The sequence below is a fragment of the Vibrio olivae genome (genome assembly GCF_042428525.1).
GTDB lineage: Bacteria > Pseudomonadota > Gammaproteobacteria > Enterobacterales > Vibrionaceae > Vibrio > Vibrio olivae.
This window is the reverse complement of the sequence record NZ_JBHMEP010000003.1, coordinates 1-115,343: the sequence shown is the minus strand read 5'-3', so window position 1 is coordinate 115,343 and position 115,343 is coordinate 1. Positions and strand designations below refer to the sequence as shown.

Below are 115,343 nucleotides of genomic sequence, written 5' to 3'. Positions count from 1 at the left end.
GCTCGCGTCATTCCCGTTGTAAAAGCGATTCGAGAGCATTATGACGTTTGGGTTTCTGTCGATACCAGCAAAGCCGAGGTCATGAGGCAAGCGATTGAGGCTGGTGCCGACATTATCAACGATGTGCGTTCATTAACCGAACCAGGCGCGTTGGAAGTGGCTGCCAAAGCCAATGTTCCTGTCTGTATTATGCATATGCAGGGCGATCCGCAAACAATGCAAAATAATCCACGCTATGATCAGTTGATGGAGGAAGTACATCAGTTTTTAGGTGAAAGAATTGATGTTTGTATTGCCGCTGGCATAAAACGTGAGCAGCTGATCTTAGATCCGGGCTTTGGATTTGGCAAAACAGTAGAACATAATTACTCTATGCTGGCGCATCTTGAAGAGTTCCATCGCTATGACTTGCCAGTGCTTGCCGGGATGTCACGTAAATCTATGCTGTTTAAGTTACTTGATAAACAGCCTGCCGAGTGCATGGTTGCCAGTGTTGCATGTGCCACCATCGCGGCGCTCAAAGGTGCGCAAATTATCCGTGTACATGATTTCGAAGAGACATTAGAAGCGGTCAAAATCGTGAATGCCGTCTTAGAGAATCAGTAACACCAGAATTATAACAAAGGATACATCATGTCGAATCAAAGACGTTATTTTGGTACAGACGGTGTTCGAGGCAAAGTAGGTACTTACCCAATCACACCTGATTTCGTATTGAAGCTTGGCTGGGCGGCTGGTCGAGTGCTTGCTAAGCAAGGCACCAAACAAGTGATTATTGGAAAAGATACTCGAATTTCAGGCTATATGCTGGAATCTGCACTCGAGGCAGGTCTTGCTGCTGCTGGACTCAAAGCAACGCTCACTGGGCCAATGCCGACACCTGCGGTCGCTTACTTGACTCAAACATTTCGCGCCGAAGCGGGCATCGTGATTTCTGCATCACACAACCCTTACTACGATAACGGAATTAAATTCTTCTCGTCAGAAGGCACTAAACTGCCAGATGAAGTCGAATTGGCCATTGAAGCGGAATTGGATAAAGAACTTGAGTGTGTTGAATCATCGCTTCTTGGTAAAGCGGCGCGCTTAACCGATGCTGCTGGGCGCTATATTGAGTTTTGTAAAAGTACTTTTCCACATGAATTAAGTTTATCGACACTCAAAATCGTCGTCGATTGTGCTCATGGGGCGACCTATCATATTGCGCCAAGTGTGTTCCGAGAATTAGGCGCTGAACTTATTGCAATGGGTGTCGAGCCCAACGGCACCAATATCAACGATAAAGTTGGGGCGACCGATGTCAATGCATTACAGCAACGTGTCCTTGCGGAAGGCGCGGACTTAGGTCTGGCCTTTGATGGTGATGGTGATCGCCTTATTATGGTTGATCACCTTGGCAATAAAGTCGACGGTGACCAGATTGCATACATTATTGCTCGTGAAGCGCAGAAAACGGGCAAGCTGCAAGGTGGAGTAGTTGGCACGCTCATGACCAATCTCGGAATGGAAAATGGCTTGAAAGAGCTTGGCATTCCGTTTGAAAGGGCAGCCGTCGGTGACCGTTATGTGATGGAAAAACTGTTGGAGAACGGCTGGAAGATTGGTGCTGAAAATTCTGGGCACGTTATTTTACTCGATAAAGTGACCACTGGAGACGCCATTGTTGCAGCGCTTCAAGTGTTATCTTCGGTTGTTCGTAGCCATCAATCATTGTACGATCTCTCTCAAGGTATGACGCTCTACCCACAAGTATTGGAAAATGTGCGGTTTGCCGGTGATTCTGACCCTATGTCGTCAGAAGCGGTAAAAACAGCAGTTAATGCCGCTGAAACCGAACTTGGTGATAAAGGGCGCGTCTTGTTGCGAGCTTCTGGTACCGAGCCGTTGATTCGCGTTATGGTTGAAGGCGAAGATGCCGAATTAGTTCAACGCTTAGCGTTAATGATTGCTGAGACAGTAAAAGCAAACAGTTAATGCAATGCCGAGGGGCTAATAGCTTGTCCTCTCGGCTATTTATTCGCTAACTTGCCCTTTTTTTGAGCATTTAATTCGGATATCGAGAAAATTTAAGAAATACCCCTTGTCAGCGCTATTGGGTTCCGCTAGTATTGCTCCGCCTTCGCAAAGGAGGCCGCTAGCCTTGTTTAAGTCGTTTAAACGGCGCTGGCTCAACAATTTGGAACATAGGTGGAAATATGTTTACTGTTCTACTTGTGATTTACCTGTTGGCAGCGCTTGGTGTAATTGGCCTGGTGTTGATTCAGCAAGGTAAAGGCGCAGATATGGGAGCCTCATTCGGTGCAGGCGCATCAAACACAGTGTTTGGCGCAGGCGGCTCTGGTAACTTTTTAACCCGAATGACAGCAATTTTTGCAGTAGTATTTTTTATCATCAGCTTAGTGCTTGGTAATATGTCAACGCACAAAACTGAATCTCAATGGGTAGACCCGTCACAAGGTGTAACCATCGAAAAGAAAGCTGATGAGACAGTGAGTGAAGTTCCAGCCCCTACGGGTGAAGAAATTCCTCAATAAGAATTCGATGCCGAGATGGTGAAATTGGTAGACACGCTAGCATGAGGTGCTAGTGCCTTAGGTGTGAGGGTTCGAGTCCCTCTCTCGGCACCATTCTTTTACAAACTTGTAAAACACTATGTGGAGCGTATAATTGCTCACTAGTCGGACGCGGGGTGGAGCAGCTTGGTAGCTCGTCGGGCTCATAACCCGAAGGTCGTCGGTTCAAATCCGGCCCCCGCAACCAATCTTTATATCATTATGAAGATAAGATTGGGCAAGTTTGCGCAGTGCTAACCCGCTGCGGGTTAAGTGAAATGTCACTTAACATTCAGGGTCCAGCAACAAAAAACCCCGACTATCGGGGTTTTTTGTTATCTGATTTTCTTAAATCGGATAGTTGCTTGGTATTTAGATTGGGCTCTGAGCCCTTTTTTTGTTTCTGGAGTGGTTTAAATGACTGGTTTAGAAAGACAACTTACTGAATTGCTTGAAGCTCCGGTTTCAGCAGCTGGATATGAGTTAGTTGGATTAGAATTTATTCGTGCTGGCGAGCACTCAACATTGCGTCTTTTTATCGATCATGAGAATGGCATTACGGTTGATGACTGTGCTGAAGTTAGTCATCAGGCAAGTGCGGTTCTAGATGTTGAAGATCCAATCTCAGTGGCTTACAACCTAGAAGTGTCTTCACCAGGTTTAGAACGACCACTTTTCAAGCCAGCACACTATCAACAGTTTATTGGTCACGAGGTAAGCATCGTATTGAAAATGGCTGTTGGCAATCGTCGTAAATGGAAAGGGATTATTCAAGCCGTTGATGGCGAGATGATTACTGTCCAGGTTGACGGCCAAGAAGAGCAATTTGCTCTAAGCAATATTTCCAAAGCGAACCTGATCCCTAAATTTTAGTTCTCCTAGAGAAAAGAGCTGAAGAGGCTAATTAAAATGAGTAAAGAGATTTTAGCGGTTGCAGAAGCGGTATCCAACGAAAAAGGCGTACCTCGTGAGCGTATTTTTGAAGCGTTAGAAATTGCCCTAGCAACATCGACTAAGAAGAAACATGAATTCGAAATCGATGTGCGCGTTGCGATCGATCGTAAAACCGGTGAATTCGAAACTTTCCGTCGTTGGTTAGTGGTTGAGGAAGTTGAGTTCCCAACCAAAGAAATTTCACTTGAAGCTGCTCAGTATGATGATGAGACTGTGCAACTTGGTGATTATGTCGAGGATGAGATTGAATCTGTAACGTTCGATCGTATCACTACTCAGACAGCAAAACAGGTTATTGTACAAAAAGTACGCGAAGCTGAGCGTGCGCAAATCGTCGAACAATTCATCGACAATGAAGGTGAATTGGTGACTGGTGCGGTGAAGAAAGTGAATCGTGATACCATTATTCTCGATTTAGGTAATAACGCCGAAGCCGTGATTTTACGTGACGATCAACTACCGCGTGAAAACTTCCGTCCTGGTGACCGTGTTCGTGGCCTGCTTTACGCAGTTCGTCCTGAAGCACGCGGTTTCCAACTGTTTGTTACTCGTTCAAAGCCAGAAATGTTGGCTGAACTATTCCGAGTGGAAGTTCCTGAGATCGCTGAAGAAATCATCGAACTGAAAGGCGCTGCTCGTGACCCTGGTTCACGTGCGAAAATTGCAGTAAAAACTAACGACCGTCGTATTGACCCTGTTGGTGCGTGTGTTGGTATGCGTGGCGCTCGTGTTCAAGCGGTTTCTGGTGAACTTGGCGGTGAGCGTATTGATATCGTGCTGTGGGATGATAACCCAGCGCAATTTGTTATCAATGCAATGGCACCTGCTGATGTGGCTTCTATCATCGTTGATGAAGATGCGCACTCAATGGATATCGCGGTTGAAGCCGATAACTTAGCTCAAGCGATTGGGCGTAATGGTCAAAACGTTCGTTTGGCATCTCAACTGTCTGGTTGGGAACTGAACGTAATGACTGTTGAAGATCTACAAAAGAAACATGCAGAAGAATCTCAAGCATCGCTTGAAAACTTCATGAAGTACCTCGATATTGAAGAAGACTTTGCCGAGTTACTGGTTGAAGAAGGATTCTCTACATTAGAAGAAATCGCTTATGTACCTGTAAACGAGCTACTTGAAGTCGACGGCCTTAACGAAGAGCTAGTCGAAGAGCTACGTACCCGTGCAAAAGATGCGTTAACCACAATTGCACTTGCTCAAGAAGAATCATTTGAAGGCGTAGAGCCTGCTGATGACCTTTTAGCTCTTGATGGCCTCGAGCGCGAGATGGCTTATAAATTGGCGGCGAAAGGTGTTGCAACACTAGAAGATCTCGCTGATCAGGGCATCGACGATCTAGAAGGCATTGAAGGTCTAACCGAAGAGCGTGCAGGTGAACTTATCATGGCAGCTCGCAACATTTGTTGGTTCGGCGAAGACGCATAATTATTTCAGCAAGGGGGAGGAAGCGGCATGACACAAAGAACAGTTCAAACACTCAGTGAAGAGATTGGTACGCCAATCGACCGCTTATTAGAACAACTTGCTGATGCGGGGATGAAAAAAGCGAGTGGCGATGCTGTTTCTGACGATGAGAAGCAAAAACTACTCACTCATCTAAAGAAAGAACACGGTGACAGCTCAAATGAGTCTGGTCCTACTCGTTTAACTCTGCAACGTAAAACTCGAAGCACACTCAGTGTGAATGCGGGTGGCGGTAAGAGTAAGAATGTTCAGGTTGAAGTACGTAAGAAACGTACCTACGTAAAACGTAGTGCAATCGAAGATGAAGCGAAACGTGAAGCTGAAGAAGCGGCAAAACGTGAAGCGGAAGAAACAGCAAAACGCGAAGCTGAAGAAGCAGCGAAGCGCGAAGCTGAAGAGCAGGCGAAACGTGAAGCTGAAGAAGCAGCGAAGCGTGAAGCTGAAGAGAAGGCGAAACGCGAAGCTGAAGAAAAGGCGAAGCGTGAAGCTGAAGGAAAAGCGAAACAACGTTCAGCTGATGCTGATCCGAGTACCGCTGAAGATAAATCTAAGCAAGAAGCAGCGCAAAAAGAGGCACAAGAGCTTAAACGCCGTCAGGAAGAAGAAGCTAAGCGAAAAGCCGAAGAAGAAAGCCAACGCAAGCTAGAGGAAGCTCGCGAACTGGCCGAAAAAAATAATGAGCGTTGGTCTGCGGAAGAAAAGAAAAAGGGTGATATGGAAGATACAGATTACCATGTAACGACTTCACAATATGCACGTGAAGCCGAAGATGAAGCAGACCGTCGTGAAGAAGCCTCTCGTCGTACTAGCAATAAGAAGAAGAAAAAATCTTCTTCTAAAAACGACGAGCAAGAACGCGGTGGTCGTAACAACACTCGCGGCCGAGGCCGTAAAGGTAAGCTTGCTAAGCCTGCTTCAATGCAACATGGCTTTGATAAAACAGCAACTGTCGCAAAATCTGATGTTGTGATTGGCGAAACCATCGTGGTTTCTGAGCTAGCACAAAAGATGTCAGTGAAAGGCACCGAAGTTATCAAAGTGATGATGAAGATGGGCGCGATGGCTACCATTAACCAAGTCATTGACCAAGAAACCGCTCAGCTTGTTGCTGAAGAAATGGGCCATAAGGTTATTCTTCGCAAAGAGAATGAGTTGGAAGAGTCAGTGATGCAAGACCGTGGTGATGACACTGCAGAGGCCGTTTCACGTGCGCCAGTGGTTACCATTATGGGTCACGTTGACCACGGTAAAACATCAACGTTGGACTACATTCGTCGTACACACGTTGCTTCTGGTGAAGCGGGTGGTATTACGCAGCACATCGGTGCTTACCATGTAGAAACTGACAACGGCATGATCACTTTCTTGGATACTCCTGGACACGCGGCGTTTACCGCAATGCGTGCTCGTGGTGCTCAAGCAACAGATATCGTTGTGCTTGTTGTTGCAGCAGATGACGGTGTTATGCCTCAAACTGTGGAAGCCATTCAACACGCGAAAGCCGCGGAAGTTCCTCTTATCATCGCAGTGAACAAGATCGATAAAGAAGGCGCAAACCCAGACAACGTGAAGAATGAACTTGCACAATACGATGTTATTCCTGAAGAGTGGGGCGGTGAGAACATCTTCGTTCACATCTCTGCGAAACAAGGTACTAATATCGATGGTCTACTTGAAGCGATTCTTCTTCAAGCAGAAGTTCTTGAACTGACAGCGGTTGCTGACGGTATGGCTTCTGGCGTTGTGGTTGAATCTCGCCTTGATAAAGGTCGTGGTCCGGTTGCAACGGTACTGGTTCAATCTGGTACGCTTCACAAGGGTGATATTGTCCTTTGTGGTCAGGAATACGGACGTGTTCGTGCGATGCGTGATGAAACTGGTAATGAAGTGTCTGAAGCGGGTCCATCGATTCCAGTTGAGATTTTAGGTCTTTCTGGTGTTCCGGCTTCTGGTGATGAAGCGACAGTCGTTCGTGACGAGCGTAAAGCGCGTGAAGTTGCAAACTACCGTCAAGGTAAGTTCCGTGAAGTGAAACTTGCTCGTCAGCAGAAATCGAAACTAGAGAACATGTTCTCGAACATGGCGGCAGGTGACGTTGCTGAGCTAAATATCGTACTGAAAGCCGACGTTCAAGGTTCGGTCGAAGCGATTGCAGACTCACTCGTGAAACTGTCGACTGAAGAAGTTAAAGTGAACATCGTTGGTTCTGGTGTTGGTGGTATTACCGAGACTGATGCCGTATTGGCAGCCGCATCGAATGCAATCATTCTTGGCTTTAACGTTCGTGCCGATGCATCAGCACGTCGTACTATCGAAGCTGAAAGCCTTGACCTTCGCTACTACTCAATCATTTACCAATTGATTGATGAAGTGAAGCAAGCCATGAGCGGTATGTTGGCACCAGAATTCAAGCAAGAGATCATTGGTCTTGCTGAAGTTCGTGACGTGTTTAAGTCGCCTAAACTTGGTGCTATCGCTGGTTGTATGGTTACAGAAGGTCTGATTAAGCGTAATAACCCAATTCGTGTTCTACGCGATAACGTGGTTATTTATGAAGGTGAGCTTGAATCACTTCGCCGCTTTAAAGACGACGTACAAGAAGTTAAGAATGGCTACGAATGTGGTATCGGCGTTAAGAACTACAATGATGTTCGCGTTGGTGACCAAATCGAAGTCTTCGAAATTGTTGAAGTTGTACGTACACTCGACTAATTGACTAAAATTACTGTCATACAGTGATTGGTTGTTGAATACACCATGGGGGGCTGGTTTTTTACCATCCCCCCATTCTTTCGTTACTTAGGCGCATAATTTTTGCCGTGCTAAGTATTAAGTGAGTAAAGATATGTCAAAAGAATTTAGCCGCACGCAGCGCGTAGCGCAGCAGTTGCAAAAAGAACTCGCGATGATTCTTCAACGCGAAGTCCGTGACTCTCGTTTAGGAATGGTGACCATTTCTGATGTAGAAGTATCTCGTGACCTTGCCTACGCCAAAGTGTTTGTCACTTTCTTATGTGTGGGTGAACAAACGCCTGAGTCGTGTTTAGCCGCACTGCGCGAGCATGAAGCACATGTGCGCATGATGCTTGGAAAACGTATTCGCCTACGTTTAACGCCCGAGATTCGCTTCCATTATGATAATACCTTGGTGGAAGGGATGCGTATGTCTAACTTGGTGACGGAAGTGGTTCATCAAGATAAGCTCAAGCACAAAGATTCAGGGAATGAGGATCAAGAGTAATGGCTCGTCGTCGCAAAGGTCGTCCAATTAATGGTGTTGTGCTCCTTGATAAGCCGACAGGCATCTCTTCAAATGATGCGCTTCAAAAAGTAAAGCGTATCTATTTTGCCGAAAAGGCAGGGCATACTGGGGCACTGGATCCTCTTGCAACTGGTATGTTGCCCATTTGTTTGGGCGAAGCCACTAAGTTTTCTCAGTTCTTACTTGATTCCGATAAACGCTATCGCGTGATTGCGAAATTGGGTGAGCGCACCGACACGTCGGATTCCGATGGTGAAGTGGTCGAAACACGTCCAGTGAGTGTTGACCTAGAAACATTAACGGCTTGTATTGAAAAGTTTCGAGGAGAAACGGATCAAGTACCATCGATGTTTTCGGCACTGAAATATCAAGGAAAGCCTCTGTATGAGTATGCTCGTCAGGGCATAGATGTGCCACGTGAATCGCGAAAAATCACGGTGTACGATATTGTGCTTCATCGTTTTGAAGGTGATGAAGTTGAAATGGAAGTGCACTGTTCGAAAGGAACGTATATTCGCACTATCGTCGATGACTTGGGTGAGATGCTTGGCTGTGGCGCTCATGTCACCATGTTGCGTCGTACTGGCGTTGCCAATTATCCTTACGAAAGTATGGTAACGCTTGAACAGTTAAATGAGTTGCTGGAGCAAGCTCAGAGTCAGGAGATTGCGCCAAAGTCTCTTCTTGACCCTTTGTTGTTACCAATGGATACCGCCGTTCAAGCATTGCCAGAAGTGAACGTTAATGCTGAGCTTACCGATCTCATTCAACATGGTCAGCCTGTACAGGTGTTTGGCGCCCCGACTCAAGGTCAGGTACGCCTTACCTCCGGCAATGAAAAGTTATTCATTGGTGTTGGTGAAATGAATGATGATGGCAAAATTGCCCCGAAACGGCTCGTTGTGTTTCGTGAAGAGCAAGAATAGAAACTTAAAACCGAAGCCAATGCTTCGGTTTTTTATGCTTACGACTATTCAATTAGTTGAGCTTGTTGCAATGAATCTCTTAAGGCTTGTGCTCGCTGACGGTTAACGCCAAAATCATAATAGCCGACCCGAGATTGAGAGCGCACCCAAAGTTCCCTACCAGATATCCTTAATTCTAGATCATCAACGAAGCGAAACACCAAAGAGGTGTATTCGATACGTAGGTAGTCTGCTTGCTTGACCGCTGTTTTCGCCCGAGGAAGTGTGGTCGCTACCTGCTGTATTTGGTCTAAGGTTGCGCTCTCGCTTAGTAAAAAAGGCGCTAAGTGATGAGACTCTCGGCTATCCTGGGTTGAAACACAGTTCGGGCTATCCGGACAAAGCGTTGCGCTGCGATCCGCTATTTGAGCCGGCGTCTGGCTGCACGCCGTTAACAGTAGCACCGAAAATATCAGGGGGTATTTCATCACAGTCCTTGGATTTCACAAACAAAAAGGGATGCACTCGGCATCCCTTTTAGTATAACGGCTTTTGAATGAGTTAGACGTCGAGAAAGTCTAAAATTCCGTCAGCCGCCTTGCGACCTTCATCAATGGCTGTCACGACGAGATCTGACCCACGAACCGCATCGCCGCCAGCGAAGATTTTTGGATTAGAGGTTTGGTACATAAACTCTTGGCTCACAGGAGCTTGAATGCGTCCCCATTGATCCAGTTTTACATCAAATGGTTCTAACCAAGACATTTGGTGCGGTTGGAAACCAAACGCCATAATGACCGCATCCGCATCTAACACATGCTCACTGCCTTCAACCGGTTGAGGACGACGTCGGCCCGCTTCATCCGCTTCACCCAGTGCGGTTTTCACCACTTTCACGCCAGAAACTTGCCCTGCAGAGTTAACCTCAATGGCCAAAGGTTGCAGGTTAAACATAAAGTCTACGCCTTCTTCCTTCGCGTTTTTAACTTCTCGGCGTGAGCCCGGCATATTCTCTTCGTCTCGACGATAGGCACAAATTACGTTTGATGCGCCTTGACGAATCGATGTACGAACACAGTCCATCGCGGTATCACCACCACCGAGTACGACGACTTTTTTACCCGCCATATCAATGAACGGTTGGTTGTGTTCCAAATCCATCACTTTGTAGGTATTAGAAACCAAAAACGGCAGGGCGTCATAAACGCCATTTGCATCTTCGTTTTCCAGCCCTGCACGCATGTATTTATAAGTCCCTACGCCAAGAAATACGGCATCGTACTCATCGAGTAGCTGCTGCATCTCCACGTCTTTACCCACTTCGACATTCATACGAAACTCAACACCCATCTCGCTAAAGATGCGACGGCGATTTTCCATCACTCCTTTTTCGAGCTTGAATGAGGGAATTCCAAATGTCAGCAAGCCACCAATTTCTGGATAGCGATCGAACACGACAGGTTTCACGCCGTTTCGAACAAGAACATCCGCTGCGGCGAGGCCAGCAGGGCCCGCACCGATAATCGCGACTTTCTTGTCTGTCCACTCAACATGAGACATGTCTGGTTTCCAGCCCATTTCAAATGCTTTGTCGGTGATGTATTTTTCAACATTACCGATGGTGACTGCACCGAAGTCGTCATTTAGAGTACACGATCCTTCACACAGGCGATCTTGTGGGCATACGCGCCCACAAACCTCAGGCAGGCTGTTGGTTTGGTGAGAAAGCTCTACCGCTTCTAAAATACGTCCTTCATTGGCCAGTTTTAACCATTGAGGAATGTAGTTATGAACCGGACATTTCCACTCACAGTATGGGTTACCACAGTCTAAGCAGCGATCCGCTTGCGCGGTCGCTTGTTGCTTAGTAAAGGGTTCATAGATTTCGACAAACTCGATTTTACGCACATCAATAGGCTTTTTAGCCGGATCTACGCGCTGAACATCGATAAATTGGTATACATTCTGGCTCATTTGCTTTGGCTCCTTCCAATTCTTATTGTGCTTGAACGCGCAGTTCGGCCGCGCTACGGCTTTGATGCCCCAACAAGGTGTTGAGGTCTGCTGCTTGAGGTTTAACGAGATAGAACTTCGGAATCCATTCATCAAAGTTAGCTAGGATTTTTTCTGCGTGAACAGAACCCGTTTCCTCAAGGTGCTCAGCAATTAAGCCACGCAAATGTTCTTGGTGAATATACAAATCCGATAGCGCAATGGCTTCAACCGATTCGTTATTCACTCGACCTTGGAAGTCGTCATTTTCATCCATGACATAAGCAAAACCGCCTGTCATGCCAGCGCCAAAGTTAACCCCGGTCGCGCCAAGAATGGCCACAATACCGCCGGTCATGTATTCACAAGCGTTGTCACCCGCGCCTTCAATCACTGAAATCGTACCTGAGTTACGCACACCAAAACGTTCGCCTGCTTTACCTGCGGCAAACAGTTTGCCGCCAGTTGCACCATAGAGACAGGTATTACCAACAATGGTCGCTTCGTTACACTTAAACGCCGTACCAAGGTGCGGTTTAATCACAATCTTACCACCGGCCATGCCTTTACCGACGTAGTCGTTGGCATCACCAGTGAGATAAAGCTCAACACCACCGGCATTCCAAACCCCAAATGACTGACCTGCGGTTCCGTTTAGGTGAATCTTAATCGGGGAGGCGGCCACGCCCTGGTTTCCGTAGCGTTTGGCAACTTCGCCAGAAAGACGAGCACCTACCGAGCGATCGGTGTTGATGATGTCGTAGAAGAAGCTGGCAGAGGTTTGCGCCTCTACGGCGGCCAATGCATCGTCAACAATTTTGTTGTTGAGTTCTGCTTTATCAAACGGTGTATTTGGTTGATGCCAGAATAACGGATGGTTCTCTGGTGACACCGGCGCTTCCAAAATACCGGACAGATCCAGCTTGGTTTGTTTCGCTGTCATGCCTTCGACCGCTTCAAGCAGGTCAGTACGACCGATGAGGTCAGTCAGTTTTTGTACGCCAAGTTCGGCGAGCAACTCACGCACTTCATCCGCAAGACCGGTGAAGTAGTTCATCACCATTTCAGGTAAGCCTTTAAAGAACTCTCTACGCAGTGTTTCGTCTTGTGTTGCTACGCCCGTTGCACAGTTGTTGAGATGACAAATACGCAAGAATTTACAACCCATAGCGACCATCGGTGCCGTACCAAAGCCAAAGCTTTCAGCACCAAGAATAGCGGCTTTGACCACATCAAGGCCTGTTTTTAGACCGCCATCGACTTGAAGGCGAATCTTATGACGTAGCCCATTCGCGACTAAGGCTTGCTGAGTTTCAGCGAGGCCGAGTTCCCACGGGCTGCCTGCGTATTTTACCGAAGTTAGTGGGCTCGCTGCTGTACCGCCGTCGTAACCTGAGATGGTAATGAGGTCGGCATAGGCTTTCGCCACCCCTGTCGCTATGGTACCAACACCGGGTTCAGACACCAGTTTGACTGACACTAGCGCGCTTGGATTGACCTGTTTAAGGTCAAAGATCAACTGCGCCAAATCTTCAATCGAGTAGATATCATGGTGTGGCGGTGGAGAAATCAAGGTCACCCCTTGTACTGAGTGACGCAATTTAGCGATTTCTGCCGTAACTTTATGCCCTGGAAGCTGGCCGCCTTCACCTGGTTTTGCACCTTGTGCCACTTTGATCTGTAGAACATCGGCATTGGTTAAGTAGTGTGGCGTCACGCCAAAGCGTCCAGAGGCGACCTGTTTGATTCGAGAGTTACGCTCAGTACCAAAGCGGCGAGGATCTTCACCACCTTCACCAGAGTTTGAGTAACCCCCTAATCGGTTCATTGCTGTCGCTAGCGCCTGGTGCGCTTCAGGACTTAATGCACCAATTGACATCGCTGCAGAGTCAAAGCGTTTAAATAACTCGGTTTTTGGTTCGATATTTTCAAGCGTTAACGGTTGTTGCGCCTTTTTAAGTTTCATCAGGTCACGCAACATAGCAACTGGGCGAGCATTAACGTTATTGGCGAAACTTTTATAATCGGCATGTTCACCCGATTTTACAGCGGTTTGCAGTGTACTCACTACGTCCGGGTTATACGCGTGATACTCTCCGCCATGAACATACTTGAGTAAGCCACCATGTTCGATCGGCTTACGTTTGGCCCAAGCTTTACGAGCCAAATTAAACAAGTCTTGTTGGAAGTCATCAAAGTTTGCACCTTGAATTCGGCTAGCAACGCCTTTAAAACACAGCTCAATCACGTCTTGATGTAGGCCAACTGCTTCAAACAGTTGAGAGCAGCGGTATGAAGCAACCGTTGAAATGCCCATTTTCGACATGATTTTGTATAAGCCTTTATTGATGCCGTACTGGTAGTTTTGCATCACTTCACGATAGCTTTTGTCCAGTGCGCCATCGTCAATGACTTTACCTAATGCTTCATAAGCGAGGTACGGGTATATCGCGGTTGCACCAAAGCCAAGTAACACCGCAAATTGATGCGGATCACGGGCCGCGCCAGTTTCCGCCACAATATTGGCATCACAGCGTAAGTTGGCATCGACAAGACGTTTTTGTACGGCCCCGACGGCCATAGCTGCAGGGATCGGTAAGCGACCTTTGACTAAAGCTCGGTCAGAAAGGATGACCAAGACCGTGCCTTCGCGAACCACTTTCTCCGCCTCATCACACAATTCGACGAGCGCTTGCTGAAGATCTTTTTGCTGAGGATCGTAATTAATATCTAAAATGGTATTACGATAATGATCATCGCTCAGAGCCAGCAGTTGCTGCATATCAGAATACAGCAGCACAGGTGAATCAAACGTCACACGATGAGCATGGCCATCGGTTTCGTTAAACACATTCATCTCTTGGCCAATACTGGTCGCTAGAGACATTACGTGCTTTTCACGCAGTGGATCAATCGGTGGGTTGGTCACCTGAGCAAATTTTTGACGGAAGTAGTCGGTGACTAAACGTTCTTTGGAAGACAGCACCGCCATTGGGGTGTCGTCGCCCATCGAGCCAACCGCTTCTTGGCCCATATCACCCATTACTCGTAGAACCTGATCAACCTCTTCGTTGGTCATCGCAAATTGCTTTTGATAGGTTTGCAGCAAGCTTTCATCAAACTCACGTTGGCCTACTTTATCGTCAGGCAACTCAGAGAATGGCGTGAGCGTACGAACGTTGTGCTCCATCCATTCCTTATACGGGTGGCGACTCTTAAGATCGTTATCGATCTCGCCAGATTGCCACAACTTACCTTTGCGTGTATCGACCACCAATAGCTCACCAGGTCCAACGCGGCCTTTCTCTGCAACTTCGTCAGGCGCGTAGTTCCAGATACCGACTTCAGAAGCCAGAGTAATGAATTTGTCTTTGGTAATGACATAACGCGCTGGGCGTAGACCGTTACGGTCTAGGTTACAAGCCGCGTAGCGTCCATCAGAAAGTACGATACCTGCCGGCCCATCCCATGGTTCCATGTGTTTGGAGTTAAAGTCATAGAAGGCGCGCAAATCATCGTCCATATCTGGGTGATTTTGCCATGCTGGCGGCACAAGCATACGCATTGCTCGGAACAGATCCATCCCGCCGGATAGGAACAGGTCCAGCATGTTATCTAAGCTGGAGGAATCTGAACCCGTTTCATTGACAAACGGTGCAGCGGTCTGCAAATCCGGTAATAGCGGTGACGAGAACTTGTAAGCACGTGCGCGTGCCCATTGGCGGTTACCCTCAATGGTATTGATCTCACCGTTGTGTGCGAGATAGCGGAACGGTTGAGCCAGAGGCCAACGAGGTTGCGTATTGGTTGAAAAACGCTGGTGGAACAGACAAATGGCTGATTCCATGCGTAAATCGGCTAAGTCTAAGTAGAAGCGCGGCAAGTCAGCCGGCATACACAAACCTTTATAAACAATGACTTGAGTAGAAAGGCTACACACATAAAAGTCACTGTCATCGGTGATTTGCTTCTCGATACGACGACGCGCAATGTACAGGCGACGTTCAATATCACGCTCACGCCAGCCGGCGGGGGCGGAAATGAAGACTTGTTGAATATTAGGTAGCGAGGATTCTGCGATAGGTCCCAACACTTCAGGGTTGGTCGGAACTTCACGCCAACCAGCTACGGTTAACGTTTCTTGCGTTAGCTCTTTATTAATAATGTCTTTGGCAAACTGTGCTTTTACTGGGTCTTGACTGAAAAAAATCATCCCCACAGCGTATTGTTTGCTAAGAGCAAAACCATTGTCTTTAGCAATGAGTCTTAGATAGGAATCGGGCTTTTGAAGGAGTAAACCACAGCCATCGCCTGTTTTTCCATCGGCAGCGATACCGCCACGGTGGGTCATGCGATCAAGTGCTGAAATTGCGGTACGAACCAATTTATGGCTTGGTTCACCTTCCATATGAGCGATTAAGCCAAATCCGCAGTTGTCTTTTTCAAGACGAGGATCGTAAAGAGCCATTGCAATTCTCCCTTTGCTTCCTGCCGCTCCTGGCAGAGAAATGACTAACTATTTTGAATTTTGTTATTATTTTGTATATTTATTCAGTTTTTGTCGATATAAATTTAACGGTTTGCGACGAATTTATTTTCATCGACTTCACAACCTATAGGTTATTGTGAAAAAGGTCAAGTTTTTGGTGGAATATCACGCTGAGCTGAGATTTACCATTAATTTGTCTGAATAAGTCCTGGTAATTCAATCAGATAAGATTTTGACTGTTGCAATATCGCAACATTTATTTAGTCAGTTATAAAAAAAGACCAGCATAATATACTGGTCTAAGAGATAACTTTGGAAGGAATTTACGTCTATTTAGCGATAAGGCAGTCAATTCTCAGACGTTAAAATGGACTGCCTGCTTAGGTTAAGCGGATAGCATGAGCGAATTAGCCCTAGCCTCCAAGTTGGTGTTACCCATTAAGTAGCTGTCGATTTCCCGTGCACATTCTCGGCCTTCGTTGATACAGCGAACCACCAACGATTGTCCTGTGCGCATATCCCCCGCGGCAAATACACCTTTTTGATTGGTTTGGAAGTTATCGGTTGCGACATTACCACGTTCATCAAGCTTAATATCAAGCTGGGCAAGCACACCGTGAGGTTCTGGGTGTAAAAAGCCCATCGCTAGGAAAGCCATATCGCATGGAATAACACGCTCACTGCCAGGTACTTCTTCAAAACTTGGGCGTTCACCAGGTTTCGCATCTTGCCAAACGATATCAGCAATACGTAGCCCTGTTACTTCGCCTTGAGCGTTGCCAATAAACTCTTTGGTTAAAATATTCCAATGACGGTCACAACCTTCCTCATGAGAGGTCGATGTACGTAGAATCATCGGATATTGCGGCCAAGGCATATTCGCTGGGCGCTTCTCCGGTGGCATCGGCATTATTTCTACTTGAGTTATGCTTGCTGCCCCGTGACGGTTTGATGTTCCGACGCAGTCAGAGCCCGTATCGCCGCCGCCAATTACGACAACATGTTTACCTTGTGCATGGATCTCATCGGTTTTGAGATCCATCTTGTTGGCGCGGCGGTTATTTTGACCAAGGAACTGCATGGCAAAGTAGACGCCATTAAGATCGCGACCTGGAATCGGTAGATCTCGCGGAACCGTTGAACCGCCAGTCAGAAGAACGACATCGTATTCTTGTCGCAGTTGCTGTGCATTCACATCAACGCCAATGTGCTGGTTGACCTTAAACTCGATACCCGCTTGTGCCATTAGATCAATTTTACGATCAATGACGGCCATGCTGAGTTTGAAATCTGGGATACCAAAGCGCAGTAGCCCACCGACTTTTTCATCGCGTTCAAAGACCGTCACACTATGCCCGGCACTATTGAGCTGCTCAGCTGCGGCAAGACCCGCTGGACCACTACCAATAATTGCCACGGTTTTACCGCTGCGCGCACGTGGCGTCTTTGGTTTGGCATAGCCTTCACGGTAGGCGGTTTCGACAATGGTTTTCTCGATATTACAGATGGTGATTGGATCTTGGTTGATGCCAAGAACGCAAGAGCTCTCGCAAGGGGCAGGGCAAACACGGCCAGTAAACTCTGGAAAGTTATTGGTCGAGCTTAGGATCGTCCATGCCTCTTCCCAGCTGTCACGGTAAACCGCATCATTGAACTCAGGAATGATGTTGCCAATTGGACAACCGTTGTGACAAAACGGCACGCCACAGTCCATGCAGCGTGATGCTTGTGTATTGATTTTGCTACCAAACTCGTCGTTTAGTACAAATTCTTGGTTATTTTGAATTCGCTCAGCAGGGTCGATTTTCTTCGGTAGTTCACGACCATGCTCTAAAAATCCCGTCGGCTTACCCATTATACTGCCTCCGCTGCGGTTGGTTGTGCCTGAAGTTGACGCTGTTTTAGCGCGGCTTTGTAGTCACGAGGCATGACTTTGACAATCGATGCCATACTGGACTCAAAATTATCAAGGAACGATTGAGCGACCTCACTGCCTGTGAAGTTCATATGTTTGGTGACCATCTCTTTTAGCAGTTCACGATCTTCTGCTTCGATAGGATCAACATCGACAAGTTCTGGATTTAACTTCGATGCAAAGTCACCGGATTTGTCCCAAACATAAGCAACACCGCCACTCATACCTGCAGCAAAGTTGCGTCCGGTAGAGCCAAGGATAATTGCAACGCCGCCGGTCATGTATTCACAGCCGTGGTCACCCACACCTTCGACCACAACTTTTGCGCCAGAGTTACGTACACAGAAACGCTCGCCGGCTAAACCACGAATGTAGGATTCACCAGAGGTCGCGCCGTAGAAACACACATTACCAACGACAATGTTGTCTTCTGGAACGATGTTAGATTGGGTGTTGGGATACAGAACCAACGTACCGCCTGATAACCCTTTACCCCAGTAGTCATTCGCGTCACCTTCGACTTCGAACGTCACACCTTTGGCTAGGAATGCGCCAAACGATTGTCCCGCAGAACCGTGGAATTTCACATTCATTGGTTGTGGTAATCCTTGATCTTTATAGACCTTGGATATTTCGTTGGACAACATAGTACCGACTGAGCGGTCGGTGTTAATAATTGGTAATTCTAGATTCACTGCTTTGCCCATTTCCAAAGCTGGAGCCGCGGCTTGAATTAATTGTCTATCAAGCACATGTTCAAGCTGATGGTTTTGTTGGGTTTGGCAGTATACGCCGTCTTGTTCACGTGGCTGTTCAATATGCAGCATGGGTGACAAATCCAAATGTTGATATTTCCAATGCTGGATATCATCACGGACTTTCAGTTTATGACCTTGTCCAACCATCTCATCAACGGTTCTAAAGCCAAGTTCCGCCATGATTTCACGCAGTCCTTGAGCCATATATCGGAAGAAGGTAACAACGTCATCGACGCGGCCATCAAAGCGCTCACGCAGCGTTTTATTTTGAGTTGCGATACCGACAGGGCAGGTGTTTTTATGACATTTACGCATCATAATACAGCCTTCTACCACTAACGCGGCTGTAGCCACACCCCATTCTTCGGCACCGAGCAAAGTCGCTACCGCCAGATCACGAGGGGTTTTCATTTGACCATCGGCTTGCACGACGATGCGGTTACGTAAACCGTTTTTCAGCAGAGTTTGATGCGTTTCAGCTAGACCAAGCTCCCAAGGTAAACCGGTATGGCGAATCGATGACATCGGAGAAGCCCCCGTACCGCCATCGTAGCCTGCGATCAATACGACATCGGCTTTGGCTTTAGCAACGCCAGACGCAATGGTTCCGACACCGGCTTCAGACACCAATTTGACGTTGACGCGTCCCGCACGGTTGGCATTTTTCAAATCGTAGATCAGCTGGGCTAAATCTTCGATAGAGTAGATATCGTGGTGCGGTGGCGGAGAAATGAGACCAACCCCTGGCGTTGAGTGCCTTGTTGCGCCGATCCAGTCGTCGACTTTATCTCCGGGTAATTGACCCCCTTCACCAGGTTTCGCGCCTTGAGCCATTTTGATTTGCAGCTCGTCGGCGTTGGTCAAGTAGTACGAGGTTACACCAAAGCGACCTGATGCGACTTGTTTAATCGCAGAGCGCTCCCAATCGCCATTGTCTTTAGGTTCAAAGCGCGCTGCGTCTTCGCCGCCTTCGCCAGAGTTTGACTTGGCGCCAAGGCGGTTCATAGCCACGGCAAGTGTTGAGTGAGCTTCGTAGGAGATAGATCCAAACGACATCGCCCCTGTTGCGAAACGTTTGACGATACTTTCAATAGGTTCAACGTCTTCGATGGCAACACTGCCCGCTGGATTTTTGACAAATTCGAGCTGGCTACGCAGTGTCACTGCATGATCTAACTGCTGATCAACCGCTTGGGTGTATTGCTTAAACTGAGCGAAATCTTTGTTACGCGTAGATTGCTGCAGCAAAGAAATGGTTTCAGGATTAAACAGGTGTTTTTCACCGCGTTGTTTCCACTGGTAAACGCCGCCAACATCCAGCATCTGTACTGGAATTTCTCGAGTCGGATAGCCAACACGATGACGCACGACCACTTCTTTAGCAATTTCATCCAACGTCAAACCTTGAATGCGAGTAACGGTGCCTGTGAAGTATTTATCAACCACGGCTTTGCTGATACCAAGCGCCTCAAAGATTTGTGCACCTTGGTACGATTGCAGGGTTGAAATCCCCATTTTTGAGAAGATTTTAAGTAGCCCACCATTGACCGCTTTACGATAGCTGTCAAACAGTTGGGCTGTGGTTTGGTCTTGCGGTAACTTTTTACGGCGCTGTAAATCTACGCAAGTTTCAATCACCAAATATGGGTTGACCGCATCGGCGCCATAACCAAGCAGCGTTGCGAAATGATGGGTTTCGCGAGCATCACCGGTTTCAACCACGATACCGCATTTCGCGCGCAAGCCTTTACGAATTAGGTGGTGGTGAACCGCACCAACGGCAAGCATGGCTGGAATCGCTGCATGGTTAGAATTGATGGCGCGATCACTCAACAGCAGGATGGAGTAGCCATCAATGACGGCATCTTCGGCGTATTGGCAAATACGTTTTAATGCTCGCTCAAGCTTACCGGTATCACCGCTGGCCTGAAACACAATATCCAAAGTTTTGGCTTGTAAATGTTCATTGTCAATTGCACGCAGCTTTTCAAGCTCAGCGTTAGAAATAACCGGGGATTCTAATTCGACTTTACGACAATGAACTGGCGACTCTGACAGCAAGTTTTGGTCTTTACCAATGTAACTGTTAAGTGACATCACCATTCGCTCACGGATCGGGTCGATCGGTGGGTTGGTCACCTGAGCGAACAACTGCTTGAAATAGTTGGAAAGGTGCTGAGATTGGTGAGAAAGCACGGCTAGAGGCCAGTCGGCACCCATCGCACTTAACGGTTCTTTACCGTCACGCGTCATTGGAGTGATGATCTCATTCACTTCTTCGTTGCTCACACCAAAGGCTAACTGGCGATGAAGCAATCGCTCTGCATTTGGTTGGCTGTGGGCGTTATCCGCTTCCGGCAGTTTTTTCAGGCTTAGCAGGTTATCTTCGACCCACTTCTGGTAAGGCTGTGCGGAGGCGATGCCATCTTTAATCTCTTCGTCAGAGATAATGCGGCCTTGTTCTAAATCCGCCACAAAGATACGGCCAGGTTGCAGACGGCCTCGGTATTCAACGTTTTCCGGTGCGATTTCGACCACACCCGACTCCGACGCCATGATCAAAAAGTCATCTTTGGTTACCGTGTAGCGAGATGGACGTAAGCCATTACGGTCTAAAGTCGCGCCCACTTGGACACCATCGGTAAAGCACACTGATGCCGGGCCATCCCAAGGTTCCATAATGTTGGCATGATATTGATAAAACGCACGGCGCGTCGGATCCATATTTTTATTTTCTTGCCAAGCTTCAGGAATCATCATCATGAGCGCATGAGGAAGGCTACGCCCTGAAAGAACAAGCAGTTCAAGCACCATATCGAAGTTGGAGGAGTCCGAGCTGTCTTCTTGACAGATCGGCAGTAACATATCGATTTCTGCTTGCGTGAATAGCTGTGAATCGAGAATGGCTTCACGAGCTTTCATCCAGTTCAAGTTACCACGAACCGTGTTGATTTCACCATTGTGGGCAATATAACGGAAAGGCTGTGCTAGGCGCCATTTCGGGAACGTGTTGGTGGAAAAGCGTGAGTGAACCAATGCCAGCGCCGTGACCATGGTTGGGTTTTGCAATTCAAGGAAATATTGCGGAACTTGTTCTGTTGTGAGCTGGCCTTTATAAACAATCGTCTTGTAAGACATGGAGTTAATATAAAAATTATCCCCGATGTTGGACACGCTTTCCAAACATACACGTACGGTGTAGTTGCGTAATACGTAGAGTTTACGCTCAAGTTCTTCTGGTGACATGCCTGGTCCACCAGAGACAAACACATGTTCGAATTGTGGTTCGGTGGTCAGTGGATCATGGCCAAGCATGCTGTTGTCTGTTGGCAGTACGCGATAGCCTAGGATATCTAGATCCAGGCGTTTGGCGTTACGCTCTAAAATGTCACGACATTGCGCTCGTTGGTATTCATCTTGAGGAAATAGCATCACGCCGACGCCGTATTTCTCAAAAGAAGGTAGCTTAATGCCGACTTTTTGTGCCTCTTCAAGCAAAAACTCATGGGGTTTTTGCAATAAAATGCCCGCACCATCGCCACTGCACGGATCGCAACCTTGTCCGCCGCGGTGTTCCATACGAGCCAGCATATCCAGTGCTTGAGTCAGCACTTGGTGTGATTTTCGGTTTTTTAGGTGGGCGACAAAACCGATACCACAAGCATCATGCTCCAATTCTGGAGTATAGAGGCCTTGTGGCGCCTGTTTTAGATCTACCATAAATACATCCTTCCAGTTATTGGCAGAACGTTAGGCGCATCTGTGTTGCGTTCTGGTTCTGCCGTTGTCCTTGTAATGTGTATCGAAACCAGTTTAGGCGACTGGTTTGAGTCCGTTCTCTCTCGCGGGAAATGTGTCGCGAGAAACTTAATCCCTAGTGATATCCATAGTTTTTATATGAGTTTATAGTGCTTTATAGCGGAGGGGGTGAATATCACAGAATGTCCTACACATTTTGTGGATTTAAAATTACACAAAATGTGTGGGATCTGTAAGTATCCTACATTTTTGAGGGCTAGGTTGGCAATCAAAACAAAGTTGCAAATGTGCATTTTTATGTGTAACAACCAGTTAACATTAAGCATTTTCACGTATTTTTGTGCATTTTTATTGATTATTCTCATAAGTCACATTGACCAAAATAAGTACAATATTCTGTTTAATAAACTAATTGTGTAATTTTATTACTAAATGGGAATGAGAGTTATTCTTATCTCGTTAGGAGGGCATGTGCAGTTACATGAGTTGGTAAATACCATAGGCCAAGATTTATCACGCCGGTACGGAGAACGCGTTCACAAGCTGACGTTGCACGGTGGTTTCAGCTGTCCTAACCGCGATGGGACGATCGGCCGAGGGGGATGCACATTTTGTAATGTCTCCTCGTTTGTTGATGAAAATACCCAAGTACACACGATTGACCAGCAGCTTCGTGACCGCGCTGGTGAAATTCGACGAGCTAAAAAGTACCTCGCTTATTTTCAGGCTTACACCAGTACCTATGCAGAAGTACAGACGTTAAAAACGATGTATGAACAAGCATTGACTGCGGCGGATATTGTCGGCTTATGTGTGGGTACGCGACCTGATTGTGTGCCTGATTCGGTGTTAAGCCTGCTGGCGAGTTATGTCGACCAAGGTTATGAAATTTGGCTTGAACTTGGCTTGCAAACTGCACATGACAAAACGTTAAAACGTATTAACCGAGGCCATGATTTTGCGTGCTACAACGCCATTACTCAGCGAGCCCGAGCGTTGGGTATAAAGGTATGTACTCACCTCATTGTTGGTTTACCCAAAGAGGGGCAAACCGAGAATGTTTCAACACTGGAACAAGTGCTTGAAACGGGGACGGATGGTATCAAACTGCATGGGTTACATATCGTTGAAGGGAGCAGCATGGCAAAAGCGTGGAAGGCAGGGCGCCTGCAAGCTCCAACCCTTGATGAGTATGTCTCGACTGCCTGTCGACTGATTCGCATGACGCCGCCCGATATTATCTACCATCGCGTCAGTTCGGCGGCGCGCCGCCCGACATTATTAGCGCCGTTATGGTGTGAGAATCGTTGGCTGGCTATGACGGAAATTGGCAAAGCGCTGGATGAACAGGGGCCGCAAGGCTCAAGTTTAGGGCGACCTTTTCATTATATTCCGCCCATTTTTCACTCGACGTTGTCATAAAAGAGAGCGTCAAGCACGGATTACCATCAAGTCATAGTCGCTGTTATGTCTTTATCACACAACGACAAATTAACCTTTGGCTGATTGGTTCGGCTCTTACCTCCTCGTAAGAAACACGGTAAACTTTGGCTATTGTTTACCCCCTAGGATGCGGCATGAAAACTATAAAAAACCTCGCCCAGTATTATGTCGATTTGCTTGTCAAACTCGGTATTTTACGTTTTTCAATTTTATTGGCGCTGGCTCTTGTCGCTTTAGCGGTTGTGGTACAGGTGGGAATCACCTTATTTCTTAATGGTCGGGTTGATAACATCGACATTGTTCGCTCGGTGTTTTTTGGCCTGATCATTACACCGTGGGCTGTTTATTTCTTATCTGTCGTGGTCGATCAACTCGAAGACTCACGCCAGCGCTTGTCTAAACTCGTCTCTAAGCTCAAAGATATGCGCTCACGTGATCAAGAGTTGAATCAAAAATTACAGCAAAACATCACCAAACTTAACCTCGAGATCGAGGAGCGGATCAAAGCGGAAGCGGCTCGCGAAGATGCGATGAAAGATCTTGAGAATGAAGTTTATCAACGTGAACGAACTCAAATGGAACTGGCTGAGCGTACGGCTTTACTGCGTTCCTTTATTGATGCTTCTCCGGATTTGATCTATTACCGCAATGCAGACGGGGTGTTTTCTGGCTGTAACCGAGCGATGGAAGAGCTGACAGGACGTAAGGAAAGTCAGCTGGTGGGGTTAACACCGTGGGATGTTTATAGCAAAGAGGTGGCTCAGCCGATCGTTGAAACCGACCAACAAGTGTTTGCCAATAATAACGCGCTGACCTATGAGCAGTGGCTTGAGTACCCGGATGGGCGCAAAAATTACTTCGAACTGCGCAAAGTTCCGTTTTACAGTCAAGATGGCCGCCACCTTGGTCTGGTTGGATTCGGGCGAGATATTACAGAGCGCAAACGTCATGAAGAATCGCTTGAAAAAGCAAGCCGAGATAAAACGACGTTCATTTCTACTATTAGTCATGAGTTGAGAACCCCGCTTAACGGTATTGTTGGCTTGAGTCGTATGTTACTGGATACGCCGATGACCGATGAACAGCGGAAACACATGCAGACCATCAACGTCAGTGCGATTACCCTCGGTAATATCTTTAACGATATTATTGATATGGATAAATTTGACCGTCGTAAGTTAGAGCTATTTCCTGCTCCTTTGGATTTTGAGCAGTTCGTGACTGAGATGGAAAGCATTTCTGCATTAATGGCCGAGCAGAAAGGATTACGTTTTGATCTTGAACGACTGAGCGATCTGCCCCAAGCGATTGAGGTTGATGCGACTCGTCTTCGCCAAGTTCTGTGGAACCTTATCAATAATGCGATGAAGTTCACTAAAGAAGGCGGGGTCGTTATGAGTGTCAGTGCTGAGCAAAATGAAGGCTTTGCTGACATCACCATTGAAGTTGAAGATACGGGAATTGGCATCCCAGAGTCTGAAGTAGAAAAGATCTTTGCCATGTACTATCAGGTGAAATCCGGTAAGGATAATCTGCACGCTGTGGGCACGGGGATTGGGCTTGCCGTTTCTCAGCAACTTATTCATATGATGCAAGGAGAGATTACGGTTAGTTCTGAAGAAGGGTTCGGCAGTGTGTTTACCGTTTACATTCACGTTCCACTTAGTAAGGAGAGTGAGCTAATAGCCCAGCCAACAGAAATTGTGCAGCCTCTTCGTATCTTTATGGTTGAAGACATCGAGTTAAATGTAACGGTGGCGCGTTCACTGCTCGAGAGTTTGGGGCATTCGGTGACGGTCGCGATGACAGGCGAAGAAGCGAAGGCTAAATTTGATCCGCAACACTACGACTTAGTGTTCTTGGATATTCAACTTCCGGACATGACAGGGTTTGATATTGCTCAATACTATCGTCAGCGTTATGAATCACTACCGCCGCTCGTCGCGCTGACGGCCAATGTATTAAAAGACAAAAATGAATATTTACGTCAGGGCATGGATGACGCTATTAGTAAGCCACTATCTGTACAGGCGGTACAAAAGGTGATTGCTAAATCCTGTCTGCCAGAATCCCCTACGACGGATAATGCCCCCCTACAAGAAGTCACCCAGGAGCATCCTGATCACGATTGCTATCAGAAATTGCTGGATATCGCGATGCTGGAATCTTACGTCGATATCGTCGGCGCAAAACCGGTACTCGACAGTATTGAGATGTTTGAAAGCATGATGCCCGATTACATTCAAGTGCTGGATTCAAACATGATGGCCAAAGATAAAGATGGCATTGTATCTGAAGCGCACAAAATCAAAGGAGCGGCTGGTTCGATAGGGCTACAGCGTATTCAGCGTGTGGCACAGAAAGCGCAATCGCCAGATATGCCAGCGTGGTGGGAGAACGTTGATGATTGGGTTGAAGAGATTAAAAACGAGTATCAAAATGATATTGCGGTGCTCAGACAATGGCTGGAAAGTCGTCATTGATGATGTGGAAGGCATAAAAAAGGCTTGCCAAGATGGCAAGCCTTTATGTTTGGTATTCTAGACGATTGATTATTCTTCGATATCGCCGCAGAAGCGGTAACCTTCACCGTGAATTGTGGCGATGATTTCTGGTGTTCCGGAGACCGATTCAAAGTGCTTACGAATACGACGAATCGTCACATCGACAGTACGATCGTGTGGCTTAAGCTCACGACCGGTCATTTTCTTCAGCAAATCTGCACGGGTTTGAATTTTGCCCGGGTTTTCACAGAAGTGAAGCAGAGCTCGGAATTCTGAACGCGGTAGTTTGTAGCTGCTGCCATCTGGGCTAACCAATGAGCGGCTATTGATGTCCAATACCCAACCGTTAAATTGATACTTTTCCACACTGCGTTTTTCTTCTTGAACCGCGCTTGAGTTCATTGAACGATTCAATAGGTTACGTGCACGAATAGTCAATTCACGTGGATTAAATGGCTTGGTAATGTAGTCATCAGCACCAATTTCAAGGCCGAGGATTTTATCAACTTCGTTATCGCGACCTGTCAAAAACATGAGGGCCATATTCACTTGTTCACGCAGTTCACGTGCCAGTAGTAAGCCGTTTTTACCCGGTAGATTGATATCCATGATCACCAAGTTGATTTGGTTTTCAGACAGTACATGGTGCATTTCTTCACCATCGCTTGCCTCAAAAACAGCGTATCCCTCTGCTTCAAAAATACTTTTAAGAGTGTTACGAGTTACTTGCTCATCTTCTACGATAAGAATATGCGGCGTTTGCATTGGCGGTACCTAAATTTGTGAATAAACTGTGCTAATAGAATAAATTCTAGGCAAAAACATAACATACAGGTAATGTGATGTTGATGATAAACGAAAGGCTAATCAAATAATATTGCCTTATTACTGCCCGCCGTCCATGGTATAGCGTACTGAAAATTAGAGGGTTCCGAACCTCTGATGTTTCTACTAGTCTTTGAGCGGATTCTATAATGTTAACAGCTTGCTAACAACGACAGAATGTTAATTCCAGACACTTTGTTGATTTATATCAATAGCAAATGTAACAAATATGAATAACGTCAGCCAAATGCAAGTCTGTTACTTATATGAAAATTAACGATATTTGATAGCTATTTTGTCATCAAAAGTCACTTATATATGGCTAAATAAACAGTTGGCCATTATGACTTGGGGGAACCCCGAGATTAAGTGGTTGTCCAAAAAATCACAATAATAATCCGCGCTTGCTTGATCACTGCCAGTTGCTTTCATGGTGAATAAAGTGAGTTTAAACCCCTTTATTTTGTAGGGTTTTCGTGAGTTTTATCATTGAAGTGACCAGCGAGGATGCATTGGTCATGGATGGATATATCTGCCAAGCGCACTCTTTATGTCGGCCCACAACGACGCTTTTTACTCTCTTGTCGAGATGACACACAAGTGGAAATCGGTCCGTTTTGGAAGCGACTGATACAAAGGATTTCTAATAATTAGTATCACGGAGGAATAATGATAGACATAACGCCTGATATTTGTGACAAGTTCGAGAATCAAGTCACTTTGGTTAATTTGCCGTTACAAAACTTTGGACAGAAGAGCGCTTTCTGGGGGGAAATTGTTACGGTGCGCTGTTATCACGACAATTCAAAAGTAAGAGAATTATTGAGTCAAAACGGCAAAGGAAAAGTGCTGGTCATTGACGGTAATGGCTCATGTCATAAAGCGCTATTAGGGGATCAATTAGCCATAATGGCGCTTGATAATCAATGGGAAGGGATCATCATTAATGGTGCAGTGCGAGATGTTGCAGCTCTTGCGATGATGGATATCGGCGTCAAAGCACTCGGCGCATGCCCGTTCAAAACAGAGAAAAGAGGAGCGGGTGAAGTGAATGTTACATTGACGATGAATAATCAGATGGTTCAGCCTGGCGATTATATCTACTCGGATTGGAATGGAATACTGACGTCGTTAACTTTGCTTGATTGGAGCTAACTCGGTTAAAAACGAAAACCTAATCCAAACTCGACACCTTGTTGCCACTGTTGGTAATCAACAGTGGCATGCACATCGAGGTTTTCAGTTAGTCTCATTCGGCTAGAAACCTCTGCTGAAATCGCGGCATCTTTACTCTCTTCCCAGGTTTCTTGTCCCGTGTAGCTATAGGCATGTAATGTACTTTTTACCGAAAATCTCGGCGAAATTTGGTAGCTGACACCACTTAAAAAGCCACTTTGATTGATGTTTGAAGCGTTATCGACGCGAGCACCCACATAAACATTTAAATTGTCAAAAACGGCATAGGAATAGCCGCTGTCGATTTTCCACGAGTCAAAAGTTTGGGTGTCTGGTTCAGAAGAGATAAAAAATTTGAATGGCGAATGGTTACCCGCCTGCTGGGCAGGAAGTGCTGGAAGTTCAATCGCATAGCTTGCAATACTACATCCCCAAAATCCGATGATGGTGATGAGGCTGATTATTTTTTTCATGCCATTGTCCTCACTTTGGTGCTCCACTGCACAATTAATTAAAGCACAAAACGGATTGCTGGTGAGATTTTGAACCACATTTATTTAACGGTTTCTCGTGTCTTTCTCCATCGAAATTAGATAAAAAGTTTATAAGTTATCGATTTAAATAAGAAATAGGGCGATAGAGGTTAAAAAATACAAAGTTTTCATTGACGTCCTAGCTTCAAATAAGGTACACGTAGGGTAAGCAAACACACAACACACGCTTAAAGATGAAATTTAGCCACCTGACCGTAATGACCACAACCATTATTATTACCGACATTACCATTGTTGGGGCAGGCTGCTAAGTAAAAGAAATTCAAGAAAAGGCCTGTATCCCACCAGATACAGGCCTTTTTTTATACCAATTTTTCATAATTTCGGAGAGGAAGGGATGCGAGTATTAAAGTTTGGTGGTTCATCACTGGCTGATGCAGACCGGTTTTTACGGGCAGCAGACATCATTGCCAATAATGCCCAACAAGAAGAAGTCGCCGTGGTGCTGTCCGCGCCAGGCAAAACCACCAATAAGTTGGTTGCGATTATAGAGTGCGCAATGCGCAATGGTGAAGTCGAGCTGCAAATTAAGGAGCTTGAAGAGTCATTCCGTGATTTGTTCCAAGCCATTAAAGCGACACTACCTACGATTGACGGTACGGATTTCCACAATCGTGTTCAAACCACCATGCTTCAGCTTCGCCAATTTGTTCATGGAATCAGCCTTCTTGGTATGTGTCCTGATCATGTTAATGCGCGCATAATTAGTAAAGGCGAGCGTGTTTCTATCGAGCTAATGAAAGCGGCATTGGAAGCGAAAGCGCTACCCGCACACCTGATTGACCCTGTGAAATACTTAGTCGCCAAAGGCCCTCATCTAGAAGCCATGGTTGATGTAGACAGTTCAACTCAGAACTTTAGAAATGAACCTCTTCCTCAAGGTCATGTTGCCATCATGCCGGGTTTCACGGCTGGGAACGAGAAAGGCGAGTTGGTCACGCTGGGTCGCAATGGCTCCGATTACTCGGCCGCTGTGCTCGCCGCTTGCTTACGTGCAGATTGCTGTGAAATCTGGACCGATGTTGATGGCGTTTACAATTGTGATCCTCGATTAGTCGAAGATGCACGCTTGCTGAAATCACTCAGCTATCAAGAGGCGATGGAGCTATCGTACTTTGGCGCATCGGTATTGCATCCAAAAACCATCGCGCCAATCGCTCAGTTCCAAATTCCATGTCTGATTAAAAATAGCTTTAATCCTCAAGGTGCGGGCACTTTGATTGGTCAAGACACTGGTGAAGATAAGCTGGCGATCAAAGGTATCACCACTCTCAGTGAACTGACGATGGTCAATGTCTCTGGCCCAGGTATGAAAGGCATGGTTGGCATGGCTAGCCGCGTATTTGGTTCAATGTCTGCTGCTGGTGTGTCCATTGTATTAATCACACAGTCTTCCTCTGAGTACAGTATCAGCTTCTGTATTGAAGCCGCGGATAAACTGAAAGCGCAGCGTGCATTGGGTGATTCATTTGAACTTGAGTTGAAAGATGGGTTACTTGAGCCAGTAGAATTCATTGATGACGTGGCGATTGTAACCTTAGTCGGTGACCGTATGCGTACCTCGCGCGGCGTTGCATCACGCTTCTTCTCTGCACTGGCGGAAGTGAATGTAAATATTGTAGCGATTGCTCAGGGGTCATCAGAGCGAGCTATCTCAGCCGTGATACCGGAAGATAAAATCTCTGAAGCGATTAAAGCTTGTCACGTGAATCTCTTTGATTCGAAGCACTTCCTTGATGTCTTTGTTGTCGGCATTGGTGGCGTTGGGGGTGAGTTGGTGGATCAAATTCAGCGCCAACAACATAAGTTGTCTGAGAAAGGCATTGTGATTCGCGTCTGTGGTCTTGCCAATAGTAAAGGCTTGTTGCTTGATAGCGAAGGTCTACCGCTTGATCACTGGCGTGATCGCATGAGTGGCGCGACGGAAGAGTTCAGCTTAGCGCGTTTGATTGCATTAGTTCAGCGTAACCATATCATTAACCCTGTGCTGGTTGATTGTACGGCCAGTGATCTGATTGCTAATCAGTACGCTGATTTTCTTGCTGCTGGCTTTCACGTTGTTACACCAAATAAGAAAGCGAATACCTCAAGCATGGCCTACTACCATCAGTTGCGTGAAGTTGCGCGTAGCTCGCGTCGCAAATTGATGTACGAAACTACCGTTGGTGCGGGTTTGCCAGTGATTGAAAATCTACAAAACCTGATCTCTGCAGGGGATGAACTAGAGCGATTTACCGGTATTTTGTCTGGCTCACTGTCGTTTATTTTTGGCAAGCTCGATGAAGGCATGACACTAAGTCAAGCGACTGAAATTGCGAAAAGTAATGGTTTCACCGAGCCCGATCCTCGTGACGATCTTTCGGGTATGGACGTGGCACGTAAACTGTTGATTTTGGCACGTGAGGCAGGAATGGCCCTGGAGCTTGAAGATGTCGTGGTTGATCAAGCTCTACCACCGGGTTTTGATGATTCTGGTAGCGTTGATGAATTTATGGCGCGTCTTCCTCAAGCGGATGCCTACTTCAGTCAATTAATTGATGAAGCGAAACAGGAAGGCAAAGTATTGCGTTACGTCGGTGAGATCATTGATGGTAAATGTCGAGTGAGCATCGCTTGCGTCGATGAAAACGATCCAATGTTTAAGATTAAAGACGGTGAGAACGCACTGGCGTTTTATAGCCGTTATTACAATCCGATTCCGCTAGTACTGCGCGGTTATGGCGCTGGTACTGAAGTTACCGCGGCGGGTGTGTTCTCCGATGTCATGCGGACACTCGGCTGGAAATTAGGGGTTTAATGGAATGAGTAGTGATATGGATGTGGTGGTTTACGCTCCGGCTTCAATCGGTAACGTGAGTGTCGGCTTTGATGTTCTTGGGGCGGCCGTGTCACCGGTTGACGGTTCATTGTTAGGTGACCGCGTGGCGGTGACCGCTGGTGATGAAGCATTTAGCCTTTCAACAGCAGGGCGTTTTGTGGCCAAGCTGCCCGACAATCCAAAAGAAAATATTGTTTATGATTGCTGGAGAGTGTTTGCACGTGAGTTGGAAAAGAAAGGTCTTATGCTTAAACCTGTCGCGCTAACTCTAGAGAAGAATATGCCTATCGGCTCTGGATTGGGGTCGAGCGCCTGTTCAATTGTTGCAGCTCTTGATGCTTTAAATCGCTTTCATGGTGAGCCTCTAGAGGAGATGGAACTGCTGGCGTTAATGGGTGAAATGGAAGGTCAAATCTCCGGTGGTATTCACTATGACAACGTCGCACCTTGTTATCTGGGTGGCTTGCAATTGATGCTGGAGGAGCTTGGCATTATCAGTCAAGAAGTTCCTTGTTTTGATGATTGGTACTGGGTGATGGCGTACCCCGGAATTAAAGTCTCAACCGCAGAAGCTCGCGCCATTCTTCCATCGCAATATCGCCGTCAAGACATCATTGCCCACGGTCGTCACCTCGGTGGTTTTATTCATGCCTGTCATTCTAAGCAAGACCAACTGGCTGCCAAAATGATCAAAGACGTGATCGCTGAACCGTATCGTGAGAAACTACTTCCGGGCTTTGCTAAAGCTCGTGAATACGCAAATTCTGCGGGTGCGCTCGCAACAGGTATTTCAGGTAGTGGGCCGACACTATTTAGTATCTGTAAACAAAAAGAAGTTGCCGAGCGTGTCGCTCAATGGCTTGAAAATAACTACGTCCAGAATGAAGAAGGATTCGTCCACATTTGTCGTCTCGACAAACAGGGCTCAAAAGTAACAGGAAGTAAGCTATGAAGCTTTACAATATAAAAGAAAATGATGAACAAGTCTCCTTTGGCCAAGCTGTACGTCAAGGGTTAGGCCGTAACCAAGGTCTATTTTTCCCATCGTCTCTGCCAACCTTTGATGATATTGATGGCTTACTTGCTAAAGATTTCGTTACCCGCAGTACAGAAATACTGTCTGCACTGATTGGCGACGAACTGAGCAGAGAACAAGTTCATGGCTTGGTGGATGCGGCATTTCAATTTCCTGCGCCAATCAATAAAGTCAAAGATGGTGTTTACGCTTTGGAACTATTTCATGGTCCGACTCTGGCGTTTAAAGACTTTGGCGGCCGTTTCATGGCTCAATCATTGGCTGCTGTATCCAATGGCGGCAAGATAACGATTCTTACCGCAACCTCTGGCGACACAGGTGCTGCAGTTGCTCATGCATTTTATGGCATGGAAGACATCAATGTTGTGATTCTTTATCCGAAAGGAAAGATCAGCCCACTACAAGAAAAACTGTTCTGTACCTTGGGTAAAAATATCCACACTGTGGCAATTAACGGTGATTTTGATGCGTGCCAAGCATTGGTGAAAAAAGCGTTTGATGATGAGCAACTGCGCCAAGACATTGGTTTAAATTCCGCAAACTCAATCAACATTAGCCGTCTCATGGCTCAGATCTGTTACTACTTTGAGGCGGCGTCTCAGCTGAGTAAGCAAGAGCGTGAGAACTTAGTCATTTCCGTTCCGAGTGGTAACTTCGGTAACCTAACCGCGGGCCTGCTAGCCAAAGCAATGGGCTTGCCAATTAAGCGCTTTATTGCGGCAACCAATGCCAACGATACGGTGCCACGTTACCTTGAAACGGGTCAATGGGATCCAAAACCGACGGTCGCGACGACGTCTAACGCGATGGATGTTAGCCAGCCAAATAACTGGCCGCGTATTGAAGAGCTGTGCCGCGTGAAAGAGTGGGGCTTAGAGACATTGGGTAAAGGCGCTGTGAGTGATGAGCAAAGTGCGGAGTCAGTCAAGACATTGAATGACTTAGGCTATCTTTGTGAACCACATGGTGCGATCGCATATCGCGTATTGGATGAGCAGTTACAAGATGGTGAGACTGGCTTATTCTTATGCACCGCTCACCCGGCGAAATTTAAAGAAGTGGTTGATGACATCTTGTCATCTGACATTGAACTGCCTGCGCCACTTGCAAAACACGCTGCGATGACATTGTTATCTCAAGATCTTGATAACGATTTTGAGGCGTTAAAAGTAGTATTACACAGTGCGCAAAAATAGAGTCGTATGATGAAATGAAAGGCTGCTTAGGCAGCCTTTTTTCATGTCAGTGGTATACCAAATAATCAACGGGTTAGGGCAAATGTTGGTAGAGATAAGTGCCAGCGGATAGCGCCCAAACGGATAATCAGTGTAGAAAGTACGCCCGAGGTAAACGCAGTCGAAGTACTGTAATCCATAGCGAGAGCCGTAGTATGGAAAATACCGCCGATGATGCACGCGGTGGCGTAGACCTCACTACGCAAAACCATGGGGACCTCGCGAGCGAGTACATCACGAATAATTCCGCCGCCGCATCCGGTTATCACGCCCATAATAATTGCCACAAGTGGAGAGTCTTGGTAACTCATTGCCTTTTCGACGCCAATACCGACAAATACCGCCAACCCTATCGCATCACACGCGGGTAAAACCCACCAGGCGATTCGTTTCGGTCGGCGAACAATGACCATGGTCAGTAAGCAGGTGATCAAAATGACCCACAAATAATACGTATCGGTAATCCAAAAGACAGGCGTCGCTCCGAGCGACATATCACGAATAGTGCCTCCGCCAATCGCAGTGACACTGCCTAACACCATCACGCCAAACGGATCCATCTTAAGGCGTCCTGCGAGCAGAACGCCAGAAATAGCAAAGATAGCAGTGCCAAAAAGATCAGCGATATAAAGCAGAGTAGGATCCATATTTACGTACGTATTCACTAACGAATGTCTAATTACTGCGAATTGTACGAAATTTTATTCTGTAGTGTTAGCGATTTTGGCGAACCTTTTTGAAGTGTTCGCACACTTCGGTAATGGCATTTAACGTACGTGGTGTAGGGCGATTGATCCAATCTGAACTGAGTGACCACACATAGCCATTTTTCACCGCTTGTAACTGCTGTTGCCACGACTGCCACATGGTGCCATTTTTAATCGCGTGTTCTGAGGTGAAAATAACGTCCGGGTTACGCAGTATGACTTGCTCGATGCCAATCTTAGGATAAGGAGCGGAACTGTCTTCGAAAATGTTTTCACCACCACAAAAGGAGAATACCTCGCTAGGCCATTTTCCTTTGGCTAAGGTAATCACCGGTTTTTCTGCCAGTTGATAGAAGTAGCGTACTTTATCGTTGGTTTGATATTTGGCTTTAAGCTGAGCCAGATCGTGACGAAACTTTTCAGCAGCCTGATGACCAACGGTTGGGTCATCCGCATATTCACTTAACGCTTCAATGTTTTCTGCGATATTTTCTAGCGAATCGGTTTTGGTGTAATAGATACGCAGACCGAACTGTTTGAGTTTTTCCAGTTCACGAATCGGATTTCCCGCTGGCCAAGCAATGATTAAGTCGGGCTGCAGAGCGATAATGCGCTCTATATTGATACCTTGATAGCTTGAGATAACTTCAAGCTGTTTCGCGGCTTCGGGATAATTACTGTGATCACTAACCGCAACCAGTTTACTCCCTAAACCCGCTGCAAAGGCCAGCTCCGTGGCATGGGGAGCTAAACTGATGATTCGTTCGATTGGTTGTTGAGCCCAAAGGACTGAGCTAAAGCACCATAATGTGAGCGCTACAAAGTGTTTCATTCACACTCCCTGATAAATTATTCCCATGATGAGGCTTTGGACAACCACCCAAGTTGCCGCACGCCAAATCAATAGCTTTCTGACTTGAGCAATATGAAAAGCGGAAGGTGCCACACGCCCACCCAATTTAGCGCGTACGGTTTTTTTATCATCATAGATGGCAGGCCCTCCTAAAGAGAGCTCCAATTTACTACCTACCGCTATCAATAACCAAGCAGGTCCTGGCAGAGGCCAAGTGGCTGCTTGATGACGAATATTATGCCAAGTGTTAGATGTTCTACCACCAAGGCTAATAATCAGAGCATACAGTTTTAAAGGCAGGTAATCCATGATTGCCAGAACTTTTATTGCGGGTAAACCAAAAGGAAAAAATTGCGAGCGTGTTGGCGACCATGCACGAGCTAATTCTACCAAAAATCGGTAACTTAGAGCGCCGATGCCGCCACAAACACCATACCAAAAAAGAACCCCAACAACGTTGCGCCCAACACTCATCACCAGAGTTTCTGTTCCTGCTTTTCCAAGTCCCATGGTCGAGAGAGTGTTTGTCTCACGATTAAGCCAAGGCGTGATGATCTGCTTGGCTTGGGGTTTGTGTTCTTGAGCGAGAGCTTGGGTAAACGCCTGAGTAAATTTATCGGTATTTCGCCAATCAATAGCGAGTAATAACAGCGCTAGATTAAACAATTCGCTTTGCCAAACTAATGGCTTTAGTGCCAATAACACCACAATTAACGGCAGCATCATTAATAGCAGTGCAAGAGTGCCTGAGAGTTGGCTTTGACGGTAACTATGATTGGTATTGACTTTGGCGGCCAACATTACGGCGAACTTCCGCCATAAAGTCGCAGGATGAGATTCTCTAGGAAGGGGAAGAAAAGCATGAATGAGTAAAGCGCCCCACATGACGAGGAGCGCTCCATTGGCATAGATATGATTCAAAAAATCGTCCATGTCGTGGCCTGAAAGTTAGCTGAGAATATCCACCATTTTAAACACCATGTCTGATGAGCTTTGCGCAGCAAGTGGCAAAAACTCTTCAAAACTCATTGGGGATTCTTTATCTGCAACATCAGAAATGGCACGCACTACGACAAAAGGCATCGAGAATTGGTGACAAGTCTGTGCGATGGCTGACGCTTCCATTTCAACCGCAATAACACTTGGAAAATGCTGGCGAATAAAAGCTTGTTGGTCAGGACGGCAAACAAAAGCATCACCGGTACAGATCAAACCGCGTACGGCGTGTTTGTCACCTATTTCGCTTAGGGCCTGTTCTGCTGCAGCCATCAGTTTTTCATCGGCAGGGAATGCCGCGGGTTGGCCTGCCATTTGCCCCATCTCATAGCCAAAGGCTGTGACGTCGGCGTCGTGGTGACGAACTTCGGTGGAGATCACCACATCACCAAGGTTAAGGCTTGAATCAAAACCACCAGCAGAGCCGGTATTGATGACGACATCGGGTTTAAATTCTTGAATCAACAACGTTGTACCGATCGCTGCCGCGACTTTACCGATACCAGATTGCAATAAGATGATTTGTTTACCTTGGAGTTCACCCGTGTAGAACGTACTACCGCCGATGACCGTTTGTTGGCAGTCAGTAAGGGCGTCTTTTAAAATGGCGACTTCTTGTTGCATCGCGCCAATAATACCGATTTTCATTTGTTGTCTCTTCGCGGCATGAATAGGATTATCGAAAGTGTAACATGAAATTGTAGATGGCTAATATGTTCACGTATCGCTAAAACGGGCTAGGTGAACTTGTGTTGAATTAGCTGTTGCGGTGGGTCAATGATTCTCCTATAATTCGCGCTTCTCGTGTCGGCTGAATCAGAGATTGGCTGGCACAACGATAAACTTAACTCTTTAGGAGAGAATGATGTCTCTGAATGCAGAAACTAAAGCAGCAATCGTTGCAGAATACGCGCGCTCTGAAGGCGACACTGGTTCACCAGAAGTACAAGTAGCTCTACTGACTGCTTCTATCAACCACCTACAAGGTCACTTCAAAGCTCACAAACAAGATCACCACAGCCGTCGTGGTCTTCTACGCATGGTTTCTAGCCGTCGTAAGCTTCTAGACTACCTTAAAGGTAAAGATCTAGATCGTTACCACGACCTAATCAAACGTCTAGGCCTACGTCGCTAATCAGTGACTGCATAGAAAAGTTTGTAAAAAGGGGCTTTATGCCCCTTTTTTTATTGTCTAAATTTTACCCTAGTGAGCGCGAAATCGCGCTAGTTTTGCTGCCGAAATTAGCATCTTGTAGCGAGCAGGTATATACTACGCACGGCGAAATCCACGATGTGGGTTTCCAAAAACAATAACTCACTACATTACAGTCAACCAAGTCGACCAAACGGTCGCGGCTATTCAAAGCGTGTTTAGTGCTGTTGAAATACGTTTTCACTAGTCGCGATTCGTAATGTGTGAGGAGTAACAATGACTCAATCTGAGCTTAATGCTCAGAGCAAGGAATAAACATGTTCGAAAAACCAGTTGTTAAAACGTTCCAATATGGAAATCACACTGTCACTCTAGAGACGGGCGTTATTGCTCGTCAAGCGACCGCAGCCGTTATGGTCACAATGGACGATACCGCGGTATTCGTTTCTGTTGTAGGTAAAAAAGAAGCGGTTGAAGGTCAAGACTTCTTCCCACTAACGGTTAACTACCAAGAGCGTACTTACGCTGCGGGTAAAATCCCGGGTGGTTTCTTCAAACGTGAAGGTCGTCCTTCTGAAGGTGAAACCCTAACCGCACGTCTGATTGACCGTCCAATCCGTCCTCTGTTCCCTGATTCATTCAAAAATGAAGTTCAAGTGATTGCGACTGTGGTTTCTGTAAACCCAGACGTACAACCGGATGTCGTTACGATGATCGGTACTTCAGCGGCATTGGCAATTTCTGGTATTCCGTTTAACGGCCCTATCGGTTCTGCACGTGTTGGTCACATTGATGGTCAACTTGTGCTTAACCCAAGCAACACAGAACTGGCTTCTTCTAAACTTGATCTTGTCGTTGCAGGTACTGAATCTGCAGTATTGATGGTTGAATCAGAAGCGGACAACCTAACAGAAGAAGAAATGCTGTCTGCTGTTGTGTTTGGTCACGATCAACAACAAGTGGTCATCAGCGCAATCAATGAATTTGCTGCTGAAGTTGCAACGCCAGCTTGGGATTGGACAGCACCTGCTGAAAACACTGAACTCAAAGCGAAAATTGCTGAGCTTGCAGAACAGAAACTCGTTGAAGCTTACCAAATCACTGAGAAGATGGCGCGTTATGACCGTATCCATCAAATCAGCGATGAAGTGAACGAGAAACTGCTTGCAGAAGATGAAGAGTTGAATCTAAAAGAAGTTCACACTCTTTTCCACGACCTAGAAAAAACCGTCGTTCGCCGCAGCATCATCGCAGGTAACCCTCGTATTGATGGCCGTGAGAAAGACATGGTTCGTGCACTTGATGTACGTACTGGCGTACTACCACGTACTCACGGTTCTGCTCTGTTCACCCGTGGTGAAACTCAGGCTTTAGTGACGGCGACTCTTGGTACTCAACGTGATGCACAAATCATCGATGAGCTAACCGGTGAGCGTAAAGATCACTTCCTACTTCACTACAACTTCCCTCCATACTGTGTGGGTGAGACAGGTTTTGTTGGTTCGCCTAAGCGTCGTGAAATCGGCCATGGTAAACTCGCGAAGCGTGGTATTGCTGCGGTAATGCCATCTTCAGAAGAATTCCCATACACAGTACGTGTTGTATCAGAAATCACTGAATCTAACGGTTCATCTTCAATGGCTTCTGTATGTGGTACGTCTCTAGCATTGATGGATGCGGGGGTGCCAATTAAGTCTTCTGTTGCGGGTATCGCAATGGGTCTTGTTAAAGAAGGCGACGATTTTGTCGTGCTTTCAGACATCCTTGGTGACGAAGACCACCTAGGTGATATGGACTTTAAAGTAGCTGGTACGAACACTGGTGTTACTGCACTGCAAATGGATATCAAGATCGAAGGTATCACTAAAGAGATCATGCAAATTGCGCTTAACCAAGCTCAAGGTGCACGTAAGCACATCCTATCTGTTATGGATGAAGCCATCTCTGGTGCTCGTGATGACATTTCTGAGTTCGCTCCGCGTATTCACACAATGAAGATCAGTGCTGAGAAGATCAAAGATGTTATCGGTAAAGGTGGTGCAGTGATCCGTGCTCTAACGGAAGAGACAGGTACCACTATCGAAATCGAAGACGATGGCACGATCAAGATTGCTGCAACGGAAGGTACCGCTGCGAAAGAAGCGATTCGTCGTATTGAAGAGATCACAGCAGAAGTTGAAGTCGGCCGTATCTACACTGGTAAAGTAGCTCGTCTAGCTGACTTTGGCGCTTTCGTTACAATTCTTCCAGGTAAAGATGGTCTAGTGCATATTTCTCAAATCGCTGACAAGCGCGTTGAAAAAGTGTCTGACTACCTAGCTGAAGGCCAAGAAGTTCAAGTTAAAGTTCTTGAAATTGACCGCCAGAACCGTGTTCGTCTAAGTATGAAAGAAGCGGTAGAAAAGCCAGCAGAAGAAGCTGCAGAAGAAAACAACGCAGCACCAGAAGCGGAATAAACACCGCGCTTTTATGACCGAAAGCAGGGTTTTTACCCTTGAAGTGTAAAAGCATGTTATAAAGGGAGCCTCTCGCTCCCTTTTTTTATGCAGATACAATGCTGACGGGAGGTCAGCAATAGGAGTACCTATTTGTGAAATGGTTTCATACCGCCGCAATGAGCTTATCGTTGTTAGTGATATCAGGTTGTGCTTCGATCACTGGAAATAACGATACCAAGTGGCTTTATCCGCCCATGGCTGTCCCTTTGCAAGCGGGGCTTCAGCAAGAAGTGCAAATCGCCCGTTTAACTCAGTTACTCCAAAGAGCGGATCTGGCAGACGATCTCAGAGCCGAGATGTTTTATAAGCGCGGCAGTTATTACGATAGCGTAGGGCTTAAGGACTTGGCTCGGCTTGACTATGATCAGTCACTGTCACTCAATCCTGAGCAGCCTGAATTATTTAATCTCTTAGGCGTTTATTATACGCAAGTGGGGGAATTTGATGCCGCCTATGATGCTTTTGATTCCGCGCTAGAGTTGGATCCTGATAACAGTTACGCGCTGCGTAACCGAGCTGTCGCGCTTTACTATGGTGACCGCCTCCATTTAGCGATGGAAGACATCACCCAGCATTATGAAGAGGATCCATCTGACCCTTTTCGCGCATTATGGCGCTACATTATTCAGTCCAAACAGCAACCTGAACAGGCTCGAGCGGAGCTACTTGAAAGTTATCAGCACCGTGATGAGCAATGGGGTTGGCTGCTGGTGGCGATCAGTTTAAATCAGGTCAGTGAAGAGCAAGTGTTTAATGCGATTTTACAAGGAACGCCAGATAATACCTTATTGGCACAGCGTTTGACCGAAGCTTATTTCTATTTGGCGAAGCGCTACCAGCAGGAAGGGGATTATGCACAAGCCCTTTCTCTGTACAAGTTAGTGTTGTCGTTTAATATGTTTGACTATGTTGAGCATCGTTATGCATTGTTAGAGCTTGGGCGTATCTATCATACGGTTCGAGAAGAACGTAAAGCTGAGCAACAAGCAGCGAATTAATTATCGTCTTACCATGCTCTTAAAACCGCCACATCGTTGGCGGTTTTTTTATGTTCGAGATTGCGGTTAAATGAGCAAATCGCTAAAATAGTTAGCCTGACTAACTAAATGGGTCATGCAATGAGTTTAGAAAACAGCTTAGAGAGATTAGAGCGTTTCGCAGCCAAAGTTTGGCGTAAAAATAGCAAAGAGGATCCGATTTCTCAGCTGAGCTTTAATGAATATGATTACCTAAAAGTGATTCAGGTAGCAAGCGAGCCCATTCGATTAACGGATCTGGCGATGGAAATGGAAGTGACGAAACCATCAGCCTCTAATATGGTGAGCCGTTTAACACGCAAAGGGTTGGTCGTGCGTTGCGATTGCCCACAAGATGCGAGAGTAAAACGGGTTAAGCTGACGCCCCTGGCACTGGAATATATGGCTTATGAAGCCAAGGTGTATCAAACCTTAGCTGAGCAGGTGATTAACGGTTTAACACCTGCTGAAACCAAGCAGCTCAATCAGCTACTGGATAAGGCATTAGGGAAAGAATACTGATAATTTTTTGATTTATTTAGTTAGCTTTGCTAACTAAATAAATCGTAGTCCTAATTGGGAAGAGATATGCAGCACTCAATTCATAAACAGTTTTGGCGTTATACCATACCGACGTTAGCAGCCATGCTTGTGAATGGTTTATACCAAGTAGTCGATGGCATTTTTATTGGGCGGGTTCTCGGAGCCGATGGTCTTGCGGGAATCAACTTGGCGTGGCCGGTGATCAGTGCTGTGCTTGGTTTGGGAATGCTGATCGGCGTCGGAACCGGTGCCTTAGTATCATTGCGGCAAGGTGAAGGCAATACGAGCGCAGCTAAAAGCGAACTGACGACTGGACTCAGTGTATTGCTGGGCGTCACGCCTATCGTTGCTTTGATATTGTGGCAATACAACGATCAATTTCTGTTGTGGCAAGGTGCACAAGGTAATGCGCTGATTATGGGTAAGCAATATCTTGACGTACTGACTGTCAGCTGCGTTTTTACATTGGGCTCTATCTGTTTGCCGTTTTTGGTTCGCAACGATAACAGTCCAAAGGTGGCCACTGTCATGATGATGATCGGTGCTTTGGCGAATATTGTATTTGATTATCTGTTTATCGTTATTTTGGATGGAGAACTTGTTGGAGCAGCACTTGCTACCGGCGTTGCACAAATGCTGGTGATGGTCTCTGGGCTGTATTATTTCTTTACCTCACGAGCACAGTTACGTTTAAGTCGTGGTGGATGGCATATTGACTGGCGGGCGATTCCACGTATTTTTTCCATTGGAAGCTCGAGCTTTTTTATGTACGCCTATGGCTCAGTGATGGTCGGTCTTCATAACTACTTGTTTACCGAGTATGACAGCGCATTACTCATTGGTGCGTATACCATTATTGGTTATATCGTGACCGTCTATTATCTCGCAGTGGAAGGTGTGGCAAGTGGTATGCAGCCTTTGGTGAGCTTTAATTATGGGGCTAAAAAACCAGGCAATATTTTGCGTTTAATGAACATTGCGTTGGTTACGACGATCGCTCTGGGCCTGGCATTTATTGCGTTATTGAACCTCTTCCCACAGGCGATCATTTCGATCTTTAACAGCAATGATCAAGCGCTAATACAAAGCACTGTGCACGGCATTCGTTTACACATCTGGGCCCTATTTCTTGATGGAATGATTGTGATCGTAGGCACCTATTACCAAGCAACCAATCGGGGTGGAAAAGCAATGTTTGTGATTGTGGGAAATATGCTGATTCAGTTGCCTTATCTTTACTTGCTGCCTAAATGGTATGGTGTCGCTGGTATTTGGTTGGCGTATCCTTTATCGAATGTCACGCTTGCATTGGTGGTGGGGTTCATGCTCTATGGCGAGAGGAAGCGCGTCAAAGCACAGTTAGTGCATCAAGAGCAGACAATGACGATACCCAGTTAGTAAAAAGCCACCTAAGCGGTGGCTTTTTACTTTGATGACCGGTTTGTCGACTCACTAGTCAGTTGCGAGGTCTAACCCCGGAATTTGATACCAATAACCGTTGCACTGTCGGCTCTCAAGTTTAACAGGTTGCTCACCTTGCTCATTGGCTCGAAAATGTTCCAGTTGGTTAAAAGTTTGCTCTCCAAGTGGACTTAATCTAACGACATCAACGAGATCACGCATTTCTGGCAAGGCATTGACCAAGTTATAGCAGTAACCCGATTGAGTCTGAATGCCATTGAGATTAAACACTTCTTGCCCTTCTTGGCTATGGACTTGAAGCCCTGTGGGGTAGTTGATGCAGCATGTCTCGCATTCATCTTTTGCTCTGTCTTCGGCACGTGCCGTGAAGCAGCGAGCAGAGTAAGCAAGAGGAAGATAACCATGGCTAAAGACTTCGGTTTCAAATTGACCGCGAATCTGAAGCTCTTCACACTGGATCAAAATATTGTTTAACCAGTCACGAGACAGTTCCACGGGCATACACCAGCGAATCATCCCTTGCTTAAGAAACAATTTTAAGGTGTGTGCGTTATACGCATTGATGGCGGGGCCGACAACAAACGGTACGTGTTTTTCACTGGCCAGTTGAATCGCGGATACATCGTTTGCCTCAATCGCAAAGTCGCCATTATCGATATATTTTTTGAGAATATTGACTTCGCTGGGGGCCTCAAGCAATGCCATTGTCGAGAGCACGACCTGTTTACCTTGGCCGGCAAGCTGGCGAGCAATCTCTAGCCAATCTTTCGGTTTTAATTCACGGCGCTTTGAACACACAGATTCCCCAAGATAAATGATATCAGCAGGGCTTTGCATAGCATGCTGATAAAAGGTTTCGACATCACTTTTCGGCCAAAAGTAGAGTAAAGGGCCAAGTGAATATTTAAACTGTTGGTCCATCGGAACTCCTTATTGCCATTTACGATGGTATGCGCCGAGCGTGGTTTGTTTGCCTTCAGAAACGTTGGCAAGGGCACGATCCCAGTCGGGATTCACGCTATAGTGTTCAGGTGTCGTGAGGTAATGGTCGATAGCCGCTCGCCATGTACGGGTCACTTGTTCGACATAAGCGGGGCTGCGTTGGCGACCTTCAATTTTGACTGAGGCAACGTTGGCAGCGAAAAGCTCAGGAAGCAGAGACAATGTGTTTAGACTCGTAGGCTCTTCAAGAGCATGATAGCTTTGCGCAGCATCGCCAGTTTGGGCGATAAACCGTCCTTTGCATAGAGTGGGGTAGCCAGCATTTTCCCCGTGCTGGTATTTGTCGATCAAAATATTATTGAGTCGTGATTCTAAGCCATTCGGGGTTTCTTGCCAGCGAACGTATTTGGCCGGTGAACAGGCTCCCACTGTATTTGGCGATTCTCCAGTAAGATAGGACGAAAGGTAACAACGTCCTTCTGACATAATGCATAAGCTACCAAAGGCGAAAACCTCAAGTTCCACATCACTGGTCATATTGCGCGACAGTTGTTTGACTTGATGAATCGAGAGAACGCGTGGTAACACGACGCGTTTAACATTGAAATTACGTTGGTAAAAGTCAATGGCGGCAACGTTCGTCGCGGAGGCTTGTACAGAAAGGTGCAGCTCCATTTGCGGATAATGCTCGGCTGCGTAATCCAATAACGCGATATCGGCGACAATTAATGCATCTACACCTAAATCTGCTGCATTATCGACAGCATTCGTCCAGCGCGAAAAGTTTTGTGGGTGGGCAAAGGTATTTAAGGCAACGTGAATTTTTTTGTTGTGGTCACGTACGTATTGTACGGCTTTATCCAGTTTCTTACCTGCGAAGTTCAGTCCAGCAAAGTGGCGAGCATTGGTGTCATCCTTAAAGCCGATGTAAACCGCATCAGCACCGCAGTCGATAGCGGTTTTTAGAGCAGGCAGATTACCTGCGGGGCATAAAAGTTCCATTGTTCCCAGTCGTCAGCGTCAACATAGCCCCATATTGTAAGAAGCCCGCTAGGTAACTGATTTGATATAAGGCAGGTTTACGCCAGATTACCCATCAAAAATAATCAGTCCTTAGTTTTTATGACGACGGTTTTGAGCGAAAAGTAATTCTACATCGTGTCTTGGTTGTGGACGATGAAAGTGAAAACCTTGAATCGAATGGCAATGTAAATTGGATAATAAGGTGGCTTGTTGAGAGGTTTCGACCCCTTCGGCAACGACTTTTAAATCCAGTGACTTACCTAAATTAATGATGTTTTCAATAACGGTAACTTGTTTTGGCAGCGTATCGATATCAGAAATAAAGGCGCGGTCAATTTTCAATTCATCTAGGGGGAATCGAGCCAGATAGGAGAGTGATGAGTAACCGGTGCCAAAGTCATCGATTGACAACGAGAACCCAAGTTTTTTGATGGCATTGAGCATCTGTAAGGTGTGCTCACTGTCACTCATTACCGCACTTTCTGTCAATTCGAAGGTAATATCATTCGGGTCAAGTTCGGTACTGCGCATCAATCTTTCCATATAATTGATAAGCTTGGGGTTACCAAACTGCTCGGGCGATAAGTTGATAGCAACTCGCCCCGGCAAGATGTTTTGCTGCCGCCAGCGTTTGACGGTGGTAAACACTTCACGCATGACTACGCGTCCCAAATGTTCAATCAACCCTGCGCGTTCAGCGACAGGTATAAAGGCGCCAGGGCTAATGTACCCTTCTACCGGGTGTTTCCAGCGTATCAAGGCTTCAGCGCCGTTGATACTGAAATCACGCGCATTCACCTTGGGTTGATACCAAACCTCTAAGCCATTTTGTTGTAGCGCTTTTTGCAATTCAATCTCAAGCCACAAGCGCATGCGCGCCTCTTTGTTCATCTGCTCGTTGAATTTGATCAGTCGGTTACGGCCGCGATCTTTGGCTTCATACATGGCGGTATCGGCATTTTGCAGCAAAACCCGAGCATCATTGCCATTTTGTGGATAAGCGACACTGCCAATCGAGCAAGCCAATCTTTTACTAAAGTGATGCAAATCAAACGGCTGATTGATTGAAGCAATAATTCGTTCAGCAAGCGCTTCGGCAACGTGGTCATTATCGGGTTTGGGAATAATAAGGCCAAATTCATCGCCACCGAGATGGCCCAATATCCCTTGCGGTGGAAGTACACACTTGAGCCGATCTGCCACCTCTTTAATCACTCGGTCACCAATGTGATGACCAAGCGAATCATTAATATTTTTAAAGTTATCGATATCTAAATAAAGCAGTAACAGTGGAATTTGGTTATCAATACAATATTCAAGTTGCTTAGTGAAACCAAGGCGGTTATACAGCCCAGTCAGTGAGTCGGTATGGATATCGTCACCACGACCACTACCTTCTTGAAGCGGGTGTTCGGCATCTTGAATCAAGATAAGTTGCGAGTCATGTCCAAAGAGGTGCGCTTGGTCACCATACAGAGCCACTTGGCGTTCAACACCACAGTGCTGGCTGGTCATACAGGTCAGTGCTTGTTCGCTCAATAACCTGCTCAATGGTTGGCTAAATGCACTGTGAGTCTGAATATCAACAAACAGACGAGAGACGTCTTCACCTAGAAGGTCGCTGACTTGGTGAAAACCGAGAAGACGTGCACACGCAGGGTTTGCAGAAATAATACAGCCATCTTCGGCTAACATGACGCCTTCATTTAAGATCTGGGTGAGTTTGCCGAATTTGCCTTCAGATTCTTCTAATGAGCGAATTAGGATGTGCTTTTCTGAAGTATCAACAGCGTGAAAGATGATGTGTTCAATTTTTTCATCTTGTTCTATAGGCGCGAGGCAAAAGTGCAGACTGGTTTCGTAATCGCCGTCATCAAGCGTGAGCTCCGCTTCAATATATTCGCCTTGAAAAGCTCTATCGTAATAAGGTTTTAATCGTTGGTAGAATCCTTGTCCAAGTACTTGACTGTCATTCATGCCGATAAGTTCAAGCGCATTTAAACCCGCGATCGCACTGTATCGCTCATTGACCATCGAATAGTGATGCTGTTGGTCCAAAACGGAAAAGAAAAAAGGGCTGTTTGCTGTTAATTTCGCAAACCAATGTTGTAATTGTTGTGAAGGCATTAATGATTCACCGGATCTCCAATGAGCAAGATTATTCACGCTTCGAATAATTATGCACGTCAAAATAACTATAACTGTGATTGCCTTAAAATTAAAGGCTTACAAGCTGTAAGACGTTTTTTTGATACACGACAGGAATCGAATTCATTGCTTGTTTTAAGATGCAAGTCAGTTTGATTTAAACCTAACGGATAAGCCACGTGATAAACAAGATTCGTACCCAATTAGTTCAGAATGCCGCCACAATTTTGAGATCTCCAGTCCAAATGTTACCTATGTCATTACAGAAACGTGCACTATTAGAGGGCATGAACAAGGTATTTAGCGAAGCCTTGGAAGATGGAGATTTCGAATTTTTGCAAGGAAAATGGCTGAAAGTTGCAGTAAAGGATATGGATCTTGCTTGGTTTATTAGTTTTTGTGATGAAAAGCTAGTGGTGGCCAGCGAACCTCAAAAAGAAGATGTCTCGTTTAGCGGTAACTTGAATGATTTAGTGTTGATCGCTGGGCGCAAAGAAGACCCTGATACCCTCTTTTTCCAGCGCCGCTTACAAATTGAGGGCGATACGGAATTAGGATTGGAAGTGAAAAACTTGATGGACAGCGTTGATTTAGATCTATTGCCGAAACCATTACAAATATTGATGAATCAACTAGCGGAATTCGTTCACAAAGGAGTACAATCGCCGAAACCGATAAATGAGGTAGCGAATGCTTATTCGAACTGAAGCGCCCGCCGATATTTTAACTATCGACCGGCTACTCAAAGCGAGCTTTGAGACCACCGCAGAAGCCAATTTGGTCATGTCCCTGAGAGAAAATAGTCAACTGACACTTTCGTTAGTGGCGTGTTCCGACGAGGGTGAATTGATGGGGCACGTATTATTTTCACCGATTACTCTCGAGGGAGAAGATCTTGGATGGCAAGGACTTGCTCCCTTGTGTGTAGCCCCTCAATTCCGAGGTCAAGGCATTGGTCATCGTCTGGTGGAAGAGGGGTTAACCTCGTTGGCTGAGTTAGGCTATCCTGTGTGTGCTGTATTAGGTGATGTTCGCTATTATGCTCAGCACGGTTTTGAACCAGCACATGAATACGATATGCGCTGTGAATGGGATGTGCCCGAAGGCGCGTTCGCGATTAAAGCCCTGTACCCAGATGTGTTGAATGGTCATCATGGGGTGGTTCGCTACAGCCAAGAGTTTTCTAAATTATAATCGCGCTAAGGCTGCGTTGATTTTTTCGCTGGGGCGGGAGGGATTTTCTGGCCCCAGATTTCGAGCTTAGTCAGATTGTCCCCCCCCAAATTTCCCGCCGTTTTTGCGTCCCAGTTAGCATAGGTCACTGTAAAGCGTGTTAAGTTACTCTGCCGTGTTCCGGGTAAGGAAAGCTCTCGAGTCGAAGCCCCTTTAGTTAATAAGTTGAATGTTTGGTAAGTCCGTGCTTCGCCAGTGGTCATTTTCAAACTTAAGGAACGTATATCGACTTCGCCTTGTACGCAGACTAATTTGATATGGCTAAAATCGCGGCGGCTGACAATCTTCTTTAAGCTGATATGGGATTTTTCGCTGCTTAAAGACAACGTCGCTGTATCTAATAAAACCCATTCCGGTTCCTTACTGTTCGCCCAACTTTGAGTCGAACTAGCGAGTAGGCAAACAGTGAGTAGCAACCAGTTAATATAATTCATTGTACCTCTGACTTTTTGGCAAAAAATTGTTAGGATGTCATCGTTGATCTAACGGAATATTAATAAGTTCATGTCACCACAATCATCCGCGTATTTACATGAGATGGGTATTGACCATTTTCAGCTACGACATCCTGAAAGATTAGCAGGTTACACACCTAGCGAACTTATTTTGCCAGAATCTTGTCAACTGCTTTTGGTTTCTGATCACCTTCCTGTTTCTCAAACCGCAACTTTGTTTGAGAACATTCTAAAGGCGATGAATTTGACCTTGGCGCAAGCAGCACATATCTATCCACATCAGTTGGCCTCTTTGGGGCAGCATCAATTAAATTGGTTATGGTTTGCTGGCTGTGAGCCGTTGTCGTCGCTCGAGAATACCCATGTATTAACGTCTGAGTCGCTGACCTTACTCGATGGCGATAATCAGCGTAAACGTGCGTTGTGGCAACAAATTCGTCAATACCAATCAAGTTAATGAAAAAGAAACATTGCATGTCGTTAGATATTCTCCCATTAGCACCAGAGCATCTTCCACGTATTTTAGAGATTGAGCCTCAGGCTCATTCCCATCCGTGGTCTGAGACGTTACTTTCTGATATCAATAGCCGCGGCGCATTTCACCATGTTCTTATCAAAGATCAGCGTGTGATCGGTTACTTCTACGCGCAAAATATCGTAGGTGAAGTGACCTTGCTGAACATCGCAATTGATCCATGCTTTCAAGGGCAAGGTTATGGCTCTAAGTTGCTAGAAGCTTTTTTAGAGATCTGCCAGCGCAAAGAGGCGGAAAGTGTGTGGCTGGAAGTGCGTGAAAGCAATATCACAGCCTCTCGCTTGTACCAAAATTTAGGTTTCAATGAAGTCGATCGACGTCGTGATTACTATCCAACGATGAATGGTAAAGAAGATGCGATTATCATGAGTTACCTATTTTTTCCTTTTCACTAGGCATCACTTGCGGACGGTAGTTGTTAATTGCGTCACACTATACTTTCCCTGTGCAAAGCGATGGTTAAGAGCCTTGGCGTCTAAGGCTTGATCGAATAAAAATCCTTGAAATTGCTGACATCCCAGCGCTTTCAGCGTATTGAGCTCGTCAAGCGTTTCAACACCTTCAGCGATAACATGCAGATTGAGACGCTTTGCCATCAAAATGATCGAATCGACAATGGCCTGATCGCTCTGGTTTAAGTGCAGCTCTGTAACGAAAGAGCGGTCAATCTTAAGCAGATCAACAGACAAGTGTTTTAAGTAGCGTAAGGATGAATAGCCCGTCCCAAAATCATCGATTGAGATATTGATATTGAGCGCTTTAAGCTCACGCATTTTTTCTATCGCACTCTCAACATTTTCCAGCAACAAGTTTTCAGTAATTTCGAGCTCTATGTGCTCTCCGCTGATTCCGGCTTGTTGCAAACTATCACGAATATGTTCGACGAAGCTGTCTTGAGCAAATTGCAGAGGACTAATATTGATCGCAAGACGCCGAAAAGATGCGGGTAATACACCTTGTTGTTTCCACTGAGCATATTGATAAAACGCTTGCTCAATGATCCACTGCCCGAGTTTAAGGATTTGCCCTGTTTCCTCGGCGATAGGCATAAAATGCCCGGGATAAAGCAGCCCTTTTTGCGGATGATTCCAGCGTATCAGCGCTTCAACACCAATCAATTGCAAATCGTCGTCAACTTGGGGCTGATAGTAAAGCACGAGCTGGTCCAAATAGAGTGCATCGTGAAGGCCTTTTTCTATTTGCTGTAATCGCTCAACCTGCGCATGCATCTCTGGTTCATAAAATAAGTAGTTGTTACGTTGGCTGACTTTTGCCCGATAGAGCGCAGTATCGGCTTGGCGCAGAATATCCAACGTGTCTTTGACATCAGCAGGAAAGACCGAAATCCCTAGACTTACCGTGCAGTAAAGCTGATGTTCATCAATGACAAAGGGGTTGGCCGTTAATGCCATCAACTGCTTGGCAATTTCTTCAGCCCGTTGTTTTGAAACACAAGGCAGCAATATAGCAAACTCATCGCCACCGATGCGTGCGGCGAGATGGTCGGGTTTAAGCCAAGCTTCTAAACGCGCCGACAGTGCTTTAAGTAACTGGTCACCAATGGAGTGACCGAGTGAATCATTGATGGTTTTAAAACGGTCTAAGTCGAGATAAAACAAGGCGCCACTCGCGTTGGTCTGTTTGGTTTCCTGTAAAGTTTCATCCAAGCGTTGCATCAGCATACTTCGGTTCGCTAGCCCGGTCAGCGAGTCATAGTAGGCGAGACGGTTGAGTTTATTTTCTGCTATCTCACGTTCTTGCCAGATATGTAAAAACGTAGTGGCGAGATGAGTCAACTCATCTTTTCGCGCTTTGAGGGGAATTGCTGGGGCCTGCTTGGTGTTTTGGAGTGATTGTACCCAACCGACTAATACCAGAATGGGCTTGGATAATTTGTAATAGAAAAACACCAACAAAACGCAGGTTAGGACAACATTTCGCAACAGATCGAACAGTAGCAGTTCATAGGTTCTTTTGATGAACTGTTTGGACAAATGACTGCCATTGATAGTAAAGCTCAATGAGCCAATGATGGCTTTTGAATCTGGCTGGTGGAGATCAATAGAAAACTGCGCTGGTGATGGGGTGAGAAAGTTGGATAAGTACTCGGTAAAGGCAGAATGCGACTCCGGTTTGCGGGTTAATTGGGCGAGTATATCGCCAAAATCATCAATGATTTCCACGTGATTGATCGCTGGATCGCTCATTAGGGCGGTCGCCACTTGTTTGGCTAACGACGGATTTAAAAAGTACGCAGCTTGGCTTGCATTCGCGTAATGCTGATTAAGCTGGATTTGATAGTGGCTTTTTATTCGGTCTTGCTCTTGGTGTAAATCAACAATGATGACATAAACACTGAACATCAAACTTAGCACAACAGAGACGAGAAAAACCGTTTTGGCTTGACGAAACGCCAGCGATGAGGAGCGATTGATGTTTGACATTACGACCTAATTATTGACGGCTACTCCTTTAGTTATAGCCTAAAAATTCGAGCTTTTTATATTCTTTAAATACAAAGAAATCGGACGGATACCCGATAGATTGTTGCCCAATACCTTAAGATCAGGGACAATACGGCGCAATTGAATCGAGCCATTGGCAGTGTCATGCCAATTGTAGAGCTGAAAAGAGCATTAGCATGTCAAATGAAACCTTTTTGAGCGAAGTGTCGAAGCGTCGTACCTTCGCAATTATTTCGCACCCCGATGCGGGTAAAACCACCATTACAGAAAAAGTTCTTTTATTCGGACACGCCATTCAAACGGCGGGTACGGTTAAAGGTCGCGGTTCTAGTCAACATGCAAAATCTGACTGGATGGAAATGGAAAAAGAGCGTGGTATCTCGGTAACGACCTCTGTGATGCAATTTCCTTATAACGATTGCCTAGTTAACCTACTGGATACTCCGGGGCACGAAGATTTCTCGGAAGATACATATCGGACTTTAACTGCGGTTGACTCGTGCTTAATGGTTATCGATGCCGCAAAAGGTGTCGAAGACCGAACTCGTAAGTTGATGGAAGTAACCCGTCTGCGTGATACGCCAATCATCACCTTTATGAACAAATTGGACCGCGATATTCGTGATCCAATGGAATTGCTTGATGAAGTTGAAAGCGAGCTCAACATTGCCTGTGCACCAGTGTCGTGGCCTATTGGTTGTGGTAAAGAGTTTAAAGGGGTTTACCATATCCATCGTGACGAAACCATCCTCTACAGCTCTGGCCAAGGTCATACGATTCAAGATGTTCGTATTGTTAAAGGGTTAGATAATCCTGAGTTGGATCAGCACGTCGGCGCGGAACTGGCCGAGCAACTGCGTGAAGAGCTTGAATTGGTGCTGGGGGCGTCTCATGAGTTTGATCGTGAACTGTTCTTACAAGGTGAGCTAACGCCAGTCTTCTTCGGAACAGCATTGGGCAACTTTGGTGTTGACCACATGCTTGATGGCTTGACCGAGTGGGCGCCAGCGCCAATGCCACGTGAAGCAACTGAGCGCACTGTTGAAGCAACAGAAGAAGGTTTCTCTGGCTTTGTATTTAAAATCCAAGCCAACATGGATCCAAAACACCGTGATCGTATCGCTTTTATGCGAATTGTATCAGGCACTTACAAACAAGGCATGAAAATGAATCATGTGCGTTTGGGTAAAATGGTGAATATTTCTGATGCCGTTACTTTTATGGCGGGTGACCGGTCCCGCGCAGAAAACGCATTTGCTGGTGACATCATTGGTTTGCACAACCATGGCACGATTCAGATCGGCGATACCTTCACGCAAAGTGGGGCGCTAAAATTTTCCGGGATTCCGAACTTTGCGCCAGAGTTGTTCCGACGAATTCGTCTCCGTGACCCATTGAAACAAAAACAGCTGCTTAAAGGCTTAGTGCAACTTTCCGAAGAAGGGGCGGTGCAAGTCTTTAGACCATTACAAAACAACGATTTGATCGTTGGCGCTGTCGGTGTATTGCAGTTTGATGTTGTGGTTGCGCGTTTGAAGTCTGAATATAATGTTGAGGCGATCTATGAGAGCGTCAACGTGGCTACGGCGCGTTGGGTGGAATGCGATGATGAGAAAAAACTCGATGAGTTTCAGCGTAAGAACCAAACAAACCTCGCGTTGGATGGTGGTGATAACTTAAGCTACATTGCTCCGACCATGGTGAACCTCAATCTTGCTCAAGAGCGCTTCCCCGATATTAAATTCCGTGCGACTCGTGAACACTAATCAGTATTGAGTTATGGACCTAAAAAAGCCGCTTCATTTGAAGCGGCTTTTTGTTTGAGGCAACGTCTGTCTTACTTTTTCTTTGCGACTTTCTTTTTGGTTTTGGTCGCAGACTTTTTCTTATCGTCTTTTTTCTTTTTCTTCTTGAACACGGGTTTTTTGTGTTTCGGACGCAGGCCATCAACAAAGCGTTCTTTAATATCTTCTTTCACGTAGCGGGCAACGCGATCCATCATTGGCTGATCATGAGCTTCAACCAGAGAAACGGCATTGCCTTTTTTACCTGCACGAGCGGTGCGACCAATACGGTGCAGATAGACATCTGCTGTGCGTGGCATGTCGTAGTTGATCACATGGCTTACATCGGGGAGGTCGATACCGCGCGCCGCAACATCAGTTGCAAGCAGGACATTGACGGTGCCTTCACGAAAACGGCTAATCGCATTATTACGGCGATCTTGTGGCATTTCTCCTTGAATCCAAGCGCAAGGAATAGAAGCACTTTCCAACTCAGATCTTAGCTCTGCAAGACGTTCACGAGTTTTTAGAAATACAATTGAACGTTCTGCTTGCGTGGTCAAAATGGTCTTTAGCAGCGTTAGTTTGTGCTCTGCGTTATCCGCGCGGTGATACCACTGGGCGATTTTTTTACGTTCACGACGTGAAGGTTCCGCATCAATATCTGCTGGGTCTGTCAGTAGGCCAGCGCTAAACCCTTCAACCCCTTTGCCTTCCAATGTTGCGGAGAACAGTAGGGTTTGTTTACGCCAGCGGCACTCTGTAGACAGCTTATCAACTACCGGGCCAAAGCCCATGTCGAGCATGCGATCGGCTTCATCAAGAATCAGCCACTCAATCGCACGACAGTCAAAACGCTCCGCTTGAATGTACTCCATGAGGCGGCCTGGCGTTGCCACGACAATATCTTGAGTTTTGGCTAGGATATCTGCGTGCTCTTGATATTGCACACCGCCAGTAATGGTAAAAATATTGAGTGACGTGTGCTTGGCCAATGCGCGCGCTTGATCGGCGACTTGCATTGCGAGTTCACGGGTCGGCGTTAGGATCAGCACGCGCGCTGGCCCAGGTTTACGGCGTGGAAAATCTTGCAAGTATTGCAGCGCAGGCAGGGCAAATGCAGCGGTTTTACCTGTCCCTGTTGGCGCAGACGCCAGAACATCTCGACCATCCAAAGCGGCTGGAATGGCTTGGGCTTGAATGTCAGTTGGGCGACTGAAACCCATGCTTTCAATCGCTTGAAGCAAGTTAGGGTCTAGATCAAGTTCGGCGAAAGTTTTGATCACGTTATTCTCTCCGTGCACCAATGGGCAAATTAGGGCTAAGTTTAGGACGCGGTATTATAAAGGCAACAGTGACCATGATCACAGGTAATTCTACATTTTTAGATAAAATTCTTTGGTTAATGCCGTAAATTCCTCGCTATATTGGCCATTATTGCGGATGACTATCCTTTGCTCATCAGTCATGACCGTTGCTCTTGCTAGCTCAAATAAACTGCGGTTGGCTGCTTTCGCTTGCGTCGGTTTGACCAAACACCGACGCTGTAACTGTAGCCCAAGAGACTGCGCTATTTTGATAAATTGCTCTCCCTCTGCAATCGGCAGGATAAAGCTCGCTTTGCCTTCAGGCTTGAGCCATTGCACACAGCGTTCCAGTAAACATTGATGGTTTAGGGTATGAGTATGACGCGCTGTGGCGCGTTGTGTGGTTTGAGCATGTTCGCCACTATTAAAATAGGGTGGATTACAGATGATGACATCATATTGCTCATCGAGTGCCACCGTTTGAGCATCGGCGTGAATTAAAGAAATACGCGCCGCCCATGGCGATTGTGAAAAGTTGTCGCTAGCCGCTTGGACTGCATAGGCATCGAGCTCTAACGCAGTAATCTTCGCTAAAGGATTACGCTGAGCGCACATCAAGGCCAGGAGTCCGGTCCCTGTCCCGATATCCAAAATATGATGTGCTTGTTCAACTTGGCACCAAGCGCCGAGCAGCACGCCATCAGTACTCACCGCCATGCCTGCCTGATGCTGAGCAACGGTGAATTGTTTGAAGTTAAAGTTCTTTTTTTTCAATACGCTATGCTCTTAGTTATGACTAATTATTGGGCTTAAACCAGTAATAGTTACTGGTTATATTTTAACGTGTAGATAATTATGCTGGCCATGCTTTCTAATATTAGGAAAATTCTTAGTTATAAAATCTGACATTTCTTATTTATATGGTTTATAAAACCAAATATAAGTTAATGATCTGGATTTATATAACGTTTTGGCCGTGAAACTTGCGTATTGTGCGTCATTTCGTCATGATCCTGCTCCCAGATTTTGCCCTGGGATATTCTAATCGGTTGTTTTTCAAACTGACACAACATCAATAATTTCTACAAAAAAGGGTTAGCTGTGAAGCAGACTTTAAAAGTTACAGATATTACCGCAGTCGGCTTTATGCTGTTTGCGTTTTTTTTAGGGGCGGGCAACATCATCTTTCCGCCATTTGCAGGCCAACTTGCCGGTGAGAATTTATTGTCGGCGATGAGCGGATTCTTGCTGACGGCGGTGGGATTACCACTGGTTACAATTATCGCGATTGCACTTGCTGGCGGCAGTTGGGAGCACATGACACGTGATTTGCCGAAAAGCATCGCGACCATTATGGCAGCATTGATCTTCATTATTATTGGCCCCGCTTTTGCTGCGCCGCGTACTGGTTTGGTTGCGTTTGAAATGGCGGTTAATCCATTTATTACCTCGCCTTCGCCATCCGATCTAACTGTATTTTCAGTCATTTTCTTTGGCATCGCGATGCTGTTTGCTTGGTTCCAAGGCAGACTGATTGATATGATTGGTAAGATCTTAACCCCAGTGCTCTTTATCGCGTTGATCATTCTGGCAGTGAGTGTTTTTGTTAATCCTCAGGGGGAGATTATGCAGGCGCAGAATGAGTACTTAACTCATCCGCTGCAAAAGGGCTTTCTTGAGGGCTACAACACCATGGATACCTTTGCATCATTGATGTTTGGGGTATTAATGGTTGATGCGCTACGCAGTAAAGGTATTACTGAGCGTCGAGCCACCACCAAATATTTAATCAGCGCTGCATTTATTGCGGCTGCGGGGTTAGCATTTGTTTATATTTCCTTATTTTACCTAGGCGCGACGAGCTCGGCAGTTTCATTGGGTGCAGACAACGGTGGCGCTATTTTGAGTCAATATGTGCAAGCGTTGTTTGGTAGCAATGGCCAGTGGGTTTTATCCTCCATTGTGCTGTTAGCTTGCTTAACCACCGCGATTGGTTTGATCTCCGCTTGTTCTGATTTCTTTAGTACACACACGCCACTGCCGTACAAAGCTTGGGTGCTGGTTACCGGTGTTGCATGTGCGGTTGTTGCCAATGTAGGTCTGTCACAATTGATTACGCTGTCTGTGCCGGTATTGTTTGCTCTATATCCGGTTGCGATTGCGTTGGTTGCATTAACCTTTTTGCGTCGTCAATTCCGTAATCCACGCTTGGCGTACCGTTTCGTGTTGATTGTCTCACTGTTGTTTGCGCTAATCGATGCGGCGAAAGTTGCTGGTCTCAACATGGGCGCATTTAACTTCCTGCCTCTGTTTGATGTAGGGATGGGGTGGTTACTGCCCACATTTGCAGCGATTGTCGTGATGTTTTTTGTCGGTCAACCTCAAAACCAAGCACTTGCTCAAGACAACGCTTGATAAAGCTATCGGGTAACGTAGAAATCCCTTACGCGGTTTTAGCGTGAGGGATTTTTTTCCCCCCGCGATCGTCCTTATCACTAAAGCGGCGTCATGTCAGCGTTGTATGTAAAAATCCCTGTATCTTGTTCACATTTTTCAGTAGAATTCTGCGGTTAAATTCTACGCTAAAATGTCGAGCAAACATGTTTGAAATCAATCCTATTAAAAATCGTCTTCAGGATGTGTCAGAGCGCACTCAAGTCCTGAGGGGGTATCTTTGACTATGACGCTAAGAAAGAGCGTCTAGAAGAAGTTAACGCAGAACTTGAACAACCGGATGTATGGAACGAACCTGACCGAGCTCAAGCCTTAGGTAAAGAGCGATCTTCTCTAGAAGCGGTGGTTGAAACTATTGTTCAACTAGATCAAGGCGTCGAAGACGTTGAAGGTTTATTAGAGCTTGCGGTTGAAGAAGAAGACCAAGAAACATTCGATGAGATTGAACCGGAATTGGTCGAGCTTGAGGATAAACTCGCTCAGCTTGAATTCCGTCGTATGTTCTCAGGTGATCATGACGCCTCCGATTGCTATATTGACTTGCAGGCGGGATCAGGTGGTACGGAAGCGCAAGATTGGACCAATATGATGTTGCGTATGTATCTGCGTTGGGCGGAAGCCAAAGGCTTTAAAGCGGAAGTAATTGAAGTCTCTGAAGGCGAAGTCGCAGGATTGAAATCTGCAACGGTACGAATCTCTGGTGAGTATGCGTACGGTTGGCTAAGAACCGAGACCGGTGTTCACCGCTTGGTACGTAAATCTCCGTTTGATTCAGGCGGCCGTCGCCATACTTCGTTTGCCTCTGCGTTTATCTACCCTGAGGTGGATGAAAACATTGCTATCGACGTTAATCCAGCCGATTTGCGAATCGATGTTTACCGAGCCTCTGGCGCGGGTGGTCAGCACGTGAACACCACGGAATCTGCGGTACGTATCACCCATATTCCGACCAACACCGTAGTGCAATGCCAGAACGATCGTTCACAGCACAAAAACAAAGACCAAGCAATGAAGCAGCTACGTGCAAAATTGTTTGAGCTGGAATTGCAAAAACAAAATGCGGAAAAGCAAGCCAACGAAGATGCCAAATCCGATATCGGTTGGGGCAGCCAGATTCGTTCTTATGTGCTTGATGACTCACGCATTAAAGATTTACGTACCGGCGTTGAAAACCGCAATACTCAGGCGGTTCTTGATGGCGATTTAGACAAATTTATCGAAGCTAGCCTAAAATCAGGCCTTTAAGCTTTCACCGACCACAGACAGGATAGATCGAATATGAGTGATGCTGTTCATAACGAAAACCTTCATGAAGAAAACAAGCTGATCGCTGAGCGTCGTGCGAAACTCGATGAGATTCGCAAGGCGTGTAAAGCGAACGGTCACCCAAATGACTTTCGTCGCGATAACCTAGCGGGCGACTTACAAGCTGAGTTCGGTGAAAAGACAAAAGAAGAGCTTGAAGCGTTGAATCACATTGTCGCAATCGCGGGCCGTGTGATGGCAAAACGTGGTCCATTTTTGGTGATTCAAGAAACGTCCGGACGTATTCAAGCCTATGCGGCAAAAGACGTTCAAAAAGATCTTAAAGCCAAATATCAAGGCTTGGACATCGGTGACATCATCGGTGTGAAAGGTGCGCTGCATAAGTCAGGTAAGGGCGATTTGTACGTGAATATGGAAGAGTACGAGTTGCTGACTAAAGCTCTTCGTCCACTTCCTGAAAAATTCCATGGTCTAACTGACCAAGAGATGCGTTATCGTCAGCGTTACGTTGACTTGATCGTCAACGAAGATTCGCGCCAAGCATTTATTATTCGTTCTAAATTGGTATCGGCTATTCGTAACTTTATGAGCTCAAAAGGTTACTTAGAAGTTGAAACGCCAATGATGCACGTTATCCCTGGCGGTGCGACAGCGCGTCCGTTTGTGACGCATCACAACGCTCTGGATATTGACATGTATTTGCGTGTTGCCCCTGAACTATACCTAAAACGTTTGGTGGTGGGCGGCTTTGATCGCGTCTTTGAAATCAACCGTAACTTCCGTAACGAAGGGTTATCGCCACGTCATAACCCAGAATTCACCATGATGGAATTCTACCAAGCCTACGCAGATTACAAAGATTTGATGGATCTGACCGAAGAGATGCTAAGCACGGTTGCCATGAACGTTCTGGGCTCGACCTCTATGCCTTATGGGGATGAAACCGTTGAGTTTGGTGGCACTTATGCGCGCATGAGCATGTTTGAAGCGATTAAACACTACAATCCAAACCACGAAGCAATTCAGAACCTTACCGAAGAGGATCTGCAAAACCGTGAATTGATGGTGTCTATCGCGAAATCCGTGCATGTTGATGTCGAGAGCTTCTGGACATGTGGTCAGTTGCTTGAAGAGATCTTTGGTGAGACTGCTGAACCAAAATTGATTCAACCGACTTTCATTACGGGTTACCCTGCAGACATTTCTCCTTTGGCACGTCGCAGTGATGACAATCCATTCTTTACTGATCGCTTTGAGTTCTTTATTGGCGGTCGTGAAGTTGCGAATGGTTTCTCTGAGCTTAATGACGCAGAAGACCAAGATGCACGTTTTAAAGCTCAGGTTGATGCGAAAGATGCTGGTGATGATGAAGCGATGTACTACGATGCCGATTACATCACCGCTCTTGAACATGGTTTACCGCCGACGGCTGGTCAAGGTATTGGTATCGACCGCTTAGCAATGCTGTTCACTAATACTCACACAATTCGCGATGTCATTTTGTTCCCAGCGATGCGTCCTCAGGCGTAATCATAAAGAACATGCAGCGAAAAGATGTGAAAAAGCCACCTTCGGGTGGCTTTTTTATGCTCTGGGCTTTTTATCGTTAACCGCCTAACGATCATCTGTCTTATGAATGACCCGATTTTTGTTGCAATCAGTTTATGAATGAAAGTCTCGTTCTCTTAGGCAAAACAACTTATTATTTCCAATGTCTCGAAAATAAGACAGATTATTTTCGCAAGTCTCGATAATGTAACGTCTAACGACATGCTGAGTTGGCGCAGCATACAATTAAATATAATTAAACATAAGGAACAGATAAATGGGCACTCAATTCCGAATGGATTCTGTCCCGGGTTCACTTATCGCGGTCGGTGGTACTTATGAACCTTGGCTCTCGGTTTTAGAACAAGTCGGTTGGCGTTGCACACAGTGTGCGGATCTACGTAAAGCAGATGCTCTGTTTGCAGAAACAGGGCCTTGTATTGGTATTGTTGATTTAACTCACGATGAATTTAGCCTCAATGGGATTGCAAATTTGGTGAGCAATCACAAGCAAGTGCGTTGGTTGGCTTTCATTCGTGAATCACAACTCAGCTCAGACACCATTTGCCAGTTCATTGTGAACTTCTGTATTGACTTCTTTACGGCTCCGATCCCGGATGCTCAGCTACTCAGTACCATTGGGCACCAACTGGGTATGTTGAAGCTAGAGAAGAAAGTATGGCCTCATTATGGTAACAACAACGACATGGGCTTAATTGGCGACTCTATCCCAATGAAACGCCTACGTGACCAAATTAAGCGTATTGGCCCAACTGACGTAAGTATTCTGATTTATGGTGAAAGCGGTACGGGTAAAGAAACCGTTGCCCGCGCGGTCCACAAAACGTCTGCACGAGCTCAGAAAGAGTTTATCTCAGTGAACTGCCGTGCGATGTCAGAGCGACGCCTTGAGTGCGATCTATTTGGGATCAATCGCGAAGATGAATCACAGGTCTCAATGTTAGAACGAGCGGATGGCGGGACGGTATTACTCAACGATATCCTCACTTTGCCAAAATCCCAGCAGTTGAATCTGCTGCGCTTTCTACAAGAGGGCACGGTTGAGACTTCGAATGGACGCAAAGAAGTGGACGTTCGTATTTTAGCGGCGAATTCAGCCGATATTGAAAAAGCGTTGATTGATGGTGACTTCAATGAGGAACTCTATCATTACATCAATGTATTGCGAATCAATGTACCAAGCTTGAAAGAACGTGCAGGTGATATAGCTATTCTGGCGCGTCACTTCCTGCAAGAGTACTCAAAAGAGTTTAATGCTCAAGCGCGTAGCTTCACTGAAGATGCCGTTCGTGCTCTGACTCGCTATCATTGGCCAGGTAATGTGCGTGAACTGATGAACCAAATTAAACGTGTGGTCCTGATGTCAGAAACCGTGATGCTCGATGAGCAGCATCTTGATCTACCAAAACGCAGTGATGGTAAGCGTAGCTTGAAGAGTATCCGTGAGCGTAGCGAACGTGACGCTCTGCTATTGGTATTAGAGTCTCATGCAGGGCAGGTATCAATGGCCGCCAAAGAATTGGGTGTGTCGCGTGCAACAATGTATCGTTTGCTCAACAAACATAACCTTATTTCGTCTGATAGCACGATGTAATTTATAAACTGCATTTATTTATAGCCGCGTAATTATTACGCGGCTTTTTCATGGGCAAGAGAATATCTATGTAATAACTTATTCTTAAGCGGAATATATTATTTTTTTATCTACTCTTCGTAATATTCCAGAGCAATACTGCGTATTTTACTTTTTTTAGAATAAATAATTGAATAATCCGCTAACTTACATAGAATTTAACCATGAGTTCAAGCTCATATCTCATCTTAATTTTGGATTAATTATTTGCTAGGAGGCGCAACATGAAACATCTACATTCAAAACGTTACGTTTGCGCTTCTACTATGGCCATCAATACCAAGATGGACATCGTATCATCACGTACCCAAGCCTCAGATCTATCTCGAGATTTTGGTTCAGATAAACCCGCAAACTAATTAATCCGTAACCTCGAAGGCTGCGGAAGATGGCAGCCCAGAAAGAGCGTTATTCCCCTTTTTATATCTGAGACTGTCATTATTCCCAGCATTATTTCTGGAGAAATAATAATGACTCAATCTGTATATTTAAAATTAGCAATTATCTTAGTTCGTATCGATATCAAACATGAAGAACGAGTTTGGCGAAGTAAAGTTCGACGTAGTGTTCATGATATTCCATGGACAAACGAGCATTTACTTAAGGATATTGGTTTGCAAATGGATGGTCGTCCAATTGGTTTTTCTGAGCCTCCAGCACTCACCGCTCAACGTCGTGTTCGTCATCTTCGTCGAATATTAAGTGCGCGAATACCGACGTAATACAAGCGGGGCAGGCGAAATGCCTGCCCCGCTACTGATTAAGGGCAAGGATTCGAGTAGACCGTATTAATCTCTTCGATTTTCTGCAGCAGTTCTTGGTTCAACTGCACATCTAAACTGTCGATATTGGCTTTCAACTGTTGCATCGTTGTCGCACCAAGAATGGTTGAAGCAACAAATGGACGTTGGTTCACAAAGGCTAACGCCATCTGGGCTGGATCAAGCCCAAATTCTTGGGCTAAATCAACATAAGCTTGCGCCGCGGCGACACCTTGTGGTTTTGAATACCGTTGGAAACGTTCAAACAAGGTTAACCGGGCACCCGCAGGCCGAGCACCGTTTGCGTATTTTCCGGATAGCATGCCCATTGCCAGCGGTGAATAGGCCAACAGTTCAACACCTTCAAAGTGGCTAATTTCTGATAAGCCAACTTCAAAGCTGCGGTTGACCAAGCTGTAAGGATTTTGAATTGAAACAATGCGCGGTAAATCGTGTTTTTCAGCCAACCTTAGCAAGGTCATAACCCCCCAAGGGGTTTCATTGGAGACGCCGATGTAACGGATTTTCCCGGCTTTGACCAGTTCGCCTAACGCGTCTAAAGACTCAATTAAGGTAACTTCTTCTTTGCCTTCAGGCGTCGGGTAGTTGAGCTTGCCAAAGGTATTGGTTTGTCGTTGTGGCCAATGTAGCTGATAAAGGTCGACATAGTCGGTTTTTAAACGACGTAAGCTATCATCGATGGCTTGATGGATGTTGCGTCGGTCTAAACTGAGGTTATCACGAATGTAGGGAACGCTGCGGGGACCGGATACTTTCGTTGCCAATACCACCTTTTCACGTTTTCCGCTCTTCTCTAACCAGTTCCCTATATACTCTTCCGTTAATCCTTGAGTTTCCGCTTTCGGTGGAACCGGGTACATCTCAGCCGTATCAATAAAATTAATACCACGCTCTAATGCGTAATCAAGCTGGCGAAAGGCATCGTCTTGGGTATTTTGTTCACCAAAAGTCATTGTGCCTAAACACAGCTTACTGATTTCCAACGTTGAATGAGGGAGCTTAGTGGTTTGCATGTCACTTCCTTGATCAATGTGAATTGTGTTGACCCCCACTATATGTGAATTATCAGAGAGATGGGAAGCGGTTAAGCACAAATTCGCATTTATTATCAGCTTAGCTACACTTTGGTTGGAGGTGGCATTATGCACAAGTATCAGTTAACCAAATGGCTGCGTGGCGAACATAAAGGTGATGGGCAAGGCCCAAAAGTGTTCTTAATCGGCTGCTCTGATCTTTCGAGTTATCTCTTGGCTGTTGAATATAAGCAACGTGTAGAGCCCGTTAAGCAAGACTCTCGTCCGGTGCACTTTACCTCATTAGAACAAGCTAAAGAGGCACTTCAGAGCATGGGGGTAGGGCACGCCTATTTACGTTTGCATAACGCCTACGATGAATGTGGCAGTGGTCAACACGTGGGTTATTGTGAAATCGAATTACCTTTGTCCACTCATTGATCACTTGGTGCGTGAACATAATGTTGATTGAGGATTTGCTCGGTAAACTGAGTACGTAAATAGAAACCTCTGGGTCTGGTTTTGATAATGCGACCGCTGGCTCCGTATGCTTCTGTCAGGGCTTTGCCATTTGCTGCTTTTGGTCTTAGCTGCATGACTTCACCGTGTTTAGCTGTAATCTGCTCGACTTCGCCTAGTACGATCATCTCCATCAACTCTTCCCAATCTTGTTTCAATTGCTGCTCTTGTTTCAGCGAAGGAGACCATAAAAGCGGTGAGCCGACTCGCCTCTCTGCCAGTGGTATCTCGCGCTCTCCTTCCACTGGAATCCAGAGAATCCGAGATAACTTATTGCGTACATGGCTTGTTTCCCAAGTCAAACCATGAACACCCACTAACGGCGCGACACACACAAAGGTTGTTTCTAATGGTTTACCACTGTAGCTAATGGGAATGCTTTTGAGTTCGATACCGAGCTTTTCAAAATCTTGCGTTGGCTTGCTACCCGCCACTGCGCCTAAGTGCCATTCGAGCAATTGCCCAACCCAGCCTTTGTCGCGTTTCAGGTCTACAGGGACAGCCATCGTGGCTTCTTGTGCGAGCTGTTCAAAAGTACAGCCTGCGATGTCAAATGCACGTTGCAATAACTCTTGTTCGGTCTTTGGCTCTGGTTTCATTACCGTATTTAAAATCGCAAAAAACGTAGTGTATCAGAAATGCGGGAAACAGCGGATCGGTCTACTGAGTAAATAATGATCAAACCGCATAAAAGATCAACATTTAACGGGTTATCCACAGAATTGAGAGAATGTCTGACCCATTTGAGCAATGCTGGATCAATTAACAGGGGTTGTAAGCGATTAAATTACTTGAAATTTGGCGTTTTTTGCGAAAATTGTACTGAGTGGTGTGGATAAAACCATGGTTGATGGATCTTTGACCGATCTGTTGTGAGGGTTGTCTCTCGCGTTGTGAATTTTGAGAGTCTGAGCGGAAAAATTAAATAACTTTATGTTTTTACTTAATTTTGGTCGTCTATGTTTTTAATTTGTATTTAGGTCAATTACTCAAACTAAAGTTAAAGATCGCTTATTTGTGAATTTTTCACATAGTTATACACAGAAAAGGTGAATAAATGTGGCCTATGACGCATTTGTGTGTTGATAACCTCGAATGGGATTAAAAGTTATCCAACAACTGTCGACGGCATCATAAATTATTGGTCAATAAGGTCAGGATGTTTGCTCCTGTTGGGGATATGTGGAAAAATCACGGGTATTAAGATTTTATTAGAGGTTGGCCAGTGATAGATGGCGATGGTTACCGGTTAAATGTCGGGATTGTGATTTGTAACAGCCATGGTCAGGTCTTCTGGGCAAAACGATACGGACAACACTCATGGCAATTTCCTCAGGGGGGAATTGATGATGGTGAAACTCCTGAACAAGCAATGTTCCGGGAGTTGTATGAAGAGGTTGGTCTTACTAAAAAAGATGTAAAGATCGTCGCTTCGAGCCGACATTGGTTAAGGTATAAACTACCAAAACGTTTGGTTCGCTGGGATTCTAAACCGGTCTGTATTGGCCAAAAACAGAAATGGTTTCTGCTGCGTTTGGACTGTGATGAAACACGAATCAATATGCAAAGTGGAAATGCGCCTGAATTTGATGGTTGGCGATGGGTAAGTTACTGGTATCCTGTACGGCAAGTTGTGTCTTTTAAGCGCGATGTATATCGCCGCGCCATGAAAGAGTTTGCATCCATGGCAATGCCTTTTAAAGAGCGCAAGGCAAAAGGTAAACGGAAAAACCGAAGAGGATAAGAATAGACATGCTTTCGCAGCTTAGGGATATCGTTGAAGAGGTTTCAAAAGTTGAAGACGTGCATCAAGCGTTGGAGATTTTTGTTAAACAAACCTGTTTGGCGATGCACACCGATTGTTGCACAGTCTATTTAGCGAATGAACAAATGCATCGCCTTGAACTGATGGCCACACAAGGCCTTAAGTTCAAAGGCGATGAAATCCATATCGATTTTAATGAAGGCTTGGTGGGCTTGGTCAAACGCAGTGCCGAGCTTCTTAACCTTGCCGAAGCATCCAAACATCCAAACTTTAAATACTTCTCTGAGCTGGGTGAAGAAATTTACCAAAGCTTTCTAGGTACGCCGATTATTCATCGTAAGCAAGTGCTTGGTGTGTTGGTTGTCCAGCAAAAAACACCGCGCCAGTTTGATGAAATCGAAGAATCATTTTTAGTGACCTTGGCTGCGCAGCTGGCGGTTATTGTGGCGCACGCCCAAACTCAGGGCGCTTGGCGGTTAGAGAAAAAGCAACAAGAAGTGATTGGCATTCCGGCTTCGACAGGGATCGCTATTGGGAATTTCTGGTGGGATGACACTCAGCCCGAGTTATCTCATGTTTATCCGGCCTCTACCGTGGATGTCGATAAAGAGCATGAGTGGCTATTACTTGCGATTGAAGCGGCGCTGGCTGATTTTCGCCGAATGCGTAAAAAACTCGATAGTGAAATTCATAAAGAAACGCTGGCGATTTTTGACCTTTTTACTCACTTGCTCAACGACCCTATGCTCAGGAAGGATCTGAAAGCGCAGATTCAAAAAGGGGATCGTGCGGATTGGGCATTGCGCCAAGTGGTTGAGTCTTACTCTAATCGGTTTGCGAAAATGTCCGATGTCTACTTGCGAGAGCGTGCGCAAGATATTCGAGAGCTCGGACAGCGTCTGCTTTATTTCCTCTACAATACCGAACATGAAGAACGCGAACTGGATAAGCCAGTTATTCTCGTCGTTAGGGAGCTCACGGCCTCTCTACTGGCGTCGGTTCCTAAAGATAAGTTGTTAGCCGTCGTCTCTCTAGAAGGGGCGGCAAATTCGCACGCTGCCATTTTATCTCGTGCATTAGGTATTCCTGCTGTCATGGGGGCGAATTTAAGCCTTAAAGCGATCAACGGCCGTAAGGGCGTGGTTGATGGTTACAGCGGTAAAATCTTTGTTTCGCCAAACAAGCAATTACTACGTGCTTACAAAGCTCTGTCTCGTGAAGAGCGGCAGCTGACCAGTTTGGTGAATGAGCAATCCGACGAGCCTGGAGCGACTCAAGACGGCACGCGTATTGAGATGATGCTCAACTCTGGCTTGAGCGCCGATGCCAATATTGCCATTAATCAAGGCGTTGACGGCGTTGGTTTGTATCGCACCGAGTTTTCTTTCCTCCTTCAACATCGGTTCCCCTCAGAAGAGGAACAAACGCAGCAATATCAGTCAGTGCTCAACAGTTATCCTGACAAAAAAGTGGTGATGCGAACCTTGGATGTGGGAGGCGATAAACCGCTGCCATATCTTCCCATTGAAGAGGACAACCCTTTCTTAGGCTGGCGTGGTATTCGCTTTACACTGGATCATCCTGATATCTTTTTAATTCAAATCCGTGCGATGTTACGTGCCAGTGCGCAGTACCAAAATCTGAGTATTTTGTTGCCGATGGTTTCGGGCGCCCAGGAGTTAGATGATGCCATGGCGATCATTGACCGCGCTTATCAGGAAATCTCTAAACTGGATTCGCGAGTCAAGAGGCCGCAAATAGGGGTCATGGTTGAAGTCCCCTCCATGCTGTATTTACTTCCATTGATCGCAAATAAACTTGATTTCGTTTCGGTGGGGACGAACGACTTAACCCAATACTTATTGGCGGTTGATCGTAACAATGCACGTGTCGCTTCGGTTTATGAAAGTGTTCATCCATCGGTTGTGTTGGCGCTGCAACATATCTACACCACTTGTGAAAGTTTGAAGCTGCCGGTATGTATTTGTGGCGAGCTGGCCGGTGATCCGATCGGTGCGTTGCTGCTTGTTGGGCTCGGTTACCGCACGTTAAGTATGAACACCTCCAATATTGCGAAAGTAAAGTACTTGCTAAGAAACAGCCAACTTTCTGAATTAGAATCCCTTGCTCATCAAGCGTTAAAGCAGCCATACGGTAAAGATATTTATGCTATGATGCAGGCCTTTTTTGAACAGAAAGGATTTGCTGGCTTTATTCGGGCCGGTAAAAAATAGGTACTTAGGTGGGTGTAGAACTGCTGGTTTTACTGCTATTGCTTGGCGCATTTGTGGGAACGATGGCCGGGTTGCTGGGAATTGGTGGCGGGCTGATTGTGGTGCCTGCTCTGGTATTTATCCTACCACTTGCCGATATTGATCCTTCTGTTAGCATGCAAATCGCTCTGGCGACCTCTCTGGCCACCATCATCATCACTTCTGGTTCTTCAGCGCTGAACCACTTAAAGCTCGGTAATGTCGACATGTTTGTCATTAAATGGCTAATGCCTGGCGTGATCGTTGGTGGCTTTGTCGGCGCCAATATTGCCGAGTGGGTTCCATCTCAATACCTACCGAAACTCTTTGGCATTATTGTGCTTGCGCTTGCTATTCAAATGTTGGTATCCATAAAAGCCGTCAAAGTTCGGCCGATGCCGAGCGCGCTGGTGACGATATTAAGTGGTGCGGGTATTGGTATGATTTCCAGTTTGGCAGGTATCGGTGGGGGATCGTTATCCGTGCCATTTTTAAATCGACATGGCGTCGAAATGCGTAAGGCTGTTGGTTCATCATCGGTCTGTGGCTGTGTCATTGCCATCTCCGGTATGCTTGGGTTTATTGTGCATGGTTATCACTCTAGCGCGCTTCCGCCCTATAGCGTTGGTTATGTGTATTTACCTGCATTACTGGCGATTGCTGCATCGTCGATCTTTACGACTCGATTGGGCGCGAAGCTCGCTACCAACATGCCGACAGGGCAGTTGAAAAAAGTCTTTGCCGTATTTTTACTGTGTATTGCGGGAACTATGCTCGCTTAACTCCATCTTATTATCGAAATCAATAAATTAAGAGTAGCTTTTATGTCTCAGGGATATATGGAATTTCCGAATATCGACCCGGTTCTCGTATCAATTGGTCCTTTGTCCATACGTTGGTATGGACTGATGTATCTGATTGGTTTTGCCTTTGCATTATGGTTGGCGAATCGTCGAGCGGATAAACCGGGCAGTGGGTGGACGCGCGAACAGGTGTCTGACTTACTGTTTGCCGGATTCCTAGGTGTGGTTATTGGCGGACGTATTGGCTACGTGCTGTTTTATAACTTTGGTTTGTTTTTGGACGATCCGTTGTATTTGTTCAAAGTTTGGACCGGAGGAATGTCATTCCATGGCGGATTACTGGGCGTGATTACGGCGATGATGGTGTACGCGCGAAAGCATGGGCGTACTTTCTTTGGCGTTGCCGATTTTATTGCACCGTTAGTGCCTTTTGGGCTCGGTATGGGAAGGCTTGGAAACTTTATGAATGGCGAACTTTGGGGACGAGTGACAGACGTGCCTTGGGCGATTATTTTCCCAAATGGTGGTCCTTACCCACGTCACCCTTCTCAACTGTATGAGTTCTTTCTCGAAGGAATCGTACTATTCATGATTCTGAATATCTTTATTCGTAAACCAAGACCGTTAGGTTCTGTTTCCGGACTATTTTTGATGGGTTATGGAACGTTCCGCTTTATTGTAGAATACTTCCGCGAACCAGATGCTCAGCTTGGTTTGTTTGGTGGATTTATCTCAATGGGACAAATTCTGTCATTGCCGATGGTGGTGCTTGGTTTAGCGATGATCATCTGGTCATATCGCCGCGGTTTATATCAAGACGTGAACGTCAAAACTAATCAAAAAGCAGTAAAGTAAGGTGTTGAAGTGAAACAGTATTTAGATCTTTGTCAGCGCATCGTTGACCAAGGTGTTTGGGTTGAAAATGAACGTACGGGCAAACGCTGTTTAACTGTCATTAACGCCGACCTCAGTTATGATGTTGAAAACAACCAATTTCCGCTAGTCACCACGCGTAAGAGCTTTTGGAAAGCAGCGGTGGCTGAGCTGCTCGGTTATATTCGTGGCTATGATAATGCGCAAGATTTTCGCCAGTTAGGCACGAAAACTTGGGATGCGAACGCCAACTTAAACCAAGCTTGGTTAAATAACCCATATCGTAAAGGAGATGACGATATGGGCCGAGTTTATGGTGTTCAAGGGCGCGCTTGGGCTAAGCCTGATGGTGGGCACATTGATCAACTTAAGAAAATTGTTGATGACTTGACCCGTGGTATTGATGATCGAGGAGAAATTCTCAATTTTTACAACCCTGGCGAATTTCATATGGGTTGTTTGCGTCCTTGTATGTATAGCCATCACTTTTCGTTGCTTGGTGATACGCTCTACCTAAACAGCACTCAGCGTTCATGTGATGTCCCTCTTGGACTGAATTTTAATATGGTTCAAGTGTATGCTTTTCTGGCGATCATGGCGCAGATCACCGGTAAAAAGGCCGGCGTTGCTTACCATAAAATTGTCAATGCGCATATTTATGAAGATCAACTGGAGTTGATGCGTGATGTCCAACTCAAACGTGAACCGTTACAAGCGCCGACATTTCACATTAATCCTGATATTCGTTCACTCGAAGATTTAGAAACTTGGGTGACCCTTGATGACTTTGATGTCCAAGGTTACGAAAGTCACGAACCGATTAAGTATCCATTCTCGGTCTAATCTTTGATACAAACAAAAAAGAGCCCCAATGGGGCTCTTTTTATATCTGATATCTGCGCGTGACTTACGCACTTAAAGCGAGGATTACGCCTGGAATCAGAACGAAGACGGACACCAGGTATCCGGCAACAATGGCTTTATTTTTTACCGCCATGTCCGAGATATAATCTGCGCCTTTCAGTGGTAGTTCGCGTAGGAACGGAATACCGAAGATAAACAGAGTTGCCAAAATATTAAAGGCTAAGTGCACTAAGGCAATTTGTAGTGCAAATACGGCAAACTCACCAGATACTGCCGTAGCCGCGAGTAAGGCGGTGATACAAGTACCGATGTTGGCACCTAGAGTAAACGGATATACTTCACGCACTTTCAACACGCCAGAGCCAACCAGTGGCACCATTAGGCTGGTGGTCGTTGAAGACGATTGGACCAGTACTGTGACAATGGAACCGGAGACAATCCCATGGATTGGGCCACGGCCAATTGCATTTTTTAGAATATCACGAGCGCGGCCGACCATCAGGCTCTTCATCAATTTACCCATGACGGTAATGGCGACAAAAATAGTTGCGATACCCAGTAGAATCAGCGCAATCCCGCCCACGGTGTCTCCAAAGGTGTGCAGCGGCTCTTTAATCGCGCTAACAACAGGTTTAGTGATTGGTTTAACAAAGTTAAAACCTTTCAAACTCATATCACCGGTTGCAAGTAGAGGAGATACTAACCAATGGGAAATCTTTTCCAAAATACCAAACATCATTTCGAGTGGCAGGAAGATAATGACAGCCAGTAGATTGAAGAAGTCATGAATCGTAGCACTCGCAAACGCGCGCTTAAACTCTTCTTTACAGCGGATATGGCCTAAGCTGACCAAAGTGTTGGTGACGGTGGTACCGATGTTCGCCCCCATGATCATCGGGATGGCCGTCTCGACAGGGAGACCGCCAGCGACGAGGCCAACGATAATTGATGTTACGGTACTGGATGATTGAATCAGCGCCGTTGCGACTAAGCCAATCATTAATCCTGCAACGGGATGTGAGGCAAATTCAAACAGTACTTTTGCCTGTTCGCCTGTTGCTAATTTGAAGCCACTTCCAACCATAGATACAGCCAGTAGTAGCAGGTATAACATGAATGCCAAGTTTGCCCAGCGCAGCCAGCGCGTGCTTGATGCCGTTGGGGCTGCAGTTGTCGCTTGGTTCATCATAATCTTCTCCGTGGACCCACGTTACAACTTGTGGGTGGGTAATTATAAACTCGAGGCGATAGTAGAGATGAAATATTTCAGTAATATGACAATTTGTTATCATCAAGCGACTTTCGAGTTTTTTGGAGAAAGTACACGCTGTTGCTTGGCTTATTTTAATTTTAATTTATTGATTTAAATAGTTATTTTCTTGGTCTTTAAAATTGTGATTTAAGCCATTTTTTGGCAATTTTTTTCGATTTAGGCGGTGACTTTCAATCTTTTTGGCCATGATATTGTCATATAACTTATGATAAGGTTTCGCTATTACCTGTTTTTGTGGCTGGTAACTTCGTTTATTACGAAGTTAATGCTGTCATCTTGTTATTAAAGCGATAAATCTTTATGTCCCATTTGAACTATAACCACCTTTATTATTTTTGGATGGTGTGTAAGCAAGGGTCGGTCACCAAGGCGGCTGATGCGCTGTTTTTAACCCCACAGACGGTGACTGGGCAAATCAAAGCGTTAGAAGAGCGTATGTCGGGTAAGCTCACTAAGCGTAATGGGCGCACATTAGAGCCCACAGAGCTTGGACAGTTAGTGTTTAAATATGCTGATCGCATGTTTGGCTTAAGTTACGAGATGCTCGATATCGTTAATTACAGCCAACGCTCTAATATGCTGTTTGATGTCGGTGTGGCGGATGCGCTGTCTAAACGTCTGGTCAGTAAAATTTTGATGACCACGGTACCGGATGATAACAGTATTCACTTACGCTGCTTTGAGTCGACCCATGAAATGCTGTTGGAGCAATTGTCTCAACATAAATTGGACATGATTTTATCCGATTGCCCAGTGGATTCCAGTCAAAGCCCTGGGCTCTATAGCAAGAAACTGGGAGAGACATCGATGAGTTTTTTCTGTTCTCGAGAAATGAACGACGTCGTATTCCCCCAAGATCTAGAACTGCGTAAATTGCTGATACCAGGAAGCCGGACGTCTATGGGGCGTAAAATTCTTCAGTGGTTTGATAAACAGGGTCTAAGCCCCAATATTTTGGGAGAGTTTGACGATTCTGCATTGATTAAAGCGTTTGCGCGTTATCACCACGAGGTGATCTTCTTGGCGCCAACACTGTATGCTGCAGAAGTTAAAGATGAGCTACCTCTTAAACAGATTGCAAAGCTTAACGATCTCAAAGAAGAATATTACGTAATTTTTGCTGAGCGTATGATTCAACATCCTGCAGTGAAAAACGTGTGTGACGCAGATTTTCATGATCTATTTGAAACATAAGTTTATTCAGTGAATGAGATCGATTATTATCACAATTACTATTTATCAATTTATAAAACGCATGTTCAACTTTGGTTGGTGTGCTGAAAGGTGTCATTCCAAGAGGTTAATCACTACATGAACCTACAAGAGATGGAAAAGAACTCAGCCAAGGCGGTAGTGCTGCTGAAAGCGATGGCAAATGAGCGCCGCTTGCAGATTTTATGTTTATTGCATGACAGCGAACTGTCGGTCGGGGAGTTGTGTGCCAAGTTGTCGTTAAGCCAGTCGGCTTTATCACAGCATTTAGCTTGGCTGCGCCGTGATGGGTTAGTGAATACTCGCAAAGAAGCCCAGACGGTGTTTTACACCTTGAGCAGTGGTGAAGTAAAAGAGGTCATACAGCTGCTGCATCGTCTCTATTGTGAGTAAATAAAGAAGAAAATTGCAGCGTTAGAAAATAAAAAAACCGGCCTAGGCCGGTTTTTCTTCTCTGAGAATCAAAGCGAAATTATAGTGCTTTGATACGTGCAGTGAAGCGAGACTTATGACGAGCTGCTTTATTCTTGTGAATAAGGCCTTTAGTTGCCATACGGTCTAAAATCGGTGTAACTACAGCGAATGCAGCCGTTGCCGCTTCTTTGTCGCCTGCTTCAATAGCAGCAACAGTTTTCTTCATGTAAGTGCGCATCATAGAACGACGGCTAGCGTTGTGCTGGCGACGTTTCTCAGCTTGGATAGCGCGCTTCTTAGCAGATTTACTATTTGCCAAGGGTCTAACTCCCAAAAACTTTAGTTCGGTGACATTTTAAGGGCGAGGAATATCCCCTATTTGCTCTTAAATGTCAAATGATTTGTGCAAAAACCCATCGAGCCCAAACAAATTTTGGATTCAAAGGCCTTCACGGTTAAGATGGCGGGGATTCTAACAGTATTTTTTTTCCAATGCTAATACTTATCTGCTCTTCTCGATGACTTAATGTCTTTAGGGCAGTTTCTTCGGCTGTGTTTATTTTTGAGGTTACTGTGAGTAAAGGTCTGCTCAAATCCGGCGCGATAGTCAGCGCCATGACGTTGGTATCACGAGTTTTAGGGTTAGTACGGGATATTGTGGTCGCCAACTTAATGGGGGCTGGGGCCAGTGCTGATGTGTTCTTTTTTGCCAATAAAATTCCCAATTTTTTACGTCGCCTATTTGCTGAGGGGGCGTTCTCACAAGCTTTTGTACCGGTATTAACTGAGTATCATGCGCAAGGTGACCATCAGAAAACCCGGGAGTTAATCGCCAGCGCTGCTGGAACATTAGGCGTCATAGTGACCTTAGTGACCGTGGTTGGTGTGGTGTTCTCTGGAGCGATTACTGCCCTGTTTGGTGCCGGTTGGTTTATTGATTGGTTGCATGGAGGGCCCTCTGCAGCCAAGTTTGAGCTTGCCAGTTTCATGCTCAAAATTACATTTCCTTACTTATGGTTTATCACCTTTGTCGCTCTATCAGGCGCAATACTTAACACCATGGGGAAATTTGCGGTTTCGTCATTTACGCCCGTATTTCTTAATATCACGATCATTGCGGCGGCGATATTTATCTCCCCACGCTTAGAACAACCTGAAATCGGCTTAGCGATAGGGGTCTTTCTTGGTGGATTGGTTCAGTTTTCATTTCAAATTCCTTTTCTTATCAAAGCTGGCGCTTTAGTTCGACCTAAATGGGGATGGCGACATCCGGGAGTGATCAAGATTCGCACCTTGATGATTCCTGCTTTATTTGGCGTCTCGGTGAGCCAAATTAACTTACTGTTCGATACCTTTATTGCTAGCTTCCTTGCAACCGGTTCAATCAGTTGGCTTTATTATTCGGATCGCCTGTTGGAATTTCCGCTTGGGTTGTTTGGCATTGCTATCGCAACGGTGGTTTTACCTGCCTTGTCCCGTAAACATGTTGATGCTGAATCGAAAGGCTTTTCCAGCACCATGGACTGGGGCGTACGTATGGTGGTGTTACTGGGGTTGCCGGCGATGCTGGGGTTGATGGTATTGGCAAAACCAATGTTGATGGTGTTGTTTATGCGTGGTGAGTTTACGGTTCAAGACGTGCAGCAAGCGTCTTTATCATTAACGGCATACGCTTCTGGTTTGCTCAATTTCATGTTGATCAAAGTTTTGGCGCCTGGTTATTACTCACGCCAAGATACTAAAACTCCCATGAAATATGGCATTGTCGCCATGATAACTAACATGGTGTTCAATGCGATCTTTGCTTATTTATATGGCTATGTGGGGTTGGCTATCGCCACCGCGCTTTCTGCGTTCGTCAATATGGCGCTGCTGTATCGAGGCTTACATCTTCAAGGGGTATACCGAGTATCACGCCGAACCTTTGTATTTATGATTCGCCTTATTCTTGCTGGTGCTGTCATGGTGGCAGCCTTGTATTGGCAACTTGAAGATCTCACTGTATGGCTGAGTTGGGGGCTGACACAGCGTATGATCATGCTAGCGGCACTGATTGTGATGGCCGCAGTAATCTATTTATTGAGCCTGTTGATTCTCGGCGTACGTTTAAAAGATCTAAAAGCAGCGACAGACTAAAGAGGATTGTATATAATCCGTCGGTTTCACCCTTAGCCAACTCAAACGAGAAATATTTAGCAGCATCTGATGGAATTGATTCGAGGCAGACATAATATTCAACCGAGGCACCATGGCTGTGTGTTGACGATAGGCAACTTTGACGGTGTGCATCTAGGGCATCAGAAGGTGTTACGCCAAGTCAGTGAACAGGCTGCCCGTTTAGGGTTGCCATCGACAGCGATGACGTTTGAACCTCAACCGTTAGAGTTGTTTGCTAAAGATAATGCACCAGCAAGATTGACTCGCTTACGAGATAAATACGTTCAATTGGGTAAATTGGGGATTGAACGTTTGTTGTGTATCAATTTTAATGCGCATTTCGCCAATCTCAGTGCGGACTACTTTATCCGTGACTTGTTGGTCAAGCGTTTGGGTGTTAAGTTTTTGGTGGTCGGAGATGACTTCTGCTTTGGTAAAGGGCGAGAAGGCAACTTCGCAATGTTACAACAAGCTGGAAAAAAGTACGGCTTTGAAGTAGTGAATACCCATAGCTTCTGTTTTGATGAGTTAAGAGTGAGCAGTACTGCTATTCGAGATGCATTAGCGAACGACAAACTTGAAGAAGCTGAAATCATGTTAGGGCGCCATTATAGTATTAGCGGGCGTGTCTCTCATGGGCGAAAATTGGGCCGTACGATAGGCTTTCCAACGGCAAACATTCCGCTTAAGCGTCGAGTGTCTCCGGTTTCTGGAGTCTATGTGGTTCAAGCAAAAGGCATTACCGAACAACCGATTGGCGGCGTTGCAAATATCGGCAATCGACCAACGGTGAATGGAGTGCGTCAACAATTAGAAGTTCACTTATTTGACGTTCAAGCTGATTTATATGGAAAACAGCTTGAAATTGAACTTTTACACAAGCTTCGCAATGAAGAGAAATTTGCTTCATTTGAGGCACTGAAACAACAAATCGAATTGGATGCTGATGCAGCAAGGGCGTGGTTGCATCAGTTTAAACGTTGATTCCGATGGAATTAACATAATGTCTAATGTTCGCCCAAAAGAACGGAATTAAGAATCGATGAGTGAGTATAAAGATACCCTGAACTTACCGGAAACAGGGTTTCCAATGCGCGGCAATCTGGCCAAACGCGAGCCAGAGATGCTTAATCGTTGGTACAAAGAAGATCTTTACGGTGCAATCCGTGAAGCAAAAAAAGGTAAAAAATCTTTTGTATTACACGATGGCCCTCCCTATGCGAATGGTGACATTCACATGGGACACGCACTAAACAAGATTCTTAAAGACATTATTATTAAATCCAAAACATTGTCAGGGTATGACTCACCTTATATTCCAGGTTGGGACTGTCACGGTTTGCCAATTGAATTGATGGTTGAGAAGAAAGTCGGTAAGCCAGGTCAGAAAGTGACGGCTGCTGAGTTTCGTGAAAAATGCCGCGAGTACGCAGCAGGTCAGGTAGAAGGCCAAAAAGAATCGTTTATTCGCATGGGGATTCTTGGCGAGTGGGAAAAACCTTATCGCACCATGGATTTTGCAACCGAAGCGAACATCATTCGTGCTCTGGGTAAAATCGCTGACAATGGTCACTTATTGAAAGGCTTTAAGCCTGTTCACTGGTGTACGGATTGTGGTTCGGCTTTGGCTGAAGCTGAAGTCGAATACAAAGATAAAACATCGCCATCTATCTATGTGCGTTTTAAGTCGGCTGATGAAGCGGCGTTGTTGTCTAAATTCTCTCTTGAGAATGGTCATGCGGGTGAAGGCCAAGTTTCTACTGTTATCTGGACAACTACGCCATGGACCATGCCAGCAAACCGCGCTGTGTGTTTACGTGATGATCTTGAATATGCCTTGGTTCAAGTTGAAGGGGATACCCCTGAGCGCTTGATCGTTGCGGCAGAACTGGTGAAAGACGTGATGGATCAAGCGGGTGTTGAAAACTATCACAACCTAGGCTTTGCCAAAGGCGAAGCACTTGAGTTGTCGCAATTTCATCACCCATTTTATGACTTCACTGTGCCAGCGATCCTCGGTGATCACGTGACAACAGAATCTGGTACTGGTGTCGTTCATACTGCTCCAGGGCATGGTCAAGAAGACTTTGCAGTCGGTCAAAAATACGGTCTCGAAGTGGCTAACCCAGTTGGTTCAAACGGTGTCTACCTTCCAGATACTCAGTTCTTTGCTGGTCAGCATGTGTTTAAAGCAAACGATGCTGTGATTGACGTGCTCAAAGAGCATGGTTCACTGCTGCATAATCACGCGTATGAACACAGTTACCCGCACTGCTGGCGCCACAAGACGCCAATCATCTTCCGCGCCACACCACAATGGTTTGTGTCGATGGATAAAGCAGGATTGCGCGCTAAAGCACTTGAATCGATCAAAAACGTACAATGGATTCCTGAGTGGGGTCAAAACCGAATTGAAGGCATGATGGAAGGTCGCCCTGAATGGTGTATCTCTCGTCAGCGTACTTGGGGCGTGCCGATTGCTCTGTTTGTTCACAAAGAAACAGCGGAGCTGCATCCAAATACTCCAGAGTTGATCGAGAAAGTGGCACAACTTGTTGAGCAGAAAGGTATTCAGGCGTGGTGGGATGTTGAAAACGCAGAGCTACTTGGCGCGGACGCGGATAACTACGAAAAGGTACTGGATACACTGGATGTGTGGTTTGACTCGGGTGTAACTCACTACTCTGTGGTTGATGGACGTGAAGAGTTTCATGGCGCGCAAGCCGATATGTATCTTGAAGGGTCAGATCAACACCGTGGTTGGTTCCAGTCATCGCTGATTACCTCAATCGCAATGAAAGACAAAGCCCCTTACAACCAAGTCTTAACCCACGGTTTTGTGGTGGATGGTCAGGGTCGTAAGATGTCGAAGTCTATCGGTAACGTTGTGTCACCAAAAGACATCACCAACAAGTTGGGTGCTGATATTCTTCGCCTATGGGTTGCCTCGACTGACTACACTGGTGAGGTTGCCGTTTCAGATGAAATTCTAAAACGTAGCGCAGACTCTTATCGTCGTATTCGTAACACGGCTCGTTTCTTCTTGGCAAACTTGAACGGCTTCAATCCTGAAACTGATTTAGTGCCTGCTAACGAGATGGTCGCGCTTGACCGCTGGGCGGTTGGCCGTGCATACGCCGCGCAGCAAGAAATCGTTAAAGCATACGAAGAGTACAATACCCATGCGGTTATGCAGCGATTGATGCATTTCTGTTCTATCGAAATGGGGTCTTTCTATCTCGACATCATTAAGGACCGCCAGTACACCGCTAAAACGGGTGGCAATGCTCAGCGCAGCTGTCAAACCGCTTTGTACTACATCGTTGAAGCATTGGTTCGTTGGATGGCGCCAATCATGTCTTTCACTGCAGATGAAATCTGGAATGAAATGCCGGGTCAACGTGGTCAGTTTGTGTTTGCTGATGAGTGGTTTGATGGATTGTTCGCACTGGATAGCAGCGAAGAGCTTAACAACGAGTTCTGGCAAGAAATCCTCCACGTTCGTGGTGCAGTGAATAAGGTGATCGAAGCGGCTCGTAACGAGAAGACGATCGGTGGTTCATTACAAGCTGAAGTCACTTTGTTTGCAGAGCCAGCATTGGCGGCGAATATCAATAAGCTTGGTGATGAACTGCGCTTTGTTCTGCTCACTTCGGCTGCAAGTGTGGCGCCTCTTGATGCGAAATCTGATGCGGCACAAGCGACGGATATCGAAGGCCTGTGGGTGGATCTACATGCGACCGAGTCTGAGAAGTGTGAGCGTTGTTGGCACCATACGCCGGAAGTTGGCACCATCGCTGGTCATGAGACCATCTGTGGACGTTGTGTGTCGAACGTCGAAGGTGAAGGCGAAGTTCGTCACTTTGCTTAATATTTAGCACTGACTGTCAAAGCAAGGGTTAAATATGAGTGAACAAACGCTGACGTTAAAGCAATCTGGAGTTCGCTGGCTATGGCTAGCGGCTCTGATTTTTGTCGCGGATATAGGTATTAAACTCGTGGTTATGAATAGCATGGGTTATGGCTGGGAGAACCGAATCGAGGTTCTACCATTCTTTAACTTGCTGTATGTTCATAACTACGGAGCGGCGTTTAGCTTCTTAAGCGATCAAGAAGGTTGGCAGCGTTGGCTGTTTACCGGCATCGCTTTCGCCGTTACTGGCATGCTCACCTATTGGATGAGTAAACTGCCAGCGAAAGAGAAGTGGAATAATATTGCTTATGCTCTGATCATCGGCGGCGCGGTAGGCAATGTATTTGACCGCGTAGTCCATGGTTTTGTGGTCGATTACCTTGATGTTTATTGGGGTAACTACCATTGGCCGGCTTTTAACCTAGCGGATTCAGCGATCTGCATTGGAGCGGCGATGATCATTCTTGACGCTTTTCGTGGTAAAGCGGATAAGCGTTAAGCGCATCCTATGAGTGAAGTAGCGCTGCTTGTGTTAACGAGCGGCGCTTTTTTGTATCTGGTCGACTGCTATTTTTTGTCACAATGGTATTATCTGCTTCCAATGATAATAACGCTGCTTGGTATTTATCAGTAGCGAGAAGTAAAAGGAAGCCCTAACGTGACCACCATTACCTCCCATTCAGAAGTGACCCTTCATTTCACCATTAAATTGAGCGATGGCTCTGTGGCTGACAGCACACACAACATGGGTAAGCCCGCGAAGTTTGTGATGGGCGATGGAAGCCTGAGTGACAACTTTGAGCAGTGTTTAATTGGCCTTCAGCAAGGTGACAGTCGTTCGATTGAACTCAAAGCCATCGATGCTTTTGGTCTGCCAAATCCGGACAATATTCATTACATGGATAGAGCTAAATTTGTTGGTGACAACCAAGTTGAAGTTGGCACCATTATGGCGTTCTCTGGCCCTGATGGTATGGAGATTCCGGGGATTATTACCGATATTGCTGGAGATTCTGTCACGGTGGATTTTAATCATCCTCTGGCTGGACAGGACGTCACCTTTGATGTTGAAATCTTAGCGGTTGAAACAAGTAATTCATAAACTGACTCGCATCTTGAAGTGAGTTAAGTATAAAATGACCAGCCTGAGTTTTCCCATGAGCAATAAGATGAAAATACTGTTAGCGAACCCTCGCGGTTTTTGTGCCGGTGTTGATCGTGCGATTAGCATTGTAGAGCGCGCCCTTGAAATGTATCAGCCGCCTATCTATGTGCGCCATGAAGTGGTACATAACCGGTTTGTGGTTGAAGGATTAAAACAGCGTGGTGCGATTTTCGTCGAAGAGCTAAGTGAAGTTCCAGATGATAACATCGTGATCTTCTCAGCACATGGTGTATCGCAAGCGGTGCGCAAAGAGGCCAAAGAACGTGATTTGACGGTATTTGATGCGACTTGTCCATTGGTGACTAAAGTGCATATGGAAGTCGCACGTGCTAGCCGAAAAAGTATGGAAGTGGTGCTGATTGGCCATGCTGGACATCCGGAAGTTGAAGGTACGATGGGGCAATATGCCAGCCAAACTGGCGGTATGTATTTGGTTGAAAAACCGCAAGATGTAGAACAGCTTCTGCCGATTGTGAAAGATCCTAGCAACCTTCATTATGTGAGTCAGACAACGCTCTCTGTGGATGAAACGGCAGACGTGATTGATGAACTGCGCCGTGTATTTCCAAGTATTCAGGGACCACGTAAAGATGACATCTGCTATGCCACTCAAAACCGCCAAGATGCGGTAAGAGATATGGCTGAGCAGGTGGATGTCTTGGTGGTGGTGGGGTCAAAGAACTCATCCAACTCAACACGACTCAAAGAATTAGCAGAAAAACTGGGTACACCTGGTTATTTGACGGATTGCCCAGAAGACATTGAGCCTGAATGGTTTGTCGGCAAGCAAAGCGTAGGAGTCACTGCGGGGGCATCGGCGCCAGAGGAGTTAGTGAATCAGATCCTTGAGCGGATTAAACAGCTTGGCGGTGAAAGTGTTGAAGAAATCTCGGGACGCGAAGAAAATATGTTCTTTGAGGTTCCAAAGGAGCTACAAATTAAGCAAATTGATTAAGCTCGCGACCATCACTAAATCAATTAGAAAGGGCTCCCAATGGGAGCCCTTTTTTCATCAGGAGACGAGAGGGGGATTAAGCCGTTTTAGTGATACCTTGTGGTTTTTCTTCACTTGGCAAATCACTTTCGCCTTTACCTTTGGAAATTTTAATCACGTAGGTGGTCACTGCAAGAGCAAAGACAATACCAGCAATGGTTGATGTCACCATTGGAAGCCCGAAGCCTAGAGTGCTGTTATTTAGGATAAAGGTCACACAGACTGAAGTCATAAAGGCAGCAGGAATGGTTGTGATCCAATGCAGCTTGTTATGGCGTAGCAAGTAAGCCGATGCCGTCCACAGCATCATGACTGCTGTCGTTTGGTTTGCAAAACCGAAGTAGCGCCAAATAATACCGAAGTCAACTTGGGTCAGAATACCACCGATGATGAACAGCGGAGCAGCCATGAGTAGGCGGTTACGTAGGCTTTTTTGCTCAACGTTAAAGTACTCTGCCAAAATAAGACGGCTTGAACGGAATGCCGTATCTCCTGAGGTAATCGGCAAGATAACCACACCAAGGAAAGCAATGATACCGCCAAAGACGCCTAATAGGCCAAATGATGAAGAGTAAACCACGTTACCTGGGCCACCGTTTGCCACGGCTTCTTGTAAAGCGTCTAGTGAACCGAAGAATGAAAGCGCAATCGCACACCAAATTAAGGCGATAATCCCTTCACCAATCATGGCACCAAAGAATACGAAGCGACCATTTTTCTCATTTTCCATGCAACGAGCCATCAGCGGCGATTGAGTTGCATGGAAACCAGAGATAGCACCACAAGCAATGGTGATAAAGAGCGCAGGCCATAGAGGCATGTCGTTTGGATTGAGGTTAGCGAACATATCACTGACTGCAAAATCACCCATGACGGTGTGCTCGCTTGAGAATGCGATAGCGGTCATTAGGCCGACAGACATAAAGATGAGTAAAGCGCCAAACAGTGGGTAGAAGCGGCCGATGATTTTATCGACGGGTACAATCGTCGCTAGAATGTAGTAGGCGAAGATAATGCCAACCATCGTACCCATCGTCATGGTCCAGTCGGTTTGATCATTGATAAGGTTCGTGATCATTCCTGCTGGAGCGGAAACAAACACCACACCGACGAGAAGCAACAACACGATAGCAAAAAGATTCATAAAGTGTTTTGCGCCGTTGCCTAAGTAGCGACCAGTAATACTAGGAACCGATGCGCCGCCGTTGCGTACAGACAACATACCTGAGAAGTAATCGTGTACGGCGCCAGCAAAGATACAACCTAGTACTATCCATAGCATTGCGGCAGGGCCATAAAGCGCCCCCATGATAGGACCAAAAATTGGACCGACCCCGGCAATGTTAAGTAGCTGTACTAGATACACTTTCTTGGTTGACATCGGGACATAGTCGACACCATCTTGTTTTGTGTGTGCCGGTGTTTGGCGTTTTTCATTGATACCAAATACTTTTTCAACGAAAGCACCGTAGATAACGTAGCCGAGGATTAGCGCGACTACACAGGTTAGAAACCACAACATTGTTCTCGTCCTTTGTAATTATGTAATTAACAGTTCTATAACTTCGTCAGCGATACTACGCTTAAAGGAGTGTATTCGCATTGGCTAATACACTGAGTGGTCGTATTGAGTGGTGAATGGTTGATTAGCTTAGTGAGCGGTTTTATCAAATATTAAGTGGTCGCCTACAAAGGGCAGTGGTCGTGTTATGCTACTCAGCGGTCAAATCGGCTCTATCGGTGGTATTGCGCCATCGACGAAGCAATGAAAGGAGTCCGTCATTATGAAAATATTCATCATCACCATTATCGCAGGCTTACTGGCTGCGTGTAGTCAAAGCCCGCAGCAACTCGCCGCTCAAGGCAATTGGTATCAAGTGGGCTATCAGGATGGCATAAAAGGCCACACCCAACGAACGCAAAGTAATCTTCAGTCGCTAGGAGAGGGGAATCAAGGAGAGTACTACCAAGGTTACCTTGATGGCGTAAATGAGTACTGTGATCCTGATGTCGCTTATCAAGTTGGTTTTTCTGGTCAATATTACCAAGGGGTTTGTGAGGGAACACCCATCGCGCAAAAGTTTCGAATGGAGTGGCAGCGTGGCTGGAATGACTTCAATCATTGATTTGTCTTATTTTTGAACGATGACTAAAGTGCCGTTTTTTCTGACAGATCTTCATTGATCGCTTTGCTAGGTTTGGAGCCAATTATCCATAGCACCCACATTAGCTAAGCGAGTTGCCATCTTATGTTCAGAGTTACTTCTCTATTGGCAGCGGTTCTTTTAGTGCCGCTGTCTCCTTCCGTTTTGGCGGTTGACCCAGTCAAAGACACCATCAAACTGCATCGCAAAGTCAAACACGAGAAGCATAAAGTTGAAAATACGATTCATGATACTAAGCGCACGGTCAATGAGTTGCAGGAGGGGACTTATGTTGAAAACAGCGTCAAGCGTAAAGTGGATGATGTGACGGATCCATTGGAGGATAAAGTCGACACCGTTAAAGACCTTACCGACCCCAATGAAATGAAGAAGCGTGCCAAGGATGAAATTAAAGACAAGGAGCAGCAAGCCTTTAATGATTGGCTATACGACGACTAGCCAATCATTTGCATTCGGTGCGACTCAGTTTTTTTCAACCGCTCGCCGCAGAAAGCCGTTTTGATTTGCCAGTTGTTGTTTGGCACTGTGCACATCGAGCCCAGTTAACAAGATTAAAATGGCTAACTTTACATCGTAATCTGTTTGTTCTAGTGCTTGAATCGCTTGAGGTTCACCGCACTCGGTCGCTTGCATAACGATACGAGCAGCACGAGCAATGAGCTTTTTATTGGTTGCTTTCACATCCACCATTAAGTTTTGATAACTCTTCCCTAGGCGAATCATCGAAGCGGTGGTCAACATGTTGAGCACCAATTTTTGTGCTGTGCCTGACTTCAAGCGTGTTGAACCGGTTAATGCTTCAGGGCCCACCACAGGGCTGATAGCAATGTGTGCAATATCGGCAATGGCTGAATCCGGATTGCAAGAGAGGGCAACGGTTGTCGCGCCAATGTCATTCGCGTATTCAAGGGCACCAATGACGTATGGGGTTCGACCACTGGCAGCAATTCCGACGACAATATCTTTGGCGCTAAAGTCAATGGCTTTCAGATCTTGAACCCCGAGTTCGAGTGAATCCTCGGCCCCTTCCTGAGCTTTAAACATGGCTTTCTGACCCCCCGCAATAAGACCAATCACTAATTGATCAGAGACACCAAAAGTAGGAGGACACTCGGAGGCATCTAACACGCCCAAGCGACCGCTGGTTCCCGCGCCCATATAAATCAAACGACCACCTTGCTGAAAGGCAGCGGTAATGGCATCGACCGCTTTGGCTATCTCGGGGAGCACTTGCTCGACAGCAATCGGCACCAATTTGTCTTGTTGATTTAGCCGTTCGACAATCTCCAATGACGAAAGTAAATCAATATCCATGGTTTCCGGGTTACGCTCTTCTGAGATGAGGTGAGAGAGCGCTGTGATCAGAGCATCATTGGTCATAACTATCCTTACTAATTGGCAAAATACATCACGCCTAACGACGCTAGCTTACTGGCTCCGGTTACTTCCGGCAAATTACTGGGTAGGCCATCCATTCGGCGCGCGGCCAGCCATGCAAAAGCCATGGCTTCCATATAATCACTATCAACCCCCTTGCTGCTGGTTGAGCTCACTTGCCAATCATTAAGAAGCTGTTCTAAGCGCTTCATTAATAATGGGTTTCTTGCTCCGCCGCCACACACTAATAGCTGTGGGTTCGGTCCTTTAGTAAAGCGTTTAACTTCATTGGCAATGGTCTGTGCACTCAGTTCACAAAGCGTTTTTTGCACATCATGAGCTAAAAGATCATGGGTGACCAAATGCGCCTCAAGCCAAGCCAAATTGAAGTATTCACGACCCGTACTTTTTGGAGCTTGGAGCGCAAAGTAGGGGTCATTTAATAAAGTGTCTAATAGCTTCTGCGAGACTTGGCCTTGACTAGCAAACTGTGCGTCTTTATCAAACCCCTTGCCTGTGTGTTTTAGACACCAGGCGTCCATTAACATATTTCCCGGCCCAGTGTCATAGCCGAGAACGCTGCCACTTGTAGGCAGTACAGAGATGTTAGCGATTCCGCCAATGTTAAGAACAACGATATTGGAGTCCTGAGATTGAAAAATAGTGCGATGAAAAGCAGGAACCAGTGGGGCACCTTGGCCGCCTAGCGCCATATCTTTGCGACGAAAGTCGGCGATGGTATCAATACCCGTTACGGTGGCGATGATGTTGGCGTCGCCAAGCTGTAGGGTAAAAGGTGCGTTGCCACTGGGTTGGTGATAAACCGTTTGCCCATGGTTTCCAATCGCGCGAATGTGTGATGCTTGATAACCACTTTGTTCCAATAGCTGATTAACGGCTTCAGCAAATAGGTGGCCAAGTAGGTGGTCAAGTTCGCCAATTTCGACCAAATTGGTTTGTTGGCCAATACACACTGACATCAGACGTTGTTTTAACGTTTGCGGCATGGGCGTGTCGTGGTGAGCGATGAGTTCAATATGATTGCCTTCAATCGCGACCAGTGCGGTGTCGACACCATCCATACTGGTGCCAGACATGACGCCAATATACAGTTGTTTCATCTTTATCTCGCTTCGCAAATGTTAGTCGGGTCTATTGTAATGGATTGTTAAAGCGAATAATCTCGAAAATTCGTCAAATTCAAAGATAGCATGAGAAAACTATGGGACCGTTGTGGTTAGACGTGGCTGGTTATGAACTGAGCGCGGAAGATAAAGAGATTCTTGAGCACCCAACCGTGGGCGGGGTGATTTTGTTTACGCGTAATTATCATGATAATCAACAGTTGTTAGCGCTCAATACGGCGATTCGAAAAGCAGCAAAACGACCCATCTTAATTGGTGTTGACCAAGAGGGAGGGCGCGTTCAGCGTTTTCGCGAGGGCTTTTCATTGATTCCACCCGCTCAGCGTTATGCTGAAGTTGAAAATGGCGAGCGGATTGCGCAGCAAGCCGGATGGTTGATGGCGGCTGAGCTCATTGCTCATGATATTGATTTAAGTTTTGCCCCCGTACTGGACCAAGGTCATGAGTGTAAAGCGATTGGCAATCGCGCTTTTGGTAACGACCTGTCGACCATCAAGCAATACAGTAGTGCGTTTATGCACGGTATGAAATCAGCGGGCATGGCGACGACAGGCAAACATTTTCCTGGCCATGGCGGCGTCATTGCGGATTCGCATCTTGAAACCCCGTTTGACCATCGTGAAACGATTATTGAGCAAGATATGGCGATTTTTAAACAGCAAATCGACGAAGGACTGCTCGATGCCATGATGCCAGCACACGTGATTTATCCGCATTATGATGCCCAACCCGCCAGTGGTTCATCGTATTGGCTTAAACAGATTTTGCGTGAGCAGTTGGGTTTTAAGGGCATTATTTTTTCCGATGATTTAACCATGGAAGGAGCATCGGTAATGGGAGGGCCTGCGCAGAGGGCCGAACAGTCTTTGGCAGCTGGATGTGACATGTTGTTGGTGTGTAACCAGCGCGATGCACAAGTCGAAGTCTTGGATCACTTACCTATTTCGAGCGTGCCACAAGCTTCTACACTATTGAAAAAACAGTCATTCACCTTGTCGGAGTTAAAGCGCTCCAGCCAATGGCAGCAAGCAGATGCCTCTGTAAAGCGAGTATTGGATAGATAACTCTTCTCGGTGCTCAAGCAATAATGCCCGGCTGCGATCATTGTGGCTGGGTCTTTTCTCTGATACCTCTCACGTTTAGTGAAAGCCTAAACGCTCTTTTAAATATTTTAGGTAACGGCGACTGACAGGCAGTTTATGCTCACTGACCGTGATGATTTCTGCCAACCCGTTCTCAAGTAATTTAATCTCTTTAATCGCACTCAGGTTAACAAGATACTGGCGGTGGCAACGAATCAGTACGGTTTTTTCTTCGAGCACTTTGAGCGTCAATTGGCTGGTGGTCAGTTGTGAGGCCGTCTGGATATGAACGCCACTGACATCGGAGTAAGCAAATTCAATGTCTTTACTGCTGACGATAACAATACGGTTATGCCCATAACATGGGACATGCTCAAGTTGTGTCGGAGTAATCGCATGATAGGGGGCTGGGCTTGGCTGATCGGCTTTTACTAAGCGCTGAACGGTTTTGTTCAATCGGTCAGTATCGACAGGCTTAAGCAGGTAATCAAAGGCATTTTCTTCAAAAGCTTGAATCGCGAATTGATCGTAGGCAGTAACAAACACCACATGCGGCATGGTTTCGGCATCTAACATGCCCAACAACTCGACGCCAGTGATCTGCGGCATCTGAATATCGAGAAAGACGACGTCAGGCTTGAGCTGGTTTATTTTCTTTAAGCCTTCAATCGCATTACTTGCTTCGCCAATCACTTCGATAAGCCCTGTTTCTTCAAGTAGCTCAATCAACTCTTCACGTGCAAACAACTCATCATCGATAACCAGTGCAGAAAACATGCGCGCTCCTTATCAAAAGCGGTTGGGAATGGTAAAGCTCATTCGAGTGTAATGGTCGGGTTCGACTTGAATATCCAATGCGGAGACTTGACCAAATTGATTGGTTAAGCGTTTATCGACAATTTCCAATCCTAAACCACTGTGGTCTTGTTCGGGTTTGGCGTAACTTCCTGCATTGTCTTCAACCACAACACGATAACCTTGGCTGACTTTTTGGCTGTAAATTTTCACTTTTCCGCCATCCAATAAATTAGATACGCCATGCTTAATCGCATTTTCAACCAGAGGTTGCAGGGTAAAGGTGGGAAGCAATTTGTCGAGTAACGACTCTTCAATATCGATTTCAACTTCAAGGCGGTCACTAAAGCGAGCCTTTTCAATCGTTAGGTAGGCATTAACATGCGCCAGTTCATCGCGTAGTGAAACGCTTTCGACCTTTTGTTTCAAGTTACTGCGAAAGAATTGTGATAAGTGCTGAATTAACTCACGGGCTTTGGTTGGATCGCGGCGAATCACTGCGCTGATGGTATTCAACGCATTAAATAGAAAGTGAGGGTTCACCTGAGCTTGTAGCAATTTTATCTCGGCTTGTGCTAGCAGTGAGCGTTTCTGTTGATAGTCACCGTACAGAATTTGGCTGGAAAGCAGTTGAGCAATCCCTTGACCCATCGACATATTAATCGTCGACAGCAATTTTCGCTTTGGTTCATAAAGTTTAATGCTGCCAATGACGCGGTCGCCGGTGCGAAGGGGAATAATCAATGCCGAGCCGAGCTTGCATTGTGTCGACAACGAGCATTGGAATGGTTTTTCTTTACCATCTAAATGGATGATGGCATTGTTTTTTATCGCATCCAGAGTGCTTTGTGAAGAGATGGGGGTATTGGGCTTATGGTGGTCATCCCCGATGCCAACAAAGGCGAGTATTTTTTCTTGGTCGGTAATGGAGACTGCGCCGACATTGGTTTCTTCATAGACGATACGCGCAATTTTTTCGGCATTTTCCGTGTTAAATCCCGCAGCCAGAATCCCCACTGAGCGTTCGGCTATGTTTAATGCTCGCCGCGAAAAGGCAGCCGAGTACTCTTCAAAGATGGTTTTTCTGTCATGGAGGATACTCATAAATAAGGCGGCGCCCACGGAGTTGGCGATAATCATTGGCGCTGCAATTGCAGACACCAAATGAAATGCTTGATCAAACGGTTTGGCGACCAGCAAAATGATCAACATTTGTATGACTTCAGCGACTAACGTGACCGAGAAAACTACGGTTGGGTTGAAGAGATGAGATGCCTTACCTCGGCGCACTAAATAGGTATGTAATAGCCCACCAATTAAGCCTTCAGCGGTAGTGGAAATCGCGCAGGCTATATCCGTAAAACCGCCCAAACTGTAGCGATGCAATCCTCCGGTTAAGCCAACCAAAAAACCAATAACAGGACCACCAAATAGCCCCCCCATGACCGCTCCTATTGCGCGAGTATTAGCGATGGCATCATTGAATTGCAGGCCAAAATAGGTCCCCATGACACAAAATAGTGAAAACATTACGTAAACACTGAATTGGTGAACCGGACGATTCGAAATACTAAGCAGTGGCAAAAACAGGGGCGTTTTACTTAGCATATAAGCTAAAACCAGATACACACACATCTGTTGTAATAGCGAGAGGATTAAATCCATATCAAGACTTCCTGTGGTTTTCGCCATTCTAAAACAAAATTAAGCAATGCAAAGCCTTTGACGCGGATTTTTAGATAAGACAAAGCATTAATGGTTAGTGTAAAAATAATATTACATTTAATGTTTTTTATTATTTACACTTGAAAATGTTTTTCAGGCTGTTATTTTATTATCTCACTCCGTAGTAACGGCCGGATAGAAATAACTGTAAATTTAAATGTACAAGGTAAAGTCATGAATAAGAGCGAACTCAGCGATATTAATATCAGTGAACAGCAGGTGCTGATTACCCCTCAGGAACTGAAAAACAAAATCCCACTTAGTGACAACGCGCGTCGCTTTATTCGTGAATCTCGCCAAACCATCGCGGATATCATTCATAAGCGTGACCACCGTTTGCTGGTGGTGTGTGGTCCTTGTTCTATTCATGACTTAGATGCTGCCAAAGATTATGCCCGCCGTTTGAAAGCATTATCAGAGCAGTTAAGTGATCAAATTTACCTTGTTATGCGTGTCTACTTTGAGAAACCGAGAACCACAGTGGGTTGGAAAGGGTTGATCAATGATCCACATTTAGACGGCAGTTTTGATATCGAGCACGGCTTGCACATCGGTCGTCAATTATTGGTTGAATTGGCAGAAATGGAAATTCCATTAGCCACTGAGGCGTTGGACCCCATTAGCCCACAATACCTAGCGGATACTTTTAGCTGGGCGGCAATTGGTGCACGTACTACTGAATCACAGACGCACCGAGAGATGGCGAGTGGTCTTTCTATGCCTATTGGGTTTAAAAATGGGACTGATGGCAGCCTTTCTACGGCGATAAATGCCATGCAAGCCGCTTCCTCAAGCCATCGCTTTATGGGGATTAACCGTGAAGGTCAAGTGGCGTTGCTGACGACTCAGGGCAACCAAAATGGACACGTTATTTTACGTGGCGGTAAACAAACCAATTATGATTCTGTGTCTGTGGCAGAGTGCGAACAAGAAATGGCTCAGCATTCTCTTGATTGTTCATTGATGGTGGATTGCAGTCACGCCAACTCGCGTAAAGATTTCCGTCGCCAGACCTTAGTTGCAGAAGATGTGATGGCACAGATTCGTGAAGGCAACCGCTCTATTATTGGGCTTATGATCGAAAGCCATATCAATGAAGGCAACCAAAGTTCAGATTTACCTTTTGATCAAATGGAGTATGGTGTTTCTATCACCGATGCGTGTATAAACTGGGAGACCACAGAAACATTACTGCGCAAAGCACATAGTGAGTTAACCCCATTTTTGGAAAATCGTCTACAAGGGTAAGGGAGCATAAATGGCTGTAGAACTGAATGAGTTACGTGATGGTATTGATGCCGTTGATAAGCAAATTCTTGATTTGTTATCTCAGCGTCTGGCATTAGTCGAAAAGGTTGGTGAAGTTAAAAGCCGTCACGGTTTGCCTATTTATGCACCGGATCGAGAAGCCGCAATGCTTGCTTCTCGCCGTGAAGAAGCTGAGAGGATCGGTGTTCCTCCGCAACTTATCGAAGATATTTTGCGCCGAACGATGCGTGAGTCTTATGCCAGCGAAAAGGACTCGGGGTTTAAATGCCTCAATCCTGAATTACGTTCTGTGGTGGTTATTGGTGGGCATGGTCAGCTCGGTGGGCTATTTAGCCGTATGTTCCGCCTTTCTGGCTATGAGGTAAAAGTACTCGGCAGTAAAGATTGGCACAAAGCAGATGAGCTACTCAGTGATGCTGGCCTTGTGGTTGTGACGGTGCCGATTCACCTGACGCAAGGCGTGATTGAGAAACTCGGTAATTTGCCTAAAGATTGCATCTTATGCGATTTAACATCGATTAAGAGCAAACCGCTGAAAGCGATGTTAGACGTTCATGCTGGTCCAGTTGTTGGCCTTCACCCAATGTTTGGTCCGGATGTGCCGAGCCTTGCTAAACAAGTGATAGTGCATTGTGATGGGCGTGATGAGTCGGCGTACCAATGGTTACTCAAGCAGTTTTCGATTTGGGGAGCCAGCCTATGCCAAATGAGTGCAGAAGATCACGATCACGGCATGACACTGATTCAAGCGCTACGCCACTTTACGTCGTTTGCCTACGGCTTGCACTTAAGCAAAGAAAACCCCAATATTGACCGCTTGCTGCAATTAAGTTCTCCGATTTATCGTTTGGAAATTGCCATGGTTGGACGCTTATTCGCTCAAGATCCAAATTTGTATGGTGATATTATCTTCTCGTCTCAAGAGAATATTGAAATGATAGAGCGTTTCCATCAGCGTTTAGGCGAAGCCGTCAAACTGCTGGAAGGGGGAAATAAGCAAGCATTTATTGAAAGCTTTGCTCAGGTCAGTGAGTGGTTTGGCGATTACTCTCAGCAATTTATGACCGAGAGCCAGAACTTGCTTAAACAAGCTAATGACTCTATTCATCGAGGTTGATTGAGAGCATCCGAGGCAATAAAAAGAGCGCACTGCGCTCTTTTTTTAATTATTACCTTTGACTAAGTTGCGCATCAAAAGTGCTCTTCGTCACCAATATCTGAGAGATGTTCTAGATTTCTGTGCAGTAACTCATCAGTACCGACATTCAGTTCAACAAGACGTTTCAGGTGGCTGAGACTCTCAATATCAATATGGTCGATCCTCATGCGCAGTAATGCGCCAATCTGTTCGACAATTTGCGCGGTCATGGTGAGTTCGATTTCGGACCCTGGCAAAGTAAACGCGACATCGATCAATAACTCGCCATTAAACGGAAGCGGCGTTTCGCTCACCGTGAGCAATAAGCCATGCAATGACACATCTTTCAGTTGTCCTGTGCAGTGTAAGTCACCCTGAGTAAGGCTTGCCGTTGCATGATATACAATGCGTGAAAATCGTCGTCTTTCTTTCATAATTTAATCCCAATCCTTTTTTCTAAAGGTTAGCAAAAGAATCACACTTTCGAGCTAGGGAAGTGTGAGCGGGGCTCAATTTTATTCAGTTGTCAGTACAAAAAAGCCGCTGATATTCAGCGGCTTTAGAACACAGTTTACACCGATTATTTGGTGATTCGTTTGTACTTGATACGATGCGGTTCTGCCGCTTCTGGACCCAAGGTTTTCTTCAGCCAATCCATATACTCGGTGTAGTTCCCTTCGTAGAAGTTAACTTGGCCTTCATCACGGTAATCGATGATGTGCGTCGCGATACGGTCAAGGAACCAACGGTCATGCGAAATCACCATGGCACAACCAGGGAATTCCAGTAGTGCTTCTTCAAGCGCACGCAAAGTTTCCACATCAAGATCGTTGGTTGGTTCGTCGAGTAGCAATACGTTGCCGCCCGCTTTTAATAGCTTGGCTAAGTGAACACGGTTTCGCTCACCCCCAGACAGTTCACCAATGACCTTTTGTTGATCAGAACCTTTGAAGTTGAAACGAGAACAGTAAGCTCGCGCCGGTATTTCAAAGTTGTTGATCTTAATGATGTCCGAACCTTCAGAAATCTCTTGGAATACCGTGTTTGTGTCATTCATTGAGTCACGGAACTGCTCAACAGAAGCCAGTTTCACCGTGTCGCCCAATTCAATACTACCCGAATCAGGTTGTTCAGTGCCGCTGAGCATCTTGAATAACGTTGATTTACCAGCACCGTTAGCACCGATAATACCGACGATTGCGCCTTTCGGAATACTAAAGGACAGATCGTCGATCAATACGCGGCCATCAAATGATTTAGTGAGGTTATTGACATCGATAACCTTGTCACCAAGACGTTCACCTGGCGGAATAAACAGCTCATTGGTTTCGTTACGCTTCTGGTGATCGTTATTTTGCAGTTCTTCAAAGCGTGCCATACGTGCTTTGGATTTTGCTTGGCGACCTTTTGGATTCTGACGAACCCATTCCAGTTCTTTCTCAATGGTTTTTTGACGCGCTTTTTCTTGTGAAGCTTCTTGTTGTAGGCGAGCGTCTTTTTGCTCAAGCCAAGAGGTGTAGTTCCCTTCCCAAGGAATACCTTCACCACGGTCAAGTTCCAAAATCCAGCCCGCTGCATTGTCTAAGAAGTAGCGGTCGTGGGTAATAGCGACAACAGTGCCCGTGTAATCAACTAAGAAGCGTTCTAACCAAGCAACGGATTCCGCATCCAGGTGGTTGGTTGGTTCGTCGAGCAGCAGCATGTCTGGCTTTTCAAGCAATAGACGACAAATGGCAACACGACGACGTTCCCCCCCCGAGAGGTGAGCAATTTTTTGATCCCATTCTGGTAAGCGCAATGCTTCTGCTGCGCGCTCAAGCGCGTTTTCAAGGTTGTGGCCATCTTTGGCTTGAATCAAACCTTCAAGCTCGCCTTGCTCTTTAGCCAGTGCATCAAAGTCCGCATCAGGGTCGGCATAAGCTGCATAAACCGCATCCAGACGTTTTAAAGCATCAGCGACATCAGAAACGGCTTCTTCCACCACTTCACGTACGGTTTTGGATTCGTCTAGTACAGGTTCTTGTGGCAAGTAACCCACGTTCAACCCAGGTTGAGGACGCGCTTCGCCGTCGATGTCAGTATCAATCCCTGCCATGATACGCAGTAGTGTTGATTTACCTGCACCGTTAAGACCAAGAACACCAATTTTGGCACCTGGAAAAAAGCTCAGTGAAATGTCTTTCAGGATTTGACGCTTAGGTGGCACGATTTTGCTCACCCGCGACATAGTATATACGTATTCAGCCATCGCCGATCGTTCCTAAATTGTCTGTTTGAATGTCAAAGAGTAAGGCATTTTAACTTAATCGCTGAGCTTTTGTTACCCACCAATTGTGCGAGGTAAAATTTATTCGCAACATCAATGAAAAATGACTTAATTGATTGAGTAAAGCGTCAGTTATGTCACGGTTACGTGAAATTATCACGAAACGGGCGTTGAGGCTTTACAGCCTTGTATAGAATGAGCCTTAATGACTAGGCATTCACCTAAACAGAGCACCAAGGATCTTTAATGTATCGACGTAATCCTTCGCGCCCGCAACGCCTTCTTGTCGGCTTATGCACGTTAATTTGCGGCGCAACGATTCCACTGACTTCTCACGCTTTAACGCTCAAACAACAACGTGACCGCTACGATGCCGCGCAAACCATGCTCGACAAACGACAAGTGGAACGGTACCAAGCGATGCGTTCTGAAATTGCGGATTATCCATTAACCCCTTATATCGATTATCGTGCATTTTTGGTTGATATCGAAAAGCGCTCACCGAATGAAGTGAAACGTTTTGTCGCTGAGCATCAAGACTTTCCGTTTGCCAATCGTGTGGGGCCCCGTTATTTATTAAGCTTGGCGATGAATGATAAGTGGTCAACCTTCCTTGAATATCAAACACATGAGCCGAAGGGCGAAACCTATCAGTGCCACTACTATTACGCAAATTATAAAGTGGGTGATCGTGACCTCGCTTTTCAAGGCGCTGAGAAATTATGGTTAAGTGGCCACAGTGTTTCCAATGCATGTGACGATCTGTTTTCTGCTTGGAAAAGTGCAGGGCTGCAAACCGATGAACTGATACTCGCTCGCATGGTAAAAGCGTTTGAAGAGCGCAATGCCAGTATGATGCGCTACTTGAAAAAACAGGTCACGGGTAGCAAGACGAGCCAACAAGCACAAGCCATGATTGCGTTATTTAATGACCCGGCGTCAGTCGCATCGTTTGCTAAAAAGTCGCCGAAAAGTGCGTTTTATCGTCAGCAAACGTATCTCGCTATGCGAGCGTTAACCCGGCGTGATGCTGACCAAGCTCGACAAGCATTTGATGGCGTCGTTAAAGCACAAGATTTTTCTGCTGAGCAACAGCAGAAAATAGCGGACTACATCGCGTATTATTCGATGAACACCGATTCAAAAGCGCTTGCACAATGGCGTGATGAGGCAATTAAAACTACGCAAGATACCAACCTCATTGCGCGCCGTACCCGTTTGGCTATTCAAAACGCTAACTGGCGGGAGGTGAAAAAGTGGATCGATCACCTGCCAGAAGCGGAGCAAATTTCACTGCGCTGGCAGTATTGGTATGGTCGAGCTGATATCGCCCTTGGTTATCCCACTAAAGGTCAGCAGCGTTTAGAGAAAATCGTTGGCCAACGTAACTTTTATAGCGTCGCTGCTGCGTCCGCTATCCATCAATCCATTCATTATCCAACGCAAACACTGACTTTGAACGAGCAGTTAATCAAGCCTTATCAATCGACACTAGTACGTATTGATGAGCTGATCGCCCGCGATAAAATTGCTGCTGCGAAAAGTGAATGGCAATGGTTACTGTTGAATGTTGATACGGCAGATAAAAAAGAGATGCTTGCCGCCTATGCGGCCACTCAGCACTGGCATAATCTCACGGTCACCGCGAGTATTCAGGCAAAAATGTGGGATCATTTAGAGTTACGTTTTCCGGCGGCTCACCAGTGGTGGTTTAATTTCTACGGTGAGAAAACCGGCATTGACCCTGTGACTTTGATGTCGCTAGCTCGTCAGGAGAGTGCGTTTGATGCGAAGGCGCGATCGCCAGTTGGAGCTCGCGGTTTAATGCAGATCATGCCCGCCACCGCGAAGTACACCGCCCGCAAATACAAGCTCAGTTACAATGGCGGTGAGCAGCTGTTTGATGTCGGTAAAAACATTGAAATTGGTAGCCGTTATTTAGAGGGGCTCCTCAAACAGTACGATAACAATCGAATTTTCGCGTTTGCTGCGTATAATGCAGGTCCTAATAGAGTGAAAACTTGGCGGGAGCGCACCCAAGGTAAACTCGATGCGTACGCGTTTATTGAAGCGATTCCGTTTAACGAAACGCGAGGTTATGTACAAAACATTTTAATGTTTGAGACCTATTATCGAGACTTGCTGGGTGTGGATGGTGCGTTCCTCAATCAACATGAGATCAATACCAAGTATTGAGTAGGTGATAGGAACTATGTCACAGCAACCTGAGTACACAGACTGGCAGCAAATTGTCGATTTGATTAAGCAAAGCGCAGACCAAGATCAGCATGGCATGTTATTGACGATGCTATTAACGGCGGATGAGCGAGAAGCGCTGATTGCGCGGGTGAATATCTTTTGCGAGTTACTCAAAGGAGAGTTGTCTCAACGGCAAATCAGCCAGATGCTTGGTGTTGGTGTCGCGACCATTACTCGCGGCTCCAACGAACTGAAATCGAAAGATGAGCAGCAAAGAGCGCTGATTGAAAAATTGCTCAGGGCTTAACTGAATCATTATTCACAAAAAGAGCGGCTGGGCCGCTCTTTTTTTGCCTGTCACATTCCCGCTTTGGATTAGAGGTTGGCAGGGTAATGCTCAGGATGAACAAAGGGGATCAACGCCAATATAAGCGCTTGATGGTAGACCGAGCTGCGAGTCAGCAGGTTATGTGTCAGTAAGCCGATCGCGCCTCCCTTTTGTTTAATGTTATCGGTATCAAATACCTCATCCATCACATCGCCTAATTCATTGGCGTGGGCGAGTTTTTCAATGACCAAAGGTGGCAGTGCTAAGCTGGCCGAGCGCGACTCTCCGCGCTGCTGGTGGGACTCTACAATCATCCAAGCGAAGGTTTTATCGCCTTCAATCCCCGCTTCCAAACCAACATAAAACGCGCCATCTGTGAGCAACTTTTTCGCGTTGCTAACACGGTTGCGTGCTCCATCATACGTTTCTTGGTCACTCATCGGTTGGTCTGAGACTTCGCTTGCGACACTGACCCCTTCAAAATCAAACACCTCTTGGGGAAAGACACTTTGAAAAGCACTTTCCACTGCAGCAATTTTTGCTGGATTAAGCGAAGCGATAACCACTTTTCTGACTGGCATTAGCCTCTCCTTGAGTCTGTTTATAGCGTTGGGCAAGTTCTTCAATCGTTAATGGTACAGATAACAAATTCCCTTGCAAATAATCGCAGCCACTTTGTGTTAGCCAATATTGAAGCTCACGGCTTTCGACGCCTTCGGCTGTGACGATCATTGATTGAGAATGGCAAAGCGCGACAAGTGGTTTAAGCACTTGACGCTTATTGGTCTTGACCAGCGTGGTCAAAAATTCGCGGTCAAATTTAATTTTGTGGACCGGGTATTCAACCAACTGAGTGATGGAGGTATACCCAGAGCCAAAGTCATCGATGGCCAATTTAAAGCCCATCACCGACAGTTCGTGCAGCAATGAGTAACTCTGTGAATCACTGGCAAACGTTTCGGTGATTTCAAAGTCGATATTGCCTGCTGGTATGTGATAGGTCAGCGCTGTATTGATGATGTACTTGGCAAGCAACGCTGAATCAAGCTCGGCCGAAGAGAGATTAATCGACAAGTCCATTTGCGAGCCTAGAATATAGGTCAGCTGGTGGAAGTCTTGAAAGGCGCGCTTAATCACCCAGCGATCAATTAATCCAAACATACCGGTTTGTTCTGCAATTGGAATGAATTCGCCTGGTGCTACTTCACCCAATGAAGGCGAATGCCAGCGAATTAAGGATTCCACACCTTTGATCACCTCACCGCTTTGATCGAAATAAGGCTGATAACATAGGGAGAATTCGTTATCAAAGTCTGCATTACGCAGCGCTTGTTCTAGCCGAGCCCGGCGACGAACGGTTTTATCCAACTCTTGTGAATAATGGGCTACTTGGTTTTTACCCGCGCGCTTAGCTTGATACATCGCTGTATCGGCGTGCGATAGCAACTTAGTGATGTCATCAGCATCATCAGGAAACGACGCAATACCAATACTGGCCGTAATCGGGAAGTTACTTAGCGGCGAGTCAACGCCATGTTCAATGGGTTCAAGAATATCTTTGGCTAAATTTTCAGCAATTTCACTGTCGTGAGTGGTTGAGAGCAAAAACACCGCAAATTCATCGCCGGAGAGTCGTGCGGGTAAGCATTGCAAGCTGTAGCGACGCTGGTAGACAAAACTGAGTTTGCGAATGTGTTCGGCAAAATCAACCAGCAGTGAGTCACCGAGGTGGTGGCCATATTTATCGTTGACGTATTTGAAATTATCGAGGTCGATGTACAAAATCCACGCGGTGAATGGCGCTGCCGATTGTGGTTCCAGCAGTTTCTCTTTGAGATGCTGCTGGAATTGATAGCGATTGGCTAATTGAGTCAGATGATCATTTTCGGCCATCGCTTTGGTTTTTTGATAGCTTGAGTTGAGCTCGTTATACATGTCATGCACACGCACTGATAAACGGCCGATTTCATCGTTAGAGGTTAGCTTTTGAATATTCCAACGCTTACGCTGTTCAACTTGTTTGAGTTGCTGATCGAGGCGTGTGATCGGTCTTATCACTCGTTGATAGAGCAGGTACAGCAAAATAAACAGTGTGATACTGGCGGAAAGCGCATAAGAAAGCATGAGCTTACGTTCAATATGCTTTAGTTTGTTGTTCAACAGATATTGTGCCGGAGAGAGTACCGCAAATAACGATGGCATTAGCTCAACAGACTGAGTTAAATCGGTTGATTGAATCGGACTCTCAGTGAAAAACAAACTGGTGTCATTGTCTAACTCAATGTTACGACGCATCGTGTCGAACTGCTCAAGCTGAATATAGACAACCACAAAATAGATTTGATCGCGATTATAGCTCAGCGGCGTTTTTAAGGTTTGTTTATCAAGTACATCAAAACGCACCAAAGTGTCATTGCCGGCTTCATCATGAATAAAACCGATGTCATAAGTTTGGCTCTGTTTGTCCTGATGCTGGCTTTGTACAAATTGGCGAATATTGGGGTCAATGGCGGTAAAAGGGTCACCTTGATTATCCGCATAGAACTGTTCGCTATACTGGCTATCGAGAATCGCAACCGACACGCTGTCATTTTTGCTCTGGTGCATCGACGCTATCGTATCTTGCAGGTTTTCGTACAAATCCATTTCGCTGTATGGATTACTTTGCTCGCGCAGATAGTGCTCAACAATATCGCTTTGAGTTAATGTGAGCGAATAGCTATTGAGTGCAGCAAGTGACTGACGAAACTGACCCGCTAACTTTTCCATTGTCAGCTGTAAGTAACTGTACTCACGTTTGATTAATGAGTCTTTTTGACTGTAATAAATGCTGTAGCTCGATACAACTGAGCTCAGCAAAATTACTGGGGTAACCAGTAATAACACTCTAGTATTGAGTTTCATGATCTTTAAGGAGTTTATAAAGTATTTTTGCCCTTAAATTGATGTTTTGAGCCGACAAACTCGCATCAAGTTGACCTTGAGTATGTGAAAGGTGCTTGGGAAACAGAGTCGAATCATTTAGATACCATTCTGGCATCAATTTTAGAGCGCTCGAATTGGGCGTTGCTGCACGAACAAACATCGCGTTGTCGGCGGCAACTTGAGGAGTGGACAAATACTCAAGAAAAGCCTTTGCTTGCTGCTTATTACTTGAGTTTTTGTTGATGGCTAAGCAGTCGACCCAAATATAAGGATGGTCATCAGGTACAATGAACCCCCATAGGTCTTTTTTTAGATAACGGTTCAGTGCGTAGTTATCGCCGCTGTAGGCCATCGCCATGGTGACATTACTTGCGTCACGGTGGCTGCGAACGTAGCTAAGAATGTATTCAAACGTCAGAATATTGGGTAAAAAAGCCTGCATTTTTTTAAAGACTTGCTGTAGTTCACTCGGGTCGTCACTGATCGGTGAAAGCCCCAGGCTCGAAAACGCGGGTAACAGGGTATCGACCATGTCCGTAAGTAGACCAATATGCCCAGATAACTCAGGAGGAGGCGATAGAAATTCTTTCCAAGTCTTTGGTGGCTGGGAAACTTTGTCTTTCCGATAGGCAATACCAATCCGCCCCCAAAAATAAGGAACGGCATAACGACCACATGCTTTATTCCAAACGGGATTATTGTTCTGAGGATTTTTGAGGGAGGAGAGATCTTCGAATGAACCCGCTTTGCCATAAAGGTTCGCTGAAATGTTGTCGAGTACCGTAATATCAAAAGGGAGTTTGGGGATATTCATCATCAACAAGTTACGTTCATCGTCGTTATCAAAGTTTGCGATTTTTATCCTTTGGTTGGTGAGGTCTTCCCAATGACGACGTACCTGAGGAGATAAACTGTCTTCCCACATATAAATATTGAGAGGGGGAGGCTCTGCAAGAGCAAACGTACTGAAACAACAACAAAAAGTAACGTGAAGTCCGAATCTCATAACAACGTTTGGATAATTATTAGCCGCGATAAGATAGCAGCTTTGGTTGGACAAACAACCCCAATTTATAAATCCATTGGTTAAATTGGGGTTTTCTCATTTATGCTATCTATTATTTTGCAAAACGACGAAATTAGAGTTTTATCTGGGTTGGTTTGACGTTTTCACTTGGATAACAACCTAACACTTTTAAGTGTTTAGTAATTTTAGTCAGCTCAGCTAAGGCTTTTTGCATATGTTCTGAGTTGAGCTGTGCTTCGAGATCGACATAGAACATCTCTTCCCAAGGGTTCCCCATAATCGGTCTTGATTCTAGTTTCGTCATATTGATGCCGTAGCGTTGAAGCACAAGTAGTGTCTCGACCAAAGAACCGGCATGTTGCGTTGTTGACATAATTAATGTGGTTTTCGCCGGAATTTGACTCGAGACTTCCACAGGCTTGCGGGCAACAACAATAAAGCGAGTATGGTTTTCGGTTTGGTTGGCGATTTGGCTTTGTAATGACTGCAAGCCATACAATTTACCACTGCTCGCATTGCCAATAGCGGCGACATCATTTCGGTTCAGCTCTTTGACCTTTTTCATAGCATCTGCGGTGCTGGCGCAGGACTTCAAGGTTACTCCCTCCAAGCGACTTAAAAACTCACTGCATTGTTGGTGAGGTTGCGGATGAGAGTAGAGTACTTTGATGTCTTCAAGACGAATATCGTTGGTTGCGACGAGGCAGTGTTCTATGGGTAACGTAAGCTCGCCGACGATATATAAGGTTGTATGCTGCAACAAGTCGTAGACTTCATTGATTGACCCTGAACTGGTGTTTTCAATTGGCAATACGCCGTAGTCGGCATGGCCAGACTCAACCGTGGAGGCTACTTCTTTAAAGTGCCCACAATTGACTTCAATCAGCTCCATATTTTTACGACTAAAATATTCACGGCTGGCTAAATGGGAATATGATCCTTTTGCCCCAAGAAAAGCGACGCGAGCTAAGGGCTTTCGGCTTAACTCTGGGTTGGCTAAATTCTGCAGGTAGGATTGTTGAAGCAGTACGGAATCTTCAATGATGGTATGGAATAGCTTAGTAATATATTGAGCATCAAGGTGGTATTTATCGTGACCAGCATTAATCAGTTTGACCAACAGTTGCTGTTCACGCTCAGCATCGCGTACTGGCTTTGACGTCTCAACTTTGCTTTTGGCGACCTCAATACTTAATTGACGACGTTCAGAAAACAGCTTGAGTAAATTGTCATCCAGTTCATTTAAGCGAAGGCGAATTTCTTCAAGGGAGTATTTCTGCTGAGCCATATTACTAATCCTTATATAAAAAAAGCCCCCCGTTTGGGAGGCTTCGTCTCTATTCGTTTTTGATTACTCTTTATGAAACGATTTAGCCCCCACTAGAAATGGCGGATAAAAAAGAAATCAAAAAAGAATAGAATGAGTGAGTTCATGTTCAAAAGCACATCGGTTAATTCGTCAAACACAATAAGCAAGGGACTGTAAAGCGTCAAGAAAAAAATAGCGCCTTGCGGCGCTATTTAAGTCATCCTTTTATTCTACGGTTTCTTCAAGCACTGGCTTTTCCGCTCTGCGAGCCTCAGGCTTATGACGAAGTTTATTCAGTTGACGCTCCAATTTTTGCTCAACTTCGTTAATGGCCGCATACAGATCTTCATTTTGAGCAGAGGCAACCAGTTTGCCTTTCGGAATGGTGATAACCGCTTCAAAACGCTTCTGTTTATTCGGTTCTTCACTGAATGAAGTTTGGCAACCAATGATGTCCACTTGCCACTTTTCTAGCTTTTTGAACTTGGCCTCAATATGGTTGCGGATTGCAGAGGTGATATCGATGTTTTTACCAGTGATGTTTACTTTCATATTGCATTTCCTCTGTAGAATCCCTCATGGGTTAACTTCAGATTACTGCTTCAAGGTAAAAAAGATGTGACTTAGATCACGTATAAAATCGGGTTTTTGGGCATCAAATTGGATTGTGATCCAAAGCAAAGAGTCTTACTGTTTTACCCCAAAAAAGCTTGTCGAAGCGAAAAAATAACGCTACGTTTGAGTAAGTAGCACGCTAGAAATTATCCGTTTTTAGGGAGTTTTTACGGCTTTGAAAAGAAGGTTGCTTAGTCTTTGAACAATAAAGGAATTTGCGCTTGATCACGTCGGTGAATGTTTGAATTTTCCGGCTATTCAAGTGGACAATTCTGTTTTTGTTTTCTATCGAATTTAGATATAAAAAAACCGCAGCTTCGTCTGCGGTTTTTTTGTGTTGGACCCTAGGCTAAAAAAGCTGCGTTACTTTTTAACCGGATTGAGCTTCATCAGGGTTTGCGTATGTTTGACCGCATCATCCATTCCTAATGCTTGGTAAGCTTTCAATTGAATATTCAATGATTCGCGAGCTGCTTGGGTATCTGGGTAAGTTTTTTGCAGCTCTTGGGAGCGGTTAATCGCGGCGATCCAAGCTTCACGGCGCAAGTAGAAGTCAGCGGTAGCAAGGTCATAATTGGCAAGACGATTTTTTAGCGCAAATAAGCGTTTATGCGCGTCTTCTGCGTAGGGGCTATTTGGATAGCGTTCGAGCAGACGTTTAAAGTCAGCAAATGCGGCTTTTACTGGTTCAGGATCGCGATCGCTACGATCGATACCGAACATGTCGTGCATGAAATTGCGGTCTTGTGCCATGTGGGTCAGGCCGCGCATGTACAATACCCAGTCTAACTTTTCATGGGTGGGGTTCAAACGCGTAAAGCGCTCAATTGTCGCTAAACCTAGCGCCAAGTCATCATTTTTGTAATACGCATAAATAAGATCAAGTTGAACCTGCTCTGAATAGGCGCCGAATGGATAACGTGAATCCAACGCTTCTAACTTTTCAATTGCCGTCATCCAGTTTCCTCCTTGCAGAGAAATTTGGGCTTCAGAATACAGCTCAGAAGGTGGGCTATCTGGCACAACTTCTTTGTCGCTGCTTGAGCAGCCCACTAATAGAGACACGGCCAACAAGCCAGATAAAGTACGCAGTTTCATGTCAGGAGTCGGTTCCTTTAGGTAAATATTTCTTAAGCACCGTTACATTCAGCGAAGTAACAGATACAATAACGGCATTATTTTTCCATACTAGTGAGCATTAGTCTCACAGTTTTTAAAAAAGTTCGATATGGCTCAGCAGATTGAATTAACACACACCGTAAATGAAAGCCAATTAGGTCAGCGCTTAGACCAAGCGATCGCCGAATTATTCACCGATTTTTCTCGTTCACGTCTCAAAGAGTGGTTACTTGAAGGTAAAGTTCAGGTTGATGGTCAGGTGATCACCAAGCCTCGCACTAAAGTGATGGGGGGCGAACTCATCACTGTTCAAGCCGAACTTGAAGATGAAGAGCGTTGGGAAGCACAAGATATTGCGCTGAATATTGTTTACGAAGACGATGATATCATCGTTATTAATAAACCACGTGATTTAGTGGTTCACCCTGGTGCAGGCACGCCTGATGGTACGGTGCTGAATGGGTTACTCTTCCATTACCCTGATATTGCGGAAGTTCCGCGAGCAGGCATTGTGCACCGTCTGGATAAAGACACCACGGGTTTGATGGTGGTGGCTAAAACAGTACCGGCACAAACACGTTTGGTGCGCGCACTGCAAAAACGCAAAATTACTCGTGAATATGAAGCGATTGCGATTGGACGTATGACGGCGGGCGGCATGGTTGAAAAGCCAATTGGACGTCACTCGACCAAGCGCACTTTAATGGCGGTTACGCCGACGGGAAAACCGGCGATTACTCATTATCGTGTGGCTGAACATTTTCGTGAGCATACGCGTATTCGCCTGCGTCTAGAAACTGGGCGTACTCACCAAATTCGTGTGCATATGTCTTATTTGCAGCACCCATTGTTAGGTGATACCGCTTATGGTGGTCGAGCACGAATCCCGAAAGGCGCCAGTGCAGAGCTTACCGAGATGATTCGCCAATTTGACCGCCAAGCGCTGCATGCAGCCATGTTGCGTTTCGAACACCCGGTAACGGGTGAAGAGCTTGAGTTTCATGCGCCGATTCCAGATGACATGGTCGCGATGACCGAAGCTCTGCGTCTTGATACCGAACAATTTGGTCTCGAAGAAGAGTTTTAAGCATGGATTTGATCACTCCCAATTGGTCTGAAGTTAAGAATGTTCACGCCGTGTCGTCAACACGAGACGGCGGCGTTTCCCTCGGTGAGTACCGTGGGCTCAATATTGGTGATCATGTTGGGGATGATTGGATCAAAGTCGAACACAACCGTCAGCGTTTAATGCAACAAGCAGGCATGCCTAGTGCGCCTGTATGGTTAAATCAAACCCACTCAACCAAGGTGGTGGCGCTGAATGCGCCAACCAGTAAAGTGATTGACGCGGATGGTGTGTTTACGACAACGCCTGGCGTGGTTTGTAGTGCTATGACCGCAGACTGCTTGCCTGTGCTATTAGCGGACCGCCAAGGACGGGGCGTGGCCGCTGTCCACGCGGGGTGGCGCGGCTTAGCTCACGGCATCGTCGAAAATGCACTTAACTACTTTGAGGGAGAGGTTGTTGCTTGGCTTGGGCCAGCAATAGGCCCCGCTGTATTTGAAGTTGGTGACGATGTCCGCGACGCTTTTATGAGTGAAGATGCAAACGCACATCTGGCGTTTCGTCGTGGGCGACAAACGGGTAAGTGGTGGGCAGATATGCCACGACTTGCTACTCAAAGGCTCAACCTAGCAGGCGTAGATGCTGTTTATAATAGCGGTTTATGCACCTACCAAGATTCAAATCGCTTCTATTCATATCGTCGTGATGGCGTGACCGGGCGTCAGGCCAGTTTCATCTGGATTGAGGAATAATTCTGGAGCAAGTCGCTCTTTTGATTGAACCTCACTCATAGACCTTGAAAATCACTCATCGAGTATCCATCTTCTTTGTTGTTAAATCACGATTATCTTAATTGAGGTTAGGAAGGTAGATATGCGTCTCGATAGATTTACCAGCAAGTTTCAAATTGCGATTTCTGATGCTCAGTCATTAGCACTTGGGCGTGACCATCAATATATCGAACCTGCACACCTGATGGTGGCCTTGCTCGATCAAAATGGCAGTCCAATTCGGCCTCTGCTGACGATGATGGACATCGACGTCACTCAGTTACGTTCAAAACTGGGAGAAATTCTTGATCGCTTGCCAAAAGTGAGTGGCATTGGTGGCGATGTGCAGTTGTCATCATCCATGGGTTCCATGTTCAATCTTTGTGACAAGATTGCTCAAAAGCGCAAAGATGCATACATCTCATCGGAGATTTTTCTTCTCGCTGCATTGGAAGACCGCGGCCCGCTGGGCTCATTATTAAAAGAGCTTGGGTTGACCGAGAAAAAAGTCAGTGATGCGATTGAGAAGGTGCGCGGCGGACAAACCGTCGATGACCCTAATGCTGAAGAGCTTCGCCAAGCATTAGAAAAATTTACTATTGATCTCACTGAGCGAGCGGAACAAGGCAAGTTGGACCCTGTGATCGGCCGTGACGATGAGATTCGTCGTACTATTCAAGTGTTACAGCGCAGAACGAAAAACAACCCAGTGATCATTGGTGAGCCTGGTGTGGGTAAAACAGCGATTGTCGAAGGGCTGGCTCAGCGCATCGTCAACAATGAGGTCCCCGAAGGGTTACGCAACAAACGTGTTCTGTCTCTGGATATGGGCGCATTGGTTGCGGGAGCGAAATACCGTGGTGAATTCGAAGAGCGGTTGAAATCGGTACTGAATGAGCTTGCCAAAGAAGAAGGCAACGTCATCTTATTCATTGATGAAATCCATACGATGGTCGGCGCCGGTAAGGGTGAAGGCTCAATGGATGCCGGTAACATGCTCAAGCCAGCTCTGGCTCGTGGTGAGCTACATTGTGTTGGTGCAACAACATTGGATGAGTATCGCCAATACATCGAAAAAGACCCAGCACTGGAGCGCCGTTTCCAAAAAGTGTTGGTTGATGAACCGAGTGTTGAAGACACAGTGGCGATTCTACGCGGATTAAAAGAGCGTTATGAGCTGCACCACCATGTTGAAATCACGGACCCGGCGATTGTCTCAGCAGCCACGCTTTCACATCGATACGTCTCTGACAGGCAGTTGCCGGATAAAGCCATCGACTTAATCGATGAAGCGGCTTCAAGCATTCGTATGCAGATCGACTCTAAACCGGAAGCTCTTGATCGTTTAGAGCGTAAAATCATCCAACTTAAAATTGAGCAGCAAGCGCTAACCAATGAACATGATGATGCCAGTGAGCGTCGTTTGGTGACGCTCAATGATGAGTTGGCAGATAAAGAGCGTGAATTGGCAGAGCTCAGCGAAGTTTGGAACACTGAAAAAGCGGCGCTGTCTGGCACTCAACACATTAAGTCTGAGCTTGAACAAGCGCGTATGGATATGGAGTTTGCGCGTCGTGCTGGCGATTTAAGCCGCATGTCCGAGCTGCAGTATGGTCGTATTCCAGAGCTTGAAAAACAGCTCGACCTAGCGGCACAAGCAGAAATGCAAGAGATGACGCTGCTCAAAAACAAAGTAACAGATGCGGAAATCGCAGAAGTGCTATCGAAACAAACCGGGATTCCGGTTTCGAAAATGCTTGAAGCAGAAAAAGATAAGTTGCTGCGCATGGAAGAAGTGCTGCATCAACGGGTGATTGGTCAAACGGAAGCGGTTGAGGCCGTTGCGGACGCGATTCGCCGTAGCCGAGCTGGATTATCCGATCCGCACCGTCCGATTGGCTCGTTCCTATTTTTAGGCCCAACAGGGGTAGGTAAAACCGAACTGTGTAAGACACTGGCTAACTTTATGTTTGATAGTGAAGACAACATGGTTCGAATCGACATGTCGGAATTTATGGAGAAACACTCTGTGGCCCGTCTTGTCGGTGCGCCTCCTGGTTATGTTGGCTACGAAGAAGGGGGCTACTTAACGGAAGCGGTGCGACGCAAACCGTACTCGGTTATCTTGCTTGATGAAGTGGAAAAAGCACACCCTGATGTGTTCAATATTCTACTGCAAGTATTGGACGATGGGCGTTTAACGGATGGTCAAGGTCGCACGGTCGATTTTCGTAATACCGTGGTGATCATGACGTCAAACTTAGGCTCGACTCGCATTCAGGAAAACTTCGCTAAACTGGATTACCAAGGCATTAAAGATCAGGTAATGGAAGTTGTCGCTCAGCATTTCCGTCCTGAGTTCTTAAACCGAGTGGACGAGACGGTGGTATTCCATCCATTGGGCTCCGATCACATCAAGTCTATCGCTTCGATCCAGTTGGCGCGTTTGTCGCAACGTATGGAAGATCAAGGCTATGAGCTACAAGTATCGGATGAAGCGCTAGCCATGATTGCGGAAGTTGGCTTTGATCCGGTGTATGGCGCGCGGCCTCTAAAACGTGCCGTACAACAAAGTGTTGAGAACCCACTCGCGAAGCAAATCCTTGCTGGTCAAGTGGTTCCGGGGATGCCAGTTAAACTTGATGCGGTCGATGGTAAAATTGTGGCCACACAATAAGCGTGTTAAGAGTAAAAAAGCCATGCGGATGCATGGCTTTTTTTATATCACTTGATTAAGCGAAATTGGCATTAATGCGCATTTTTAAATATTCTTGCGCGGTCATTGGCTGATAACGTTGTTTCGGCCCTTGAATGACTTGATCGCGGTTAGCTTGACAAAAGAACGCCATACTATAGCGTGAACCTTGGTTTTCGCTTTCTGTTGGCATGCGTACTCGGTGAAGCGTTGATTTTAGTTCATCATCACTCCAGCGCATGAGCATGTCACCAATATTACAGGTAATCACACCAGCTTTGGGGATCACATTACTCCAGACTAAGTTTTGTTTAGCGTCTTTGCCTGCAGCGGCTTGTAGCCCTCCTTGATCTTCTTGCTGAAAGACCATTGTCAGGCAATCAAAATCGGTATGGGCACCTGCACGCCAATGTTCCCCTTCTGTGGGAATGTCTTTCATTGGCAAATAGTGCAGCATTCGCAATGTGCTCAAATAATTTTGAGAGTCTCGCTGATGGGCTTGGGTGAAAAAGTCACGTTCAAAGCCCAGCTTGTCTGCAAAGCAAGACAGCACCTTCATGCCAAGTTGCCACGCTTGAAACTCCATCGATAACAAGTGAGATTTGAACTCGGGTACTAAAACGTCACTTGGCCATAAGTCCTCCATGTGCGGTAACGTGATCTGGTAAGACTCTTTTTGATCGGCGGAATCGGTGGAAGGACGAACTTGTTGTTTAAACTCCCAACCTGCATTGAGCCCTTCCTTGAGCGGGAATTGTTGCTTCTCTTGATTGGGTAAAGAGAAAAACTCTTCACTCACTTGGAATGCTTTTTCAATATCCCTTAACGCGATACCGTGATTCGTCAGTTGAAAGAAGCCGACTTGTGTGGCCGCATGCCAAAGTTGCTCAGTGATCTCCTCGCGACGCTGCTCAAAATTGTCAAGGTCAATCATAGGAATGGCATCGACATCGGCTTCGACACCGCGCCCTCCAATGGTTGTTTCAAAGTTAAGTTCGTCTAAAGCATAAGAAGTTTGAGTCATTGTGTTGTTCTCCAATTTAAGCAATTGCTTGTGATTGGAGCAATGTCCAGCAATCATCAACGATTACAGACCGCTTCTACTCCGTACTTTGGGTTGTTAGGGCTACCACACCCCGTGTTGAATTTCGGCCGCTTCCTCTTCCAGTAGCGGGCCGATAACCTCGACTTTACGCTGACCAGAGTCAAATACCGTGCGGCAAGGTAGTGCTAACGTCGGGTTTTCTGGATGATTTCCGGTGATTGATTTGAGTTTTTCCTCACTGAGTCCATAAACTACGCGTCCAACACCAGCCCAATAAATCGCACCAGCACACATCGCACAAGGCTCTGCGGAAATATACAAGGTGCACTGCGAGAGAAAATCGGGACGGTAGCGCTTGCTGGCTTTGGTCATGATCAGACGTTCAGCATGTCCAGTCATATCCAAATCAGGAAGGTAGCCATTGATTTGCTCCAATAAGATTTCGCCATTCGCATTAACCAGAACGGCAGCAAAAGGATGAATACCTTTACTTTTTGCGTCTTCTGCCAATGAAAAACTGTAACGTAAAAATTTTAAATCCAGTGTTTTATCCAGCATCTTCTCTCCCTATGAACGCTGTTTTTCTTCGTCAGATAAGCTCCATGCAAAGCAGCCTTTCTGTATCCAACTAACGGATTTAAACAGCAGCATGCTGACCAGTGATAGGAACATTAAAGCGGCGAACGCTTGTGGAATCTTGAAGTATGAAGTTGAAAATTGAACTAAATAGCCTAAGCCTTTTTCTGCAGCGACAAACTCGGCAATCACCGCCCCAATGACAGCGAGTGTAATGGCGACTTTGATACCACTGAAAATATGTGGAATTGCATAAGGTAAACGAATTTGCCAGATGGTTTTCTTCGTATTGACGTTCAGAGAGCGAGATAACTCAATCAACTCTGGCGGTGTGGCTAACATGCCTGTGGTAGCGGAAACCACCAATGGGAAAAAGGTAATGAGGCACGTAATAGCCAGTCGTGGTGCATCGCCAGTACCTAAAATAACAATCAACAGTGGCGCGATGGCGACAACTGGGGTCGACTGAATCACCACCAATAACGGAAATACAGCTCGAGTGAGAAACTTTGAACTGACCATCATAATCGCGAGAGGAATACTGATAACAAAAGACAGCCCAAACCCCAGTAGCGCAATGCGTAGTGTGGCCCAAAGGTTGTCCAACCAGCGATCTGTCGAGACTTGATTAAACGCGATAAAAATATCTGACGGCGCTGGAAGAATGAAGGTCGGCACGGAAAAAACTCGACAGATCAACTCCCACAAAGGAATCAGCGCCAAAATCGCCAGCAATGGCAAACCGTTATGTGACCAATAAGAGGCTAAGCGTTTCATATTGTATCCTTACTCTATGTGATTACGCGCGGCGACGCAGCGGAGCGACATTATCTTTATCAGCGCTAGCCGTGGTTTCCATGACGGCAGGTCGGTAAAAGTATTCACGAATCTTTGTGGTGTAGTCGCTGAATGTTTTTTCTTGCAGTGTATTGATGGTACGTGGACGTGGAAGATTGATTTGAATTTCTTCGAGAACCGTACTGGGTCTAGGGCCCATCACGAGTACTTTGTCGGCGAGTAACACGGCTTCTGAGATCGAGTGCGTAATAAACAGAACGGTTTTGGGTTTTTCCATCCAAATCCGTTGCAGTTCAAAGCCCATTTCCTCACGAGTTAACGCGTCAAGGGCCGAGAAAGGCTCATCCATAATCAAAATATCTGGGTTTAGAAGCAAAGCTCTAGCAATTCCGACGCGCTGTTGCATACCACCTGACAGTTCATTTGGCATGCTGGTGGTAAAGTCCGCAAGCCCCACTTTTTCAAGTAAAGACTGGGCGTGTTTGCGGTCTTTATCACTGACATGACCAAATTTATGCTTGAGCGGAAACAGAACATTATCCAGTACATTTTTCCAAGGAAGCAACGTCGGTTTTTGAAACACGATGCCGATATCTTCTCGAGGCCCACTGACAGGATGACCAAATACGCGAACCTGACCTTCACTGGGCTCAATGAGCCCAGATAAAACTCGTAATAGTGTCGATTTACCACACCCAGAAGGGCCAACAATCGCAACAAACTCATGTTTGCTCACATCAAAATTGACGTTATCAAGGACTTTGACCGATTGTTTCTCTGAGTGATAGGTGTGACCGACTTGGCTAAATGACACAAAAGGCTGCATTAGTTCACTCCTTGAAAGAACTCACGTGAAATGGCATTTTCTGGGTTGAGTTTCTCAAGCTCGATATCTTGTGCTTCTGCCGTCCATTTCCACGTCTCAGCCAAACGTACAGGGGTAAAGGCGCCAATTCCATCACGTTCACTGACTTCGTTAATGACCAAATCGCGAATCGATTTAATGGTATCTGCAGCTTGTTGCGTGTCGACTTCAGGAACGACATCGTGAACGGCTTGCGCGCTTTTTTCTGGGTTTTCCCACGTGTAGGCTACGGCTTTATCAAATGCCTTTAAGAAACGTTTCACCACGTCAGGTCGTTCCGCCATCATGCGGTCACTAGCGATCACCGATGAAGAGTAGAACTCTAGCCCTGCATCATACCAAGGGAAGATATCGATTTTTTTGCCAGCTTGTTTTGCTTGTTGCTGATTTTTCACTGCATCAGTAATCCAAGAGATCATGACGTCTGATTGTCCTGTAATCAGCATCGGGTTTAGTGCGCCAGGATCCGCTTTTAAAACTTTGACGCTGTTTTCATCGACACCATTCTTCTTAAGTAATAGAGGCAAAAAAACATTCGCTGAGGTGAAAGGTGAGGTGACGATGGTTTTACCAGAGACGTCATCGACAGAGTCAATCCCTGAGCCGCTTAACGCATAGAACGCATAAGGGGCTTTGCTAAATATTGAATAGACCCCTTTGACCGGCACGTTGTCATTCGCTTTTGCGACCAGGAGAGCAACGATATCGGATGAACCTAAATCCGCGATACCTGTGGCCACTTTGGTGATGGCGTCCGTTGAGCCTTTCCCTTGTAAAATGGTGACATCAAGATCTTGCTCAGCAAAAAAACCTTGTTCTACGCCAACGTAAACAGGGGCTTTATCGCCACCAGGTAACCAATCTAGTTGGAAAGTCACTTTATCCATTGCGAAGCTACTCGCGGAGGTGACAAGAAGAGATAAAGAGAGGGTTAAAGTTCTGAGTTTTAAAAGTGGCTTCATAGTTGCTCCGTGTATTCCCTTGCACTTTACAAGTGTGATGCACCGTTCACAGAGTGCCTCACACTGTGACTAACTATGAGCAATGTCCCGATGCACATTGGTGGCATCTAACCGCTTCTACTCACGCATTTCAGATAAATACAGAGCAAACTGTGTGCCATATTTTGTGGACTTGCGCTAAAGCGAATAACAAACCCTTAACGAGTAAAGTGTTAATGCGCAATGAATGAGGTGTTTTTGTATACACTTTTGTTAATTTAATTTTAATGAATGTTATCATTTTGCACCTTTTTGGTTTGTTGGTTGGGTGTTTTTGAATTATTTTGGTGCAAAGTTGAGGCTGGTGTCTCTCAATTGAAGCACCGAACAATGGTCTATTAATTGCATTGTATACAGTAGGAAGCTGAGATCGTGCGAGGTTTCCCAATGAGGATGAGTAGAAGCGGTTAGGAGTTACTACCACTCCGGGACATTGCTCATTAGAAACAGCGAAGGCTGGTTTCTATTGGTTTTATCAAGAGGAGTGGTCTGTGGACTATTTAGTAAAAAATGCAAGTGCGATTGCTTGCGCTCAGTCTAATGTGTCTGATATCCGTATTCGTAATGGCAAAATCGCAGAACTCGGAAATCATTTACTTGCCGAACAAGGGGAAAAAGTCATAGATGCGCAGGGTTGTGTTATTTATCCAGGCCTGGTCAATACACATCATCACCTCGCGCAATCGATTCTTAAGGGGATTCCCGAGGGGCTGAATCAGGGCTTGGGTGAATGGTTAGCCAGTGTCCCTTATCGATACTGGCCGCAAATTACCCCGCAGATGATGTATCACGCAGCTCGCTTGGGGTTCTATGAACTTGTACGTTCAGGGACCACCACCTGTGCAGACCATCATTACTTGTACCATGCCAATTCGAGCAAAGAGATGGAAGAAGCGTTGTGGCAAGCCGCAGAAGATATGGGAATTCGTTTTGTACTGTGCCGTGGAGGCGCCACGGTTAAAGGTTCACATAAAGGGCTTGCTAAAGCCGGGGTGATTCCTGAGTCTACTGAATTAATGTTAGAGCGTTTAGAGCGAACACGAAGTCGATATCATCAGGAAGGGGGAGATGCGATGAGAAAGTTGGTGGTTGCTCCGACGACGATTGCCCACTCAGCGACACCCGATGATTTAAAACTGTTGGCTGAATATGCAAGAAGCCATAAGTTACGTATGCACTCGCATCTTTTGGAGGTGGGGTTTGATAACGAACAAACTTTAGCGAAGTATGGAAAAACGGCAGTCGACTTTGCTGAAAGCTGTGACTGGCTCGGTGATGATGTTTGGTTTGCGCACATTGTTCAAGCAACGGAGCAGGATATTAAAATATTAGCAGAGACGAAAACTGGTATTGCTCATTGTCCGACGTCAAATTGTCGGTTAGGCAGTGGTATTGCACCAATTATAGAGATGGAAAAGGCCGGTATGCCGATTTCTATTGGCGTGGATGGCTCTGCTTCGTCAGAATCGGGGTCGATGATTCAAGAGCTCAACTTAACGTGGTTAATCCATCGAGCCCAACACGGTCCTTCAGCAACCAACGCTGAGCAAGTTCTGAAATGGGGGGCTCAGGGCGGCGCATCCATTCTTGGGTTGGATCAAGTGGGACAAATCGAAGTCGGCTTTGCGGCTGATCTCGTTATCTATGATATTCACAAACCAAGATTTTCTGGTGTTCATTCTCCTCTTATGGCTCCCTTATTATGTGGTGAGCCTGTGGAAATCAAAACCAGCTTCATCAATGGGCGGATTGTATTCCAACAGAACGATAGCGATATTTACCATTCCTTAGTCGAGGATGTTCAACATTCTGTCGAAGAGTTAATTGGCCGTGTTCAGTATCTAGAACGAGCCTAAATTAGGCGCTAACTCAGGTTTTTGCTTATTATTTGACCCATCAGCCAGAAAAGTTACTTTTTTGGCTGCTTTGCTCTTGCCAAGCGATTTTTCCTCCCTATAATGCGCCTCCGTTGCTCAGGAAATTATACTTTCCGAAAGTAACAATAAGGTCACATTTCTTCTGTTATTTAATCAAAAATAAGAGTAGAAAAAACTGTTGACTCATAGAGTTAACTGGTTAAAATGGCCGTCCGCTTTGAGAAGCACTCAAAACAAGCTCTTTAACAATATAAACCTATCAATCTGTGTGGGCACTCGTTGATGATAATCAAAGATGATTCTAAAGAATCAACTGAGGTTTCAATGAACTGAGTGACCAATCAAGACTTCGGTCTTGGCACAGTCAATTCAACATTACTATGTAATGTAATCAGTATTCATTGAGCCAAAAAACTTTAAATTGAAGAGTTTGATCATGGCTCAGATTGAACGCTGGCGGCAGGCCTAACACATGCAAGTCGAGCGGCAGCGACATAAACAAACCT

At 45.9% G+C, this 115,343-nt stretch carries 95 protein-coding genes, 2 tRNA genes and 2 other annotated features (1 of these 99 running past the window's edge); of the genes, 57 read left to right on the top strand and 40 right to left on the bottom strand.

What is annotated here, in order from left to right:
- The 10 genes from folP to truB form a co-directional block, all read left to right on the top strand.
- Positions 1–606, top strand: the 3' portion of a protein-coding gene (folP, locus tag ACFFUV_RS13250; protein WP_390193560.1) for a dihydropteroate synthase. Its footprint begins 225 nt before the window's first position; 606 of the gene's 831 nt are visible here — the last part of the coding sequence; its start codon lies beyond the left edge, outside the window; its stop codon occupies positions 604–606.
- A gap of 27 nt (positions 607–633) precedes the next feature.
- Entirely contained in the window at positions 634–1,974 is a 1,341-nt protein-coding gene (gene glmM / locus ACFFUV_RS13245) for a phosphoglucosamine mutase (RefSeq protein ID WP_390193557.1), read from the top strand.
- A gap of 221 nt (positions 1,975–2,195) precedes the next feature.
- Positions 2,196–2,534, top strand: a complete 339-nt coding sequence (gene secG / locus ACFFUV_RS13240) for a preprotein translocase subunit SecG (protein WP_390193555.1) — start codon at positions 2,196–2,198, stop codon at positions 2,532–2,534.
- Positions 2,535–2,543: 9 nt separating this feature from the next.
- Positions 2,544–2,627, top strand: a tRNA-Leu gene (locus ACFFUV_RS13235).
- A gap of 56 nt (positions 2,628–2,683) precedes the next feature.
- A tRNA-Met gene (locus tag ACFFUV_RS13230) sits at positions 2,684–2,760 on the top strand.
- Positions 2,761–2,969: 209 nt separating this feature from the next.
- Positions 2,970–3,425, top strand: coding sequence for a ribosome maturation factor RimP (rimP, locus tag ACFFUV_RS13225; protein ID WP_390193553.1), 456 nt, complete (start codon positions 2,970–2,972; stop codon positions 3,423–3,425).
- A 36-nt stretch (positions 3,426–3,461) separates the two neighbouring features.
- Complete coding sequence (gene nusA / locus ACFFUV_RS13220; RefSeq protein WP_390193551.1) at positions 3,462–4,949, top strand: transcription termination factor NusA; 1,488 nt, start codon at positions 3,462–3,464, stop codon at positions 4,947–4,949.
- Positions 4,950–4,976: 27 nt separating this feature from the next.
- Entirely contained in the window at positions 4,977–7,700 is a 2,724-nt protein-coding gene (gene infB / locus ACFFUV_RS13215; protein ID WP_390193548.1) for a translation initiation factor IF-2, read from the top strand.
- Positions 7,701–7,833: 133 nt separating this feature from the next.
- Positions 7,834–8,229, top strand: a complete 396-nt coding sequence (gene rbfA, locus ACFFUV_RS13210) for a 30S ribosome-binding factor RbfA (RefSeq protein WP_390193547.1) — start codon at positions 7,834–7,836, stop codon at positions 8,227–8,229.
- Positions 8,229–9,176, top strand: a complete 948-nt coding sequence (gene truB, locus ACFFUV_RS13205; protein ID WP_390193545.1) for a tRNA pseudouridine(55) synthase TruB — start codon at positions 8,229–8,231, stop codon at positions 9,174–9,176. The genes rbfA and truB overlap by 1 nt, the downstream gene beginning before the upstream one ends.
- 44 nt (positions 9,177–9,220) lie before the next feature.
- On the opposite strand, the gene ACFFUV_RS13200 is transcribed toward truB, so the two are convergent.
- From ACFFUV_RS13200 to gltB (ACFFUV_RS13180), 5 genes are all read right to left on the bottom strand, one after another.
- A complete protein-coding gene (locus ACFFUV_RS13200) occupies positions 9,221–9,643 on the bottom strand; it encodes a DUF1499 domain-containing protein (protein WP_390193542.1) in 423 nt (140 codons plus the stop codon).
- A 73-nt stretch (positions 9,644–9,716) separates the two neighbouring features.
- Entirely contained in the window at positions 9,717–11,129 is a 1,413-nt protein-coding gene (locus ACFFUV_RS13195) for a glutamate synthase small subunit GltD family protein (RefSeq protein WP_390193540.1), read from the bottom strand.
- A gap of 22 nt (positions 11,130–11,151) precedes the next feature.
- Positions 11,152–15,615: a glutamate synthase large subunit gene (gene gltB / locus ACFFUV_RS13190; protein WP_390193538.1), complete on the bottom strand. Its 4,464-nt coding sequence runs from the start codon at positions 15,613–15,615 to the stop codon at positions 11,152–11,154.
- A 406-nt stretch (positions 15,616–16,021) separates the two neighbouring features.
- A complete protein-coding gene (locus ACFFUV_RS13185) occupies positions 16,022–17,491 on the bottom strand; it encodes a glutamate synthase subunit beta (RefSeq protein ID WP_390193537.1) in 1,470 nt (489 codons plus the stop codon).
- Positions 17,491–22,029: a glutamate synthase large subunit gene (gene gltB, locus ACFFUV_RS13180; RefSeq protein WP_390193532.1), complete on the bottom strand. Its 4,539-nt coding sequence runs from the start codon at positions 22,027–22,029 to the stop codon at positions 17,491–17,493. The genes ACFFUV_RS13185 and gltB (ACFFUV_RS13180) overlap by 1 nt, the downstream gene beginning before the upstream one ends.
- A gap of 510 nt (positions 22,030–22,539) precedes the next feature.
- On the opposite strand from gltB (ACFFUV_RS13180), the gene mnmL reads away from it, so the two are divergent.
- Both mnmL and arcB read left to right on the top strand, forming a co-directional pair.
- Positions 22,540–23,490 (top strand): tRNA modification radical SAM protein MnmL/YtqA, encoded by a 951-nt coding sequence (gene mnmL / locus ACFFUV_RS13175; RefSeq protein WP_390193528.1) that lies wholly within the window; start codon positions 22,540–22,542, stop codon positions 23,488–23,490.
- 155 nt (positions 23,491–23,645) lie between these two features.
- Positions 23,646–25,994 (top strand): aerobic respiration two-component sensor histidine kinase ArcB, encoded by a 2,349-nt coding sequence (gene arcB, locus ACFFUV_RS13170; RefSeq protein WP_390193526.1) that lies wholly within the window; start codon positions 23,646–23,648, stop codon positions 25,992–25,994.
- A gap of 69 nt (positions 25,995–26,063) precedes the next feature.
- Here the strand turns inward: arcB and arcA are convergent, their stop codons facing one another.
- Positions 26,064–26,780: a two-component system response regulator ArcA gene (gene arcA / locus ACFFUV_RS13165; RefSeq protein ID WP_390193523.1), complete on the bottom strand. Its 717-nt coding sequence runs from the start codon at positions 26,778–26,780 to the stop codon at positions 26,064–26,066.
- A gap of 729 nt (positions 26,781–27,509) precedes the next feature.
- On the opposite strand from arcA, the gene ACFFUV_RS13160 reads away from it, so the two are divergent.
- On the top strand, positions 27,510–27,995 hold the full coding sequence (locus ACFFUV_RS13160) for a putative 4-hydroxy-4-methyl-2-oxoglutarate aldolase (protein ID WP_390193520.1): 486 nt from the start codon (positions 27,510–27,512) through the stop codon (positions 27,993–27,995).
- A 5-nt stretch (positions 27,996–28,000) separates the two neighbouring features.
- Here ACFFUV_RS13160 and ACFFUV_RS13155 read toward each other — a convergent pair whose 3' ends face one another.
- Positions 28,001–28,489 carry a hypothetical protein gene (locus ACFFUV_RS13155; RefSeq protein WP_390193519.1) on the bottom strand — a complete coding sequence of 163 codons (489 nt, stop codon included), beginning with the start codon at positions 28,487–28,489 and terminating at the stop codon, positions 28,001–28,003.
- 267 nt (positions 28,490–28,756) lie between these two features.
- Positions 28,757–28,875: a sequence feature (Thr leader region), on the top strand.
- A 32-nt stretch (positions 28,876–28,907) separates the two neighbouring features.
- On the opposite strand from ACFFUV_RS13155, the gene thrA reads away from it, so the two are divergent.
- The 3 genes from thrA to thrC are packed head-to-tail and all read left to right on the top strand — an operon-like array spanning position 28,908 to position 33,620.
- Positions 28,908–31,367, top strand: coding sequence for a bifunctional aspartate kinase/homoserine dehydrogenase I (thrA, locus tag ACFFUV_RS13150; RefSeq protein ID WP_390193516.1), 2,460 nt, complete (start codon positions 28,908–28,910; stop codon positions 31,365–31,367).
- 16 nt (positions 31,368–31,383) lie between these two features.
- The gene (gene thrB, locus ACFFUV_RS13145; RefSeq protein ID WP_390193888.1) at positions 31,384–32,340 is read left to right on the top strand and encodes a homoserine kinase; all 957 of its coding nucleotides are present in this window, start codon (positions 31,384–31,386) and stop codon (positions 32,338–32,340) included.
- Positions 32,337–33,620 (top strand): threonine synthase, encoded by a 1,284-nt coding sequence (gene thrC, locus ACFFUV_RS13140; RefSeq protein ID WP_390193513.1) that lies wholly within the window; start codon positions 32,337–32,339, stop codon positions 33,618–33,620. The genes thrB and thrC overlap by 4 nt, the downstream gene beginning before the upstream one ends.
- A gap of 65 nt (positions 33,621–33,685) precedes the next feature.
- Here thrC and ACFFUV_RS13135 read toward each other — a convergent pair whose 3' ends face one another.
- The 4 genes from ACFFUV_RS13135 to mtnN form a co-directional block, all read right to left on the bottom strand.
- Complete coding sequence (locus ACFFUV_RS13135; RefSeq protein WP_390193511.1) at positions 33,686–34,306, bottom strand: TRIC cation channel family protein; 621 nt, start codon at positions 34,304–34,306, stop codon at positions 33,686–33,688.
- Positions 34,307–34,373: 67 nt separating this feature from the next.
- Positions 34,374–35,198 (bottom strand): vitamin B12 ABC transporter substrate-binding protein BtuF, encoded by an 825-nt coding sequence (gene btuF / locus ACFFUV_RS13130; protein ID WP_390193508.1) that lies wholly within the window; start codon positions 35,196–35,198, stop codon positions 34,374–34,376.
- Positions 35,199–36,152, bottom strand: coding sequence for a cobalamin biosynthesis family protein (locus ACFFUV_RS13125; RefSeq protein ID WP_390193505.1), 954 nt, complete (start codon positions 36,150–36,152; stop codon positions 35,199–35,201). It lies immediately after the preceding gene.
- Between the two features lie 15 nt (positions 36,153–36,167).
- A complete protein-coding gene (mtnN, locus tag ACFFUV_RS13120) occupies positions 36,168–36,863 on the bottom strand; it encodes a 5'-methylthioadenosine/S-adenosylhomocysteine nucleosidase (protein ID WP_390193502.1) in 696 nt (231 codons plus the stop codon).
- Positions 36,864–37,080: 217 nt separating this feature from the next.
- Between mtnN and rpsO the strand changes: the two genes are divergently transcribed.
- From rpsO to ACFFUV_RS13095, 5 genes are all read left to right on the top strand, one after another.
- Positions 37,081–37,350 carry a 30S ribosomal protein S15 gene (rpsO, locus tag ACFFUV_RS13115; RefSeq protein WP_390193500.1) on the top strand — a complete coding sequence of 90 codons (270 nt, stop codon included), beginning with the start codon at positions 37,081–37,083 and terminating at the stop codon, positions 37,348–37,350.
- Between the two features lie 335 nt (positions 37,351–37,685).
- The gene (gene pnp, locus ACFFUV_RS13110) at positions 37,686–39,824 is read left to right on the top strand and encodes a polyribonucleotide nucleotidyltransferase (RefSeq protein WP_390193496.1); all 2,139 of its coding nucleotides are present in this window, start codon (positions 37,686–37,688) and stop codon (positions 39,822–39,824) included.
- A 134-nt stretch (positions 39,825–39,958) separates the two neighbouring features.
- Complete coding sequence (gene nlpI / locus ACFFUV_RS13105; protein WP_390193493.1) at positions 39,959–40,864, top strand: lipoprotein NlpI; 906 nt, start codon at positions 39,959–39,961, stop codon at positions 40,862–40,864.
- 120 nt (positions 40,865–40,984) lie between these two features.
- The gene (locus ACFFUV_RS13100) at positions 40,985–41,404 is read left to right on the top strand and encodes a MarR family winged helix-turn-helix transcriptional regulator (RefSeq protein WP_390193490.1); all 420 of its coding nucleotides are present in this window, start codon (positions 40,985–40,987) and stop codon (positions 41,402–41,404) included.
- Positions 41,405–41,470: 66 nt separating this feature from the next.
- The gene (locus tag ACFFUV_RS13095; protein ID WP_390193487.1) at positions 41,471–42,823 is read left to right on the top strand and encodes an MATE family efflux transporter; all 1,353 of its coding nucleotides are present in this window, start codon (positions 41,471–41,473) and stop codon (positions 42,821–42,823) included.
- Positions 42,824–42,877: 54 nt separating this feature from the next.
- On the opposite strand, the gene ACFFUV_RS13090 is transcribed toward ACFFUV_RS13095, so the two are convergent.
- The 3 genes from ACFFUV_RS13090 to ACFFUV_RS13080 form a co-directional block, all read right to left on the bottom strand.
- Positions 42,878–43,768 carry a U32 family peptidase gene (locus tag ACFFUV_RS13090; protein ID WP_390193485.1) on the bottom strand — a complete coding sequence of 297 codons (891 nt, stop codon included), beginning with the start codon at positions 43,766–43,768 and terminating at the stop codon, positions 42,878–42,880.
- Between the two features lie 9 nt (positions 43,769–43,777).
- Entirely contained in the window at positions 43,778–44,791 is a 1,014-nt protein-coding gene (ubiU, locus tag ACFFUV_RS13085; protein WP_390193484.1) for a ubiquinone anaerobic biosynthesis protein UbiU, read from the bottom strand.
- A gap of 111 nt (positions 44,792–44,902) precedes the next feature.
- Complete coding sequence (locus ACFFUV_RS13080; RefSeq protein ID WP_390193482.1) at positions 44,903–46,939, bottom strand: sensor domain-containing protein; 2,037 nt, start codon at positions 46,937–46,939, stop codon at positions 44,903–44,905.
- A gap of 200 nt (positions 46,940–47,139) precedes the next feature.
- On the opposite strand from ACFFUV_RS13080, the gene ubiT reads away from it, so the two are divergent.
- Together ubiT and ACFFUV_RS13070 are read left to right on the top strand one after the other, a co-directional pair.
- A complete protein-coding gene (gene ubiT / locus ACFFUV_RS13075; RefSeq protein WP_390193480.1) occupies positions 47,140–47,667 on the top strand; it encodes a ubiquinone anaerobic biosynthesis accessory factor UbiT in 528 nt (175 codons plus the stop codon).
- Positions 47,651–48,154 carry a GNAT family N-acetyltransferase gene (locus ACFFUV_RS13070; RefSeq protein ID WP_390193477.1) on the top strand — a complete coding sequence of 168 codons (504 nt, stop codon included), beginning with the start codon at positions 47,651–47,653 and terminating at the stop codon, positions 48,152–48,154. The genes ubiT and ACFFUV_RS13070 overlap by 17 nt, the downstream gene beginning before the upstream one ends.
- 5 nt (positions 48,155–48,159) lie before the next feature.
- Here the strand turns inward: ACFFUV_RS13070 and ACFFUV_RS13065 are convergent, their stop codons facing one another.
- Entirely contained in the window at positions 48,160–48,627 is a 468-nt protein-coding gene (locus ACFFUV_RS13065; protein WP_390193474.1) for a DUF2541 family protein, read from the bottom strand.
- Positions 48,628–48,697: 70 nt separating this feature from the next.
- On the opposite strand from ACFFUV_RS13065, the gene ACFFUV_RS13060 reads away from it, so the two are divergent.
- Positions 48,698–49,105 carry a DNA polymerase III subunit psi gene (locus ACFFUV_RS13060; RefSeq protein WP_390193471.1) on the top strand — a complete coding sequence of 136 codons (408 nt, stop codon included), beginning with the start codon at positions 48,698–48,700 and terminating at the stop codon, positions 49,103–49,105.
- Between the two features lie 17 nt (positions 49,106–49,122).
- Complete coding sequence (gene rimI / locus ACFFUV_RS13055) at positions 49,123–49,578, top strand: ribosomal protein S18-alanine N-acetyltransferase (RefSeq protein ID WP_390193469.1); 456 nt, start codon at positions 49,123–49,125, stop codon at positions 49,576–49,578.
- 3 nt (positions 49,579–49,581) lie between these two features.
- Here the strand turns inward: rimI and ACFFUV_RS13050 are convergent, their stop codons facing one another.
- Entirely contained in the window at positions 49,582–51,627 is a 2,046-nt protein-coding gene (locus ACFFUV_RS13050; protein ID WP_390193467.1) for a putative bifunctional diguanylate cyclase/phosphodiesterase, read from the bottom strand.
- A gap of 197 nt (positions 51,628–51,824) precedes the next feature.
- Between ACFFUV_RS13050 and prfC the strand changes: the two genes are divergently transcribed.
- A complete protein-coding gene (prfC, locus tag ACFFUV_RS13045; RefSeq protein ID WP_390193465.1) occupies positions 51,825–53,414 on the top strand; it encodes a peptide chain release factor 3 in 1,590 nt (529 codons plus the stop codon).
- 71 nt (positions 53,415–53,485) lie between these two features.
- Here prfC and srmB read toward each other — a convergent pair whose 3' ends face one another.
- Positions 53,486–54,718 carry an ATP-dependent RNA helicase SrmB gene (gene srmB, locus ACFFUV_RS13040; RefSeq protein WP_390193463.1) on the bottom strand — a complete coding sequence of 411 codons (1,233 nt, stop codon included), beginning with the start codon at positions 54,716–54,718 and terminating at the stop codon, positions 53,486–53,488.
- A 90-nt stretch (positions 54,719–54,808) separates the two neighbouring features.
- Positions 54,809–55,513 carry a tRNA1(Val) (adenine(37)-N6)-methyltransferase gene (locus tag ACFFUV_RS13035; protein WP_390193462.1) on the bottom strand — a complete coding sequence of 235 codons (705 nt, stop codon included), beginning with the start codon at positions 55,511–55,513 and terminating at the stop codon, positions 54,809–54,811.
- Positions 55,514–55,840: 327 nt separating this feature from the next.
- Here ACFFUV_RS13035 and brnQ point away from each other — a divergent pair, with 327 nt between their 5' ends.
- The 6 genes from brnQ to ACFFUV_RS13005 all read left to right on the top strand — a co-directional run bounded on the left by brnQ (position 55,841) and on the right by ACFFUV_RS13005 (position 62,383).
- Positions 55,841–57,154: a branched-chain amino acid transport system II carrier protein gene (gene brnQ, locus ACFFUV_RS13030; protein ID WP_390193460.1), complete on the top strand. Its 1,314-nt coding sequence runs from the start codon at positions 55,841–55,843 to the stop codon at positions 57,152–57,154.
- A 185-nt stretch (positions 57,155–57,339) separates the two neighbouring features.
- Positions 57,340–58,438 (top strand): peptide chain release factor 2 gene (gene prfB / locus ACFFUV_RS13025; RefSeq protein WP_390193459.1). Its coding sequence is split into 2 segments (ribosomal slippage): positions 57,340–57,414 and positions 57,416–58,438, totalling 1,098 coding nucleotides; the frame shifts between segments, so codons are not numbered across the junction.
- 33 nt (positions 58,439–58,471) lie between these two features.
- Positions 58,472–59,989 carry a lysine--tRNA ligase gene (gene lysS / locus ACFFUV_RS13020; protein ID WP_390193457.1) on the top strand — a complete coding sequence of 506 codons (1,518 nt, stop codon included), beginning with the start codon at positions 58,472–58,474 and terminating at the stop codon, positions 59,987–59,989.
- A 295-nt stretch (positions 59,990–60,284) separates the two neighbouring features.
- Positions 60,285–61,622, top strand: coding sequence for a cyclic-di-GMP-binding transcriptional regulator VpsR (vpsR, locus tag ACFFUV_RS13015; protein WP_390193455.1), 1,338 nt, complete (start codon positions 60,285–60,287; stop codon positions 61,620–61,622).
- Between the two features lie 263 nt (positions 61,623–61,885).
- The gene (locus tag ACFFUV_RS13010; RefSeq protein ID WP_390193454.1) at positions 61,886–62,020 is read left to right on the top strand and encodes a hypothetical protein; all 135 of its coding nucleotides are present in this window, start codon (positions 61,886–61,888) and stop codon (positions 62,018–62,020) included.
- A 111-nt stretch (positions 62,021–62,131) separates the two neighbouring features.
- Positions 62,132–62,383: a DUF1127 domain-containing protein gene (locus ACFFUV_RS13005; protein WP_390193452.1), complete on the top strand. Its 252-nt coding sequence runs from the start codon at positions 62,132–62,134 to the stop codon at positions 62,381–62,383.
- Positions 62,384–62,421: 38 nt separating this feature from the next.
- Here ACFFUV_RS13005 and ACFFUV_RS13000 read toward each other — a convergent pair whose 3' ends face one another.
- Complete coding sequence (locus ACFFUV_RS13000) at positions 62,422–63,456, bottom strand: NADP(H)-dependent aldo-keto reductase (RefSeq protein WP_390193450.1); 1,035 nt, start codon at positions 63,454–63,456, stop codon at positions 62,422–62,424.
- A 129-nt stretch (positions 63,457–63,585) separates the two neighbouring features.
- Between ACFFUV_RS13000 and ACFFUV_RS12995 the strand changes: the two genes are divergently transcribed.
- Entirely contained in the window at positions 63,586–63,897 is a 312-nt protein-coding gene (locus ACFFUV_RS12995; protein WP_390193448.1) for a DUF6482 family protein, read from the top strand.
- Here the strand turns inward: ACFFUV_RS12995 and mutH are convergent.
- Positions 63,891–64,574: a DNA mismatch repair endonuclease MutH gene (mutH, locus tag ACFFUV_RS12990; RefSeq protein WP_390193446.1), complete on the bottom strand. Its 684-nt coding sequence runs from the start codon at positions 64,572–64,574 to the stop codon at positions 63,891–63,893. The two genes, ACFFUV_RS12995 and mutH, sit on opposite strands and share 7 nt — an antisense overlap.
- A 626-nt stretch (positions 64,575–65,200) precedes the next feature.
- On the opposite strand from mutH, the gene rppH reads away from it, so the two are divergent.
- Genes rppH through ACFFUV_RS12965 form a run of 5 tightly spaced genes read left to right on the top strand, consistent with a single transcriptional unit; the run spans position 65,201 to position 70,511 of the window.
- Positions 65,201–65,719, top strand: coding sequence for an RNA pyrophosphohydrolase (gene rppH, locus ACFFUV_RS12985; RefSeq protein WP_390193445.1), 519 nt, complete (start codon positions 65,201–65,203; stop codon positions 65,717–65,719).
- Between the two features lie 8 nt (positions 65,720–65,727).
- A complete protein-coding gene (ptsP, locus tag ACFFUV_RS12980) occupies positions 65,728–67,974 on the top strand; it encodes a phosphoenolpyruvate--protein phosphotransferase (protein WP_390193443.1) in 2,247 nt (748 codons plus the stop codon).
- Between the two features lie 8 nt (positions 67,975–67,982).
- A complete protein-coding gene (locus ACFFUV_RS12975; protein ID WP_390193441.1) occupies positions 67,983–68,774 on the top strand; it encodes a sulfite exporter TauE/SafE family protein in 792 nt (263 codons plus the stop codon).
- A 42-nt stretch (positions 68,775–68,816) separates the two neighbouring features.
- The gene (gene lgt, locus ACFFUV_RS12970) at positions 68,817–69,650 is read left to right on the top strand and encodes a prolipoprotein diacylglyceryl transferase (protein ID WP_390193438.1); all 834 of its coding nucleotides are present in this window, start codon (positions 68,817–68,819) and stop codon (positions 69,648–69,650) included.
- A 9-nt stretch (positions 69,651–69,659) separates the two neighbouring features.
- Entirely contained in the window at positions 69,660–70,511 is an 852-nt protein-coding gene (locus ACFFUV_RS12965) for a thymidylate synthase (protein ID WP_390193436.1), read from the top strand.
- Positions 70,512–70,575: 64 nt separating this feature from the next.
- Here ACFFUV_RS12965 and ACFFUV_RS12960 read toward each other — a convergent pair whose 3' ends face one another.
- Positions 70,576–71,718 (bottom strand): Na/Pi symporter, encoded by a 1,143-nt coding sequence (locus ACFFUV_RS12960; RefSeq protein ID WP_390193885.1) that lies wholly within the window; start codon positions 71,716–71,718, stop codon positions 70,576–70,578.
- A 387-nt stretch (positions 71,719–72,105) separates the two neighbouring features.
- On the opposite strand from ACFFUV_RS12960, the gene nhaR reads away from it, so the two are divergent.
- A complete protein-coding gene (nhaR, locus tag ACFFUV_RS12955) occupies positions 72,106–72,999 on the top strand; it encodes a transcriptional activator NhaR (RefSeq protein ID WP_390193434.1) in 894 nt (297 codons plus the stop codon).
- A 117-nt stretch (positions 73,000–73,116) separates the two neighbouring features.
- Entirely contained in the window at positions 73,117–73,410 is a 294-nt protein-coding gene (locus ACFFUV_RS12950; protein ID WP_390193431.1) for an ArsR/SmtB family transcription factor, read from the top strand.
- A 79-nt stretch (positions 73,411–73,489) separates the two neighbouring features.
- Here the strand turns inward: ACFFUV_RS12950 and rpsT are convergent, their stop codons facing one another.
- The gene (gene rpsT / locus ACFFUV_RS12945) at positions 73,490–73,750 is read right to left on the bottom strand and encodes a 30S ribosomal protein S20 (protein ID WP_390193429.1); all 261 of its coding nucleotides are present in this window, start codon (positions 73,748–73,750) and stop codon (positions 73,490–73,492) included.
- 254 nt (positions 73,751–74,004) lie between these two features.
- On the opposite strand from rpsT, the gene murJ reads away from it, so the two are divergent.
- The 6 genes from murJ to ispH all read left to right on the top strand — a co-directional run bounded on the left by murJ (position 74,005) and on the right by ispH (position 81,621).
- Positions 74,005–75,567, top strand: coding sequence for a murein biosynthesis integral membrane protein MurJ (gene murJ, locus ACFFUV_RS12940; RefSeq protein ID WP_390193426.1), 1,563 nt, complete (start codon positions 74,005–74,007; stop codon positions 75,565–75,567).
- A 69-nt stretch (positions 75,568–75,636) separates the two neighbouring features.
- Positions 75,637–76,572, top strand: a complete 936-nt coding sequence (ribF, locus tag ACFFUV_RS12935) for a bifunctional riboflavin kinase/FAD synthetase (protein ID WP_390193424.1) — start codon at positions 75,637–75,639, stop codon at positions 76,570–76,572.
- 58 nt (positions 76,573–76,630) lie between these two features.
- A complete protein-coding gene (gene ileS, locus ACFFUV_RS12930; protein WP_390193421.1) occupies positions 76,631–79,459 on the top strand; it encodes an isoleucine--tRNA ligase in 2,829 nt (942 codons plus the stop codon).
- A gap of 34 nt (positions 79,460–79,493) precedes the next feature.
- Entirely contained in the window at positions 79,494–80,000 is a 507-nt protein-coding gene (gene lspA, locus ACFFUV_RS12925; RefSeq protein WP_390193419.1) for a signal peptidase II, read from the top strand.
- Positions 80,001–80,159: 159 nt separating this feature from the next.
- On the top strand, positions 80,160–80,603 hold the full coding sequence (gene fkpB, locus ACFFUV_RS12920) for an FKBP-type peptidyl-prolyl cis-trans isomerase (protein ID WP_390193417.1): 444 nt from the start codon (positions 80,160–80,162) through the stop codon (positions 80,601–80,603).
- Between the two features lie 55 nt (positions 80,604–80,658).
- Positions 80,659–81,621 carry a 4-hydroxy-3-methylbut-2-enyl diphosphate reductase gene (ispH, locus tag ACFFUV_RS12915; RefSeq protein WP_390193416.1) on the top strand — a complete coding sequence of 321 codons (963 nt, stop codon included), beginning with the start codon at positions 80,659–80,661 and terminating at the stop codon, positions 81,619–81,621.
- 76 nt (positions 81,622–81,697) lie between these two features.
- On the opposite strand, the gene ACFFUV_RS12910 is transcribed toward ispH, so the two are convergent.
- Positions 81,698–83,182: a carbon starvation CstA family protein gene (locus tag ACFFUV_RS12910; protein ID WP_390193413.1), complete on the bottom strand. Its 1,485-nt coding sequence runs from the start codon at positions 83,180–83,182 to the stop codon at positions 81,698–81,700.
- A gap of 262 nt (positions 83,183–83,444) precedes the next feature.
- Here ACFFUV_RS12910 and ACFFUV_RS12905 point away from each other — a divergent pair, with 262 nt between their 5' ends.
- Positions 83,445–83,786 (top strand): DUF2799 domain-containing protein, encoded by a 342-nt coding sequence (locus ACFFUV_RS12905; protein ID WP_390193410.1) that lies wholly within the window; start codon positions 83,445–83,447, stop codon positions 83,784–83,786.
- Positions 83,787–83,909: 123 nt separating this feature from the next.
- Entirely contained in the window at positions 83,910–84,263 is a 354-nt protein-coding gene (locus ACFFUV_RS12900; protein ID WP_390193408.1) for a hypothetical protein, read from the top strand.
- 24 nt (positions 84,264–84,287) lie between these two features.
- Here ACFFUV_RS12900 and murQ read toward each other — a convergent pair whose 3' ends face one another.
- Both murQ and ACFFUV_RS12890 read right to left on the bottom strand, forming a co-directional pair.
- A complete protein-coding gene (murQ, locus tag ACFFUV_RS12895; protein WP_390193407.1) occupies positions 84,288–85,205 on the bottom strand; it encodes an N-acetylmuramic acid 6-phosphate etherase in 918 nt (305 codons plus the stop codon).
- 11 nt (positions 85,206–85,216) lie between these two features.
- Positions 85,217–86,323: an anhydro-N-acetylmuramic acid kinase gene (locus ACFFUV_RS12890; RefSeq protein WP_390193405.1), complete on the bottom strand. Its 1,107-nt coding sequence runs from the start codon at positions 86,321–86,323 to the stop codon at positions 85,217–85,219.
- 101 nt (positions 86,324–86,424) lie between these two features.
- Here ACFFUV_RS12890 and nagZ point away from each other — a divergent pair, with 101 nt between their 5' ends.
- Positions 86,425–87,411, top strand: coding sequence for a beta-N-acetylhexosaminidase (gene nagZ, locus ACFFUV_RS12885; RefSeq protein ID WP_390193402.1), 987 nt, complete (start codon positions 86,425–86,427; stop codon positions 87,409–87,411).
- 75 nt (positions 87,412–87,486) lie between these two features.
- Here nagZ and btsR read toward each other — a convergent pair whose 3' ends face one another.
- Both btsR and ACFFUV_RS12875 read right to left on the bottom strand, forming a co-directional pair.
- Positions 87,487–88,206, bottom strand: coding sequence for a two-component system response regulator BtsR (gene btsR / locus ACFFUV_RS12880; protein ID WP_390193400.1), 720 nt, complete (start codon positions 88,204–88,206; stop codon positions 87,487–87,489).
- 12 nt (positions 88,207–88,218) lie between these two features.
- The gene (locus ACFFUV_RS12875; RefSeq protein WP_390193397.1) at positions 88,219–89,889 is read right to left on the bottom strand and encodes a LytS/YhcK type 5TM receptor domain-containing protein; all 1,671 of its coding nucleotides are present in this window, start codon (positions 89,887–89,889) and stop codon (positions 88,219–88,221) included.
- 234 nt (positions 89,890–90,123) lie between these two features.
- Between ACFFUV_RS12875 and ACFFUV_RS12870 the strand changes: the two genes are divergently transcribed.
- Both ACFFUV_RS12870 and tyrA read left to right on the top strand, forming a co-directional pair.
- A complete protein-coding gene (locus ACFFUV_RS12870; protein WP_390193395.1) occupies positions 90,124–91,197 on the top strand; it encodes a 3-deoxy-7-phosphoheptulonate synthase in 1,074 nt (357 codons plus the stop codon).
- A 10-nt stretch (positions 91,198–91,207) separates the two neighbouring features.
- Positions 91,208–92,335 carry a bifunctional chorismate mutase/prephenate dehydrogenase gene (gene tyrA / locus ACFFUV_RS12865; protein ID WP_390193393.1) on the top strand — a complete coding sequence of 376 codons (1,128 nt, stop codon included), beginning with the start codon at positions 91,208–91,210 and terminating at the stop codon, positions 92,333–92,335.
- A 74-nt stretch (positions 92,336–92,409) separates the two neighbouring features.
- Here tyrA and ACFFUV_RS12860 read toward each other — a convergent pair whose 3' ends face one another.
- Both ACFFUV_RS12860 and ettA read right to left on the bottom strand, forming a co-directional pair.
- Positions 92,410–92,790, bottom strand: coding sequence for a PilZ domain-containing protein (locus ACFFUV_RS12860; protein WP_390193391.1), 381 nt, complete (start codon positions 92,788–92,790; stop codon positions 92,410–92,412).
- 146 nt (positions 92,791–92,936) lie between these two features.
- Positions 92,937–94,604: an energy-dependent translational throttle protein EttA gene (gene ettA, locus ACFFUV_RS12855; protein WP_390193389.1), complete on the bottom strand. Its 1,668-nt coding sequence runs from the start codon at positions 94,602–94,604 to the stop codon at positions 92,937–92,939.
- Between the two features lie 264 nt (positions 94,605–94,868).
- Between ettA and sltY the strand changes: the two genes are divergently transcribed.
- Positions 94,869–96,818 (top strand): murein transglycosylase, encoded by a 1,950-nt coding sequence (gene sltY, locus ACFFUV_RS12850; RefSeq protein ID WP_390193388.1) that lies wholly within the window; start codon positions 94,869–94,871, stop codon positions 96,816–96,818.
- 16 nt (positions 96,819–96,834) lie between these two features.
- A complete protein-coding gene (gene trpR / locus ACFFUV_RS12845; protein WP_390193386.1) occupies positions 96,835–97,128 on the top strand; it encodes a trp operon repressor in 294 nt (97 codons plus the stop codon).
- A 68-nt stretch (positions 97,129–97,196) separates the two neighbouring features.
- Here the strand turns inward: trpR and yjjX are convergent, their stop codons facing one another.
- The 6 genes from yjjX to ACFFUV_RS12815 all read right to left on the bottom strand — a co-directional run bounded on the left by yjjX (position 97,197) and on the right by ACFFUV_RS12815 (position 104,123).
- Positions 97,197–97,730: an inosine/xanthosine triphosphatase gene (gene yjjX, locus ACFFUV_RS12840; protein ID WP_390193384.1), complete on the bottom strand. Its 534-nt coding sequence runs from the start codon at positions 97,728–97,730 to the stop codon at positions 97,197–97,199.
- The gene (locus ACFFUV_RS12835; RefSeq protein ID WP_390193383.1) at positions 97,696–100,053 is read right to left on the bottom strand and encodes a putative bifunctional diguanylate cyclase/phosphodiesterase; all 2,358 of its coding nucleotides are present in this window, start codon (positions 100,051–100,053) and stop codon (positions 97,696–97,698) included. The genes yjjX and ACFFUV_RS12835 overlap by 35 nt, the downstream gene beginning before the upstream one ends.
- A complete protein-coding gene (locus tag ACFFUV_RS12830) occupies positions 100,037–100,999 on the bottom strand; it encodes a polyamine ABC transporter substrate-binding protein (protein WP_390193381.1) in 963 nt (320 codons plus the stop codon). Before ACFFUV_RS12830 ends, ACFFUV_RS12835 begins: the two co-directional genes overlap by 17 nt.
- A 214-nt stretch (positions 101,000–101,213) precedes the next feature.
- Positions 101,214–102,389 carry a prephenate dehydratase gene (pheA, locus tag ACFFUV_RS12825; protein ID WP_390193380.1) on the bottom strand — a complete coding sequence of 392 codons (1,176 nt, stop codon included), beginning with the start codon at positions 102,387–102,389 and terminating at the stop codon, positions 101,214–101,216.
- 15 nt (positions 102,390–102,404) lie between these two features.
- Positions 102,405–102,533: a sequence feature (Phe leader region), on the bottom strand.
- A gap of 102 nt (positions 102,534–102,635) precedes the next feature.
- Complete coding sequence (gene hpf / locus ACFFUV_RS12820) at positions 102,636–102,962, bottom strand: ribosome hibernation-promoting factor, HPF/YfiA family (protein WP_390193378.1); 327 nt, start codon at positions 102,960–102,962, stop codon at positions 102,636–102,638.
- A 426-nt stretch (positions 102,963–103,388) separates the two neighbouring features.
- Positions 103,389–104,123, bottom strand: a complete 735-nt coding sequence (locus ACFFUV_RS12815; protein WP_390193377.1) for an outer membrane protein assembly factor BamD — start codon at positions 104,121–104,123, stop codon at positions 103,389–103,391.
- Between the two features lie 130 nt (positions 104,124–104,253).
- Here ACFFUV_RS12815 and rluD point away from each other — a divergent pair, with 130 nt between their 5' ends.
- The 3 genes from rluD to clpB all read left to right on the top strand — a co-directional run bounded on the left by rluD (position 104,254) and on the right by clpB (position 108,657).
- Positions 104,254–105,231 (top strand): 23S rRNA pseudouridine(1911/1915/1917) synthase RluD, encoded by a 978-nt coding sequence (gene rluD, locus ACFFUV_RS12810; protein WP_390193375.1) that lies wholly within the window; start codon positions 104,254–104,256, stop codon positions 105,229–105,231.
- A 2-nt stretch (positions 105,232–105,233) separates the two neighbouring features.
- On the top strand, positions 105,234–105,962 hold the full coding sequence (gene pgeF / locus ACFFUV_RS12805; protein WP_390193372.1) for a peptidoglycan editing factor PgeF: 729 nt from the start codon (positions 105,234–105,236) through the stop codon (positions 105,960–105,962).
- A gap of 121 nt (positions 105,963–106,083) precedes the next feature.
- Positions 106,084–108,657: an ATP-dependent chaperone ClpB gene (gene clpB, locus ACFFUV_RS12800; RefSeq protein ID WP_390193369.1), complete on the top strand. Its 2,574-nt coding sequence runs from the start codon at positions 106,084–106,086 to the stop codon at positions 108,655–108,657.
- Between the two features lie 55 nt (positions 108,658–108,712).
- Here clpB and ACFFUV_RS12795 read toward each other — a convergent pair whose 3' ends face one another.
- The 5 genes from ACFFUV_RS12795 to ACFFUV_RS12775 form a co-directional block, all read right to left on the bottom strand.
- Positions 108,713–109,699, bottom strand: a complete 987-nt coding sequence (locus ACFFUV_RS12795; protein WP_390193365.1) for an isopenicillin N synthase family dioxygenase — start codon at positions 109,697–109,699, stop codon at positions 108,713–108,715.
- Positions 109,700–109,801: 102 nt separating this feature from the next.
- Complete coding sequence (locus ACFFUV_RS12790) at positions 109,802–110,278, bottom strand: nucleoside deaminase (RefSeq protein ID WP_390193362.1); 477 nt, start codon at positions 110,276–110,278, stop codon at positions 109,802–109,804.
- Positions 110,279–110,287: 9 nt separating this feature from the next.
- Positions 110,288–111,073, bottom strand: a complete 786-nt coding sequence (locus tag ACFFUV_RS12785) for an ABC transporter permease (protein WP_390193360.1) — start codon at positions 111,071–111,073, stop codon at positions 110,288–110,290.
- Positions 111,074–111,095: 22 nt separating this feature from the next.
- Positions 111,096–111,920: an ABC transporter ATP-binding protein gene (locus ACFFUV_RS12780; protein WP_390193356.1), complete on the bottom strand. Its 825-nt coding sequence runs from the start codon at positions 111,918–111,920 to the stop codon at positions 111,096–111,098.
- Positions 111,920–112,921, bottom strand: coding sequence for an ABC transporter substrate-binding protein (locus ACFFUV_RS12775; RefSeq protein WP_390193353.1), 1,002 nt, complete (start codon positions 112,919–112,921; stop codon positions 111,920–111,922). The genes ACFFUV_RS12780 and ACFFUV_RS12775 overlap by 1 nt, the downstream gene beginning before the upstream one ends.
- Positions 112,922–113,451: 530 nt before the next feature.
- Between ACFFUV_RS12775 and ACFFUV_RS12770 the strand changes: the two genes are divergently transcribed.
- Positions 113,452–114,816: an amidohydrolase family protein gene (locus ACFFUV_RS12770; protein WP_390193350.1), complete on the top strand. Its 1,365-nt coding sequence runs from the start codon at positions 113,452–113,454 to the stop codon at positions 114,814–114,816.
- Positions 114,817–115,343: the final 527 nt, after the last annotated feature.

Bases quoted from the DNA above. Each gene is read 5' to 3' on its own strand.
- ACFFUV_RS13065 (WP_390193474.1), bottom strand. From the start codon at position 48,627: ATGAATTATATTAACTGGTTGCTACTCACTGTTTGCCTACTCGCTAGT.
- arcA (WP_390193523.1), bottom strand. From the start codon at position 26,780: ATGCAAACGCCGCATATTCTTATCGTAGAAGATGAGCAAGTAACTCGT.
- ptsP (WP_390193443.1), top strand. From the start codon at position 65,728: ATGCTTTCGCAGCTTAGGGATATCGTTGAAGAGGTTTCAAAAGTTGAA.
- ACFFUV_RS12780 (WP_390193356.1), bottom strand. From the start codon at position 111,920: ATGCAGCCTTTTGTGTCATTTAGCCAAGTCGGTCACACCTATCACTCA.
- rbfA (WP_390193547.1), top strand. From the start codon at position 7,834: ATGTCAAAAGAATTTAGCCGCACGCAGCGCGTAGCGCAGCAGTTGCAA.
- lspA (WP_390193419.1), top strand. From the start codon at position 79,494: ATGAGTGAACAAACGCTGACGTTAAAGCAATCTGGAGTTCGCTGGCTA.
- ACFFUV_RS13070 (WP_390193477.1), top strand. From the start codon at position 47,651: ATGCTTATTCGAACTGAAGCGCCCGCCGATATTTTAACTATCGACCGG.
- rpsO (WP_390193500.1), top strand. From the start codon at position 37,081: ATGTCTCTGAATGCAGAAACTAAAGCAGCAATCGTTGCAGAATACGCG.
- thrA (WP_390193516.1), top strand. From the start codon at position 28,908: ATGCGAGTATTAAAGTTTGGTGGTTCATCACTGGCTGATGCAGACCGG.
- ACFFUV_RS12815 (WP_390193377.1), bottom strand. From the start codon at position 104,123: ATGAAACTGCGTACTTTATCTGGCTTGTTGGCCGTGTCTCTATTAGTG.
- prfC (WP_390193465.1), top strand. From the start codon at position 51,825: ATGTCAAATGAAACCTTTTTGAGCGAAGTGTCGAAGCGTCGTACCTTC.
- ubiU (WP_390193484.1), bottom strand. From the start codon at position 44,791: ATGGAACTTTTATGCCCCGCAGGTAATCTGCCTGCTCTAAAAACCGCT.
- nhaR (WP_390193434.1), top strand. From the start codon at position 72,106: ATGTCCCATTTGAACTATAACCACCTTTATTATTTTTGGATGGTGTGT.
- rimP (WP_390193553.1), top strand. From the start codon at position 2,970: ATGACTGGTTTAGAAAGACAACTTACTGAATTGCTTGAAGCTCCGGTT.
- ACFFUV_RS13080 (WP_390193482.1), bottom strand. From the start codon at position 46,939: ATGCCTTCACAACAATTACAACATTGGTTTGCGAAATTAACAGCAAAC.
- infB (WP_390193548.1), top strand. From the start codon at position 4,977: ATGACACAAAGAACAGTTCAAACACTCAGTGAAGAGATTGGTACGCCA.
- ACFFUV_RS12795 (WP_390193365.1), bottom strand. From the start codon at position 109,699: ATGACTCAAACTTCTTATGCTTTAGACGAACTTAACTTTGAAACAACC.
- glmM (WP_390193557.1), top strand. From the start codon at position 634: ATGTCGAATCAAAGACGTTATTTTGGTACAGACGGTGTTCGAGGCAAA.
- ACFFUV_RS13090 (WP_390193485.1), bottom strand. From the start codon at position 43,768: ATGGACCAACAGTTTAAATATTCACTTGGCCCTTTACTCTACTTTTGG.
- ACFFUV_RS12860 (WP_390193391.1), bottom strand. From the start codon at position 92,790: ATGAAAGAAAGACGACGATTTTCACGCATTGTATATCATGCAACGGCA.
- secG (WP_390193555.1), top strand. From the start codon at position 2,196: ATGTTTACTGTTCTACTTGTGATTTACCTGTTGGCAGCGCTTGGTGTA.
- rimI (WP_390193469.1), top strand. From the start codon at position 49,123: ATGTCGTTAGATATTCTCCCATTAGCACCAGAGCATCTTCCACGTATT.
- ribF (WP_390193424.1), top strand. From the start codon at position 75,637: ATGGAATTGATTCGAGGCAGACATAATATTCAACCGAGGCACCATGGC.
- ACFFUV_RS12785 (WP_390193360.1), bottom strand. From the start codon at position 111,073: ATGAAACGCTTAGCCTCTTATTGGTCACATAACGGTTTGCCATTGCTG.
- gltB (WP_390193538.1), bottom strand. From the start codon at position 15,615: ATGGCTCTTTACGATCCTCGTCTTGAAAAAGACAACTGCGGATTTGGC.
- vpsR (WP_390193455.1), top strand. From the start codon at position 60,285: ATGGGCACTCAATTCCGAATGGATTCTGTCCCGGGTTCACTTATCGCG.
- thrB (WP_390193888.1), top strand. From the start codon at position 31,384: ATGGATGTGGTGGTTTACGCTCCGGCTTCAATCGGTAACGTGAGTGTC.
- sltY (WP_390193388.1), top strand. From the start codon at position 94,869: ATGTATCGACGTAATCCTTCGCGCCCGCAACGCCTTCTTGTCGGCTTA.
- btsR (WP_390193400.1), bottom strand. From the start codon at position 88,206: ATGTTTTCTGCACTGGTTATCGATGATGAGTTGTTTGCACGTGAAGAG.
- ACFFUV_RS12995 (WP_390193448.1), top strand. From the start codon at position 63,586: ATGCACAAGTATCAGTTAACCAAATGGCTGCGTGGCGAACATAAAGGT.
- ACFFUV_RS12890 (WP_390193405.1), bottom strand. From the start codon at position 86,323: ATGAAACAACTGTATATTGGCGTCATGTCTGGCACCAGTATGGATGGT.
- mtnN (WP_390193502.1), bottom strand. From the start codon at position 36,863: ATGAAAATCGGTATTATTGGCGCGATGCAACAAGAAGTCGCCATTTTA.
- ACFFUV_RS13005 (WP_390193452.1), top strand. From the start codon at position 62,132: ATGACTCAATCTGTATATTTAAAATTAGCAATTATCTTAGTTCGTATC.
- ACFFUV_RS13195 (WP_390193540.1), bottom strand. From the start codon at position 11,129: ATGAGCCAGAATGTATACCAATTTATCGATGTTCAGCGCGTAGATCCG.
- ACFFUV_RS13095 (WP_390193487.1), top strand. From the start codon at position 41,471: ATGCAGCACTCAATTCATAAACAGTTTTGGCGTTATACCATACCGACG.
- arcB (WP_390193526.1), top strand. From the start codon at position 23,646: ATGAAAACTATAAAAAACCTCGCCCAGTATTATGTCGATTTGCTTGTC.
- ACFFUV_RS13155 (WP_390193519.1), bottom strand. From the start codon at position 28,489: ATGAAAAAAATAATCAGCCTCATCACCATCATCGGATTTTGGGGATGT.
- pheA (WP_390193380.1), bottom strand. From the start codon at position 102,389: ATGGCTCAGCAGAAATACTCCCTTGAAGAAATTCGCCTTCGCTTAAAT.
- trpR (WP_390193386.1), top strand. From the start codon at position 96,835: ATGTCACAGCAACCTGAGTACACAGACTGGCAGCAAATTGTCGATTTG.
- clpB (WP_390193369.1), top strand. From the start codon at position 106,084: ATGCGTCTCGATAGATTTACCAGCAAGTTTCAAATTGCGATTTCTGAT.
- ACFFUV_RS12870 (WP_390193395.1), top strand. From the start codon at position 90,124: ATGAATAAGAGCGAACTCAGCGATATTAATATCAGTGAACAGCAGGTG.
- thrC (WP_390193513.1), top strand. From the start codon at position 32,337: ATGAAGCTTTACAATATAAAAGAAAATGATGAACAAGTCTCCTTTGGC.
- truB (WP_390193545.1), top strand. From the start codon at position 8,229: ATGGCTCGTCGTCGCAAAGGTCGTCCAATTAATGGTGTTGTGCTCCTT.
- ACFFUV_RS13100 (WP_390193490.1), top strand. From the start codon at position 40,985: ATGAGTTTAGAAAACAGCTTAGAGAGATTAGAGCGTTTCGCAGCCAAA.
- nagZ (WP_390193402.1), top strand. From the start codon at position 86,425: ATGGGACCGTTGTGGTTAGACGTGGCTGGTTATGAACTGAGCGCGGAA.
- ACFFUV_RS12905 (WP_390193410.1), top strand. From the start codon at position 83,445: ATGAAAATATTCATCATCACCATTATCGCAGGCTTACTGGCTGCGTGT.
- rluD (WP_390193375.1), top strand. From the start codon at position 104,254: ATGGCTCAGCAGATTGAATTAACACACACCGTAAATGAAAGCCAATTA.
- ACFFUV_RS13160 (WP_390193520.1), top strand. From the start codon at position 27,510: ATGATAGACATAACGCCTGATATTTGTGACAAGTTCGAGAATCAAGTC.
- lysS (WP_390193457.1), top strand. From the start codon at position 58,472: ATGAGTGATGCTGTTCATAACGAAAACCTTCATGAAGAAAACAAGCTG.
- ACFFUV_RS12960 (WP_390193885.1), bottom strand. From the start codon at position 71,718: ATGAACCAAGCGACAACTGCAGCCCCAACGGCATCAAGCACGCGCTGG.
- ACFFUV_RS12835 (WP_390193383.1), bottom strand. From the start codon at position 100,053: ATGAAACTCAATACTAGAGTGTTATTACTGGTTACCCCAGTAATTTTG.
- ispH (WP_390193416.1), top strand. From the start codon at position 80,659: ATGAGCAATAAGATGAAAATACTGTTAGCGAACCCTCGCGGTTTTTGT.
- murQ (WP_390193407.1), bottom strand. From the start codon at position 85,205: ATGACCAATGATGCTCTGATCACAGCGCTCTCTCACCTCATCTCAGAA.
- ACFFUV_RS13200 (WP_390193542.1), bottom strand. From the start codon at position 9,643: ATGAAATACCCCCTGATATTTTCGGTGCTACTGTTAACGGCGTGCAGC.
- ACFFUV_RS12950 (WP_390193431.1), top strand. From the start codon at position 73,117: ATGAACCTACAAGAGATGGAAAAGAACTCAGCCAAGGCGGTAGTGCTG.
- hpf (WP_390193378.1), bottom strand. From the start codon at position 102,962: ATGAAAGTAAACATCACTGGTAAAAACATCGATATCACCTCTGCAATC.
- mutH (WP_390193446.1), bottom strand. From the start codon at position 64,574: ATGAAACCAGAGCCAAAGACCGAACAAGAGTTATTGCAACGTGCATTT.
- yjjX (WP_390193384.1), bottom strand. From the start codon at position 97,730: ATGCCAGTCAGAAAAGTGGTTATCGCTTCGCTTAATCCAGCAAAAATT.
- ACFFUV_RS12910 (WP_390193413.1), bottom strand. From the start codon at position 83,182: ATGTTGTGGTTTCTAACCTGTGTAGTCGCGCTAATCCTCGGCTACGTT.
- ACFFUV_RS13050 (WP_390193467.1), bottom strand. From the start codon at position 51,627: ATGTCAAACATCAATCGCTCCTCATCGCTGGCGTTTCGTCAAGCCAAA.
- ACFFUV_RS12775 (WP_390193353.1), bottom strand. From the start codon at position 112,921: ATGAAGCCACTTTTAAAACTCAGAACTTTAACCCTCTCTTTATCTCTT.
- ACFFUV_RS13060 (WP_390193471.1), top strand. From the start codon at position 48,698: ATGTCACCACAATCATCCGCGTATTTACATGAGATGGGTATTGACCAT.
- ettA (WP_390193389.1), bottom strand. From the start codon at position 94,604: ATGGCTGAATACGTATATACTATGTCGCGGGTGAGCAAAATCGTGCCA.
- ACFFUV_RS12900 (WP_390193408.1), top strand. From the start codon at position 83,910: ATGTTCAGAGTTACTTCTCTATTGGCAGCGGTTCTTTTAGTGCCGCTG.
- pgeF (WP_390193372.1), top strand. From the start codon at position 105,234: ATGGATTTGATCACTCCCAATTGGTCTGAAGTTAAGAATGTTCACGCC.
- nusA (WP_390193551.1), top strand. From the start codon at position 3,462: ATGAGTAAAGAGATTTTAGCGGTTGCAGAAGCGGTATCCAACGAAAAA.
- ACFFUV_RS12790 (WP_390193362.1), bottom strand. From the start codon at position 110,278: ATGCTGGATAAAACACTGGATTTAAAATTTTTACGTTACAGTTTTTCA.
- lgt (WP_390193438.1), top strand. From the start codon at position 68,817: ATGTCTCAGGGATATATGGAATTTCCGAATATCGACCCGGTTCTCGTA.
- ACFFUV_RS13125 (WP_390193505.1), bottom strand. From the start codon at position 36,152: ATGGACGATTTTTTGAATCATATCTATGCCAATGGAGCGCTCCTCGTC.
- ileS (WP_390193421.1), top strand. From the start codon at position 76,631: ATGAGTGAGTATAAAGATACCCTGAACTTACCGGAAACAGGGTTTCCA.
- ACFFUV_RS13010 (WP_390193454.1), top strand. From the start codon at position 61,886: ATGAAACATCTACATTCAAAACGTTACGTTTGCGCTTCTACTATGGCC.
- btuF (WP_390193508.1), bottom strand. From the start codon at position 35,198: ATGAAACACTTTGTAGCGCTCACATTATGGTGCTTTAGCTCAGTCCTT.
- gltB (WP_390193532.1), bottom strand. From the start codon at position 22,029: ATGGTAGATCTAAAACAGGCGCCACAAGGCCTCTATACTCCAGAATTG.
- ACFFUV_RS13135 (WP_390193511.1), bottom strand. From the start codon at position 34,306: ATGGATCCTACTCTGCTTTATATCGCTGATCTTTTTGGCACTGCTATC.
- tyrA (WP_390193393.1), top strand. From the start codon at position 91,208: ATGGCTGTAGAACTGAATGAGTTACGTGATGGTATTGATGCCGTTGAT.
- ACFFUV_RS13000 (WP_390193450.1), bottom strand. From the start codon at position 63,456: ATGCAAACCACTAAGCTCCCTCATTCAACGTTGGAAATCAGTAAGCTG.
- ACFFUV_RS12830 (WP_390193381.1), bottom strand. From the start codon at position 100,999: ATGTGGGAAGACAGTTTATCTCCTCAGGTACGTCGTCATTGGGAAGAC.
- ACFFUV_RS13185 (WP_390193537.1), bottom strand. From the start codon at position 17,491: ATGGGTAAGCCGACGGGATTTTTAGAGCATGGTCGTGAACTACCGAAG.
- ACFFUV_RS12875 (WP_390193397.1), bottom strand. From the start codon at position 89,889: ATGGATTTAATCCTCTCGCTATTACAACAGATGTGTGTGTATCTGGTT.
- pnp (WP_390193496.1), top strand. From the start codon at position 37,686: ATGTTCGAAAAACCAGTTGTTAAAACGTTCCAATATGGAAATCACACT.